The sequence below is a fragment of the Parabacteroides sp. KHUB-03 genome, from assembly GCF_056640975.1.
The window spans coordinates 2,400,584-2,515,926 of record NZ_CM153257.1 but is presented as its reverse complement, the minus strand read 5'-3'; the positions used below and the strand labels follow the sequence as shown (position 1 = coordinate 2,515,926).

The 115,343-nt window shown below is 42.1% G+C and carries 102 protein-coding genes, 2 tRNA genes and 1 pseudogene (2 of these 105 running past the window's edge); 60 read left to right on the top strand and 45 right to left on the bottom strand.

Annotation, left to right across the window (positions count from 1 at the left end):
* Together ACYIB7_RS10790 and dnaG are read right to left on the bottom strand one after the other, a co-directional pair.
* Positions 1-314 carry the beginning of an ABC transporter ATP-binding protein gene (locus tag ACYIB7_RS10790; RefSeq protein ID WP_480337044.1) on the bottom strand. It extends 634 nt beyond the left edge of the window, so only the first 314 of its 948 coding nucleotides appear in the window; it begins with the start codon at positions 312-314; its stop codon lies beyond the left edge, outside the window.
* A gap of 15 nt (positions 315-329) precedes the next feature.
* Positions 330-2,441 carry a DNA primase gene (dnaG, locus tag ACYIB7_RS10785; protein WP_103983812.1) on the bottom strand — a complete coding sequence of 704 codons (2,112 nt, stop codon included), beginning with the start codon at positions 2,439-2,441 and terminating at the stop codon, positions 330-332.
* Positions 2,442-2,544: 103 nt separating this feature from the next.
* Here dnaG and ACYIB7_RS10780 point away from each other — a divergent pair, with 103 nt between their 5' ends.
* The 5 genes from ACYIB7_RS10780 (at position 2,545) to ACYIB7_RS10760 (ending at position 7,324) form a co-directional block, all read left to right on the top strand.
* Positions 2,545-3,474, top strand: coding sequence for a DUF5106 domain-containing protein (locus ACYIB7_RS10780; protein WP_480337042.1), 930 nt, complete (start codon positions 2,545-2,547; stop codon positions 3,472-3,474).
* Between the two features lie 3 nt (positions 3,475-3,477).
* Positions 3,478-4,266: a M48 family metallopeptidase gene (locus ACYIB7_RS10775; protein ID WP_103983814.1), complete on the top strand. Its 789-nt coding sequence runs from the start codon at positions 3,478-3,480 to the stop codon at positions 4,264-4,266.
* Between the two features lie 379 nt (positions 4,267-4,645).
* Positions 4,646-5,281 carry a bifunctional nuclease family protein gene (locus ACYIB7_RS10770; RefSeq protein WP_099464952.1) on the top strand — a complete coding sequence of 212 codons (636 nt, stop codon included), beginning with the start codon at positions 4,646-4,648 and terminating at the stop codon, positions 5,279-5,281.
* Positions 5,278-6,594 (top strand): NupC/NupG family nucleoside CNT transporter, encoded by a 1,317-nt coding sequence (locus ACYIB7_RS10765; RefSeq protein WP_480337040.1) that lies wholly within the window; start codon positions 5,278-5,280, stop codon positions 6,592-6,594. Before ACYIB7_RS10770 ends, ACYIB7_RS10765 begins: the two co-directional genes overlap by 4 nt.
* A 31-nt stretch (positions 6,595-6,625) precedes the next feature.
* Positions 6,626-7,324 (top strand): 16S rRNA (uracil(1498)-N(3))-methyltransferase, encoded by a 699-nt coding sequence (locus ACYIB7_RS10760; RefSeq protein WP_099464954.1) that lies wholly within the window; start codon positions 6,626-6,628, stop codon positions 7,322-7,324.
* A gap of 129 nt (positions 7,325-7,453) precedes the next feature.
* Here the strand turns inward: ACYIB7_RS10760 and guaA (ACYIB7_RS10755) are convergent, their stop codons facing one another.
* Entirely contained in the window at positions 7,454-8,761 is a 1,308-nt protein-coding gene (gene guaA, locus ACYIB7_RS10755) for a glutamine-hydrolyzing GMP synthase (protein WP_103983816.1), read from the bottom strand.
* Between the two features lie 55 nt (positions 8,762-8,816).
* Positions 8,817-10,337: a glutamine-hydrolyzing GMP synthase gene (gene guaA, locus ACYIB7_RS10750; protein WP_455628830.1), complete on the bottom strand. Its 1,521-nt coding sequence runs from the start codon at positions 10,335-10,337 to the stop codon at positions 8,817-8,819.
* Between the two features lie 131 nt (positions 10,338-10,468).
* On the opposite strand from guaA (ACYIB7_RS10750), the gene ACYIB7_RS10745 reads away from it, so the two are divergent.
* From ACYIB7_RS10745 to ACYIB7_RS10710, 8 genes are all read left to right on the top strand, one after another.
* A complete protein-coding gene (locus ACYIB7_RS10745; RefSeq protein WP_480338474.1) occupies positions 10,469-11,764 on the top strand; it encodes an MATE family efflux transporter in 1,296 nt (431 codons plus the stop codon).
* 1,115 nt (positions 11,765-12,879) lie between these two features.
* The gene (locus ACYIB7_RS10740) at positions 12,880-13,785 is read left to right on the top strand and encodes a hypothetical protein (RefSeq protein WP_099464957.1); all 906 of its coding nucleotides are present in this window, start codon (positions 12,880-12,882) and stop codon (positions 13,783-13,785) included.
* A 3-nt stretch (positions 13,786-13,788) separates the two neighbouring features.
* A complete protein-coding gene (locus ACYIB7_RS10735) occupies positions 13,789-14,382 on the top strand; it encodes a Crp/Fnr family transcriptional regulator (RefSeq protein WP_099464958.1) in 594 nt (197 codons plus the stop codon).
* Positions 14,383-14,480: 98 nt separating this feature from the next.
* Positions 14,481-15,866: a TolC family protein gene (locus ACYIB7_RS10730; RefSeq protein WP_103983818.1), complete on the top strand. Its 1,386-nt coding sequence runs from the start codon at positions 14,481-14,483 to the stop codon at positions 15,864-15,866.
* A gap of 30 nt (positions 15,867-15,896) precedes the next feature.
* Positions 15,897-16,901, top strand: a complete 1,005-nt coding sequence (locus ACYIB7_RS10725) for an HlyD family secretion protein (protein ID WP_480337037.1) — start codon at positions 15,897-15,899, stop codon at positions 16,899-16,901.
* Positions 16,902-16,908: 7 nt separating this feature from the next.
* Positions 16,909-18,087, top strand: coding sequence for an ABC transporter permease (locus ACYIB7_RS10720; RefSeq protein WP_480337036.1), 1,179 nt, complete (start codon positions 16,909-16,911; stop codon positions 18,085-18,087).
* A gap of 5 nt (positions 18,088-18,092) precedes the next feature.
* Positions 18,093-19,331 carry an ABC transporter permease gene (locus ACYIB7_RS10715; RefSeq protein WP_103983820.1) on the top strand — a complete coding sequence of 413 codons (1,239 nt, stop codon included), beginning with the start codon at positions 18,093-18,095 and terminating at the stop codon, positions 19,329-19,331.
* 64 nt (positions 19,332-19,395) lie between these two features.
* On the top strand, positions 19,396-20,283 hold the full coding sequence (locus tag ACYIB7_RS10710; protein WP_103983821.1) for a sugar phosphate isomerase/epimerase family protein: 888 nt from the start codon (positions 19,396-19,398) through the stop codon (positions 20,281-20,283).
* Positions 20,284-20,389: 106 nt separating this feature from the next.
* On the opposite strand, the gene ACYIB7_RS10705 is transcribed toward ACYIB7_RS10710, so the two are convergent.
* Entirely contained in the window at positions 20,390-21,127 is a 738-nt protein-coding gene (locus tag ACYIB7_RS10705) for an inorganic diphosphatase (protein ID WP_103983822.1), read from the bottom strand.
* A gap of 206 nt (positions 21,128-21,333) precedes the next feature.
* Here ACYIB7_RS10705 and ACYIB7_RS10700 point away from each other — a divergent pair, with 206 nt between their 5' ends.
* Positions 21,334-21,525 carry a hypothetical protein gene (locus tag ACYIB7_RS10700; RefSeq protein WP_480337033.1) on the top strand — a complete coding sequence of 64 codons (192 nt, stop codon included), beginning with the start codon at positions 21,334-21,336 and terminating at the stop codon, positions 21,523-21,525.
* A 190-nt stretch (positions 21,526-21,715) separates the two neighbouring features.
* On the opposite strand, the gene ACYIB7_RS10695 is transcribed toward ACYIB7_RS10700, so the two are convergent.
* From ACYIB7_RS10695 to ACYIB7_RS10680, 4 genes are all read right to left on the bottom strand, one after another.
* Positions 21,716-23,059, bottom strand: coding sequence for a glucose-6-phosphate isomerase (locus ACYIB7_RS10695; RefSeq protein WP_103983824.1), 1,344 nt, complete (start codon positions 23,057-23,059; stop codon positions 21,716-21,718).
* A 50-nt stretch (positions 23,060-23,109) separates the two neighbouring features.
* Positions 23,110-24,105: an NAD(P)H-dependent glycerol-3-phosphate dehydrogenase gene (locus ACYIB7_RS10690; RefSeq protein WP_103983825.1), complete on the bottom strand. Its 996-nt coding sequence runs from the start codon at positions 24,103-24,105 to the stop codon at positions 23,110-23,112.
* Positions 24,106-24,115: 10 nt separating this feature from the next.
* Positions 24,116-25,846 (bottom strand): lysine--tRNA ligase, encoded by a 1,731-nt coding sequence (gene lysS, locus ACYIB7_RS10685; RefSeq protein ID WP_103983826.1) that lies wholly within the window; start codon positions 25,844-25,846, stop codon positions 24,116-24,118.
* An 87-nt stretch (positions 25,847-25,933) separates the two neighbouring features.
* Positions 25,934-26,362, bottom strand: coding sequence for a helix-turn-helix domain-containing protein (locus tag ACYIB7_RS10680; protein WP_480337031.1), 429 nt, complete (start codon positions 26,360-26,362; stop codon positions 25,934-25,936).
* 157 nt (positions 26,363-26,519) lie between these two features.
* Here ACYIB7_RS10680 and ACYIB7_RS10675 point away from each other — a divergent pair, with 157 nt between their 5' ends.
* The 19 genes from ACYIB7_RS10675 (at position 26,520) to ACYIB7_RS10585 (ending at position 53,145) form a co-directional block, all read left to right on the top strand.
* A complete protein-coding gene (locus ACYIB7_RS10675) occupies positions 26,520-26,726 on the top strand; it encodes a hypothetical protein (protein ID WP_103983845.1) in 207 nt (68 codons plus the stop codon).
* A gap of 33 nt (positions 26,727-26,759) precedes the next feature.
* A complete protein-coding gene (locus ACYIB7_RS10670) occupies positions 26,760-28,076 on the top strand; it encodes a DUF3575 domain-containing protein (protein WP_480337030.1) in 1,317 nt (438 codons plus the stop codon).
* 32 nt (positions 28,077-28,108) lie between these two features.
* On the top strand, positions 28,109-29,089 hold the full coding sequence (locus tag ACYIB7_RS10665; protein ID WP_480337028.1) for a DUF5119 domain-containing protein: 981 nt from the start codon (positions 28,109-28,111) through the stop codon (positions 29,087-29,089).
* Positions 29,086-30,015: a hypothetical protein gene (locus ACYIB7_RS10660; protein WP_480337026.1), complete on the top strand. Its 930-nt coding sequence runs from the start codon at positions 29,086-29,088 to the stop codon at positions 30,013-30,015. The genes ACYIB7_RS10665 and ACYIB7_RS10660 overlap by 4 nt, the downstream gene beginning before the upstream one ends.
* 44 nt (positions 30,016-30,059) lie before the next feature.
* Positions 30,060-31,073 carry a fimbrillin family protein gene (locus ACYIB7_RS10655; protein WP_480337025.1) on the top strand — a complete coding sequence of 338 codons (1,014 nt, stop codon included), beginning with the start codon at positions 30,060-30,062 and terminating at the stop codon, positions 31,071-31,073.
* A 400-nt stretch (positions 31,074-31,473) separates the two neighbouring features.
* Positions 31,474-32,511 carry a fimbrillin family protein gene (locus ACYIB7_RS10650; RefSeq protein ID WP_480337023.1) on the top strand — a complete coding sequence of 346 codons (1,038 nt, stop codon included), beginning with the start codon at positions 31,474-31,476 and terminating at the stop codon, positions 32,509-32,511.
* A gap of 88 nt (positions 32,512-32,599) precedes the next feature.
* Entirely contained in the window at positions 32,600-33,622 is a 1,023-nt protein-coding gene (locus tag ACYIB7_RS10645) for a fimbrillin family protein (RefSeq protein WP_103983833.1), read from the top strand.
* A 39-nt stretch (positions 33,623-33,661) separates the two neighbouring features.
* Positions 33,662-34,672, top strand: coding sequence for a fimbrillin family protein (locus tag ACYIB7_RS10640; protein WP_480337021.1), 1,011 nt, complete (start codon positions 33,662-33,664; stop codon positions 34,670-34,672).
* A gap of 101 nt (positions 34,673-34,773) precedes the next feature.
* The gene (locus ACYIB7_RS10635) at positions 34,774-35,748 is read left to right on the top strand and encodes a fimbrillin family protein (protein WP_103983835.1); all 975 of its coding nucleotides are present in this window, start codon (positions 34,774-34,776) and stop codon (positions 35,746-35,748) included.
* Between the two features lie 9 nt (positions 35,749-35,757).
* The gene (locus ACYIB7_RS10630; RefSeq protein ID WP_480337019.1) at positions 35,758-36,837 is read left to right on the top strand and encodes a BF2992 family fimbrillin-A clan protein; all 1,080 of its coding nucleotides are present in this window, start codon (positions 35,758-35,760) and stop codon (positions 36,835-36,837) included.
* A gap of 20 nt (positions 36,838-36,857) precedes the next feature.
* On the top strand, positions 36,858-39,293 hold the full coding sequence (locus ACYIB7_RS10625; RefSeq protein ID WP_480337018.1) for a DUF4906 domain-containing protein: 2,436 nt from the start codon (positions 36,858-36,860) through the stop codon (positions 39,291-39,293).
* A 23-nt stretch (positions 39,294-39,316) separates the two neighbouring features.
* Complete coding sequence (locus ACYIB7_RS10620; protein WP_480337017.1) at positions 39,317-43,069, top strand: DUF4906 domain-containing protein; 3,753 nt, start codon at positions 39,317-39,319, stop codon at positions 43,067-43,069.
* Positions 43,070-43,951: 882 nt separating this feature from the next.
* Entirely contained in the window at positions 43,952-45,610 is a 1,659-nt protein-coding gene (locus tag ACYIB7_RS10615) for an Lcl domain-containing protein (RefSeq protein WP_480337015.1), read from the top strand.
* Between the two features lie 16 nt (positions 45,611-45,626).
* The gene (locus tag ACYIB7_RS10610; RefSeq protein ID WP_480337013.1) at positions 45,627-46,229 is read left to right on the top strand and encodes an Lcl C-terminal domain-containing protein; all 603 of its coding nucleotides are present in this window, start codon (positions 45,627-45,629) and stop codon (positions 46,227-46,229) included.
* Positions 46,230-46,283: 54 nt separating this feature from the next.
* Complete coding sequence (locus tag ACYIB7_RS10605; RefSeq protein ID WP_480337011.1) at positions 46,284-47,453, top strand: OmpA family protein; 1,170 nt, start codon at positions 46,284-46,286, stop codon at positions 47,451-47,453.
* A 7-nt stretch (positions 47,454-47,460) separates the two neighbouring features.
* Positions 47,461-48,120, top strand: coding sequence for a LysM peptidoglycan-binding domain-containing protein (locus tag ACYIB7_RS10600; RefSeq protein WP_103982300.1), 660 nt, complete (start codon positions 47,461-47,463; stop codon positions 48,118-48,120).
* A 52-nt stretch (positions 48,121-48,172) separates the two neighbouring features.
* Positions 48,173-49,261, top strand: coding sequence for a DUF3575 domain-containing protein (locus tag ACYIB7_RS10595; RefSeq protein WP_480337010.1), 1,089 nt, complete (start codon positions 48,173-48,175; stop codon positions 49,259-49,261).
* Between the two features lie 920 nt (positions 49,262-50,181).
* On the top strand, positions 50,182-52,827 hold the full coding sequence (locus tag ACYIB7_RS10590; protein ID WP_480337009.1) for a leucine-rich repeat protein: 2,646 nt from the start codon (positions 50,182-50,184) through the stop codon (positions 52,825-52,827).
* A gap of 36 nt (positions 52,828-52,863) precedes the next feature.
* Positions 52,864-53,145 carry an HU family DNA-binding protein gene (locus tag ACYIB7_RS10585; RefSeq protein ID WP_103982297.1) on the top strand — a complete coding sequence of 94 codons (282 nt, stop codon included), beginning with the start codon at positions 52,864-52,866 and terminating at the stop codon, positions 53,143-53,145.
* Here ACYIB7_RS10585 and nadD read toward each other — a convergent pair.
* The 3 genes from nadD to ACYIB7_RS10570 are packed head-to-tail and all read right to left on the bottom strand — an operon-like array spanning position 53,123 to position 55,164.
* Entirely contained in the window at positions 53,123-53,707 is a 585-nt protein-coding gene (nadD, locus tag ACYIB7_RS10580) for a nicotinate (nicotinamide) nucleotide adenylyltransferase (RefSeq protein ID WP_480337008.1), read from the bottom strand. The two genes, ACYIB7_RS10585 and nadD, sit on opposite strands and share 23 nt — an antisense overlap.
* Positions 53,704-54,273 carry a guanylate kinase gene (gene gmk / locus ACYIB7_RS10575; protein WP_103982295.1) on the bottom strand — a complete coding sequence of 190 codons (570 nt, stop codon included), beginning with the start codon at positions 54,271-54,273 and terminating at the stop codon, positions 53,704-53,706. The genes nadD and gmk overlap by 4 nt, the downstream gene beginning before the upstream one ends.
* Positions 54,274-54,291: 18 nt before the next feature.
* Positions 54,292-55,164: a YicC/YloC family endoribonuclease gene (locus tag ACYIB7_RS10570; protein WP_200817930.1), complete on the bottom strand. Its 873-nt coding sequence runs from the start codon at positions 55,162-55,164 to the stop codon at positions 54,292-54,294.
* Between the two features lie 80 nt (positions 55,165-55,244).
* On the opposite strand from ACYIB7_RS10570, the gene tsaB reads away from it, so the two are divergent.
* Both tsaB and ACYIB7_RS10560 read left to right on the top strand, forming a co-directional pair.
* Entirely contained in the window at positions 55,245-55,964 is a 720-nt protein-coding gene (gene tsaB, locus ACYIB7_RS10565) for a tRNA (adenosine(37)-N6)-threonylcarbamoyltransferase complex dimerization subunit type 1 TsaB (protein ID WP_103982322.1), read from the top strand.
* 61 nt (positions 55,965-56,025) lie between these two features.
* The gene (locus tag ACYIB7_RS10560) at positions 56,026-56,175 is read left to right on the top strand and encodes a hypothetical protein (protein WP_200817929.1); all 150 of its coding nucleotides are present in this window, start codon (positions 56,026-56,028) and stop codon (positions 56,173-56,175) included.
* Positions 56,176-56,249: 74 nt separating this feature from the next.
* Here ACYIB7_RS10560 and ACYIB7_RS10555 read toward each other — a convergent pair whose 3' ends face one another.
* The 6 genes from ACYIB7_RS10555 to ACYIB7_RS10530 all read right to left on the bottom strand — a co-directional run bounded on the left by ACYIB7_RS10555 (position 56,250) and on the right by ACYIB7_RS10530 (position 63,510).
* Entirely contained in the window at positions 56,250-57,443 is a 1,194-nt protein-coding gene (locus ACYIB7_RS10555) for a sodium ion-translocating decarboxylase subunit beta (RefSeq protein WP_103982293.1), read from the bottom strand.
* 4 nt (positions 57,444-57,447) lie between these two features.
* On the bottom strand, positions 57,448-57,879 hold the full coding sequence (locus ACYIB7_RS10550; RefSeq protein WP_099464992.1) for a biotin/lipoyl-containing protein: 432 nt from the start codon (positions 57,877-57,879) through the stop codon (positions 57,448-57,450).
* A 23-nt stretch (positions 57,880-57,902) separates the two neighbouring features.
* On the bottom strand, positions 57,903-58,793 hold the full coding sequence (locus tag ACYIB7_RS10545) for an OadG family transporter subunit (RefSeq protein WP_099465268.1): 891 nt from the start codon (positions 58,791-58,793) through the stop codon (positions 57,903-57,905).
* 21 nt (positions 58,794-58,814) lie between these two features.
* Entirely contained in the window at positions 58,815-60,368 is a 1,554-nt protein-coding gene (locus ACYIB7_RS10540) for an acyl-CoA carboxylase subunit beta (RefSeq protein ID WP_099464993.1), read from the bottom strand.
* Between the two features lie 46 nt (positions 60,369-60,414).
* Positions 60,415-60,822, bottom strand: coding sequence for a methylmalonyl-CoA epimerase (gene mce, locus ACYIB7_RS10535; RefSeq protein ID WP_103982292.1), 408 nt, complete (start codon positions 60,820-60,822; stop codon positions 60,415-60,417).
* Positions 60,823-61,098: 276 nt separating this feature from the next.
* The gene (locus tag ACYIB7_RS10530) at positions 61,099-63,510 is read right to left on the bottom strand and encodes a TonB-dependent receptor (RefSeq protein WP_103982291.1); all 2,412 of its coding nucleotides are present in this window, start codon (positions 63,508-63,510) and stop codon (positions 61,099-61,101) included.
* Positions 63,511-63,629: 119 nt separating this feature from the next.
* Here ACYIB7_RS10530 and ACYIB7_RS10525 point away from each other — a divergent pair, with 119 nt between their 5' ends.
* Genes ACYIB7_RS10525 through ACYIB7_RS10510 form a run of 4 tightly spaced genes read left to right on the top strand, consistent with a single transcriptional unit; the run spans position 63,630 to position 66,073 of the window.
* Complete coding sequence (locus ACYIB7_RS10525) at positions 63,630-64,190, top strand: nitroreductase family protein (RefSeq protein WP_103982290.1); 561 nt, start codon at positions 63,630-63,632, stop codon at positions 64,188-64,190.
* Entirely contained in the window at positions 64,187-64,954 is a 768-nt protein-coding gene (locus tag ACYIB7_RS10520) for a Rossmann-like and DUF2520 domain-containing protein (RefSeq protein WP_103982289.1), read from the top strand. Before ACYIB7_RS10525 ends, ACYIB7_RS10520 begins: the two co-directional genes overlap by 4 nt.
* Entirely contained in the window at positions 64,947-65,468 is a 522-nt protein-coding gene (locus ACYIB7_RS10515) for a KdsC family phosphatase (RefSeq protein WP_103982288.1), read from the top strand. The genes ACYIB7_RS10520 and ACYIB7_RS10515 overlap by 8 nt, the downstream gene beginning before the upstream one ends.
* A 23-nt stretch (positions 65,469-65,491) precedes the next feature.
* Positions 65,492-66,073: a Maf-like protein gene (locus ACYIB7_RS10510; protein WP_480337003.1), complete on the top strand. Its 582-nt coding sequence runs from the start codon at positions 65,492-65,494 to the stop codon at positions 66,071-66,073.
* Here the strand turns inward: ACYIB7_RS10510 and ACYIB7_RS10505 are convergent.
* The 7 genes from ACYIB7_RS10505 to ACYIB7_RS10475 all read right to left on the bottom strand — a co-directional run bounded on the left by ACYIB7_RS10505 (position 66,070) and on the right by ACYIB7_RS10475 (position 70,349).
* Entirely contained in the window at positions 66,070-66,444 is a 375-nt protein-coding gene (locus tag ACYIB7_RS10505) for a cyclic nucleotide-binding domain-containing protein (protein ID WP_103982286.1), read from the bottom strand. The genes ACYIB7_RS10510 and ACYIB7_RS10505 overlap by 4 nt on opposite strands.
* Positions 66,445-66,451: 7 nt before the next feature.
* The gene (locus tag ACYIB7_RS10500; protein ID WP_103982285.1) at positions 66,452-67,480 is read right to left on the bottom strand and encodes an FAD:protein FMN transferase; all 1,029 of its coding nucleotides are present in this window, start codon (positions 67,478-67,480) and stop codon (positions 66,452-66,454) included.
* 81 nt (positions 67,481-67,561) lie between these two features.
* Positions 67,562-68,125, bottom strand: a complete 564-nt coding sequence (locus tag ACYIB7_RS10495) for a manganese efflux pump MntP (RefSeq protein ID WP_103982284.1) — start codon at positions 68,123-68,125, stop codon at positions 67,562-67,564.
* Positions 68,126-68,128: 3 nt separating this feature from the next.
* Positions 68,129-68,650, bottom strand: coding sequence for a nitroreductase family protein (locus ACYIB7_RS10490; RefSeq protein WP_103982283.1), 522 nt, complete (start codon positions 68,648-68,650; stop codon positions 68,129-68,131).
* Positions 68,647-69,600 carry a glycosyltransferase family 2 protein gene (locus ACYIB7_RS10485; RefSeq protein ID WP_099465004.1) on the bottom strand — a complete coding sequence of 318 codons (954 nt, stop codon included), beginning with the start codon at positions 69,598-69,600 and terminating at the stop codon, positions 68,647-68,649. The genes ACYIB7_RS10490 and ACYIB7_RS10485 overlap by 4 nt, the downstream gene beginning before the upstream one ends.
* Before the next feature lie 15 nt (positions 69,601-69,615).
* A complete protein-coding gene (locus tag ACYIB7_RS10480; protein WP_480336999.1) occupies positions 69,616-70,155 on the bottom strand; it encodes a DUF4199 domain-containing protein in 540 nt (179 codons plus the stop codon).
* Between the two features lie 120 nt (positions 70,156-70,275).
* Positions 70,276-70,349, bottom strand: a tRNA-Thr gene (locus tag ACYIB7_RS10475).
* 400 nt (positions 70,350-70,749) lie between these two features.
* Here ACYIB7_RS10475 and ACYIB7_RS10470 point away from each other — a divergent pair.
* From ACYIB7_RS10470 to gcvT, 3 genes are all read left to right on the top strand, one after another.
* The gene (locus tag ACYIB7_RS10470) at positions 70,750-72,153 is read left to right on the top strand and encodes an amidophosphoribosyltransferase (RefSeq protein ID WP_480336997.1); all 1,404 of its coding nucleotides are present in this window, start codon (positions 70,750-70,752) and stop codon (positions 72,151-72,153) included.
* Between the two features lie 62 nt (positions 72,154-72,215).
* Entirely contained in the window at positions 72,216-73,436 is a 1,221-nt protein-coding gene (gene pepT, locus ACYIB7_RS10465) for a peptidase T (RefSeq protein WP_480336996.1), read from the top strand.
* Positions 73,437-73,449: 13 nt separating this feature from the next.
* A complete protein-coding gene (gene gcvT, locus ACYIB7_RS10460; RefSeq protein WP_103982279.1) occupies positions 73,450-74,535 on the top strand; it encodes a glycine cleavage system aminomethyltransferase GcvT in 1,086 nt (361 codons plus the stop codon).
* 87 nt (positions 74,536-74,622) lie between these two features.
* Here gcvT and ACYIB7_RS10455 read toward each other — a convergent pair whose 3' ends face one another.
* Both ACYIB7_RS10455 and ACYIB7_RS10450 read right to left on the bottom strand, forming a co-directional pair.
* A complete protein-coding gene (locus ACYIB7_RS10455; RefSeq protein WP_480336994.1) occupies positions 74,623-75,810 on the bottom strand; it encodes a glycoside hydrolase family 10-like protein in 1,188 nt (395 codons plus the stop codon).
* A gap of 137 nt (positions 75,811-75,947) precedes the next feature.
* Entirely contained in the window at positions 75,948-76,538 is a 591-nt protein-coding gene (locus ACYIB7_RS10450; RefSeq protein ID WP_480336993.1) for a DUF4251 domain-containing protein, read from the bottom strand.
* Between the two features lie 101 nt (positions 76,539-76,639).
* On the opposite strand from ACYIB7_RS10450, the gene ACYIB7_RS10445 reads away from it, so the two are divergent.
* Positions 76,640-77,353, top strand: coding sequence for a 2-phosphosulfolactate phosphatase (locus tag ACYIB7_RS10445; RefSeq protein WP_103982277.1), 714 nt, complete (start codon positions 76,640-76,642; stop codon positions 77,351-77,353).
* A 6-nt stretch (positions 77,354-77,359) separates the two neighbouring features.
* Positions 77,360-78,397 carry a Gfo/Idh/MocA family protein gene (locus tag ACYIB7_RS10440; protein ID WP_099465013.1) on the top strand — a complete coding sequence of 346 codons (1,038 nt, stop codon included), beginning with the start codon at positions 77,360-77,362 and terminating at the stop codon, positions 78,395-78,397.
* Positions 78,398-78,469: 72 nt separating this feature from the next.
* Here the strand turns inward: ACYIB7_RS10440 and ACYIB7_RS10435 are convergent, their stop codons facing one another.
* The 3 genes from ACYIB7_RS10435 to ACYIB7_RS10425 all read right to left on the bottom strand — a co-directional run bounded on the left by ACYIB7_RS10435 (position 78,470) and on the right by ACYIB7_RS10425 (position 84,258).
* Positions 78,470-79,738: a DUF3843 family protein gene (locus ACYIB7_RS10435; RefSeq protein ID WP_103982276.1), complete on the bottom strand. Its 1,269-nt coding sequence runs from the start codon at positions 79,736-79,738 to the stop codon at positions 78,470-78,472.
* Positions 79,739-79,849: 111 nt separating this feature from the next.
* Positions 79,850-81,382, bottom strand: a complete 1,533-nt coding sequence (locus ACYIB7_RS10430) for a hypothetical protein (RefSeq protein ID WP_480336990.1) — start codon at positions 81,380-81,382, stop codon at positions 79,850-79,852.
* Positions 81,383-81,426: 44 nt separating this feature from the next.
* Positions 81,427-84,258 carry a TonB-dependent receptor gene (locus ACYIB7_RS10425; RefSeq protein ID WP_480336988.1) on the bottom strand — a complete coding sequence of 944 codons (2,832 nt, stop codon included), beginning with the start codon at positions 84,256-84,258 and terminating at the stop codon, positions 81,427-81,429.
* A gap of 222 nt (positions 84,259-84,480) precedes the next feature.
* On the opposite strand from ACYIB7_RS10425, the gene ACYIB7_RS10420 reads away from it, so the two are divergent.
* The gene (locus ACYIB7_RS10420) at positions 84,481-84,957 is read left to right on the top strand and encodes a toxin-antitoxin system YwqK family antitoxin (protein ID WP_103982273.1); all 477 of its coding nucleotides are present in this window, start codon (positions 84,481-84,483) and stop codon (positions 84,955-84,957) included.
* Positions 84,958-84,983: 26 nt separating this feature from the next.
* Here ACYIB7_RS10420 and ACYIB7_RS10415 read toward each other — a convergent pair whose 3' ends face one another.
* The 11 genes from ACYIB7_RS10415 to ACYIB7_RS10365 form a co-directional block, all read right to left on the bottom strand.
* The gene (locus ACYIB7_RS10415; RefSeq protein WP_099465018.1) at positions 84,984-85,418 is read right to left on the bottom strand and encodes an RNA-binding S4 domain-containing protein; all 435 of its coding nucleotides are present in this window, start codon (positions 85,416-85,418) and stop codon (positions 84,984-84,986) included.
* Positions 85,419-85,420: 2 nt separating this feature from the next.
* Complete coding sequence (pth, locus tag ACYIB7_RS10410; RefSeq protein WP_099465019.1) at positions 85,421-85,987, bottom strand: aminoacyl-tRNA hydrolase; 567 nt, start codon at positions 85,985-85,987, stop codon at positions 85,421-85,423.
* Positions 85,988-86,079: 92 nt separating this feature from the next.
* The gene (locus ACYIB7_RS10405) at positions 86,080-86,670 is read right to left on the bottom strand and encodes a 50S ribosomal protein L25/general stress protein Ctc (RefSeq protein WP_103982272.1); all 591 of its coding nucleotides are present in this window, start codon (positions 86,668-86,670) and stop codon (positions 86,080-86,082) included.
* A 134-nt stretch (positions 86,671-86,804) separates the two neighbouring features.
* On the bottom strand, positions 86,805-87,596 hold the full coding sequence (locus ACYIB7_RS10400; protein ID WP_480336986.1) for an SDR family NAD(P)-dependent oxidoreductase: 792 nt from the start codon (positions 87,594-87,596) through the stop codon (positions 86,805-86,807).
* Positions 87,596-88,819 carry an NADH:flavin oxidoreductase gene (locus ACYIB7_RS10395; RefSeq protein ID WP_099465022.1) on the bottom strand — a complete coding sequence of 408 codons (1,224 nt, stop codon included), beginning with the start codon at positions 88,817-88,819 and terminating at the stop codon, positions 87,596-87,598. Before ACYIB7_RS10395 ends, ACYIB7_RS10400 begins: the two co-directional genes overlap by 1 nt.
* A 29-nt stretch (positions 88,820-88,848) precedes the next feature.
* A complete protein-coding gene (locus tag ACYIB7_RS10390) occupies positions 88,849-89,568 on the bottom strand; it encodes a response regulator transcription factor (protein WP_103982270.1) in 720 nt (239 codons plus the stop codon).
* Positions 89,569-89,579: 11 nt separating this feature from the next.
* The gene (locus ACYIB7_RS10385) at positions 89,580-89,873 is read right to left on the bottom strand and encodes a PG0541 family transporter-associated protein (protein WP_103982269.1); all 294 of its coding nucleotides are present in this window, start codon (positions 89,871-89,873) and stop codon (positions 89,580-89,582) included.
* Positions 89,874-89,952: 79 nt separating this feature from the next.
* Positions 89,953-93,078, bottom strand: coding sequence for an efflux RND transporter permease subunit (locus ACYIB7_RS10380; protein ID WP_099465025.1), 3,126 nt, complete (start codon positions 93,076-93,078; stop codon positions 89,953-89,955).
* A 13-nt stretch (positions 93,079-93,091) separates the two neighbouring features.
* Positions 93,092-94,114, bottom strand: coding sequence for an efflux RND transporter periplasmic adaptor subunit (locus tag ACYIB7_RS10375; protein WP_103982267.1), 1,023 nt, complete (start codon positions 94,112-94,114; stop codon positions 93,092-93,094).
* A 32-nt stretch (positions 94,115-94,146) separates the two neighbouring features.
* Complete coding sequence (locus tag ACYIB7_RS10370; protein ID WP_103982266.1) at positions 94,147-95,523, bottom strand: TolC family protein; 1,377 nt, start codon at positions 95,521-95,523, stop codon at positions 94,147-94,149.
* A gap of 13 nt (positions 95,524-95,536) precedes the next feature.
* Positions 95,537-96,136 carry a TetR/AcrR family transcriptional regulator gene (locus ACYIB7_RS10365; RefSeq protein ID WP_480336984.1) on the bottom strand — a complete coding sequence of 200 codons (600 nt, stop codon included), beginning with the start codon at positions 96,134-96,136 and terminating at the stop codon, positions 95,537-95,539.
* A 242-nt stretch (positions 96,137-96,378) separates the two neighbouring features.
* On the opposite strand from ACYIB7_RS10365, the gene ACYIB7_RS10360 reads away from it, so the two are divergent.
* Positions 96,379-97,284: a helix-turn-helix domain-containing protein gene (locus ACYIB7_RS10360; RefSeq protein WP_103982264.1), complete on the top strand. Its 906-nt coding sequence runs from the start codon at positions 96,379-96,381 to the stop codon at positions 97,282-97,284.
* A gap of 8 nt (positions 97,285-97,292) precedes the next feature.
* Here the strand turns inward: ACYIB7_RS10360 and ACYIB7_RS10355 are convergent, their stop codons facing one another.
* Positions 97,293-97,814 carry an HdeD family acid-resistance protein gene (locus ACYIB7_RS10355; protein WP_099465030.1) on the bottom strand — a complete coding sequence of 174 codons (522 nt, stop codon included), beginning with the start codon at positions 97,812-97,814 and terminating at the stop codon, positions 97,293-97,295.
* A 474-nt stretch (positions 97,815-98,288) separates the two neighbouring features.
* Between ACYIB7_RS10355 and ACYIB7_RS10350 the strand changes: the two genes are divergently transcribed.
* On the top strand, positions 98,289-99,224 hold the full coding sequence (locus tag ACYIB7_RS10350; RefSeq protein ID WP_480336982.1) for a DUF6624 domain-containing protein: 936 nt from the start codon (positions 98,289-98,291) through the stop codon (positions 99,222-99,224).
* A 34-nt stretch (positions 99,225-99,258) separates the two neighbouring features.
* On the opposite strand, the gene ACYIB7_RS10345 is transcribed toward ACYIB7_RS10350, so the two are convergent.
* Positions 99,259-99,331, bottom strand: a tRNA-Gly gene (locus ACYIB7_RS10345).
* Positions 99,332-99,409: 78 nt separating this feature from the next.
* On the opposite strand from ACYIB7_RS10345, the gene argB reads away from it, so the two are divergent.
* The 5 genes from argB (at position 99,410) to ACYIB7_RS10320 (ending at position 106,470) form a co-directional block, all read left to right on the top strand.
* The gene (gene argB / locus ACYIB7_RS10340; protein ID WP_103982262.1) at positions 99,410-100,177 is read left to right on the top strand and encodes an acetylglutamate kinase; all 768 of its coding nucleotides are present in this window, start codon (positions 99,410-99,412) and stop codon (positions 100,175-100,177) included.
* 22 nt (positions 100,178-100,199) lie between these two features.
* Positions 100,200-101,669, top strand: coding sequence for an ATP-binding cassette domain-containing protein (locus tag ACYIB7_RS10335; protein ID WP_480338473.1), 1,470 nt, complete (start codon positions 100,200-100,202; stop codon positions 101,667-101,669).
* 12 nt (positions 101,670-101,681) lie between these two features.
* Positions 101,682-103,433, top strand: coding sequence for a DUF6057 family protein (locus tag ACYIB7_RS10330; protein WP_103982261.1), 1,752 nt, complete (start codon positions 101,682-101,684; stop codon positions 103,431-103,433).
* An 8-nt stretch (positions 103,434-103,441) separates the two neighbouring features.
* A complete protein-coding gene (locus ACYIB7_RS10325) occupies positions 103,442-104,905 on the top strand; it encodes a TolB family protein (protein WP_480338472.1) in 1,464 nt (487 codons plus the stop codon).
* Positions 104,906-105,261: 356 nt separating this feature from the next.
* Positions 105,262-106,470 carry a hypothetical protein gene (locus ACYIB7_RS10320; RefSeq protein ID WP_480336980.1) on the top strand — a complete coding sequence of 403 codons (1,209 nt, stop codon included), beginning with the start codon at positions 105,262-105,264 and terminating at the stop codon, positions 106,468-106,470.
* Positions 106,471-106,495: 25 nt separating this feature from the next.
* Here the strand turns inward: ACYIB7_RS10320 and ACYIB7_RS10315 are convergent, their stop codons facing one another.
* Together ACYIB7_RS10315 and ACYIB7_RS10310 are read right to left on the bottom strand one after the other, a co-directional pair.
* Positions 106,496-107,200: a murein L,D-transpeptidase catalytic domain family protein gene (locus tag ACYIB7_RS10315; protein ID WP_103982258.1), complete on the bottom strand. Its 705-nt coding sequence runs from the start codon at positions 107,198-107,200 to the stop codon at positions 106,496-106,498.
* Positions 107,201-107,234: 34 nt separating this feature from the next.
* On the bottom strand, positions 107,235-108,245 hold the full coding sequence (locus ACYIB7_RS10310; protein WP_480336978.1) for a L,D-transpeptidase: 1,011 nt from the start codon (positions 108,243-108,245) through the stop codon (positions 107,235-107,237).
* Positions 108,246-108,453: 208 nt separating this feature from the next.
* Here ACYIB7_RS10310 and ACYIB7_RS10305 point away from each other — a divergent pair, with 208 nt between their 5' ends.
* The 8 genes and pseudogenes from ACYIB7_RS10305 to ACYIB7_RS10270 form a co-directional block, all read left to right on the top strand.
* The gene (locus ACYIB7_RS10305) at positions 108,454-109,002 is read left to right on the top strand and encodes an FHA domain-containing protein (RefSeq protein WP_103982256.1); all 549 of its coding nucleotides are present in this window, start codon (positions 108,454-108,456) and stop codon (positions 109,000-109,002) included.
* Between the two features lie 247 nt (positions 109,003-109,249).
* On the top strand, positions 109,250-109,393 hold the full coding sequence (locus tag ACYIB7_RS10300; RefSeq protein WP_480336977.1) for a hypothetical protein: 144 nt from the start codon (positions 109,250-109,252) through the stop codon (positions 109,391-109,393).
* Positions 109,351-109,500: pseudogene (locus tag ACYIB7_RS10295) on the top strand (MFS transporter); the annotation flags it as partial. The gene ACYIB7_RS10300 and the pseudogene ACYIB7_RS10295, both read left to right, overlap by 43 nt.
* Before the next feature lie 59 nt (positions 109,501-109,559).
* The gene (locus ACYIB7_RS10290; protein WP_103982255.1) at positions 109,560-111,008 is read left to right on the top strand and encodes a TolC family protein; all 1,449 of its coding nucleotides are present in this window, start codon (positions 109,560-109,562) and stop codon (positions 111,006-111,008) included.
* A 12-nt stretch (positions 111,009-111,020) separates the two neighbouring features.
* Entirely contained in the window at positions 111,021-112,010 is a 990-nt protein-coding gene (locus tag ACYIB7_RS10285) for an HlyD family secretion protein (RefSeq protein ID WP_480336976.1), read from the top strand.
* A gap of 15 nt (positions 112,011-112,025) precedes the next feature.
* Positions 112,026-113,192: an ABC transporter permease gene (locus ACYIB7_RS10280; protein WP_480336974.1), complete on the top strand. Its 1,167-nt coding sequence runs from the start codon at positions 112,026-112,028 to the stop codon at positions 113,190-113,192.
* A 2-nt stretch (positions 113,193-113,194) separates the two neighbouring features.
* Entirely contained in the window at positions 113,195-114,385 is a 1,191-nt protein-coding gene (locus tag ACYIB7_RS10275; protein ID WP_103982253.1) for an ABC transporter permease, read from the top strand.
* A 178-nt stretch (positions 114,386-114,563) separates the two neighbouring features.
* A protein-coding gene (locus ACYIB7_RS10270; RefSeq protein WP_103982252.1) for a tetratricopeptide repeat-containing S1 family peptidase crosses the window boundary here: on the top strand, positions 114,564-115,343 show its 5' portion. Its footprint extends 945 nt past the window's final position; 780 of the gene's 1,725 nt are visible here — the first part of the coding sequence; the start codon lies at positions 114,564-114,566; its stop codon lies beyond the right edge, outside the window.

Genomic DNA, 115,343 nt, shown 5'->3' with positions numbered 1-115,343 from the left:
TATGATAAGCCTTTTAATTGAGCAAGGTAGATTGCCTGTTCACCGACTTTCATCTTTTTATATAGCCCTCGTTCTTCCGGTAAATAACCGATCTGATAAATATCTTCCGGACATGAAAGGCGTCCGTTGAATAATACTTTACCGCTGTCCGGTGCCGTAATTCGGTTAATGATGCGGATCAGTGTGGTTTTTCCTGCTCCGTTAGGACCAAGCAATCCGAATATTTTTCCTTCGGGGACTTGGATGCTTACTTTATTCAGTGCAAGATGTCCGGCGTATTGCTTTACCACATCTTCAGTTTCAATGAAATTCATAGGCCATGATTTGTATTACATTTTAAGTATGATGCGTTCACCCAGTTCTTTGCTGAGTACATTTTTAATTTCATTTAGTCTGGTGAGTTGTTTTATTAGTTCAACAGCCTGTTCCATATTTCCTTGTGTCTGCGCTTCCTTTATTTTTACCTGTATTTCTTTTATTTGTTGTAAGACATACGCATCTTTCAGGGCAAACAGTTCACGAAGGACTAATGGTTCTATTTTATCCTCTTCTTGTTCCAGTTCACGATATTTTGTGTGATATTTGCTGAGCTGATATTTTTCGCTTATCAGGTTGGCTGCCAGTTTGCTAATGTTTGGATTGGGATGAGCCAGAAAGTAGCGGTTGGCAATGAACCCTTTGTCTTTGCAGTGTTCGGCAGCTTCATCCAACATGGTTTTGAAAAGGGGCGTATAGAATGTTAGATCATCACGTTCCAGATCAAAGCGTATATAGTCTGCTACGTGATGGATTACTTTTTCGTTTGTCTCTTCGTCCACATATTCGTATAAGATACGTTCACCATATCGTACAATATAACGGAGTAATGACAGCTCATAAGGCTCGTATGGTGAACGCTTGGGAGCTATTATTTGCGAGGGTTGGGCTGTGGGTGGAACGGAAATGGGGCCAGCATCTTCTGCTGGATAATCATCTTCTGTTGGGGGAGGATAATTATTGGGCGGTAAAGATTCTGTATTTTCCTGATAAGGTTGGTAACCCGGAAAATCAGCATACTCCTGATAAGTGGGAGAAGGCTCAGAAACTTTCTTGGAAGTGCCTGCTGTTCTTGTTGGGGAAGTTGTACGGTTATCTTCTTTACTTAGCCGTATTTTATTGACTTCATTCAGTAAGACGCGTTCATCAATTTCCATCATAGCACTGCACTCGCGAATATATACGGAGCGGGCTATGTTGTCCGGGATAATGGCAACTGTCTTGATAATATCGGAAATCAAGGCAGATCGTTTGATCGGGTCTGTGCCTGCGTCATCCAATAATAGCCGGGTTTTAAAGCGAATGAAGTCTGTCTCGTTTTGCTTGATAAATTCGGCAAATTGGCTGGCATTGTGTTTTCGTGCGAATGAATCCGGGTCTTCTCCATCAGGAAGAAGCACCACTTTTATATTCATGCCGTCTTCTAACAATAAGTCAATTCCTCTTAATGCAGCTTTAATACCCGCAGCATCACCATCATATAGTACGGTGATATTATTGGTAAAACGATGTATCAGCCTGATTTGCCCCTGTGTAAGTGCTGTTCCGGAAGAAGCAACAACATTTTCTATTCCGGCCTGGTGCATGGATATTACATCGGTATAACCTTCAACAAGAAAACAGCGGTCTTGTTTTACAATTGCTTGTTTGGCAAAGTAGATCCCGTAAAGTTCATTGCTCTTATGATATATGTCACTTTCTGGAGAGTTGACGTACTTGGCCGTTTTATCATCTTTTTTGAGAACGCGGCCGCCAAAAGCAACCACTTTTCCACTCAGGCTATGAACCGGAAAGATAACGCGGCCTCTGAAACGGTCGTGTATATTTCCATTGTCATAGGCTATGACTAATCCTGTTTTATCCAGGTATTCTTTCTTAAATCCCTTTTTTAATGCAGCCTGATATAAAGCGTCGCGTTGATCCAGGCTGTAACCCAGCTGGAATTTTCGGATGATGTCGTCTCTGAAACCCCGCTCGGCAAAATAACGAAGACCGACAATTCTTCCTTCCTGATGTTCGTGAAGTTGAGTGGAGAAGTATTGTTGAGCCCAACTGTTAACAATGAACATACTTTCGCGGTCGCTTTGGACTTGCTTTTCCTTGTCGCTTAACTCCCGTTCCTGTATTTCTATGTTATACTTCTTGGCCAGGAAACGTAAAGCATCGAAATAACTGAGTTGTTCGTGCTTCATGATAAAGTGAATGGAAGTACCTCCTTCACCGCAAGCGAAGCATTTACATATGTTTTTGGAAGGCGAAACGTAAAATGAAGGTGACTTATCGGAGTGGAACGGACATAACCCCACATAGTTTACGCCTCGTTTCCGGAGGGTGACAAATTCTGAAACTACGTCCACTATATTTGCCGCATCCAGTATTCTGTCTATAGTAGGTTGATCTATCATTCTGCATCCTCAATTTAGGAAGACAAATGTAGCGATTATTTCCGGTACAACAAGAGACGGTTCCAAAAGAAAACCTTATCTTTGCGCCTTGAATTGTAAATGTGTGATTATGAAAAGTCTATATATTTTTTCATTGTTGTTGATATTTAGTGCATGTAGCGGACAACAGTCTAAAAATACCGAAAAAGAACAAACTGTCGAACGAACCTTTCAGATGGTTGAAGTACCTTCTATGATTACCGAGCCTGATCAGCGGGCTGATTATTTGTCTGTTCATTATTGGGATAAATTTGATTTTAAAGATACTGCTTATATTCATTTACCGGAGGTCACGGAGCAGGCCTTTACTAATTTTATCGATATTTTGAAATATGCTGCGCCGGAGGCAGTAGCGTCTGCAATTAAAGGTATGATGAATAAAGCTGATGCAGACAGCACTATGTTTGCCTATTTTGCAGGTTTATATGAGAAATATTTGTATGATCCTAATTCTCCCATGCGTAATGAGGAGTTTTACATACCTGCTTTACAGTCAATAATAGCATCATCTTCCTATGATGAAGTAAACAAAATCCGCCCCCAACATTTATTGGAGCTGGCGTTAAAGAATAGAGCCGGAGAATCGGCAACCGATTTTACTTATACATTAGCAAATGGAAAAACAGGTACTCTGCACGGAATAAAATCCGATTATTTATTGCTTTTCTTTTATAATCCCGATTGTCATGCGTGCAAAGAAGTTACGGATCAACTTACAAGTTCTATAACAGTAAAAGAACTGGTGAAAAATAAGAAACTTAAAGTCCTTGCTGTCTATCCTGATGAAGATTTGACAGCTTGGAAAGCACACCTTTCTTATATGCCGGCAGGCTGGATCAATTCATATGATAATAGCCTATCTTTAAAGAATGAAGAAATTTATGATTTAAAAGCAATACCGACTCTTTATTTATTGGATAAAGACAAGAGAGTTCTTTTGAAAGATTGTGCGTACCCTCAGCTGGAAGATTATTTATTACAACAAAATCAATAAATTATGAGATCAATTTTATTTTCATTAATTCTTCTGGCAGGTGTTAGTTTGACAACTTCTGCCCAGTTTAAGATTGGTGGAAAGTCCATCAATACGAAGAAATTAGTAAATGCAGCATCGGACGTTGCCCATGCAGTTACGTTGTCGGATGCAGATGTTGCGGCAATGGCAAAAGAATATATCCAATGGATGGATACGCATAATGAAGTAGCCGGTCCTGATACAGAAATGGGACAACGCTTGGAACGGATTACTTCTAACTTGAAAAAAATAGACGGTTTAGATTTAAACTTCAAGGTCTATAATGTTATAGATGTCAATGCTTTTGCTTGTGGCGACGGAAGCGTACGGGTGTGTGGCGGCCTGATGGATGTTATGGATGATAATGAAGTGCTGGCTGTTATAGGTCATGAGATAGGCCATGTCGTTCACACCGATTCAAAAGATGCAATGAAAAGTGCATACATGACTTCTGCTGCCAAAAATGCAGTAGGTTCTGTAAACGGAACTGTTGCAAAACTGACAGATTCGCAACTTGGAGATTTGGCTGAGGCATTGGCTAGTGCTCAGTATTCTCAGAAACAGGAAGGTGAAGCAGACGATTTTGGTTTCCAGTTCAGTGTTGACAACGGACAAGATCCGTATAGCATGCACAATGCGCTTAAGAAGTTGATGGATTTGAGTGATGGCCAGCAGAAATCATCTAAATTTCGTCAGATGTTCTCAAGTCATCCTGATACGCAGAAACGTGTTGACAGAATGAAAGTAAAAGCCGACGAATATTCAAAGTAATTATTGAATAAACGTTAACCGGTACCGGTTAAATAATTTGTAAGTTAAAATATTGCTAAAACCAAAGAATTTTGTATCTGATTGTATGTGTTGTATAACATAAAGTGCATATATTTGCATTGTGTTTTTCATGGTATTAGATTTAAGGTTAGCAATGAAGATTGGTTGTCCGTGACGGATAACCTTTTCTTTTTTATATAGGTCTTTTCTCTTTGTATTTCTTTCACCCGAAAATTAGTTATATTCATTTTAATATTAAATAGAGCTACAACAACCTGTTTCTTTACATTTTTACCACTTTTTCTTTTGTTGAAGTAAGAAATAAATTACGAAATAATATTACTTTTGTCTTTATATATGATTTCTAAACATATCAGACGTGGATGCAAAGATAAAATTACGAGTTCAGGGACTAACAAACAGTCAGGTACAATCGGGAGCCTATGCTTTAATATTGGCTGAAGAAGATGGCCCGCGTCGTATTCCTATTATCGTAGGAACGTCCGAGGCACAATCCATAGCGATTGCCCTGGAGCATATTATACCTCCACGTCCTCTTACCCATGATTTGTTCTTTACATTTGCGCAGGCTTTCGGCATACATTTGCGTGAAGTGTTTATTTATAAATTTGAAGACGGTGTATTTTATTCGGAGTTATTATTTGACGACGGGACCAACCAGGTACGTTTGGATTCGAGAACTTCGGATGCGATTGCTATAGCTCTTCGGGTGAAATGTGATATTTATACGACTGAAGAGATTGTTCGTGAGAGCGGAGTCGTTTTGGAAGAAGTTCCGTTTGTGAATGAAAAAGAGAATGAATATGATGATCTTGAAGAGATGGAGCCGGAAGATATCCATGATGAAAGCCAATTGAAAAAATGGCTTGCTTTATTAGACATCGAAGAAATAAAGGAACGTCTGGAAGAAGCTATTTCAGAAGAGAATTACGAATATGCGAAAATGTATAAAGACGAGTTGCGTCGTCGTGAAGAGGAGGACAATTCTAAATGATTGAAGAACACGGTGGGTTTGGATTAATTACGCTATTGCGTGGAATCTTGGGCATTATTGTGATATTGGCGATAGCATATGGTTTGAGTTATGACCGTAAACGTATTGACTGGAAACTGGTAGGCGGTGGTTTGCTGATGCAGATCATATTTGCTTTAGCTGTATTATATGTGCCTTTTGTCGGAGGATTATTGGAAGGTCTTGGTAAGATATTTGTCAAACTGATGGACTTTACGGATGCAGGATTAACCTTTTTGTTAGGGCCGTATGCTTCCAAAGCTGCCGGATTTAGCTTCTTACTCCATTCTTTGCCGATCGTAATATTCTTTTCAGCATTAGTATCTATGTTTTATCACTGGGGAATTATCCAACGTGTAGTTGGCGGATTCTCTTGGGTATTGCGTCGCTTTATGAATATATCCGGTTCGGAAGGATTAGTTACTTCCGGGAATATATTTATGGGAATGACAGAATCTCCGGTCTTGATTAAGAATTATCTGCCCACAATGAACCGTTCGGAAATCTTTTTGGTAATGGTTTCCGGAATGGGTACAATTGCAGGTTCTGTTATGGGAACCTATATTGGAATGTTGGGCGGAACCGATCCTGTGGCAAAAGTTATGTTTGCCAAACACTTGCTTTCTGCTTCTGTGATGGCTGTCCCCGGTTCCATAGTATTGGCGAAGATGCTTTGTCCGCAAACAGAAAAAGCCTCAGACCATGCTGTTGGCTTGGAGAAGGAAGGACGCAATACTAATATATTGGATGCAATTTCTTCAGGAACGGTAACCGGTGTAAAGCTGATGACGAATATTGCAGCTATGCTTTTGGTTTTTATCTCTCTGGTGGCATTGGCTAATTATGTAACCGAGGATATAATAGGGCGCTATACCGGTTTGAATGATTGGATTGTAAGAATAACAGATGGCAAAGCACAAGGATTGACTTTCCAATTTATACTGGGGGTAATAACTTCTCCTTTTATGTGGTTGATAGGTGTCCCCAGTCAGGATGTTATGCTAGTGGGATCGTTATTGGGACAGAAAACAATATTAAACGAGTTTGTTGCCTATTTCCAGCTGCAGCAATGGAAGGATGCAGGATTATTTATGTACCAGAAGTCCGTATTGATGTCTACTTATATATTGTGTGGCTTTGCCAATATCTCATCTATCGGCATATTGTTAGGAGGTTTGGGAGTGCTTGCTCCTGAAAAGCGGGGGCTGATCTCACGTATTGGTGTGTTGGCAATGGTAGGCGGTGCACTGGTATCGGTTCTTTCGGCTACTATTATAGGTATGATACTCGGATAATTATAAGTTAATAACAGATAGTTAGTTAGCAGTGCAGATTTTTTATACACCTGATATCGCAACAAATCTTGAAATGCCTGAAGAAGAGGCAGGTCATTGTATTCGTGTGCTTCGCTTGACAGAAGGAGATGAAATTTTATTGACTGACGGACAAGGCAGTTTTTACAAAGCGGCTATTAGTCGTGCCCATCCGAAGCATTGCGAAGTAAATATTCTGGAAACATGGAAGCAGCCTGCCTTGTGGAATTTTAATCTACATATAGCAGTTGCTCCGACAAAAAATATGGACCGGATGGAATGGTTTGCAGAGAAGGCCACGGAAATAGGGATCGACCGGATTACCTGCCTGAATTGCCGTTTCTCGGAACGAAAAGAGATCAAACCTGCCCGTTTGGAGAAAATTCTGATTAGTGCGATGAAGCAGTCGCAAAAAGCTATTGTGCCGAAACTGGATGGAATGACAGACTTTAAATCATTCATATCTGCTCCTTTTGACGGCCGCAAATTCATTGCTCATTGTGAGGAAGGAGAGAAGCCTCTTTTAAAGAAAACATACCGGGCAGGAGAAAATGCCCTTATTCTGATTGGTCCCGAAGGTGATTTTAGTCCTGAAGAAATAGAACTGGCCCGAAAGAATGGTTTTGAACCGATTTCTCTGGGCGAAAGCAGACTGCGTACAGAAACGGCTGCTTTAGTTGCTTGTCATACGATTCATATACTAAATCAATAATCATATCTACTGCAGATATGACTGAGAAAGAAAAATGTATGTATAGTGAATATAAAAAAGATATACCTTTTGCATTTAGAAGACTTGCCTTCTGCTGCAAAAGGTATATTATTTAAACGGGAATGTTATTTATTCCCACTCAATCGTTGCATTCGGTTTTGGTGACATATCGTAGCAGACACGATTGACGTTTTTAACCTCTTTCAGAATACGATCCGTAATCTTCATCAGGATAGGCCAGTCAACGGTCTCTATTGTGGCAGTCATGGCATCTACCGTGTTCACTGCACGGATGATAACAGGCCATTCAAATGAACGGGCGTTATCGCGTACACCAACCGATTTGAAATCGGGTACAACGGTAAAGTATTGCCATACCTTCTTATCCAGTCCGGCATTCTGAAATTCTTCACGCAAGATAGCGTCGGCTTCACGTACGGCTTCCAGACGGTCGCGTGTGATAGCTCCCAAACAACGAACACCTAATCCGGGACCCGGGAACGGTTGACGGTAAACCATCTCGTGAGGTAATCCCAATTCGAGACCGCAGGCACGCACTTCGTCTTTGAATAACTGGCGTAAAGGTTCAACCAGTTCAAACTTCATATCTTCCGGCAGACCGCCTACGTTGTGATGAGATTTAACCATCTTGGCAGTCTTGGTTCCGCTTTCTACAATGTCGGGATAGATTGTACCCTGTGCCAGGAAGTCTATGCCTTCCAGTTTGCGGGCTTCCTCTTCGAAAACGCGGATAAATTCGCCGCCAATAATCTTGCGTTTTTCTTCCGGATCGGCTACGTTTTCCAGCTTGTCGAGGAAGCGGTCGGTAACATCTACATAGATCAGGTTCGCTTTCAACTGATTCTTGAACAACTCTACGACGGCTTCCGATTCGCCTTTACGCATCAAACCATGATTTACGTGTACACAAACCAGATTATCGCCGATAGCTTTCAGCAGCAGCCCTGCAACAACCGAGCTGTCTACACCACCCGATAAAGCAAGTAACACTTTGCGGTTGCCTACCTGGCGTCTTACAAGTTCTATCTGGTCGTTTACGAAGTTAGTCATGTTCCAGTTTGTTTCGGCCTTGCAAGTGTCGAATACAAACGGCCTGACAGCATTCTTGATCGCTTCTATATCATCCGTGAACCGGTTTAGTTTAACTGCGCATAATGCTTTGTCGTGTCCGGCTGCCATAACCGGGATTCCTGCATTATATATATCCGGATTCACATCGATAGCTACACCGTCTATAACATTGTTAGGACCACCGTTGATGATAATACCCTTTACGTTCGGAAGTGCTTTTAGTTCTTCAATCGTAATGTCGTGCGGATAAATCTCGCTGTAAACACCGAGTGCACGGATGGCTCTGGCCAGTACGGTATTCTCGTGGCTGCCCAAGTCCAGAATGACAATCATATCCTGCTTCATTTTTTATATCTTTAAATTAGTAGATCTGTTTCGTTTAGCTGTCTGTATTCCCGCTTTATTCCCACTCGATTGTTGCGGGAGGCTTGGAACTGATGTCGTAAACTACGCGGTTTACGCCTTTCACCTTGTTGATGATCTCGTTCGATACTTTTGCCAGGAATTCGTAAGGCAATTGTGCCCAGTCGGCCGTCATTGCATCTGTAGAAGTTACAGCACGCAAAGCCACTGTGTTTTCGTAAGTACGTTCATCGCCCATAACACCAACAGACTGAATAGGAAGGAGGATAACACCCGCCTGCCATATCTTATCGTACAATCCCCATTCGCGCATCAGGTTCATGTAGATGGCGTCGGCATCCTGCAAGATACGTACTTTTTCAGGAGTGATGTCGCCCAGGATGCGGATACCCAACCCTGGCCCGGGGAACGGATGGCGTTTGATAAGATGTGCCTGCATACCCATTTCCATACCTACGCGGCGTACTTCGTCTTTGAACAGAAGACGCAACGGTTCAACCAATTTCAGGTGCATATCTTCCGGCAGTCCGCCTACGTTATGGTGGCTCTTGATAACCGTTCCGGTGATAGATAACGATTCGATCACGTCCGGATAAATTGTACCTTGGCCGAGCCATTTAATATCTTTCAGTTTGCGGGCTTCTTCATTAAATACGTCGATGAAGCCTTTGCCTATAATCTTACGTTTCGCTTCCGGATCGGATACACCGGCCAGTTCACTGTAAAACTTATCTTTTGCATTTACCCCGATCACGTTCAGACCCAGGTGCTCATAGTCTCTCATCACATTCTCGAACTCGTTCTTGCGGAGCAATCCGTGATCTACGAAAATGCAGGTCAGGTTCTTACCGATCGCCTTGTTCAGTAATACTGCGGTTACAGAGCTGTCTACGCCACCGGATAAAGCCAAGATTACCTTGTCATCTCCCAGTTGTTCCTTCAGTTCGGCAACAGTCGATTCGATAAAGGATGCCGGAGTCCAGTCTTTGGCACATCCGCATATATTCAGGAAGTTATCGAGCAGCTTTGTTCCGTCGGTCGAGTGGAATACTTCCGGGTGGAACTGTACGCCCCAGGTCTGTTCTCCTTCCACATGGTAGGCGGCTGCCTGTACATCGTCTGTGCTGGCAATTACCTTGAAGGTATCGGGAAGTTTGGTGATCGTATCGCCGTGCGACATCCATATCTGCGAACCGGTGATGATTCCTTCCAGTAACGGATCTTTACTGTTGATATATGAAAGGTTAGCGCGTCCGTATTCGCGCGAATTAGCCGACTCTACATTTCCTCCCGACGTATAAGCCAGATATTGAGCTCCGTAACAAATGCCTAATACCGGATATTTACCGCGAATCTCGCTCAGGTCCGTTTTAAAAGCATTGGTGTCATAAACAGAATAAGGACTGCCTGAAAGGATAACCCCTTTCACATCGGTAGCATCATACGGGAACTTGTTGTAAGGGACAATCTCGCAATACATATTCAACTCCCGGACTCTGCGTCCGATCAGTTGTGTTGTTTGCGAGCCGAAATCAAGAATAATAATTTTCTCGTGCATGCAAATGTCTATGTTTAATTGAAGTGGTGCAAAGGTAGTAATAAATTAGGGAAGCAGAAAAAGGTGTATGTAAATATTCTGTTAATTTACGTATGTTTGTTCTCTCTAAACAAAACGTTCCGATGAATAAAATGAATAAGAAGATACTCCAACTGGCTATACCGTCTATTATATCCAATATAACTGTTCCGCTGCTGGGCTTGATTGATGTAACTATTGTAGGGCATTTGGGTTCGGCTGCTTATATCGGTGCCATTGCCGTAGGAGGTCTGTTATTTAATATTATTTATTGGAGCTTTGGCTTCCTGCGGATGGGGACAAGCGGCCTGACTTCTCAAGCTTATGGAAAGCGTGATCTGGATGAGGTTGTTCGCATTTTGGTTCGTGCTGTTAGTGTAGGCTTGTTTATAGCCGCGTTACTTTTTGTCTTTCAATATCCGATAGAGAAGATTGCTTTTTATTTATTAGACACCAGCGAAGAGGTGAGGTCTTTAGCATCCGTTTATTTTCGTATATGTATATGGGGAGCCCCGGCGGTGTTGGGGTTATATGGGTTTGTAGGATGGTTTATTGGTATGCAAAACTCCCGTTTTCCGATGTTCATAGCCATAACGCAGAATATACTGAATATCATTTTTAGTTTAGTGCTGGTTTTTGGCTTTCACCTGAAGGTGGAAGGTGTGGCATTCGGAACGCTGTTAGCTCAGTATGGCGGACTTTTGATGGCCTTTGTGCTTTGGTTGCGCTACTATAAAAAGTTACGGGTAAGAGTTTGTGTTAAGCAAAGCCTGGAACTTAGGGCCATGCGCCGTTTCTTTTCCGTCAACGGAGATATTTTTCTCAGAACGTTGTGTTTAATTGCAGTTACTACTTTTTTTACTTCCACCGGAGCTAAGCAAGGTGATGTAGTGTTGGCGGTCAATACCTTGTTGATGCAACTCTTTACTTTGTTTTCTTATATCATGGATGGCTTTGCTTATGCTGGCGAAGCCTTGTCCGGACGTTATGCCGGCGCGGGTAATATGACCTCTTTACGGCGTGCTGTTCGTACCCTGTTTTATTGGGGTACAGGTTTAGCGTTTTTCTTTACATTATTATATGGTATGGGCGGAGAAGGCTTTCTGTCTTTATTGACGAATAATCAAGACGTGATAGAAGAAGCAAACACCTATTTTTATTGGGTTTTGGCAATCCCTTTTGCCGGTTTTGCTGCATTCTTGTGGGATGGTGTATGTATTGGCGTTACGGCTACGCGTTCGATGTTGTATTCTATGTTTGTGGCTATGGCCGGTTTTTTTCTGGTCTATTTTGTGTTTCAGACAAACATGGGCAATCATGCACTTTGGATGGCTTTTCTTATCTATTTATCCTTGCGGGGATTGCTACTTACCGGATGGTATTTTAGGTTTGTTCCCGGAAACCGGTAATATAAACTTTATCACTTTGTCACCTTCTGTCACCATCTTCGGGGCTTATCCCCAAATTGTAAAAGATCTGATGTCTGGTATAAATTGCTGATAAATATATTATTATTCTATTATTGCGAGGTTATGCTTGCTGCATTTTAGTGCTTCCCGCGAACATTTTTGCTTACTTTTTCTCCTGACAGAAAAGTAGACAAAAGATACAAGGCTGCACCGGCCGGGCTACTCCGGCAAAAGACTTCGCTGAACCAGCGGAACTCGCTTTGCTCAAACAGCCGCTGGTTTCGTTACTACGTCTTTTACCTGCGTTTAACGCCCGGCCGCTGATGCCGCTAACAAGAAAGCTAAGCTAAGCGCAGCTTTCTTTTGGGATGGCCGATACGGCTTGCTCTTTTATGGCTTTAGCCTGGTTTCAATTGCCGTCTGCTTCAGCTGACGGACTAAGGGAGGCTTTCTGTATCGGCTTTAGCCAAATTTCTTTCTGGAAAGCTCTTTTTAGCTATCTTCTCCAATTGGGCTAAAGCCCTTGAAAGAGGATGGCTCTACTATCCGTCGGTTTCAACCGACGGCAATTGAAACCAGGCTAAAGCCATTTAGGGAAAGTGTTCGCGGAAGTGTTAAAATGAAATTCGATCCGGTTTGTTTTTAAGCTTTTAAAATAGTGGTTTTGTAATGTAATATCCTATGTAGTAATATGTTGCATGCTTTTGTAGAATAATTGAAGACTATTTCTCAGATTTTGAAACACCCCTCGAAGAAGGTGACAGAAGATAACAAAGTGACCCTTTAAACGACCCTTTGTCGAGACTTTTATTCCGTACTTTTTAGGTAGGCAACTAAATTGAATAAGATAGGCAATCAGGCAGGAAAGGGTAGTCAACCGAAATATTTTCATCCTTATCGTTTTACAGACTCATAATTATGACTTTCCAAAATCATAACTATGAGTCCATTTTTTGTCCGGTTTGCCTCATTGGTGTGCTTTAATGCAAGTTGCTGTTTTTAACGCTGCAAAATACGTTTGTTAATATAATATTAAAATATGTAAAACCTTGCCGGATCATTTTATAGACATCTTATTAAATACTACTTTTGCACGTTCATTTATACATGTGTGTATGGATACTGAAAAGAGAGAAACGAAAGAGATAAATAAATTTTCGCTGCTTATTGTTGCAGTAATTGTGTTGGTTCTTATCTTAGCTGGTGCCGGATATTATATTTTTCACCAGAAGCAACAAATGGAAGGGTTGGTGCAGACATTCGATCTTGAGAAAGAGTCTCTTGAAGACGAGTATAATGAGTTGTCGATGACCTATGAAGGATATAAATTCAGTGTAAACAATGACTCGCTGGTTGCTTTGTTATCGACAGAGCAGGCAAAGGTACAACGTCTTTTGGAAGAGCTACGCACTGTTAAGGCTACTAATGCCAAGGAAATATCGCGTCTTAAGAAAGAATTGGAAACGTTACGTAAGATTATGCGAAACTATGTGGCACAGATCGATTCGCTGCATAAAGAAAATACCCAGCTGAAAGAAGAAAATAAAGAGGTTGTGAAGAAGTTTCAGCAAGCTACTTCTACTGCTGCTAACTTGAAGAAAGAAAAAGAAAAACTAACCGAACGTGTTACTCTGGCCAGCCGTCTGGATGCTACGGATATTAGCGTAACTCCTGTGAATTCGCGCGGGAAATTAGCAAAGAAAATAAGTAAGATGCAGCAGTTTGTTGTCAACTTTAAGATTGCGAAGAATATCACAGCTCCGGTGGGAGAGAAGGTTCTGTATGTACGTATTATGAAACCGGATGACGATATATTGGTAAAGAGCCGCGGAAATGTATTTGCTTTTGAGGGAAAAGACATCAACTATTCTATGAAAAAGCTGATTGAATATGAGGGTGAAGAAGTAGCAGTTACAATGTATTGGGATATTGAAGAATTTCTTTCTCCGGGTACTTACCGTGCCGATATTTTTGCAGACGGTAATTTGATAGGACGCCGAAGTTTTGAACTAAAAGACTGATTTATGGAAACCGATGCATCCTTTGCAAGGTTGTTAGCCGATATACCCGAAGCTCTGGCAGGGGATAAGGCTTTTGTGAAGGAGTTGGAAGACCGGGCTAAAGTGCTGAATGTAAAAAAAGGCGACTACCTTCTTCGTACCGGCGAATTATGTCAGGATGCATATTTTATCAACAAAGGCTTATTCATTAATCTATATATAAGTGAAAAAGGGGAAGAGGCGGTTACCGGATTTGCTGCCGACAGCGAATTTCCTTTTCTTTCCGCTATAGGTTATTTCACCCAGGCTCCTTCCGATTTTGAGATAAAAGCTATCGAAGATGGTGAATTGCTTTGTTTCTCACGTGTGCAGATAGAGGAAATGTCGTTGCGTTATCCCTTGTTTGCCTCTTATTACCAGAATGTGATGCTAACTATTATTGCCAAACTTTATTCTATGTTTGCAGTGCGGCAGTCTTGTACGGCCGAGGAATTTATAAAGTATCTCTACAATCATTATAAATGGATCATTAACCGTGTGCCCGATAAATATATAGCCCAATATATGGGGGTTAGCAATACGTGGTACTGTAAGCTGAAAAAACGTATCTTTTGTTGAATTAATTCAATTTTATATTTAATTCAAACCTGTACTTTTGTGCCGGATATTCATATATTTGTCCTTATTAGGGTGTTAGAATGAAAAACGGAATGAAGATGAAACGAATCATTGTATTATTGGTACTATTGATGACGCTTGGCCAAGCCTATTCCCAACAAGTGCTGACTTTGGAAGAATGTCGTAACTTAGCTATTCGTAACAATAAGGAACTGCGTATTTCCGGCGAGAAAATCAAGATGGCGGATAATGAAAAGAAAGCCGCTCTTACCAAGTATTTTCCACAGCTTTCGGCAATGGGAGCCTATATGTGGAATCAAAAAGATTTGAATCTGTTGGATATGGGGGCTTTGCAATCTGCCATCGGTTCTTCGTTGGGAGAACTGGCTCATTTGCCTATCGTGGATAAAGTGGTAGGAGGTGTAAACGATCTTCAGCATCTTGACATACAGAATGTATGGGTCGGAAGCGTATCGTTGGTACAACCCGTATTTATGGGAGGGAAGATTGTATCTTACAATCAGATAGCCCAATATGCCAGACAACTGGCACTTTCCATGAACGACTTGCAATTGCAGGAAACAATCTATAAAACCGACGAAACGTACTGGCAGGTTATTTCTTTGGTAAATAAGAAGAAACTGGCAGATGCTTATGTGCAGCTTCTTCGCAAGATGGATAGTGATGTCACTGCTATGATAACAGAGGGTGTGGCAACGGAGGCCGACGGTTTGTCTGTAAAAGTAAAACTTAATGAGGCGGAAATGGCACAGACAAAAGTGGAAAACGGCTTGGCTCTGTCGCGTATGCTTTTAGCCCAGATTTGTGGTTTGCCATTAGAGCAGGCTTTAATACTGGCAGATGAAAATATAGAAGATTTTCCTGTTACTGTTCCGGATGCTTCGGCCGATGTAAACGAGGCTTTTATGAATCGCTTTGAACTGAAAAGCCTTGATCTGGCAAAGAAGATATACCAGAAGAAGGAAAGGATAGTACTTTCCGAAATGCTGCCTAGCGTAGCTTTGTCCGCGAACTATTTTGTAACGAATCCGAACCTGCATAATGGCTTTAAAAACGAGTTTTCCGGGATGTTCAATGTAGGGGTGATGGTAAAGGTTCCATTGTCTGGTTGGTGGGAAGGTACTTACAAACGTAATTCGGCCCGGGCTGAAACCCATATTAAAGCATTAGAGTTGGAAAATGCCCGTGAGAAAGTAGAATTGCAGGTAAATCAGTCTGTTTACAAGGTAAATGAGGCAGGCAAAAAGTTGATAGCTTCTTCACGCAATATGGAAAAAGCTGATGAAAATCTTCGCCATGCCAACTATGGCTTCGAAGAAGGTGTTATCCCTGCTCTTAACTTGATGGAAGCTCAGACGGCTTGGGTGTCTGCCCGTTCCGAATTGATTGATGCACAAATTGATGTAAAGCTGACTAAGGTTTATCTGGATAAAGCATTGGGTAAACTTTCTTCAAACGAATAGAATAATAACAATATAAAACGATATACAGAGATGAACGAAGATAAGAAGTTTACGATCAGTAACATGATGCTGGCATTCATTGCCGTGTTGGTAGTAGTTGGTTTGGTTGCTTTGGCCGGATTCTTTTTACTTACGCCTCCCGATGATATTATTATGGGACAGGCAGAAGCCACGCAGGTGCGTATTTCCGGAAAAGTTCCGGGACGTATTGACTCTTATCGCTTTGGAGAAGGAGACAGGGTAAAGGCTGGCGATACATTGGTTTTCTTGCATACACCGGAGGTTGAAGCTAAGTTGCAACAGGCAGAAGCCGTTCGTCAGGCTGCTGAAGCCCAGAGTGCAAAAGCGCAACATGGAGCTCGTTCGCAGGAAGTGACGGGTGCATATGAGTTGTGGCAAAAAGCGCAGGCCGGTTTAGAGATTGCCAAAAAGTCGTACGACCGTATTCAGAACCTGTATGATAAAGGTGTGATGTCTGCGCAGAAACGGGATGAGGTGGAAGCAAACTATAAAGCGATGGTTGCTACCGAGAAGGCGGCCCGTTCGCAATATGAAATGGCAAAAGAAGGTGCCCGTAAGGAAGATAAAGCAGCGGCTGCGGCATTGGTTCAGCAGGCCGGCGGAGCTGTTGCCGAAGTGGAATCTTATCTGAATGAATCGGTTTTGGTATCTCCGATAGACGGTGAAGTCTCCGAACGTTTTCCTGAAGTAGGAGAGTTGGTAGGAACCGGAGCACCTATTATGAATATTACCGATTTGAATGATATGTGGGTTACGTTCAGTATCCGCGAAGATTTGTTGAAGGATATAAAAGTGGGTTCCGAATTGCAGGCTTTTATTCCTGCTTTCGATAATCAGCCTGTAACATTGAAAGTATATTACATGAAGGATATGGGTTCGTATGCCGCTTGGAAAGCAACGAAGACGAACGGTCAATATGACTTTAAAACATTTGAGGTTCGTGCCCGTCCTGCGCAGCCAGTGGCCGACCTTCGTCCCGGTATGTCTGTTATCCTGAAAAAGAAATCGAAGTAACCTGACTATGACTATAAAGCAGTGTTTACATAGTATTCGTAACGTAGCGGTGCGGGAAATGCATCGGCTGGTTGAAAAGCCGATTTATATCTTCTGCATGCTGGTTGCACCTGTGCTTTGCATTGTATTTTTTCTGTCACTGATGAAAGATGGTTTGCCTACTGATATGCCTGTCGCAGTAGTAGATATGGACGGATCGGCTACATCACGTAATCTTATCCGTCAGTTAGATGCTTTTGAACAGACGAAGGTGGTAATGCGCACGCAATCTTTTTCCGAAGCCCGCAGGGAAATGCAGAAAGGGAATATATATGGTATCTTTTATATACCTGAAGATTTTGCAGTAAAGGCTACAACAGGTAAACAACCAAAGTTGTCATTTTATACAAATGGCACTTATCTGATAGCTGCTTCTTTATTGTTTCGCGACATGAAGACAATGTCCGTGTTGGCCGGTGCGTCTGTAGGGCTGCAAATGGGAAAGGCTAAAGGATATACTGAAGCCCGGATTATGGGACAATTACAACCTATAGTGATAGATACGCACCCGATTGGTAATCCGTGGCTTAACTATTCTGTATATCTTAATAATACGTTATTGCCGGGCATATTGCAGTTGATGATATTCCTTGTTACCGTATTTAGTATCGGGACAGAGATTAAATATGCTACATCCCGAAAATGGCTGGAAATGGGGAATGGTTCGCTTACTGTAAGTTTGATAGGGAAACTGCTGCCGCATACACTGATATTTACATTGACTGGTTTTATGTGTTGTGCTGTTTTATATGGTTTCAATGCTTTCCCTTTGCATAGTGGTTGGACGCCTATGCTGGCAGCTCTGTTTTTGTTGGTTCTGGCATCACAGGCGATGGGGATCTTTATGATTGGTGTATTACCTACATTACGACTGGGACTTAGTTTTGCTAGTTTGTTCGGTATGATCGCTTTCTCTATTGTAGGTTTTTCGTTTCCTGTATTGGGAATGGACCCAACATTGCAGGCATTGAGCAATCTGTTTCCTTTGCGTCATTACTTTCTGATTTATGTAGATCAGGCTTTAAATGGCCGGGATTTGTATTATACGATCGATCAATATTTGTGGTTGCTTGGTTTTCTTATACTTCCGTTTCTGATAGGAAAGAATTTAAAAGGAGCCTTGCTTTACTTTAAATATATTCCGTAAGAGATATGAAAAAAGAGCATCGTTTACGATATATTATCAAGGAAGGCATTCTGGATACATGTTATATCTGGAAGGATGAACTGAAGAATGTATTCAAAGACCCCGGTGTGATGATTTTCTTCTTCCTGGTGCCTTTCATTTATCCTTTGTTGTATTCTTTTATTTATAATAATGAAGTGGTTCATGAGGCAAAACTGGTTGTGGTAGATCAGTCCGATTCTCATCTGAGCCGCGAATTTATCCGTCGTGTCAATGCCACTCCGGATGTGCAGGTTGTTAGTATCTGTCCCGATATGGAAGCTGCCAGGAAAATGATGGATGAGAAGAAAGCATATGGTATCCTTTACTTTCCTTCCGATTTCAGTAAAGAAGTACATAAGGGAAATCAGACGGAAGTTGCTCTTTATTGTGATATGAGTAGTTTGCTTTTTTATAAAGCTTTTCTGCTGGCTTCGATGGAAGTGTCATTGGATATGGGAGCGGAGTTGAGAGCGCATAATAATCCGGCTTCTACGGATAAGCTGCAGGAGATTACTGTTAATCCCATTCCTTATGAATCTATAGCGTTGTATAATACACAGAATGGCTTTGCCAGTTTCCTCGTACCGGCTATTTTGATTTTGGTTATCCAGCAGACATTAATATTAGGCATTGGTATGTTAGGCGGAACAGCACGTGAGAGAAATCGTTTTCATTGTCTGGTTCCTGTGAGCCGCCACTTCAATGGTACGCTACGTATCGTGTTGGGTAAATCGCTTACCTATATTTTGTTGTATGTAATTGTCTGTATCTGGGTTTTGGCTGTTGTTCCGAAACTCTTCGGGTTGCCACAGGTTGGTGAGGCATGGACGGTACTGTTGTTCTTATTGCCCTATTTGTTTGCTTGTATTTTCTTTTCAATGATGTTGTCCGGTTTTATGACGTCCCGCGAATCGCCCATGATGGTTTTTGTTTTTACTTCTGTTATATTGTTGTTTATCTCCGGTGTTTCCTGGCCAAAGGAAGCTATCCCGCCTTTTTGGAAAGCTTTGGGATATTTATTCCCGTCTACTCCCGGTATACAGGGTTTTATACGGATAAATACAATGGGAGCGACCCTTAGTGAGGTGGCGGCCGAGTATAAAACGTTATGGATTCAGGCTGGTTTTTATTTTATTACGGCTTGTATTATCTATCGTTACCAGATCATTCGTAGCCGTAAACTTATCATTCGCCAGTATAAATATATGAAAATGAAGCGCTAACTTGTATAGAATCAGCATTTTTTCTACATTTGCTAAAATTCTCAAGCAAACTTAATTATTTACTATGCAAAACAGACGTGATTTTTTGAGACAGGCATCCATAATGCTTGCCGGAGGTTTGGTTGTACCTCAGTTCTTATCTTCCTGCGTTAATAAAAGCGTTGCAAACGAATCTGCTAAAAATGTAGGTCTTCAGTTGTATTCTTTACGTGAAATGGTAAAGGAGTCGGGTATACGGTCTGTACTCGAAACCGCTTCTAAAATCGGGTATAAGAATCTGGAAACAGCCGGTTATGATAACGGTAAAATTTATGGACTGGCTCCTGCAGAGTTCAAAAAAATGGTGGAAGACCTGGGTATGAAGTGTACGAGTGCACATTTAGGACAGGAATATACCAAAGAAAAAGAAACCGAAGTGATGGCTTGGTGGGACCGTGCTATCGAAGCCCACAATGAATTGGGCGTAAAGTATATGATTCAGCCTTGGATGCCTGTCAATGACCAGACTACGCTAGATGACCTAAAGATGTATTGCGACTATTTTAACACTGTCGGATTTAAGACGGCAGCTGCCAGCATCGGATTTGGTTACCATAATCACAGTTTTGAATTCCGTAAAATCAATGACCAGTTGATTTATGACTTTTTGTTGGATAATGTTAGTCCGAATCATGTATTTTTTGAATTGGATGTATATTGGTGCAAAGAAGCCGGTAGTGATCCTGTGGCTTATCTGAAAGCACGTCCAAGCCAGTTTAAAGCACTTCATATTAAAGATGATAAAGAGATCGGTGCCAGCGGAAAGATGGACTTCAAGCCAATCTTTGACCAAATGTATGCAAATAATATCAAAGACTGGTATGTGGAAATAGAACAATATACAAACAATGATCCTGTAGGCAGCTGTCAGCAAAGTTATGACTTCCTGAATGCAGCGGATTATGTGAAATAATTAATTTACAGTAAAACAATAAAGAACTGGTCTCAAAAGCCATTACCGAACGTAAATCTGCGCATTCTGCTTCATCTGCGTTCGGTAATAACTTTTGAGACCTTTTTTATTTTGTGGCGGAACATATATCCATTATGTTTTTCCAGTCATCTGCCAGGCTTTTCATGTCGGGGTATAATAGGTTTGCTCCTTCGTCCAGCAAAACGGAATCAGGCAGAGGCCCCGTGTTTACGGCAATCGTAAAGATACCGGCAGCTACGGCTGCTTTTATTCCCATAGGTGCATTCTCTATAACAAATGCTTCGTTAGCTTTTACGCCGGCTTTTTGTAATCCCATCAGATATGGTTCCGGATGAGGTTTCCCATACTTGACATCAAATGCAGTTACCATCTTTTCGCGAGTGAAGCACCCCGGATAAGTATGGTTTAACTTATTAAGCAGACTGTGTTGTCCGGAGCCGGTAACTACTAAGGTTTGTAATCCGGATGTACGGGCTTGTTTTAATACATCGGCCGCACCAGGCATTGGCTCCCCATCGTTATACTTGTTAAACAAAGAAGATTTTTGTCTATATATCGTCTGTTTTTCTTCTTCGGTTGCATCCCGCTGGAAAGTGCGCTGGTAAAGTGCGTTTATAGTACTATTGCCTGTTTGCCCTTCAAACATATAAAAATCATCAGGACTGGAAAGAAGATGGTGTTTGGTTGCTACTTCGTGCCATGCACGGGCATGGAAACGCATGGAATCGTATAAAACTCCGTCCATGTCAAATAGAACAGCTTTTGGTAAGATAACTTCCTGTTTGTTTTTTTGCAGATATTGTGTAATTGCCTCTTGGATCATTTTTTTGATTATATGTTTACAGTGAGGCAAAAGTACAATATTTAGAACGTTTTAGCACAGAAATATTGTTTAATAACTGTTGTTGATTATGTAGAAACCACTATCTTTGATTCATATCATTTCATACGATTGCTCCTTCCTTTAAATATAATTGGTTCAATCGTGATTTTGTAACTTTATATTCAAGAGTAAATGTGGGAATTTCTTTGGCTACTACGAAAGTCTCTTTTTATGATGAACAAGAGCACCAAGCTACGGAAAAAACAAAAGTAACACCTTTCTTTATGTACCGGGCTTCACCTATTGGTTTGGAACTGGGGCGCCAGTTTGCAGGTTTTGTTGAAGCGGGCTTCGGGCATATGGGAGCGGTCGTTGCCGGTTTAAGATACAGAATGTAAATACGGCTGATAAATAATAAATAAAAAGAAGGTGTGTCAAAAGTCGGAATTAAGGAACGCAGACTGATTTTTATTATCAATATGGTCTGCGTTCTTCCGTGTGTTCTGCGTCATCTGCGTCCGGTAATAGCGTTTGATACACCTTCTTTTTATGTTTTAGCGACAAGAATTGTCAGCTATCATCTTTGGCTTATAGTTTTGCTTTTATAGCTTCACTTTCTTTTTCATAACCCGGTTTGTTCAGTAGGGCAAACATGTTCTTTTTGTAGGCTTCAACTCCCGGTTGGTCAAAAGGATTGACACCCAGCATGTAACCGCTGATACCGCAAGCTTTTTCGAAGAAATAGAACAGCTGTCCTATGTAATAGGCGCTTACTTCCGGCAATGTGATTTTCAGGTTTGGAACTCCACCATCCACGTGAGCTAGCTGGGTACCCAGTTCTGCCATCTTGTTTACTTCGTCTACGCGTTTGCCTGCAAGAAAGTTTAAACCGTCCAAATTCTCTTTGTCAGTCGGTATAATTACTTTGTGATCCGGATTTTCGATGGAAATAACAGTTTCAAAGATTATGCGTTCGCCCTCTTGAATCCATTGTCCCATGGAGTGAAGGTCGGTAGTAAAGTCTACGGAAGCAGGGAAAATACCTTTTCCGTTTTTACCTTCACTTTCGCCGTAAAGCTGTTTCCACCATTCACCGATGTAATGGAGTTTCGGATGGAAGTTTGCCAGGATTTCAACCTTTTTTCCACTCTTATATAATTCGTTCCGTGTAGCTGCATAGATAGCTGCAAGGTTTTGTGCAAAAGGTATACTTATATCGGTATTCTTTTCCATGTCTACAGCTCCCTTCACCAGTTCGCGGATGTTGATGCCGGCAACTGCTATAGGCAATAAACCTACAGGAGTAAGAACGGAGAAACGTCCGCCTACATTATCGGGGATGATGAATGTTTTGTAACCTTCCTGGTCTGCCAAAGTGCGAAGCGCACCTTTTTTTGCATCTGTTATTGCAACAATACGATGTTTGGCTTCTTCTTTGCCAACGGCATCTTCCAGCATTTTCTTTAACATACGGAAAGCCAGAGCCGGCTCAGTCGTTGTTCCAGACTTGGAAATATTGATGATACCGAATTGTTTGTCTTTCAAAATCTCACAAAGCTCATACAGATAATCTTCTCCGATATTGTGTCCGGCATAAAGTATAACCGGATTTTTACGGTCTGCCTGTAACCAGTCGAAGCTATTATTCAGAGCTTCTACAACAGCTTTTGTTCCTAAATAACTACCACCGATACCTACGGCAACAACTACTTCGCATTTTGAACGGAGAATGTTTGCTGTGTTTTCAATATCAGCCAACTCTGCTTCTGTGATAGAAGAGGGGAGATGTAACCAACCAAGGAAGTCGTTACCGGCTCCGTTACCATTGTGCAATGTAGCAATGCATTCGTTTGCCTTTGCTTCCTGAGCGTATATCTGCTCTTTTGATACAAAGCCTAGTGCTTTGTCAATGTTTAAACTGATGTTTTTCATAACTTATATCGGTCTTAAAGGGCAAACTTGTAATCTGCCTTTATTTGTTATTATTTGAATGTTTCAGTTAATTGCCTGATTACTGTTGTCGGCGATTTCTTTTTATACAAGATATCGTGTAAGGCATCCAGAATCGGCATGTTTACCTTGTATTTTTCATTAATTTCATAAATACATTTCGTTCCGTAATAACCTTCAGCAATCATCTCCATCTCCAGTTGGGCAGTTTTAACGGAATATCCTTTTCCGATCATTGTTCCGAATGTCCTGTTACGACTAAAACGGGAATATGCCGTAACCAGTAAATCTCCGAGATATACGGAGTCTGTTATATCGCGTTCCAGTCCGTGTACGGCATTCAGGAAGTTTCTCATCTCCTCGATAGCGTTGCAAATGAAAACGGCTATAAAATTATCGCCGTACTTCATGCCGTGGCAGACGCCTGCGACGATAGCATATACGTTTTTCAGAACTGAAGCGTATTCGATACCTGTAACATCTTTACAACACGAGTTGTTCAGATACGTATTTTTGAATACGGGCGCAACAGCTTTTGCATGCTCTATATTTGAACATGCAAGGGTGATATATGATAACCGCTCAAGTGCAATTTCTTCTGCATGGCACGGACCGCCGATAACAGCAATATTCTCAATCGGGACATTATAATATTCTGCAAAGTAATCGGCAACCAGCAGGTTTTCATCCGGAACGATTCCTTTGATGGCAGAAATGATGAATTTGTCTGTCATTGGAGTGGTTACTTTCATCAAATGCTGCTTGAGGAAAGGTGAAGGAGTTGCAAAGATCAGCGTGTCCGATTCTTTGATTACTTCGTTTATGTCTGTATAGAATTTGATTTTATCTGTGTCGAATTTTACGGCAGAAAGATAACTGGGGTTATGTCCTTGTTGCAGAAACTCTTCTACTTGGTCTGGTCTGCGCATATACCAGTTAATACTATCTTGGGTAGAAAGTACAATTTTGGCTAAGGCGGTAGCCCAGCTTCCGCCCCCCATTATTGCAATTTTTCCAGGCAATTTCATAGTATTATTTTTATTTGGCTGCGTTGGCAATCCATAATTCGACCTCTTCGGCCGACGGATTTTGCAATTCCAGTTTATACTTTTTGTTCATTTCGCAAAGTTCTTGCCTTAGTTTGTTCGGGTTTACATCTTTTAGTGTGTCAACCGTTGTATAACCGGCCTTTTGTAAAGCCGGAACCCATGCTTCGTTAATGCCGAGGGCAGCATATTTTTCCACCGGATCTTTTTTAACTGTCTTTTCCGGGCGCATTTGCGGGAAGAACAATACTTCCTGAATAGTCGTTTGTCCGGTCAGGTACATTACCAGACGATCCATACCTATACCCATTCCACTTGTAGGAGGCATACCGTATTCCAGTGCGCGGAGGAAGTCCTGGTCGATGAACATGGCTTCATCATCTCCTTTTTCGCTCAGGCGAAGTTGCTCCATAAAGCGTTCGCGCTGATCTATCGGGTCATTTAGTTCTGAATAGGCATTGGCGATTTCTTTACCGCAAACCATCAGTTCAAAACGTTCTGTCAGTTCCGGATTGCTACGGTGCTTCTTTGTCAATGGAGACATTTCAATAGGGTAATCCGTAATGAAAGTAGGTTGTATGTAGTTACCTTCGCATTTGGCTCCGAATATTTCATCGATCAGTTTGCCTTTACCCATTGTTTCATCCTGTTCAACATCCAGCTGGCGGCATACATCACGAAGCTGCTCTTCGTTCATCCCTGAAATATCTATACCGGTGTTTTCTTTGATGGAATCAATCATTGAAATCCGTTTGTATGGAGCCTTGAAGTCTATTTCTTTATCACCGTATTTTACTTTGGTTGTGCCCAGTACGTCCATACAGATACGTTCGAGCATTTGTTCGGTGAAGTTCATCATCCAGTTGTAATCTTTGTAGGAAACGTAAATTTCCATAGCAGTGAATTCCGGATTATGTGTACGGTCCATACCTTCGTTCCGGAAGTTCCGGCTGAATTCGTATACACCTTCAAAGCCACCAACTATCAGTCGCTTCAGATAGAGTTCGTTGGCAATACGCAGATATAAAGGAATATCCAATGCGTTATGATGAGTAATAAACGGACGTGCACTGGCTCCGCCCGGAATACTTTGAAGCACAGGAGTGTCTACTTCCAGATAACCTCTTTCATTAAAGAAGTTACGCATGGAATTGAATATCTTGGTGCGTTTTACAAAAATGTCTTTTACACCGTCGTTAACCACCAGGTCGACATAACGTTGGCGGTAACGCATTTCAGCGTCATTGAATCCGTCGTATGCCACACCGTCTTTGTATTTAACGATTGGCAGGGGTCTGAGAGATTTGGATAATACGGTTAATTCCTGGGCATGAATGGATATTTCACCCATTTGCGTACGGAAAACGAAACCTTTAACGCCGACAAAGTCCCCTATATCCAGTAATTTCTTAAATATCGTATTGTAAAGTTCCTTGTCTTCTCCGGGGCAAATGTCGTCACGGGAGATATAAACCTGTATTCTGCCTTCAGAATCCTGTAACTCCATAAAAGAGGCCTTGCCCATGATGCGACGGCTCATAATACGTCCCGCTATAGTCACCGCACGGGGTTCTGCATCATCTTTAAAGGATTCTTTTATTTCTTTTGAAAAAGCGTTTGTTACATACTCGGCTGCGGGATAAGGTTCTATCCCCATTTGGCGCAACTGCTCCATGCTGTTACGTCTGATGATTTCCTGTTCACTCAGTTCTAATAGATTCATTACGCTATTATTTTGTATAATACGGCGCAAAAATACAAAACTTTTTGGATATACGGCTTACCGGCAATGCGTATAGTTCATAATTCATTATTCTTTCTCTTCTTTCTGTTTTTTATTTTCCAGAAATTCTATATAGGCTTTAAGCCGTCCTATATATTCTTTCAGATTACCTACTTCTTCATCTTTTTCTTTATATATTTTATACAAAATGGATTCGTCTTTTTGTGTATTTAGCAATACCTTTTTTGCCTCTGACGGCGAATTTAACTGTTCAGCTGCATTATTTTGGGTTATTTCGCCAATACCGGCCAATAGCCAATTGCCGTCTATTTTAAATATTAATACAATATTTTGTAATGCAGTTGCCCCTACGTTACTTCGTCCTTTGAAAATCTCTGTAATCATAGATGTACTAATGCCTATTTTAGTAGCAAAATCTTTATATCCAGTTACTTCTCCCATGGATAACAGATAGTCATACGCTTCTTTGAATCGTATAGTAAGTTCGCTCGCCATAGTTTTATTTTTTACAGAAAATTGAAAATATTTCTTGATAGCCGTTGATTATTACAGAATGTTGTATATATTTGCATTAACAACTTAATTTGTTACCTCTACAGGTAACGCCCCAAATATAGTAAAATTTGGATTAGGATAAAACATGTATAACGCTATGGCTACAGTTAAAGTTAAAGAAATAGAACTTCCCGTATTGCCGCCCAAGAATTGGAAAAGAAGGGTTGCAGAAGTTGCGGGAGTTAGTGAAAAGACCGTGTATAATGCGATACGAAGAGGAATTAAGGGGCCTCAGTCAAATAAAGTAATGGAGGTTTACAAAAATCTGTATGGAAGGATAGTTGCCACTGAAAAAAATGGGTGATTTGATATTCTAAATTATGAAAAAGTAAGAGGAATGACGAAATCTGTATTGTTGGTATTCTTTTTTACTGTTTGTTTTCTGTTTTCGGGAAACGGATGGGCATTCGCTAAAATGTCGGAAGAAGTACAAAATGTGTATCGTTTTGTTTTTCGCCCCGGGGGAGAATTGTATGAAGAAGGGTACCGGAATAATACGTACGAGTGGCAGCGGATTGTACAGGAAACAGCTGCCTTTTCGACTGCCTCGGCAAATTCGGATTACTACTTTCTGGTAGAATCGTTTATTGAAAGCGACGGGGATACGGATGATTATTTATTGAACCGTGCTGCTTTCAGGGCTGGTATTATTCGTTCGTTGCTAAGACAGCGTCTTGATATTCCGTATGAAAAAGTTGTCTTTTATATTAACAGGAGCGGGCAGGCATCCGATGTTGTGCAGGTGAGGTTGATAAATAAACCTGTACCGGCCGGGGCTAACCGCGATATTTTTTTCTCTTTCAGCAGTTCACGTCCGGATATTTCGGGGGCTTTATCCCGTTATGGGCAACTCCCTTTTTACGATCTGTATTATTATAATATGGAAGTAACAGATGCTTTTGAACCTGAAGAGGAAACAAAGGAACCGGCCGGAAAATTTTTAGCCGAAGTACCGGTGCAATCCGGACAAACTTCCGGAGAATTTACCGGATCTGTAGAACCTGAAGTGCAGCCTCTGTCCGAAGTTGAGCGCTTACCCGAACCGGCCTCTGCAGGGGTGTGTTCCGGAGCCGGCCTATTTAATATAGGTATAAAAACGAATCTGCTGCCGTGGATGGGACTGGTTCCTGTATGGGCTGTCGATGGCAAAAATGCTTCGGGCTACGGCACAGGTGCTCTTATGTATAATGGAGCTGTAGAATATTGTTTTGCGCAACGTTATTCGGCCGAATTTTCATTCTTATATGCTTATTCTTCGTACGACGGCCGAAAAGATAACCTGTGGGGTGTTTCCGAATTTGCTTTGGAACCCCGTTTATGGTTCTCGGATAATAACAGGTTCGGCGGCTTCAATGTCGGTTTCCGTGCGAGCTATGGCGATTTTGATATTCGGGATAACAAGCCCCAGAACTATGGGAAAACCGGACGGTTCTATTCGGCAGGTTTTACACTGGGGTATACATTGCCGCTATATAGCACCTGGCTTTTGGTAGAAGGCCGGCTGTCGGTGGGATACCGGAATGTTTATGATGGTAAGGTTTACCGGTATTCTCCGGCAGAGAATAAAAATTATTATGAAGACGCTTTTGCCCAAAGCAATTGGATAGTGGGAGCATCGGTAAATATTCTTTTTCGTTGCGGTTTTCGTAAATAATAAAGAAAGAAGGAGAGAAGGAGGATAACTAGATGAACAGGGAGATTTCACAAATGGAAATAAGCTATGGCAGATGGCTGCAAACCCTCTGCCTGAGCCTTCTCGTTTTTGTTTCGTCATGTACGTATGGCGATACAGACCGGTATTCGGCAAAGGGGAAAGGCAAAGTTTTTATTTCCTTGGATTGGAAAGGGCAGGCACTTTCTTCGAAAACACGCTTTTATTTTTATCCTTCCGGTAGCGATACTCCGGTTGTGTGCGAAGGCGATGGCAGCGGTTACGAAGGGATTTTACCTGCGGGAACCTATGAAATGGTGGTGGTAAACAGTGATTTCGAGAATATTGCTTTGCAAACGGATAAAGGATATGAGCAGGCGTATGCTTATGGCATTCCTGCTGCCGGAGAGCCTGTAGCGTCTGAAACCCGTGCCGGGGAACTTGATCTTATCCTGCCTCCCGATAACTTTTATGGTACGGGACTAGCCGATGTGCAGGTAGACGGTTCTCTGGATAAAATCTACACGGTTTATCCCCGGAAGTTGGTCTGTTCGGTTCTGCTGGACGTAAAGATCAAGGGAAGCGAAGAAGTTTCTGCGATAGAAGGGACGCTAACCGGCGTGTCTCCTTCCGTACATATTCCTTCGGGGAAGGCATCATATAATGATTTGGTGGCAGTGCCTGTTCCGTTAAGCAAGCAGGATGGAGGGCATTTCCGTTCCGAACAAACCGTATTTGGCCTGACACCTGATATTGACGGAGAGATGTCTGCCGGACAAAATAAGCTGGTACTGGATATCACCCTGGTTGATGGAAACGGATTAAAGAATGAATTGGATATAACCGAACTTATTAATGAAGCCGTATCGGGAGACGCTTCCGGTACGGTAGAAGCCACCATCGAGTTGGAATTAGTGATAGATACTTCCCGCCCCGAAGGCTTGCACCTCCAGTTGGTGGGATGGCATACCGGTACCGGATCGGCCGGAAATAATCGGAAGGAGGGTTTGGAATGAACGGAAAAATATTTATAGGAATAGTAGCGCTTTATATGGGATGTATAGCCTGTTCGGACGATCCCGGCAGCAAATATACAGACCGGTATAAACGTACGGTTTCGCTGCAGGTGGGAGTATATCCGCAAACGCGCGCCTGCCTCAGCAGCCTGGACGGCCAGCGGGTGGCCTTTGCCAAAGGAGATGCCCCTTCCGCCTATACCGAGACCTGGGAGGCTATAGCCCAAACGCCCGAAACCAGTCTGGATGGGGAATATATCTATCCCGAAGACCGTAGCTATTTGTATCTCCGGGGCTATTATCCGGTGGCTCCCTTATCGGAAGGGCAGGCAGTGTATCGTTTGGACGGCCAGACCGATCTGCTGGCAACAGTGGAGCGGAAAGGTAGTTTTATCGACAATTTTACTTTAGCGGATAAAACATTTTATTTCTACCATTTGCTTACGCAATGCGCATTCAACATACGCTTGACAAATACGGCAAACGGGGAAATCCGGTTAAAGAGTTTGTACATCAACGGAAGTAGGGAAGAGGCTTCGTTGCGATTGGCGGAAGCTGCTACGGATAAGTTGCCCGAAGTGTCGTTTAACGGCGATCAGGCCGGATTACCTGTCTATGTGGAGCCTGCCAGGAATGAAGGTATAGTTTTATCGGAAGAAGTCCGGCGGTTGCCTTTGCCGGTTCTGGTAGAACCGGGTGCGGAACTCACTTTGGATGTGGAACTCACTTTTTCCGGCAACGAAACGAAAGCTTACAAAGGACTGCCGGTCTGTTTTGATGAAGCGGATAAGAAGAGCCGTCCGGGTACGGCTTACCTTATCACGGTACAACTACATCCCTCGGATACTTCGGGTACCGGAGATATTTCTTTGGGAGTTTCGGTTACTCCGTGGCAGTCCGGGACAGGAAATGGAACCGTGCAATAAGAATATATGTGAATTTTAGTATAAAACTTCAAACAAGAACAAACATGAAGAAAACATGGTATGTCGCTGCTTTAGCAGTTATTGTTTTGGCCGGCTGTAGCAATGAAAATGAAACTACAGGGCTGGATAATGGTAAGACACCCATTTTATTGGGCACGGGGGTATCAACCAAAGCCCCTGTTAATACGGTTACCGGACTGAACGACGCCGGTATAGGTATTTTCGGTATTACAACCACCAACACAACAGCCGCCACCCCGATTGCGGATTGGACGGCAGCCGTTATCCTTGATAATGTAAAACCGGCAAGTGTGAAAGAAGACAATGGCATTGTGCTTCCTATTCCTTATTATTATCCGGAGCAGAAAACGGACTATGTTAAGTTTATGGCATTTCACCCGTATGCTGCAACGGGAACAAGCGGAGATAATTATCTTGAAGTATCGGCCGCTGCAGCTCCTGTGTTTCATTTTACGCTTACCGGACAAGAAGACCTGATGTGTGCTGTTCCGGCTATCGGTAATAATGAAACTACCACACCTCCCAATTTGGACTTCGCCCACAAACTGACACAAATTACATTTAAGGTAATCAAACATGCAGACATGGCAAGCGTAAGCGGAACCGAGAACCTGCAGATAACCGGTATCCAGTTTGCTTCCGCTAATACAACCGGAAGTATGAACATCGAAGACGGCCTTGTTTCAGGCTGGGCTACGCCTGCTGCGTTGGTAGCGTTTAACGAAGCTGTCCATGGTGGAAAAGTAACGATTCCCGCTTCTACCGCAGAAGCTGCCAAGGTAGGTGTGCCGGTTATGTTGCAACCCGGACAAGCTAAATTTTTGTTGAACGTATCTACTTCTGCCAAAACATTCACCAATGTGGAAGTTGTACCCGGCGATGGAGATACCGGGTTCAAGGTCGGCAAATCGTATGACGTTACGCTTACTTTCAATCTGGCTTCGGCCGATCCTGCAAAGCAAATCCAGTTAACAGCCTCTGTTCAGCCTTGGATAACCGGCGGTACAGGATCAGGATCGGTAACAGATAAACCGTAGTCGGTACAGGATTGTAGAGTGGCTTTTTGATACAGATTTGTAGGGTAGCTTTCTGGTACAGGCTTGTAGAGATGGTAGCTTGCAGGTAATGGCTTTAGCCTGGTTTCAATTGCCGTCGGTTTTAACCGACGGAAGCAGAGTTTCCTTCTTTCAAGGGCTTTAGCCCAATCAGAAAGGAATTTGGCTAAAGCCAACAGAGAGTGTACATCCCCTAATCCGTCAGCTAAAGCAGACGGCAATTGAGCTTAGGCTAAAGCCATCAAGACAATATGTTTAGGATGAGATTGCGGGTCAGGCCCGCAAGGACAGAAACAAAGCCCGCAAGGACAACACAATGATCAGGACAGAAACAAAGCCATCTTGATGGCATTGAAGCTAATTAATAAATAAAGAATAAAAAATGAAAATGAACAAGTATTATGCTTTCGCAGCTTTTGCCTCACTGGTATTGGCAAGCTGCAATAACGACGATAACGTGGCTGTAGAGTTGTCGCAAGGACAGGAGATTCGTTTCGGTGCGCAGACAATTACAACAGATACCAGAGCGCCTTTCGACGGAACTATCAGTTCTACGAATAAACTGACGGCTCATATCATCGGTTCCGCATCATCGAACAACTATGCTACTATCTATACTGATAATGCCGGTGCCGAAGCTAAAGGAGACATCACATTCGAAGATAACGGAACTACCGAATACGGTTTCCCTTCCGGTGTAAAGTGGAAAGATGGAACTACCACCCTGTATTTTCGCGGATTTTATCCTGCAGGGAGTGTATGGACTATTGCCGCCGGTGCATCTGCTACGGCTACTATAGACGGTAAAACCGACTTGATGTTAGCACCGGAGGTGTCCGGCCAGCAAGCAGACGGTGCGCTGAATTTTGCTTTTAGCCACTTGCTTACCAAGCTGCATGTAAAAGTGGTGGGCAATGCTACCACAGCTGCCGATTGGGGTGATATTACAAAAATAGAATTGGATAAAGCGCTGAATGCGTCTCCGAAAAATTCGGTGTCGCAAACCTTTTCGGATCCTTCGGCCACATATACGGGTTCTGCAACTGCGATTCCGTTTTTCCAGGCTACGGAAGCCGATGGTAAAATAACTTATACCGATGATGCTTTAACCGGCAAGACTGTTTCCGTTGCTACTACACCGGAATTGGTTGCCTATGCGTTGGTTGCTCCGGTGGATGCTGTTGATGGCAGTGGCGATGTAAAAGACGAATATACGTTAAAGGTATATACTTCTACAAAGGCGACTGATGGCAAGGAAGTAGCGATTAACCTGAAAGGAACGGATGGTACGGATTATACCGGATCTACAGCCGGCAAGAAGTTCGATATCACGATTCAGTTCCGTGGCGAAGGACAGATTACGGCAACGGCAACCGTAACCGAATGGGAAGACGGTGGTTCAGGCAATGGGACGATGTAAAAAACATCCCGATGATTTCGGCAAAACATCCCGATGATTTTATAAAATGATCCCGATGAAATAGAATTTACATTAAAACAATTTAGTTATGACGAAAAAGTATGTATTGGCAGCCATTTGCCTCGTAACGATGGCAGGTTGCAATAATAATGAGTTTGAAAACGAAACGCCTTTAGCTTCCGGCGAAACGCCTATCGAGCTGAAAACAGGGGTAGATACCAGAGCTGCAATCTCGAATGGCGATGTTGTTACGGCAACCATAGCCCTGATTGCCAAAGAAACGCCTGAACCTACGGCTGCCGAATGGAATGCCCTTGTGCCTATCACCACCAATACGTTGGGAGATGGCGGCACGTTTGCTAATTATGCAACAGATGCGGCCAACGTATCCAGCGGTACGTTTACGGCATCTGCTACTGCACAGTCTGTAGGCTTTTCGGTGCCTTTGTATTATAACAAAGCTTCTAACATCCGTGCCTATATGGTAGGCGTAGCGCCGGCAGGTACCTTGTCCAGCGGAAACGGTAAAGTTACTTTTCCCTCTGTAGACGGTTTGCAGGATGTATTGTATGCCTCTACGATCGATAAAGGAACAATAGAGGCTGCTGGAACTAATGAGAAATTTTTCACCTTCAACCATCAGACCGGCCAGGTGCGTTTCAAGATTCTGAAAGAAGAGGGCATGAGCGCAGATTCTGTGGTTACGGTTCAGAGTGTAACATTGCTTAATGTAGGTCTGCCGGAATCTATTACTTTGGGAGACAGTGTTATTACGTATCAGGATAAAGGCGAGTTTGCCTTGCCGGGTATTAATTCCTCCGCTGCCGCTACCGAAGCCGGAATAGACGTGGGTAGCCCGGTTATGATTCGCCCTATGGCTAGCATGAATATCAACATAACCATCTCTATCAAGGGAGTATCCAAAACCTATAGCAATATCCCGGTTGCATTTGAAGGAACCGAAGGAGGTACGGGTATTACAAAAGGATATTCCTCTTTAGTTACGGTTACTGTAAAACGTAAGATAAATACTACGGAAAGCCAGATTGACGTGAAAGCTGTCGTAGCTCCTTGGAAGACGGGTAATACCGGTAATGTAGATTTGGATTAACAAGAACCTTCATTTGACAAATACTAAAATAATAAAGTTATGAACAAAAGTATGATTATGGTTGCTATGGCAGCCGTTGCAATGACAAGTTGCAGCAACAACGAATTCGATGGTCCCGAAGTACCGGTCGAAGGCGATAGAATGGAATTGAAAATAGGTACCGGTGTAGATGGTATGACAACCCGCTCTGTTATCACCCGTACTCCTATTAGTACGAATGACAATGTAACAGCCGATTTCCTGTGTTTCATGGCCACTCAGGATGGAACTTCTATAAATACGGATACATTGTCTACTCTGTATGATAAAACTACCGGTACGTTTACTGCAAATGCAACAGCCCAGGCAGTGTCTCTTACCAAGATATTGTATTATCCGGGTACTAAAGATGAAGCAAGCTTACGTGCTTATGTTGCCGGCGTTCATCCTGCAGGCGGTACGTTGAATAACCAAACCGTTACGTTTGCTTCTACCGATGGACAGCAAGACGTGATGTTTGCCAAACCTGTAGACTTTAAAACAGCAGAGGCAGCAGCTTCAGCAAATGCCTCTTTGGAATTCAGCCACCAGACTTCACAGCTTTATTTCATGGCTGATACCGTAGCATACAATCCTACAACAGGCGGTGCATTTGCCGGCCCGGTTACTATCAAGAGTATTGAAGTTATTAATGCACAGGTGCCTAAAAGCATGAATGTGGCAACCGGTGCCATCACATGGACAAACAAGGCTAACCTGTCTGTACAGAATGTAAGCAGCGAAGCGCTGACTGATGAATTGAAAAGCGTTTGCGACCCGGTTATGGTGGCTCCTTCTGCCGAAATACGCCTGAATGTGGTAATTTCTGTAAACGGAGAGGATAAGACATTCCCGAACGTATTGATCAAGAAAGACGCAACCAGCAACCTGGTATCTGTAGTGGGCAAGAAGCATAAGATCTCTTTGAAGTTCAATGCTCCTGCATACGCAGACCAGAGCAAGATCCAGTTGAACGTTTCGGCTTCTGTAATCGAATGGGCTGAAGGCGATTCCGGTGAAGCGGAATTATAATCTGTAAAATGTACATACTCCTTGCATCGGGAGGCATCTGATATAGGCCGGGTGGGGTTGAAGGTTCTCCATCCGGATACAAAATAAAAGAGAGAGAAGATATGAAACGATACGGATATATTCTGTTTGGCCTGTTCTGCCTGCTTATACAGGTTGGATGTACGGCCGGTGAAATGGACGGCCGGGAGGAGGAAACTCCGGAGCAAGAGATGCCGGTGCCCGTTACTCTTCGTGCCGGCAGCACTACCCGTGCAGTGGTGAACGAAGGGGATGCTTTCGGTCCGGTACTGGTATGTTCGGACAGGGAAGATTTTAGCGGCGGGTTGCGTTGGCAGAAAAATGCAACTGTAGATGTTGCCGGAGAAGTTGCCTATGAGGGCGAAACACCTGTCTACCCTTCGCTGGGTGATAATATTTATGTGGCAGGCTTAAATCCGCAGGGAGCTATCCTGCCCGGTGACGGCACGGCGGTGTACACGCTTGACGGCAATTCCGACCTGATGTATGCAGCTCCGCTGAAAGGCAACCGGTGGGACGGGTTTCGTATTTGTGGTAATACGGATGCTACTAAAGATAAAGTGATGGAATTCAATCATCTGCTTTCGCAGGTGCAACTGGCGGCTATCCGTACGGCAAAAGACTTGGCTGGGCTGAACGACTTCCGTATCACAAAGGTAACCTGGAAGAACGTTGCGGCTACTGCTACCGTACGATTAAAGCCGGTGGTAGGGGAAGGAGCGGAACAAGTGTCGTTTTCCACAGTTGCCGCACTTCCGTCCGTGCTCTATAAAGACAAGAACGATGAAACGAAAACGGTACTGGTTACTTCACACAACGAAGCGGCGCCGGATGCGGTGGGATATGCCCTTTTGCCTCCGGCCGGTTCTTACCTGGCGGATGTGGAAACCTCGGTCGGGACTTTTACCGACTTGACGGTAAAGCCGGACGAAGGCGGGTTTGGTGGCGGCTACGCCCATCGGATTGTGTTGGTGCTTAATGATAAAGGGCTGAGCATACGTGGCGTGAAGCTGGAAGATTGGGAGAATATTGATGGCGGCGTAACTGATGCAAATTAAATAAGAGAGATGGAAAAAATGTGTACGAAGGGAATACATGAATATAATAGACGGAAAAGATCGCCGGGCTTGCGCTTTTGGCTGGCAGGAATCTGTATAGTATGCTTTATGTTGCTGTCGATCCTGGGAGCTTGTACGCAAATGGACGGTTTTGTACCCGGTCCGGGCAAGAAACCCGTAACAGACGGGCAAAGTTATACCGTTCGTTTTGCCCCCTTGCGCATAGAAGAAGGGACGGCTACCCGTGCGGCACAAATAGTGGCTTCGGGACGGTTGCGCCTGCTGGTTTATCCGGCGGGGGCAAGCATTACGACCGATCAGCCGGCAGGCCAGAAACTGTATGACGTAACGGACGGGCAAATGACGGTGGTTCCCGGAGATTCAGACCTGGAACTCTCTGCCGGCAATTATCACTTCTACGCCCTGATGCCGGGCGAAAGCGTCTTGCCGGTATTGGGAGTAACGCCCGTGGCATTTACCCATGGGCAGGATATACATGCCAGTATGACGAAGGTGTCTGTGTCCGAAGGGGCTGTTGTTACGCTTACCCCGCTGGCACATAAGGCGAGCCGTTTGGAGTTTGTGATAGAGAAGGCGGCCGATGCCACCTACCAGGCCTTGGGGCAGCCCTCGCAGATGGTTCTCTACAGTCAGCCGCACGGGCCGGTTGCCTTTAAACTGGATGATACGGGAGGCAACTTCCGGACTGTAGCCGGACTGGACACCCTCCGCTTCGATGCTTTTGCACCGCAATCCGCCCCCGAAACGGGTTACAGGCAAGACCGCGTGGTGTTGCCACGGCCGGTGGGAGACTTCAATATAGCCATCGACACGCAGATAGACCTGGGTGACGGCAAGGGGATGACAAACTGTACTGTCAAAGGACAAATAGAGAACCGTATGTTTGATCCCGGAAAATATTACCATTTCCGGATACGGGTGAGAGACCTCCGCGAAGGCGGAGATATTATGCTGGTGGTTACGGACTGGAACCGGTTTGGCTGGGACGGCAGCATGGGAGGAAGCGGACAGGAAATACTGGCAGGGCAATGGACCGGTATAACATACGGTGATGACATGGGTGTATAATGCTTTAAAAGAGATATAGGATGAAAAGAATTGAACATACATATACAAGCTGGGCTATAGCGGCAGGGTGTTTGCTGCTGCTGCTTTCTGCCTGCACAGACAGTTTCGATACGTTGGTGCCGCAAGGCAACCTGTCGCTCAGGCTTACGGCTATCAGCCTTGACGAACAGCCCGGTGCGGAAGTCCGCAAGGTTCCTCTTACCCGCACGTCGGCTGCTACCGGGGTAGACGAGAATACGATAATCCATCTTTGGGTATTACAATACAACGGCACGGGCGATGCCGCCACTTTGGCAGGCAAGAATACCTACGAAGGCGCTACCCTGTCGCCGGCCGACCAGAACCTGAACAACCTGGTGCCGGGCACTTCGCAAACACTGGTGTTTGTAGCAAACTGCCCTGCCGCCTCTGCTTTGGGGACAGCGCTTAACGGACTGGGCGACGGATCGGCGCTGTCGGCTTTTAAAGCTATTAAACAGACGATAACCGACGAGCCCGACCTGTTTAGCAATGGTACGATTCCCATGGTAGGATATTGGGACGGAGAGATAAAAAGCAATGCCGACGGCGGAAGCCCCATTGTGGCCACCATACAGATGGAACGTATGCTGGCTAAAGTAAACCTGACGGTTAAGTCCGTATTGCCCAACGGCGAGAACTTTAAAATATCGTCCGTACGGCTGAACCACGTGCCCGATGCCGCCTGGCTGGCACCCTCTGCGGCGACGCCGTTTCCTGCAAAAACAAGCATAACCCCGATAGACAACTACGGAGACATTACGAAGAACGGGACAGGAGAAGTTTCCGTACTTTGGTATATGCCCGAAAACCGGCGCGGAACCGGTACGGCGACAAGCTCGTCCGGCAAAACGGCGGCCAACCTGAATGCCGTGCAAGCCGGCGAAGGCGATGCGGCTACCTACGTCGAGATTACAGGAGACTATACGGTGGGCAATTATACATACGGCGCCGTCTATCGCAACTACATAGGGGGCAACTCGGTAACCGACTACAACCTGGCACGCAATTCGGCTTACAACATCAGCATCACCATCCGTGGAAAGAATACTTCCGACAGCCGTATCCAGGTGTACGGCCAAGCCTATACCGCCCTGGCCGAAGCCGGAGAGATAGACAACAACCCCAATACCGTGCCGGTGATGGATGCCGTGAAGTCGGTCAGGCAGACCGGACGTAGTGAGGCGGTAGCCGTTTCGTCGATGACGGTAGACGGAAGCACTACCCGCCGCGGATTTGTCTATTCGGCAACGGTGAGTAACGAAGCCGGCCTGATAGAAGGAGGGATAAACGTGACTTCGGCCATCTCCGGAGGCAATTTTATCTCCGGGGAATATGAAGGCAAGCTTACCGGATTGCAGCAGGGCACTACCTATTATATACGTTCTTTTGCGGCCAACAGCCAGGGCGAAACCTACGGGCCGGTATATACCTTCGCAACGCCTGCCGTGCAAGCTGCAGCCAACTGCCAGATGGCACGCCCGGGGCAGACCCTGATGTTCGAACCCAAAGATGCGCTCGGCGCACTGAAAGATATTGATGCCGTAACCCTGTTGTGGCAAACGCGCGACAACGGAACTGCTTCCGGCAAACTCCCTCTGACCAAGGGGATAGACCTCATGTATGATGCTGCCAACACGACCGTACTGGCACATATCAACCCCGAAGTATCGGCGGCTAATGCTGTGATAGAGGGTACAAAGGGCGGAGCAACCGTGTGGAGATGGCATATATGGGTAACCCCTTACCGCCCGGAAGGATTCGCGGTAAATGGAATAAATGCCTCGAAGGTGGTAGCCGGAGGGCGCGTACAAACCTACGGAGCCAAATACAAGGCGGTTGCAGGGGATGGCAAAGCCATCATGGACCGCGACCTGGGGAGCCAGGCTACAGGTACTTTGCTCGATGAGGCGCAGGTAGCGCTCGACGCCTCTTTCCACTTCGGTATGCTTTACCAGTGGGGCTACCCGCTACCCTGGCCGGCGGCACAGCGCATTAACCAGACTTCGGCAATGCCCGTATACGATATAAACGGAACGGAGATAACCCCGTCCGGATTCCAGACAACCGCCGCAGCCGGCGGAGCATGGGCAACGGCTAAAACGGCAGCCGACCCTTGTCCGGCCGGCTGGAAAGTAGCACCCGAAGGCGCCTTTGACGACTTGGCGGACTATGGCATACTTTCTTATTTTGACAGGTCTACCGATGCCGGAACGTTATACATACAAAACGGTTGCAATGCCTGGTTCTTTGCTGTCGGATGGCGCTCGCAATCAGGCTATTCCGACTATGGAACGGGAGCCCTCTGGACATCCGGCAACGTGGATGCTTCCCACGCGTACGCATTGGAGTTTACCACGCGTACGGGTGGCAGCGTGTCACCCGGTAAGGTGACGGACTCTCACCTTGCCCTGCCGGTACGGTGCATACAACAATAAAGATAATAAAGAACAGTAAAGATATGAGAAGACAATCACTACAAGCGCTGCCTGTGTTGGCCTTGCTGCTGCTGCTATGGCTGGCAGGGGGCTGTACAGGAACGGAGGTAGAAGGCGAAGAGCCGGTGCTACCTTCCGGCAGTATTTTATCCGTGCAGATACCCGCCGGGGTGATCCCTTTGCAAACCGTTACGCCGGTAGATACCAAAAGCGTGGGTGTTGCCGGATGTGAGGCCGATAGCCTTAGCAACGACCGGGGATTTCCTCCGGCCCAAACACCGGCCGACAGCTTGCCGGACGTTACCCGGGCGAGCCAACCTACCTATGCACGGGCTATTGTACTTCAATACAAAGGAGGCACTTTGCAGAATACGGGAAAGACGGATATCGATAACTATACCATCGGCAACTCCATCAGCGCCAAACTGGTGGCGGGCGAAGGCTGTAATGTGTATGTGCTGGTGGTAAACGAAACTGCAACCAGCGGGGGAGATGCCGCCTTTGCTACCGAATCGGGTCTCAAAACGGCAACTTATGACCTGTACGCCAAATTCCCATCGCCTACGGACAACGACATACCCCTGGCAGGGGCGCTTACCGGCGTAAATGTGGTACGCCTTACGGTAGACGGTGCCGAATCCGGCCTGATACAGCAAAGCGGTAGCCAGGATGCGGTGCGGGTACAACTCAAACGCATAGCCGCCTGCCTGAAGCTGGACTTTCGCTATGGATTGAAAGGCTATCTGGCGGATGCAAACAGCGGAAAGATCATGAACGTGCCCCAGTCGATGCCTCTGATAGAGCCTGCCGGGGATACCTGTCCGGACGAATCGGCTCCGTTTGGCTCCATATCGTTTACCCTGACCGATTGCGACGGCGACAATGATGACCAACCGGCCACTTCCGTAGTACGCTATGTGCCGGCCAACAAGCGGGGCAGCGCCCCGGGCATATCACGCCCGTCCGACAAGTACGGCGCCAACGCCCCTTCCGCCAAATGCACATATATCGCTTTTACGGCCAAAGAGAAGGCTAATCCTGCACACATGCTTACCTACAGCTTTTATCTGGGAGCCAACAATACAACCGATTTCAATATCGAACGCAATACGGTTTATACCCTTAACAGTACCATCTCGCAGGGGGCGGGGGGCGATAACCGTGTGACCGAAGCAGGGCTTATGCCCGAACTGCATACCGACCCGTTGGTGCAAAGTATCACCTCTACCGGTGCTACGCTTCGGGGTACCCTCTCCAATCAGGGGAACCTTACCGAATACGGTTTCTATTATAAGGCCGAAACCTCTTTTGAAGGTGCTTCGGGAGCAACCAAGCTGGCTTCTGCCAACCTGTCGGGCGGCAGTTTTACGGCTTCGCTTACCGGACTTACGGCCAAGAAGGTATATTATTTCCGTTCCTATGCCGTTAGTGGCGGCCAGACATTGTATGGCGAGCTGGCCTCTTTCTCCACCAATGCGGACGGGGCGCCGGTACTTACCACGCTGGTGGCTCCCGTTTCGGCAACCGACGGACGCAGTGCCGCCTCTTCGGGCAACACTGTTGCCAATGCTACGGCATGGGGGATTGTATATGCTTTGACAACCGGCCTGCAACCTGCACAAGGACAGGGTACGCGACAGGCCGGTTCGGGCAATGCCGTAACCCTTACTCCGCTGACACCGGGTACCGATTATTATTATTACCATTATGCCTCCAACGCACAAGGATATGTATATAGTTCGGCCGAGAAGTCGTTTCGTACGAAAAACTATCCGGCCACGCCTACCGCTGCATCGGTAACCTCTACCGAGGTAAACAAGCTTAAGTTTCAGGGCACGCTGCCGGAACGCCTGAATGCTGTGGACGATTATCCTGCAACGGCAGGCGTAAAGCTCTGGACGAGCAATCCGGGTGCGCTCTCGCCGTCTGCTGCTGTGCCGACCCCGTCTGCCGGCCTGGCTTTTGCCTCTCCGGCTACTCCGGGAGCCAAAACGGTGGACTGGACGGCTATGACCGCCGGACAGACCTATTACTATGCGGTTTATTCTACCAATGGGGTGGGCACGGTATACCATGCCGCCTCGGCGCCTTCGTTTACCGCCTCGGCAGCCTTGCCCGACCCGTCGCCTAAGACTAAGGCGGTAGGGCCGCAGCCCGCTACCGGCGCTTTTACTATTACTACGAACGGCCGCAACACCAATGCCGCCGTATCGTCAGGCTCTGCCGTAACCGTGGCTTCGGGCAACGGCACGGCCTCCAAAAGCATTACGGTAGTTGCCAATACAACTGCCGGCCAACGTTCGTCTACACTTACATTTACTACCGTGGGCGAACTGCCGCTACGTTCCAATACGGCAACTGTTACGCAGTACGGGGTAGTGTTCCCGGCTTCGTTCGGCAATGTAACGGATGTTTCCAAAGACGGAAAGGCTGCTACCTCCGTACCGGTGACCGCCAATATCCCCTGGCAGGCTACCAGCAACGCCGCCTGGTGTACCATCGACGGCAGCAGCCAGACGGGCAGTACACATACGGGCGCAAACACCCAGACAGGCAGTGACCAGAATTTTACCTATACGGTGGCTAAGAATGAAGGGACATCGCGTACGGCTACGGTTACGGTAAAAGGTACCGGCAGCTTTACCGGCTTTTCAAAAACCTTTACGGTAGCCCAGTTGTCCGGCACATGGCTGAATATAGACAAAACAAATATGACAACAGGCCCTCAGGCTTCCAGCCATGCTCTGGCAATCACAAGTAACACATCATGGACATTGGCTTCGAGCAACACTTCTGTTGCTACAGTAGGAACGGCTTCGGGCACCAACAATGCCAACCCTGCCATATCGTTAAAGGATTATACCACTGCAGGCAGTTCTCGTACAGCAACAATCACGGTGACTCCTACCGAGAGCGATAAAAAGAGTTACACAATTACGCAGTACGGGGTAGTGTTCCCGGCTTCGTTCGGCAATGTAACGGGTGTTTCCAAAGACGGAAAGGCTGCTACCTCCGTATCGGTAACCGCCAATATCCCCTGGCAGGCTACCAGCAACGCCTCCTGGTGTACCATTGCAAACGGTTCTCAAACCGGCGACAATACGCAGGCCGGCAGTGCAAAGAACTTTACGTATACGGTAGCCCAGAATACGGGTGTCGCCCGTACCGCCACCATAACGGTAAAAGGTACCGGCAGCTTTACCGGTACATCAAGAACCTTCACGGTAGCCCAGCTTGCCGGCGGACAGATAAATATCAAACCGGGTGACCCGGGCAGCGATAATAGTGATATAGACTTTACAGCTCCGGTGGTCACTATCAACCAGTCCGTAGCCACGGCTTATAAGAATACAGGGTCTAACCTTACTTATTACCCTCCATTCAATTATGATGGTGGTGCTTCTTCCGGTACAACGGGTTCCGATAGGAACGGTGTATCTTCTAGTTGTACTTTAACTAAGGAATATTCTATTGAGGTTGAAAAGACTGAGCGTGGCAGTTATTCTAATTATCAGCCTGCTATTGATTATTGTAAAGGTAAGGGTAGCGGTTGGCGTGTTCCTACTCAGATTGAGTTGTTCGCCATGTATCAGAATAAGTCTAAGTTAGAGTCTATATCCGGCTTCGCTACGTTCATCAGCGCTTACTACTGGAGTAGTTCGGTCTACAATGGCTACGCCGACAGACGCTGCATACTGGACTTCGGCAGTGGCAGTTTCAATAGCAACTCCACCACGAACTACCCCAACTGTGTTCGCTGTGTCCGGGATATCTGATGGTAGATAGAATATGGCTTTAGCCCGGTTTCAATTGCCGTCGGTTTCAACCGACGGATAGTAGAGCCATCCTCTTTCCAGGGGTTTAGCCCAATTGAGAAGGATTGTTAAAAGTAGATTACCGGAAAGAAATTTGGCTAAAGCCACTAAAGATAGATATTCCTTTAGTCCGTCAGCTGAAGCAGACGGCAATAGAGCTTAGGCTAAAGCCATATCGAAGAGAGATAGCTGAAAAAAGGTAACCAGAGAGAGGTAACCGAAAACAGACATATTGAAAACAAGCTCGTCAAGAGCAAAAAGCAGGCATAGGCACAGGCACAGGATATCTGATTGGCAGATAAAATATGGCTTTAGCCCGGTTTCAATTGCCGTCGGTTTCAACCGACGGAGGCAGTAGATTCTCCTCTTTCCAGGGCTTTAGCCCAATTGAGAAGGATTGTTAAAAGTAGATTACCGGAAAGAAATTTGGCTAAAGCCACTAAAGATAGATATTCCTTTAGTCTGTCAGCTGAAGCAGACGGCAATAGAGCTTAGGCTAAAGCCATATCGAAGAGAGATAGCTGAAAAAAGGTAACCAGAGAGAGGTAACCGAAAACAGACATATTGAAAACAAGCTCGTCAAGAGCAGACCGTATCGGCCATCCCAAAAGAAAGCTAAGCTAAGCTAAGCGCAGCTTTCTTGTTAGCGGCATCAGCGGCCGGGCGTTAAACGCAGGTAAAAGACGCAGCGTTAAAACCAGCGGCTGTTTGAGCGTAGCGAGTTCCGCTGGTTCAGCGAAGTCTTTTGCCGGAGTAGCCCGGACGGTGCAGCCTTGACCTTTCTATTACTTTTGGGTCAAGCCAAAAGTAATAGAAACGTAATATGAATAAAAATAAACAGATATGAAGAAACAACTTGTTACAGTATTAACCGGCGCCTTCGCGTTACTGGCCACCCTGCCGTCGTGTAACGACAGTGACCTGGTGGGGCCGGGTGGCGGAGGGTGTACAATTAGCCTGACCCTTGCCACGGCAATTGCGCCCATTCAGGAGTCAGTAGCCGGTGTCCGGCGTGCCCGTTCAGGCAGCGAAGCCGCGCAAGCAGGCTTCAGCTACGAACTGGTATCGAGTGATGCGGACAGCATTGCTGTTTCCGGTCCGATGACCAAAGCGCCAACAACGCTGAAGAACGTCTACGCCCTCCTTTTTAAGAGCGACGGAACGTTCAACGGCAGAGCCAACATCGGAACCATGACGGCAAACACAAACACATACGTAACCTTTACCAACGTGGCAGACCCGGCAGCAACAAGTTGCCGGCTGGTGATTGTAGCAAACGACAATGCGGCAACAAACAACTACGCCAGCACGGGAGGAACAGGAAGCTTTGCGAACTTCACAGGAAACTATGCCGCCTTTCAAGCGCTGGTGATGACGAACACGATCAGTTCGGATGCAGACGTACCCTACGCCGGAACGGCAACGGTGAACTTGTCGGATCCAATAATGACCGTACAACTCTACCGCACGCTGGCGAAAGTAACCCTAAGCAATACTTTCAGCATAACGGGAGGCCCGGCTCGCAGTTCTATTACCTTGTATAATGCCGGCTCCCGTCGTTTTGCCACACAGGGCAACGACAATTACGATGGGACAGGAACAACGCAAACCTCCTCCTTTGTTGCAACGACAGCCGGAAGCAATGCCAACAGCAATGTCTGGTATGTAGGAGAAAACATCCGCCCGGCGGGAAGTAGTATCTCTTCGGCGGCAGACAGAAACAGCAGCAAAGCACCGGCCAATGCAAGCTACATCAGGATTATATCGGCTGCAAAATCAATAGTGAACACCGCCCCTGCCATTGGAGAAGAATATATAAAGAACGGAACGGAAACATTCAGCTATGACATTTATCTAGGGAAAAGCAACAACCTGACAGACTTCTCACTCCGCCGCCATACCAACTACACGATAACATCCACGGTAAGCGGAACGCTGGCTGCACAAGAATATCTGGCAGCAAACGATGGGAGGGTGACGATGGATGTATCCAAACAAGCCGTTGGATTATGCATCGGCCTGTTTGGAGGAGCAAGCGGCTACACGACAGGCACAGGTTCTGCGTCTACCATAACCGGGAGCTACACGAAGATGTTGCTGCTGGCTCCAACATCAACACAAGGGAGTTCAATAAAATGGTCGGACAACACTTCCACACGGCTGCAAACAGAAACCCGGAAATACTGGGACCACACCTATACATCAGCCAACATAGAGAAAGGATCCGGATACGTTTACGACTATTGCAACAGCCTGAATGTAAACGGAGTGACGGGATGGTATCTGCCGAGTCAAGCGCAACTGATGGCTATATGGGCTATGAAGCAAGGGATATATGACAGCGGGAAGTTTGCGGATTATGCGATGTTCGGTGCCAGCCATTACTGGTCGTCCACGGAGATCAGTGCGAGTAGCGCTTGGTCTCTGAACTTTGACTTTGGCAGCTCGAGCAACAACTACAAGTCTAATGCGCGCCGTGTGCGTTGCGTCAGGGATCTTTAATCTATTTGTCAATTATATGAAAACAGGAATAAAATTAAAAATAGTAACACTGGCTTGCCTGATTGGCTGGCTGGGACTGACGGAAGCGAAGGCGCAAACAGTTACGGTAGTTGGCGGTTATCCGGTGATAGACCTGACTGCATTGAGCCCTTTGGGATGCACTCTGACCCTTTCGGAAGCAAACAGCCGGCGCGAAGCCATGCATGCATGCGCTCCTTCTAATAGTACCCTTCTTACGGTCGGCTCAACTGTCTCCAGAGAGAACGGTACATGGAATGCAAAGATGTCCACCCGCTATCAGGTGATGCGAAATGATCTGGGAGGTGCCGGAACTACCAAAAACTGGGCAGATGCATGGAATGCCTGCAAAGCCTACTCGGGAGAAGGAGGAACAGCCGGACAATGGCGCTTGCCTACACAACGGGAATTGCAGATGATTTGGACGCTATACCCGCAACTGATAGGCAAAGGATCTGTTTCGCCGTTCGGTGCCGACTATTACTGGTCGTCCACGGAGGGCACTGCGGGTAGCGCTTGGTATGTGGACTTTGGCACTGGCTACACGAACAGCTACAGCAAGCCTAATGCGCTCCCTGTGCGTTGCGTCAGGGATCTTTAATCTATTTGTCGATTTATCCATTGTAAATAATTATGCATTAAAAGATAAAGGAATATGAACAAACAGGAAGTTCTGGCATTGGCTTGCCTTTTGCTGGCAGGCGGATGCTCTGCACCGCGGAGTTTTTCGGTTGAAGATGGAGTGGTACGGGAAGAAAAGGCAGGCAAATCGAGCCCTTTGGTACGAACCGAGGTGATCGGGCTGTTGCAGGTGGATGCGGCTTCGGTGTACAGGCAGATGATCGAGTATTTTGCACAAAGTACGGATTTGCCGGAGCTGCGTCCCAAACAGTCGGAGCGACGCGAAACATGCCGTTTGGAGGCCTCACTTGCGTTTAAACCGGGCAGTACCGAGCTGTTGCCCTCTTATGGCGGCAACCGTGTTGAGCTGGACAGGCTGCATCGCGAACTGCAAGGCCTTGCTGCAAAAGGCGAAGGGTTGCAGCATGTGCGTATCACCGGATATGCAGCACCCGACGGTAATACGGCAAAGAATGAAGAATTGGCTTTGGGAAGGGCTGTCCGTTTCCGCCGTTATCTTTCGCAAGAGGCCGGGATACCGGAACAGAAGATCGTAGTGGATCAGTGTTTCGAAGATTGGGACGGATTGAAACGTTTGGCTCAGGAAGCCGGCAAACCCTATGCCTCGCAAGTGGCGTCGGTGTTGGCACGCACGTCCGACCCGGATGCCCGCCGGAAAGCCTTGAAAGCCCTGGGTGGCGGCAAGGTATGGAAGGATATGGAGAAGAGCTTGTTTGCCGGCCTGCGGCGTATGCAATTGGCGGTGGAATATGATAGCGCAGTCCTGATGCCTGGCGCTGACGGCCTGGCTGCCTCTACTGCGGATGTGTTGTCGCTGGTAACGGCCTTTAACGAACGCCCCGAAACGTTGGGGTGCGACGAACTGGCCTCGCTGGCCGGAGTGTATCGCCCCGGCACGGAGCAATACCGCGAAGTATATGAGGTGGCCGCCTACCGTTTCCCGGATTGTGCACTGGCACAACTCAATGCCGGAGCGGCTGCTATTGAAAACGGCGATGTGGAAGCGGCGCGTTTCTTCCTCGACCGTGTGCAGGACGATTCGCGTTCGTGGATCAACCTGGGCGTATTATGCCTTCTGGAAGACAATAACGAAGAGGCGGTAAACTGGTTCCGCAAGGCGATGCCGGTACGTCCGGCCAAGGCGCGGAAAAATATGGAATGGGTGAAACAGCTGACAAATTAATAAACCATTGGCGGAGGAAGATAAATATATAGATGCTTTCCGTACCACTTTGCCTGTGCTGATAGACAGGGAAATGTACAAGGTGCGGAAGCAACAGCGCAGCCTGATATTGTTGGTGTGTGTGCTGTTGGGGGTGAATATGTTGTTGTTTGGAGCCGGCTTGTGGCTGCTGCTATATAACCGGCAACAACCGGTAATGGTGCAGCCGGTAGCTGTGCCTGCCGCAACAAATGTGCTTACGGCGCCCGAAACGGCTGAAGCCGTCCCGGAGCCGGAACTTGAACTTGAACCGGAGGAGGAGCCTGAACCGGAAGAGGTGCCGGAAATTATAAAGCGGGTACCGCCTGCGCCGAAGCCCCGGGCAAAGAAAGAACCCGTACGGAAAGAACCGGCAACGGAACTGCTGCACACGGCAGGGCGTGTGCCCGAATATGTGCTGACAAGCAAAGGCATGACATTGCAGAATCTGGCTGCACGTTATTATGGCGACCGGGTGTTTTGGGTGTGTATATTTGATTACAACAGCCGGGTGCTGAAAGACCCGGACGTATTGCCATTGGGCATACGCCTGCGCTTGCCTCGCAAGGAAGAGTATGGCATAGATGCCTCGGACCCTTCATCGTTAAGACGGGCGCGGGCGTTGGCTAAAAGCCTGACCGGACGATAAACCGCCCGGTTGGGAGATGGCTTTATTTGACAAATGATTAAACGATACGGATATGAAGAAACGATGTACGCGATTTTTGGTGTTGGCTGCTGCTTGCTGCCTGCTGGCTCTGGCAGCACAGGGACAGAGCTACACAATCCATTTTATAACCGGGACGGCCCGCATAGACATGGCAAACAGCCGGACGGCGGATAACCTGGACGAGCTGAAATACAAACTGGAAGATTGCAAGGGACAGGTGGCGACTGTTACACTGACAGCCCTGCAGAATGTGGTAGACCGGTATGACCCGGATGCCAAAGCCCTGGCGCTGGAACAAGCTGTGGCTTTGCAAGACTACCTTACTGGCGGTGGTACGACCGGTGGTTGTGATTTCTCTTTTGATATTCAGGTGGATGCAAAGACAGACTTGGACAACCGTGTGATTGTGGAGGTATGTTGCAGCCGTCCTGTTGCACAGAAGCGCGAAACGGCTGCCGGGGATGTTGATAAAGCACCGGCTCCTAAGGCTACCCCTTCAACTTCTGCACAAGTTGTGGCGGAGACTCGCAAACAGCCTGCCCCGGCTCAGGCCCCGAAGGTGGTAAAACATGCGGACTTCTTGCTGGGAGGGATAGGTATAGGCGTCAAGACGAACGGATTGCTGTTTGCCGGCCTGTTACCTGATGGCTCGATGTATACGCCCGTACCGAACGGGGCGGTGGAAGTGTATTTCCTTGACCGTTTCTCGGCGCAACTGTCATTTGCCTATGCCATGCCCTATAAAAAGGGAGATAAGAGCAATCTGTTTAAAATGACAGCCTTTACCGTAGAACCGCGCTTCTGGCTGTGGAACGGCGGACGCTTTAAAGGGCTGTATGCCGGACTGTATGGACAATATGGTACTTTTGATGTACGCATCAAAGAAGAGATAGCAGACAACTGCACGGGTACGTTCTTTGGAGGAGGTATCTCTGCCGGATGGCTGCAACCGCTGTGGAAAGGTCTTTTTGTTGAAGCGGGACTGCAAGTAGGGTATCGCTCGGATGCTACCGATGTGTATTCGTATACAAAGGGCAAGCCGTATAAGAGGCAGGGTTCGTATACCTTGAACAGCTTTACGTTGCAGGGGATGAATGTCTCGGTAGGGTATAGGTTCTAGTCACTTTTGGCTTGACCCAAAAGTAACCAAAAGGTCAAGGCTACTGTCGGCTTGCTGCTTCGTGCCTTTCATTCACTGAACCGTCCGAACTCGCTTCGCTCAAACAGCGGACGCTTCGGGCGCTCATTCAAGGCACTGCGCTACGCTCACCGACAGAGGCCGGAAACAAGGGAGCAACGCCCCCTCTAAGGATGGCCGATATCGATAGCTTTGAAAGTTACTGTTGTTGATAGCTTAAAAGGTTATCCTATTGGTTTTAGTGCTTCCGTCAGGTATTGATTAAAGATGGCTTTAGCCCGGTTTCAATTGCCATCGGTTTCAACCGATGGATAGTAGAGCCATCCTCTTTCCAGGGCTTTAGCCCAATTGAGAAGGATTGTTAAAAGTAAATTACCGGAAAGAAATTTGGCTAAAGCCACTAAAGATAGATATTCCTTTAGTCCGTCAGCTGAAGCAGACGGCAATAGAGCTTAGGCTAAAGCCATATCGAAGAAAGGTAATTGAAACCGGGTCGAAGCCATATCGAAGAGAGATAGCTGAAAAAAGGTAACCGGAGAGAGGTAACCGAAAAAAGACATATTGAAAACAAGCTCGTCAAGCGCAAAAAGCAGGCATAAGCACAAGCGCAGACCGTATCGGCCATCCCAAAAGAAAGCTGCGCTTAGCTTAGCTTAGCTTTCTTGTTAGCGGCATCAGCGGCCGGGCGTTAAACGCAGGTAAAAGACGCAGCGTTAAAACCAGCGGCTGTTTGAGCAAAGCGAGTTCCGCTGGTTCAGTGAAGTCTTTTGCCGAAGTAGCCCTGCCGGTGCAGCCTTGACTTTTTGGTTACTTTTCTGTCAAGAGAAAAGTAATAATAGTTAATCTGTTAAGAAAAAAGTAATAATAGATAATAATACTGATGATAATAATCAAATAGTTATATGAAACAGAACAATGAAAAGAAAAGCTTATTCCGGTTGCTAACCGGATGCTTTCTGTTATTGGCAGCAATAACACTTATATCATGCCAGGACGAACTGCCCGAAGCAGTCAGGATAGAGAAAGGGAAGGAGACGGTTGCATTTGCCGTAGACGGAGGAAGTACAACGGTGAAGGTAATCTCCAACGGTAGTTGGAAGGCCGTTTCTTCGCAAGGCTGGTTGACGGTTTCGCCGGCTTCGGGAGGCAGCGGTACGCATACCATTACCTTGTCGGCAGGAGCTAATACAACGGACGGCCAACGCAGTGCTACCGTAACGCTGCAGGTAGGGCACAAGACGAGCACCATTACTATATCGCAGGCGCAAAAGGATGTGCTGGGATTGCTTACTGCCTCTACAACGGTGGCCTGGACGTCGGGAACGTATGATATGGTGTTCCAAACAAATATCAGCGGGTATGAATTTAAAACCGATGCAGACTGGCTGCAACCTGCCGGAACAAAAGCCGTGGCCGAAAAGACCTTGATGCTGAACTATAGTGAGAACCCGGGATATGAGGCACGCACGGGCAGGATTACCATTTCGAAAGGTGCGCTAAATACAACTTTTACTCTAACGCAAGGGGGCAGGGGAGCTCTTTACTTCGTATTGGAAAGCGATGAGGTGGGAGCCGAAGATATCGGATATGAACTGAAGTTGATGAAAAATACCTCTGCAAGCGGGCTGCATCTGATTGATGCGGTAGACTGGCTGCATCTGCCGACAGATACAAGAGCCATGCCTGTGGAAGAATCAGTTTTACTGACGCTGGATGCCAATACGGCAAGTACGCCCCGCAATGCGCGGCTGGTGATAGGTGATGAATCGACCGGTGTCTTGCTAACCGATACGTTTACCCTTACGCAGAAAGGACTGGAGGATATATTGCGGCCGGGCTTTACCGCTTATGAGGCGAAGGCCGAAGGCGAAACATTTGATCTGCCTGTAACGGCCAGCGGGCCTTTTGAAGTGTTGTTGCCGGAAGATGCCGGATGGCTTACCGGTTCGGAAGGGGTGCAGTTGCCGGGTACGTTGCAGTTTACGGTGGCTCCCAATACAAAAGCGCAACCGCGTACGGCGGTAGTAACTTTGCGTTTGCAAGGGGGTGAAACAGAGCCGGCATCCGGACAGGATGCGATGTTTACCGTAACGCAAGCCGCTGCCGCTGTGAGTGACGTGGAACGTATACCTAAATTATATAATCTCTTGGAGGTAGCTACAGTGGTAGAAACCAATCCTGTAAACCTGGGTGCCTTCAGGGCTACCGTAACGTATGACAGGGGCGAACCTTCCGGATGGATCAGCGATATTTATGCCAATGGAGGAAAACTGCATTTTAAGGTGGATGATAATTCCCACTCGGCTTCCAAGCGTAGTGCGGTGATAAACCTGTTGTTTGAAACCGGAGAGATTGCCGGGGTTCGTATTAATCAGAGCGGCAACAGTCAGGTGTATATGGAGATGGAAAAACCCGGAACGCTGGCTTCGTTTGTTGATTTCAGCCATTCCGGATCGTATAAAAAGATCTGTGTGAAGTCTGAAACAGGATTGAACGGGGATGATTTTAACACACTCCGTAATGCTACCCTGGCGGTGGAAGAAGCGGATCTGTCGGAAGTAGGAATGCTTACCGGATTGCCCGATGGCGTGTTTGCCGGACAGACCACTCTGCGCAGTATCATTCTGCCCGAAACGGTACAAAGAATCGGATCGCGTGCTTTTGCCGGCAGCCGGATAGAGAAAATAGTGTTTGCCGGCAGTAAACCGGAATTGCAGGAGATAGGGGCTTCGGCTTTTGAAGGGTGTTCCGAATTACAGGAGATTCCATTATCTGAAAAACTGACAGTAATAGGAGAGAAGGCCTTTGCCCATGCCTTTACAGGAGGTTCGTTTACTGTTGCCGATTTGTCGGGAGCTTCGGCTTTAAATACGATATCGGCAGGCGCTTTTGAAGGTTGCAATACGCTGACAGAGCTTAAGTTGCCTGTAAACCTGGTGGAAATAGGAGACGGGGCTTTCAGGGAGTGCTATAACTTATCAGGCCAACTGATATTGCCGTCTGCTCTGAAAACGCTGGGCGCCGAAGCGTTTTATAACAATAAGAATCTGAAAGGAGTGCTTACATTGCCGTCTACGCTGGCAGCATTGGGCGACCGGGCGTTTATGAAATGTGCGTTGCTTACCGAGCTGAAAATGCAAGGGGCAAAATTGCTGAAAGCAGTGGGAGCGGAGGCTTTTAAGGAAAGTCTGGCATCTCCGGTGTCGGGTTATGTGTTGGTATTGCCACAGGGCATGACTACGGTTGGAAGGAGTGCCTTTGAGGATATAGGTGCCGAAGCAGTCGACTTGCCCTCTACGTTGACAGGCATAGAATCGAGAGCCTTTTACAACTGTCGCAATTTGTCGGAAGTGACTTGCCGGGCTACGGTTCCTCCGGCATTATCTGCTACCAATACGGCAGATACGTTCGGAGGCGCGGCAACGATTACAAGCCGTACATTGAAAGTACCATCGGCTTCGGCTCAGACATATACGGATAGTCCGCTATGGAAACTGGCTGTTCCGGTATCCGGTTCTGCTATAACCTGGACAATCACATCTTATTAACAAACCGCAGATAAACTTTAATGAACAATTGAAAATATGAATAAGACAGATTTTATTGAAGTGCTTTCGCAAGAGATGGATATGCCTAAAGTTGTAATAAAGGATTTTATTACTACTTTTTTACAGGTGGCGACTGAGGAACTATCGAAAGAAGATGGTGAAATTGTGTTTCAAGGATTTGGTGTGTTTTCTATTTGGGATCAGGTAGAACGCCCGGGAAGGAATCCGAAAACCGGTAAACCGTGTCTGATACGTGCCCGGAAGAGCATTAAGTTCAAACCGAGCAGGTTTCTTATCAGAGGTTTGAACAAGCGTTAAGGTAAATATCCAAAGTCGCGGGAGGGAGGAAAAAGCGTATGTCTTTGCCTTCTTTCCACGCCTGACGGATAAAGGAAGAGGATATTTCCATCAGAGGGGCGTTGACCGTACGGACATTGGCATATTGTTCCGGTATACGTACTTTGTATCCTTTCCGGGGATATATTATAACGGGAAATTGTTTAAGTATGAGTTGATGATCTTTCCAATGGGTAATGTTTTTCCAGTTATCGGCTCCAATGATTAAATGGAACCGGTATCCGGTATAGGCTTTTTCTAACGCTTTCAGCGTGTTGATGGTGTAAGAAGGTTTGGGCAGGGAAAATTCAAAGTTGCTGACTCTGAATTTGGGATAACCATCGATGGCGGCTTCCACCATACGGAAACGCAATGAGTCTTCCATCAGTTCATCACGTTTTTTAAGCGGGTTCTGTGGGGTTACCATAAACCAGAGTTCATCTAATCCGCCATATTCACATAACCAATTGGCTAATGCCAGGTGGCCTATGTGGATCGGATTGAATGAACCGGAGTAAATACCGATTGACTTTCCGTTGTTCATGCTTTTTCGAGGAACTCTTTAATTATTTTCAACGCTTCGGCTTGTGCCTTTGTTAAGTCGTCGTTTATGATAACCGTATCGAATTTAGGAGCAAATCCCAGTTCGAATTCTGCTTTGGCAATGCGGCTTTCTATTACTTCGGGTGTATCGGTGCCACGTCCTTCTAACCGGTTTCGTAATTCTTCAATACTTGGAGGTTGGATGAAAACGGATAAGGCCTGTTTACCGTAGTATTTTTTTATGTTGCAACCGCCTACAACGTCTACGTCAAAAATAACATTGTCTCCGTTGTTTAAGATGCGTTCTACTTCGCTTTTCAATGTCCCATAGTATTTATCCTTATACACTTCTTCGTATTCCAGAAAATCGCCTGCGGCTATACGGCTGCGGAATTCGTCGGGGGTAAGGAAATAATATTCTTTTCCGTGCTTCTCTTCACCGCGTGGTGACCGGCTTGTAGCCGAGATAGAGAAGTGCAGGTTTAACCCTTGTTGCAACAGATAGTTGATAATGGTTGATTTACCAGAGCCCGAGGGGGCGGAAAATATGATAAGTTTGCCAGCCATATCGTGATCTTATTATAATTATAATACGTTTAGTACCTGTTCTTTGATTTGTTCCAGTTCGTCTTTCATCTGGACAACGATCTTTTGCATTTCCGCGTGGTTGCTTTTCGAACCGAGCGTATTTACTTCGCGTCCTATTTCCTGGGCGATAAAACCTAATTTTTTACCTTGTCCGTGTCCGTCTTTTATCGTACTGATAAAGTATTTAAGGTGGTTGTCCAAACGGTTTTTTTCTTCGTTAATATCCAGCTTTTCTATGTAGTAAATCATTTCTTGTTCGAAACGATTCTTGTCATAGTCCTGACCCGCTATCTTTTCGAGGTTGTCCATGATGCGTGCCTTGATTTTTTCGACGCGTTCTTTTTCATATGTTTCTACTTCGGAAAGTAATTGTGCAATGTTATTGATTTTCTGTTCGAAGAGTTTTTGCAACATAGCACCTTCCTGGATGCGGAAATCGCATAATTGCTTAACAGCCTTTTTAACGGTATCAAACACAACTTCCCATTCGGTTTCATCGGCTTCCACTGTTTCCGATTTGATGACATCCGGCATACGTAATAATGTTTGAAACCAATCGGAAGGTACAGATATATTCAGCTTGCCGGCTATATCTTTGATTTGGCTATAATAATTTTCTACGGCAGCCAGATTGATCTGGGTAGGAGTATCTTTGCCTATGTATTCGATGAATATATTAAATTCTACTTTTCCGCGTTCCAGTGTTTGCAATAATAAACTGCGTATTTCCATTTCTTTTTCTTTATAGATGGAAGGAATACGGGTGGATAAGTCTAGTTGTTTACTGTTGAGAGCTTTTATCTCTATGGTTACTTTTTTAGAAGGGAGTTCGGCTGTAACCTTACCGAATCCGGTCATAGATTGTATCATTGTTCGGAAAATTTGAATGCAAATGTACTTAAATAATCTGAATGTGTTGTACATTTGCATTCAATAAATTAAGAACTGATATGCCTTGTATTTTAAATATTGAAACGGCTACTTCGGTATGTTCCGTCGCTTTATCGTTGAATGGAGAAGTGCTTTTTGAGAAGTATTCTTTTGAAGGTCCGTCTCATGCGGTCCTTTTGGGTGTGTATGTGGAAGAAGCGGTTGGTATAGCTAAACAGAAGGGTTTGAAACTGGATGCTGTTGCTGTCAGTAGCGGCCCCGGTTCATATACCGGATTACGCATAGGCGTTTCCGTAGCAAAAGGGCTATGTTTTGGATACGATATTCCATTAATAGGTGTCCACACATTGGATATTCTGGCTGCAACTGCAATAAAACAGAATAATAATGCTGCAGATTGTTTGTATTGTTCTATGCTGGATGCCCGCAGAATGGAGGTTTATGATGCTATATATGACCATTCGTTACACTTGGTTCGTGAAACGGCTGCGGATGTTGTAACGGAAGATACTTATGCGGCTTATTTGGAAAAAAGCAAAATATGCTTCTTTGGGAATGGCGCCGGTAAGTGTAAGAAAGTAATATCTTCTTCCAATGCTTCATTTCTTGATGATATTCATCCTATGGCTGTAAACATGGTGTCATTGGCTGAAAAGGCTTTTGAAAACGGTAAATTTGAAGATGTTGCTTATTTTGAGCCTTTCTATCTGAAAGAATTCCAGGCTACTATAGCCAAGAATAAAGTATTGAACGAGGCAATTGCACACGCGAAGCATTGAATTTGAAACAAAACCCCTCTTTTTTGTGTTCTTCTGTAAATGGAACAAAAACAGATAGAATATGGATTACAGGAAGAGGAATAATATCATGTTGATAATAGGGGCTATCATAGCTGCCGTATTATTGTTATTCTGGTTGTTTGCCGGGACTACATTGGAAGAGGATGCAAACCCGGTGACTGATCCGGCAATGATTGAACAGAATAACTAAAAGAAAACGAATGGTTAAAGAAAAAGCCTGCCCGTTAACAACGGGCAGGCTTTTTCTTATTATATTCAAACTGTTTATCCCAAGAATCCAAGCAAGATACCGGCTGCAACAGCAGAACCGATTACACCTGCAACGTTCGGACCCATGGCGTGCATTAACAGATAGTTGGTCGGGTCATATTCCAAACCTACAGTCTGCGAAATACGCGCAGAGTCGGGCACAGCAGATACGCCGGCATTACCGATAAGCGGGTTGATCTTGTTGCCATCTTTCAGGATCAAATTGAAAATTTTCACGAATATGATACCTGCACAGGTAGCAATTACGAATGACAATGCACCTAAGCCAAATATCTTAATGGAGTTCAATGTCAAGAACTGAGTAGCCTGTGTTGAAGCACCTACAGTGATACCTAGCAAAATTGTAATTGTGTCGATCAGCGGACCACGCGCTGTTTCTGCCAGACGACGTGTTACTCCACTTTCTTTTAACAGATTTCCGAAGAATAACATACCCAGCAAAGGTAAACCAGACGGAACCAGGAAGCAGGTTAATAACAAACCTACGATCGGGAAGATGATTTTTTCCGTAGAAGAAACAGCTCTCGGCGGTTTCATGCGGATCAAACGTTCCTTTTTGGTTGTCAGCAGTCTCATAAACGGTGGCTGTATGATAGGAACCAATGCCATATAAGAATAGGCAGATACGGCAATTGCCCCCATTAGGTTTGGAGCCAGTTTAGAAGACAAGAAGATAGCGGTTGGACCGTCTGCACCACCGATAATACCGATAGCACCAGCTTGATTTGGCTCGAATCCCATTTGAAGAGCGATAGTATATGCTCCGAAAATACCAAACTGGGCAGCTGCTCCGATCAACATCAGTTTTGGATTGGAAATCAAAGCCGAGAAGTCGGTCATAGCCCCGATACCGAGGAAGATCAACGGCGGATACCATCCGGAGGTTACACCCTGATAGAGGATGTTAAGCACAGAACCTTGTTCGTAAATACCTACCTGGAGTCCGGCATCTTTGAATGGTATATTACCGATCAGAATACCAAATCCGATAGGGATCAGCAACATAGGTTCAAATTCATATTTAATTGCCAGAAATATAAAAAACAGACCTATCAGGATCATAATAATATGTCCCGGAGTTGCATTATATACTCCTGTATAGGTAAGGAATAGCTCTAAGTTTTTTCCTAAAAACTGAAGAAAACTTTCTTGTACTCCTGCCGCTTGTAGTAATATTGATCCAAACATACGCTTATCCGATTACGACGAGGTCTGCACCTTCCAGAACAGAATCTCCCTTGTGAACTTTAATTTCGATGATTTTACCGTCACGGTCGGCATTGATGTTGTTTTCCATTTTCATGGCTTCAAGGATAATCAATGTTTGTCCTCTTTTTACCGTGTCGCCAACATTACATTTAACTTGCAGAATAACTCCTGGAAGCGGTGTTTTAACAGCGCCCTGGGTTGTTGTGGCGGTCGGACGAGTAATAACAGGCTCTCCTGTTGATGTTGTCGGGGCTTGAGCCGGACGTTTCAGAGTTACCATTTGTTTTTTAGCCGGTTTCTCCATTTTTACCTGATACGGAGTACCATTTACTTCTACTTCAGCGATATCGTCAACCACTGAGTTGATATGTACTTTATATACGCTACCGTTGATGGTATATTTAAAACTTTTCATTCTTTTTTGTTTTTAAGAGATAATTACTTTCTGGGAACTTCACGTAAGCCATAGAGCTTAGAACTCCACGGAGAGTAGGTACGCGCTACCTTGCGGATTGTAAGAACGGTGTTTTCTACGTCGTGATTGTCATCACTCATTTCGTACAATGCCGTTGCAATGGCTGCAAAAATTTCACCGGATTCTTCTCCTGCGTCAGCCGAAACACCGGAAGCTGTTCCTGCAGCTTTCTTAGCATTGCGTTTACTTGCGGCGATAGCAAATTTACCAACTTGTTTAAAGATAATGTATAGTAAAAACAAACCTGAAAATACGACAGCCATAGCTGTGACAGTCATACCGATACCTATGGAATCGTTTTCTTTGAAATTCTCGATTTTTTCATTCGAATCCAATGTCAGGTTGTTTGTACTGGGAGTAACTTTAGTAAGTTGTGCCCATTCATCTTGTCCGTCAATTACTCTTCCGTAACTAACATCAGCTTTCTGTGCGGCGGGAATTGTGATTTCATCAATTAGCGTTCTACCGTCGGCATCATATAAAGCTATGTAGTTATCCGTAGCAGGGTCTAATGTGAAATTTACATGGAAAGTACCCCGGTTAGGTTCTCCGTCCGCCCAAAACAGCGTGTGTTGGTGGGGAGGAATGATTGTCAAAACATCACCCTTTGGAATAGGATATTTCTTCGGATTGTTTTTATCGTTAGTCAGGTAGCAACCTGCGATATTCACAGTTCCTGCAGAAGTATTGTATAATTCAATCCAAGGATGGCGTTTGCCATAATCGTCAACAAAATTATCTTCGTTGTCGACAAGCACTTCATTTATTCGCATGGAGGCTGCGCGCTGTGCGTTTGCTCCGAATGAAAAGAGCACAACGAACAACAACAATACGCCTATTTTCTTATTTATCATATTCATTTCCTGTTTTAAGAATTACAGAGGCAGATTGTCATGCTTCTTTGCAGGATTGCTCAGCTTTTTAGTCTGCAATTGTTGTAAAGCACGAATAATACGGAAACGGGTGTTACGAGGTTCGATAACATCATCGATATAACCGTATTGAGCAGCATTGTATGGGTTTGCGAATGCTTTTTTGTATTCTTCTTCTTTTTCTGCAGCTGCTTTTGCAGGATCTTCCGCTGCGGCAACGTCTTTTGCGAAAATAACTTCTACAGCACCACTCGGTCCCATTACGGCAATTTCTGCAGTTGGCCATGCGTAGTTCATATCACCGCGTAAATGTTTAGAACTCATTACGCAATAAGCTCCACCGTACGATTTACGTAAAGTAACTGTGATTTTAGGAACTGTAGCTTCTCCGTATGCATAAAGTAACTTGGCACCATGAAGGATTACGCCGTTGTATTCCTGGCCTGTTCCCGGAAGGAATCCCGGTACGTCAACCAATGTTACCAAAGGAATATTGAATGCGTCGCAGAAACGAACGAAACGGCCGGCTTTACGTGAAGCATTGCTATCCAAACATCCTGCCATTACTTTCGGCTGGTTGGCAACTATACCTACGGTCTGTCCGTTAAAACGGGCGAAACCTACGATAATATTCTTTGAATAATCAGCGTGTACTTCCAGGAATTCGTTGTTGTCCACGATCGTGCCGATCACTTCATACATGTCGTATGATTGATTTGCATTATCCGGTATTATATCGTTCAATACGTCGTCTAAACGATCTATAGGATCTTTACATTCGATGAGCGGTGTTTCTTCAAGGTTGTTTTGCGGAAGGAAACTGATTAATTTACGTATCAATTGCAAACCTTCTTCTTCTGTATCAACAGCAAAATGAGCAACGCCTGATTTTGTGGTGTGTACGCTTGCTCCACCCAGTTCTTCCTGTGTTACATCTTCACCTGTAACAGTTTTAACAACTTTCGGACCTGTCAGGAACATGTAACTTGTTCCACGGGTCATGATGTTGAAGTCTGTCAAAGCCGGAGAATATACGGCACCACCGGCGCAAGGGCCAAAGATACCTGAAATCTGAGGAATAACCCCTGATGCTAAAATGTTACGCTGGAAAATTTCAGCATAACCTGCCAGTGCATTTACTCCTTCCTGAATACGTGCACCACCCGAATCGTTCAATCCGATAACAGGAGCACCCATTTTCATGGCCTGATCCATTACTTTACATATCTTCATGGCTAAAGCTTCGGATAAAGCACCACCGAATACTGTAAAATCTTGTGCGAAAACATATACTAAACGTCCGTCTATCGTACCATAACCGGTTACGATACCGTCTCCTAAAAATTTAGTCTTTTCGATTCCGAAATTTGTACAACGGTGTTGTACAAACATATCGAATTCTTCAAAACTTCCTTCATCCAGCAACATGGCAATACGTTCACGTGCTGTGTATTTACCTTTTTTGTGCTGAGATTCGATTCGTTTTTCTCCTCCACCTAGGCGAGCAGTTTCACGAAGAGCGATAAGCTCTTTTACTTTCTCAAGTTGGTTACTCATTGTATTTTTGATTTGTTGTTAGAAATGAACTTGTTAATAGAAAATATTACTTTCCAGGCATGCAAAGTTCCGTCAGTACGCTGCAAGTTGATTTTGGGTGAAGGAAAGCTATATTTAAACCTTCGGCGCCATGACGTGGTGCCTTGTCGATTAACTGAACGCCTTTTTCGGCAGCTTCGTCTAATGCAGCCTGCACATCAGGTACGGCAAATGCGATGTGGTGAATGCCTTCTCCTTTTTTCTCGATGAATTTGGCAATAGTGCTATCTTCGCTGGTTGGTTCCAATAATTCAATTTTAGTCTGTCCTACTTTGAAAAATGCTGTTTTTACTTTTTGATCAGCTACCTCTTCGATGTTATAGCATTTCAAGCCTAATACTTTTTCGTAATAAGGTAAACAAGCTTCAATGCTCTTTACCGCAATACCCAGATGTTCGATATGTGTAAGTTCCATGTGAATAATAATTTAAAGATTTAGTAAATGTTTTTATTTTGTATGTGCAAAGGTACATTCTTTATTATAAATGAAGAAATAAATCTTTATTTTTATCTGCTCTTTATATATGTTTAAAAGTGGACTTTTGTGTGCCGGATTAAAGCTTTTGGATAGTGATAAGAGAAAGGCGTTTATGTTTGAAAAAAATCATCCCGATGTTTTTTATAAATCATAGTGATCTTTTTAGAAAATCATCGGGGTGATTTTGAAAAAGGGTAAAAGGAAGTTCCGAAATCAGAAATCCACAATTAAGCGTACGTTTAGCTGCCGTCCTGTCAGGTAGTTGGGTACGGCATACTGGGTGTTGTATACGTCTGTTATCCAGTAATATGAGCTTACATTTTTTATATCGAAGATGTTGAATATATCCAGGCCTAGCCAGATGTTTTTCAGATGCCTGAAAAAACCTCTGTCCATGATGGCATCGGTTCCGCCGGCCAACTGGTATGAGAATCCTAAATCCACACGTTTATAGGCAGGAGTCCGGTGGTAGCCGTCTTCGTAACCTTTACGTGGAGCTGTGACAGGAAGTCCTCCGGAAAGAACGCCTTTCAGGTTTAGCTTTACTCTTTTGTATCCCGGAAAATAGTCTTGGAAAAATAGAGAAATATTGTATCCCTGGCTGTTTGGCATAGGGACTTTCGTTGTTTCACGAATTGTCTGTTCGGCTTTCATTAATGAAAAGCTGATCCATGAATCTGTTCCCGGAACAAATTCTCCAAAGAACTTGACATCAAGTCCCATTGCGTAACCTTTGGCACAATTTTCTCCGTAATAACGTATCTTGACATTGTCGATTGTGTAGGGTATTAAGTTATCCAGTTTTTTATAATAGAGTTCGGTTGTTACCTTAAAATTCCGGTCGGAAGCACGGAATGTGTAATCTCCTCCTAAAATAAAATGTATGGAACGTTGGGATTTTAGCTTGTTATTTAAAATAGTAATGTTATTCCCGTTTTCATCTTTTTGGGTTAAACGTAATTCCTTATAAAAAGGAGATTGATAATATAAACCGGATGCCAGGCGGAGAGTCAGATTCTGATCGAAATTCGGGATAAAACCGAGAGATGCACGGGGGCTGAAGATAAATTCTTTATTATAAGTCCAATAACTACCCCTGATGCCTCCTACAAGTGTGAATAATCCCTGTTTTGTCCGGAATTTGAATGCATCCTGAAGATAAGCGGATAAGCGGGTGCTTTGTAACTGTTGGTCTGAAAACAAATTGTCGATTAAATTTACAGTACCACCTGTCTGAGGCAGGGAATAACCTGAGGAATCCCGCTTTTCCCATTCGCTGATTCTGTCGTTTATCTTTTCAAATTGTACTAAGGCTCCCCATTTCAGTGTGTTGTTTTTTAACCGGGATATACCGTAATGACCTACGTTCATGATGTTGGAACGTAAACGGTTTCTTGCATGTTCGTGATAACGTCCTACAGACATTGCGGATGAAATATTATCTCCGGCATCTTCGGCTCCGTTTTCACTTAACCAGTATTCTCCCGAAATATCATAACTTTCTTCTTCTTTACTGTTGAAAGCAGAAGCTTGTAAACCTACTTCCGTATTATCATTCGGTTGGTATTTAAGGGTAAGTGCTCCAAACATAGTCTGGAATTTATCTCTTTCTTGTCCGTCAAAGTATACGGTGAAATTCTTTGGGTTTGAAATAGTGCCAAAAGTGGTTTCCCTGTTATGAGGTATGAATTTATAATTGTTTACCGACAAGTTGCCTAAAAAGTTGACTTCCCATTTCGGTGCCGGTTTATAGGTCATATATGTTTGTGCATCTATAAAGTTCGGGTCATATTCGGCATCTGTATCCATTGTTTTTAATAATGTGCGGCCTGTTTTATAACGGATGCCCGTTACCTGTGTAAATTTACCGGAAGCACTTCCAACATAAGCACTGGCTCCTAATAAACTGGCAGAAACCGAACCTTCAAGCGCTTTTGGTTTTTTATAAGTGATATCCAGAACCGAACTCATCTTGTCTCCGAAACTGGCTTCAAAACCTCCGGCTGCAAAATTTACGGATTCGGTTAAGTCCGGATTAATAAAACTTAGCCCTTCCTGTTGCCCTGAACGGATTAATAGAGGACGGAATACTTCAATGCCGTTTACATAAACAATGTTTTCGTCATAACTGCCTCCACGTACGGAGTATTGTGAACTTAATTCGTTATTGGATGACACTCCGGCAAATGTAACTACAAGACTTTCTATACTTCCTCCTGCCGGGTCGGGAAGTAATTTTATTTTGTCGGCATTCATTGTTTCCATTGTTGTAGTCTGCTTACGAATGGCAGTGACGGAAACTTCATTCAACTCTAAGGCTGTATAATTCATTTGCACGTTTAACCTCATGTCTGTGATTGCCTGAGGTATTATTCTTTCGGCTTTATTATATCCGAGACAGGAATATATGAGGGCAATCGAGTCTCCTGATGCAACAGATATGGAATAGTATCCTTTTTCATTAGTCATGGCTCCGTTTAAAGTTCCTTTAACCCGGATGTTCACCAATTCCAAAGGATTACCGTCCGCATCACGAACGTATCCGGTTACTTTTATATGTCCTTGCCCGAAAGCACTTAATGATAGTAATATAAATAGCAGTGCAGCTATCGCACGAATCTTCATAATCTATATATTATAGAGTTACTAACGAGAAAAAAGAAGGAAGCGTATATAATACGTGCAAAAAATTATATTTATATTTGCAAAATATGACTTAAAAGTCCGTACAAAGGAATATAAAAATGGGAAATTTCACAACACTTATAAAGAATAGAAGAAGCACCCGGAAGTTTACGGAAGAATTGCTCTCTCCTGAACAAGTAGAACTTATATTGAAAGCAGCCTTAATGTCTCCTGCTTCTAAACGGAGTAATCCGTGGCAGTTTGTTGTTGTCGAAGATAAAGAGATGCTGAAAAAGCTGGCAGCTTGTAAAAAGAACGGTTCTTCTTTTTTGGAAGGTTGTGCCTTGGCTGTGGTTGTTCTTGCAAATGTAATGGAGAGTGATGTCTGGATTGAGGATACTGCCGTTGCTTCTATTTATATGCAGTTGCAGGCAGAAGACCTGGGGCTGGGGAGTTGTTGGTGCCAGATTCGTAATCGTCAGACAGAAGATGATATGGATTCCAGTCAGTACGTACGTAATCTGTTTAACATACCTTATCAACTGGAAGTGTTATCAATAATAGGTTTCGGTTATAAAGACCAGGCACGTAAACCTTTTGATGAATCTCATTTACAATGGGAAAAAATTCATTTGGGCACTTTTAAAATGCCAGGGGAAAACGAAAATGCGGTAAAATGAGAATTGTATTTGTTGGTGCCGGAAACTTAGCTACCCGTTTGTCTTTGGAAATGCACCGGGCAGGAATGATTGTTGAACAGGTTTATAGTCATACTACGGAGCATGCAAAGAGTTTGGCTGAAAAGTTGAATTGTCCGTGGACAACAAACTTGACTGAAATAAAGTCTGATGCCGATTTGTATGTTTTTTCTCTGAAAGATTCAGTTCTTCAGGGAGTTATTGCAGGGGTGAAGTCGAATAATGGATTGTGGGTGCATACGGCAGGAAGTATGCCGATGAGTGTTTTTGAAGGATATGCAAATCGTTTTGGTGTGCTTTATCCATTACAGACTTTTAGTAGGGAACGTGAAATAGGTTTTAAGACTATACCTTTTTTTGTGGAGGCTAATTCGGAAAAGGATAAAAATGTTTTACAGGAAATAGCGAGTGCTTTGTCGGAAGATGTCCGGTATTTATCTTCAGAGAAAAGAAAATACCTGCATCTCGCAGCTGTATTTGCTTGCAATTTTACAAATCATATTTATACTTTAGCTGGTAAAATAGTGGCAGAGCAAGAAATACCAATGAATGTACTGTATCCCTTAATAGACGAAACGGCTGCGAAGGTACATGAAATGCCGCCCCGGGATGCACAGACCGGACCGGCAATCCGGTATGATGAAAACGTAATTAATAAACATCTGGCGATGTTGAATGATCAGGACATGAAAACGATCTATCAACTTATGAGCCGGAGTATACATAAGGAGGCCCAAAATGAGTAATATCAATTATGACCTTACAAAGATTAAAGCTTTCGTGTTTGACGTAGACGGTGTCTTATCTTGTGATGTAATCCCGTTGCATCCAAATGGAGACCCTATGCGTACTGTCAATATAAAAGATGGATATGCCTTGCAGTTGGCTGTAAAGAAAGGGTATCATGTTGCCATTATAACGGGCGGTTATACTGAAGCTGTTGAAATTCGTTTCTCCCGCTTGGGTATAAAACATATTTATATGAAGAGTGCAATAAAGATCCATGATTTTAATGATTTTATGGAAAAAACAGGCTTGTTGCCAGAGGAGGTAATGTACGCCGGTGATGATATTCCGGATTATGATGTCATGAAACTTGTTGGTTTGCCTGTCGCCCCTGCAGATGCAGCTCCGGAGATTAAAAGCATAGCAAAATATATTTCCTTGAAAAATGGAGGTTGCGGTGTAGCGCGTGATGTAATAGAGCAAACATTAAAGGCACAGTCTCATTGGATGAGTGAAGAAGCTTTTGGGTGGTAATGTAATGCAGAAAAGGAGTGGTTATGTTGGATAATTTGAATAACTATAAGATTATATTGGGTTCTAATTCTCCTAGGAGAAAAGAGCTTTTGGCTGGGTTAGGTGTGGCATTTGAAGTTCGTACTATACCTGATATAGATGAGTCATATCCCAGTTCATTACAAGGAGAAGAAATACCGGAGTATATAGCAAGAAAGAAGGCTAATTCATACTTAGATAAACTGGCTGATGATGAGCTGTTGATAACCGGCGATACTATAGTGTGGACATTTACTGAAGTAATGGGGAAACCTGCAAACAGGGAAGAAGCTATTTCGATGCTTTCTAAATTATCCGGCCACGTACATGAAGTTGTAACGGGCGTTTGTATTGTAACAAAAAGAAAACAGGAAACGTTCTCGGTTTCTTCTGCCGTCTGTTTTGCAGAATTATCAATGGAAGAGATTGAATATTATGTAAACAATTTCCATCCGTTTGATAAAGCGGGAGCGTATGGTATTCAAGAATGGATCGGATATGTTGGTGTTGAGGCTATTAACGGATCGTTTTATAATGTAATGGGTTTGCCAATCCAACGTCTTTATAGAGAACTGCAAAAATTCTAATTTAATTGGGTTCTTGTGTCTTTCTGATAATACTCTATTTGGTTCAGGGTTTTTGCTAATGCGGGAAGTATAGGCAAAACCTGCGGATTTTCCGGATCCCATCCCGGATCGTCAATAATCATATCCGATAGAGAATCTGCGTGAATAAATAGTATATGAGATGCTGTTACTGCAGTTGCTATATAATCTGTGTTGGCAGATAACAGAACAAAATGCCCTTCGTTTATTTCAATTTTTGATTTATTATTACTATTGATAATAATGCTCCCGGAAGAGACAAATAATAATAAGTTATTATTTAGCTTCCCTTTTAGTAATATTTTTCCGGCATTTACATCTTTACATTCTAATTGGCTTGCATATTTTTCCATCTTGAGATTAAGGGTTTTCTAGAATAGATAATGTTTGTCGATTAGGGAGATATTGCACCATTCCTTTAGAATACTCTATCTGCTGCTTGCCATTCTCATCCGAATAAATAATAAAATATTCTATTTCCGGTAGCGTATTTGCTATTTTACGGACTTGTTCCAGCCCCATTGCCATAAATGCTGTGGCGTAAGCATCTGCAGTCATGCAATCGTTTGCTATAATCGTTGCACTTAATATGTTTTTTTCTGCCGGGTATCCGGTTCTGGGATCAATTGTGTGGGCATATTTCTTTCCGTCTTTTATGTAAAAATTGCGGTAATTGCCTGATGTTGCAATTCCCCCTTTTTTACAAAGTTGTACCACTTCTTCAATTTCATTCTGAATACCTGTGGACTCATCTTCCGGTTTATTAATTCCTATGCGCCAGCAATCTCCATTAGGATTAACTCCGCTCATTGTTACTTCACCACCAATTTCCACCATATAGTTGGTAACTCCTTCCCGTTCTAGTAAACGGGCAATAATATCACATGCATACCCTTTTGCGATAGCGGAGCAATTTAGCATGAGTCTGGGATCGTCTTTAATTATATTTTTGTCTTTTAAGCGGACTTTCTTATAACCGACAAACTGTTTAATGCTGTCAATCATGTTTGGGGTAACACTATCCATTTTGCTGAAACCGAATCCCCATAAATTGACTAAAGGAGCACAGGTTATATCAAAGACTCCGTTTGTTTTATCTGAGATTTCGCTGGCTTTAAGGAACACCTCGGAAAACCATTCGTCAACTTTGATAGAGTCGTTGTTGTTTATACGTGAAATAATCGAATTAGGATTAAACGGATTCAGTGAATGATTGAAGTCCTGGAATTCTTTATCTATGGCCGTTGTTAATGGTTTTGGCGATTGATATTTGATGTGATAGAGCGTATGAAATACGCTACCACTATCTTCGTAGTACTGACTTTGATTAGTGCAAGCAGTTAATAAAAGAACACCCAGACTTATAAGAAGGCTTACTCTTTTACTCATATTGAGATATTTGTTGCCGCAAAGATATAAAAAATATTCAGATTCAACCGATCCCGGTGTTTTTAAGATTAATTGTCCGGATCAATTGAAAAACAGATGTTCGATAAGTATTTTTGTTCCAATGCCTATTAATATGAGACCACCGATAATATCCAGTTTCAGGTCTATTTTTCTCCCGAAGTGGCTACCAAAATAAACACCAGTGGCCGATATGATAATGGTAACGATGCCTATTGTTGTTGCTAATAAAAGTAGAGGTTGGTTAAGTAATGCCAACGAAATCCCTATAGCTAGTGCATCTATACTCGTTGCAACTGCTAATCCGCATAAAGTTTTGTTGCAAAGGGGATTGAACTTGCAATCTTCGGATTCGGCTTTTGTGCTTTCATAAATCATTTTTCCTCCCAGATAGAGTAGGAGGGAGAACGCTATCCAATGGTCGAAAGCTTGTATATATTTCTGGAATCCTAGCCCTGCAAAATAGCCTGCGATAGTAAAACAGGCCTGAAATATCCCCATTACCATTGCTATTTTTGCAACATTACCGAATGTGCATTTTTTTATAACAGCTCCACCTGTTACAGAGACTGCCAAACTGTCCATGGACAGGCCAACAGCCAGAAGTAGGATTTCTATAAATGTCATTTGTTAAAATGTTTCCAGTTTTACTGTTTCTTCAATTGCCTTCCGCTTTTTGGGTGTCTCGTCGAACAATGAAGGAGTTGCCGGATAGCCGATAGGTATGATTACTATTGGCTCAACTGTTTCCGGTATATTGAAATGTTTTTTACAAAGTGCAGTGTCAAAGTTACAAACCCAACAGCTTCCCAATCCTTGTTCGGTTGCCGAAAGGCATATATGTTCAGCTGCGATGGCTGCATCAATATCCATGTAATCTTTGCCGTCATTGCGTTTCCACGATTGACTTTGGTCTCCACAAACGACGATAAAACAGTTTGCCGATTTAAACCATTCTCTCGGATAACACTCCTGCAACTTTCTGCATCCGCTTTCTTTTTTTACAATAAGGAAATACCACGGCTGATAGTTGACGGCAGAAGGAGCTAAGCGTGCCGCTTCCAGTATGTAGCTTATCTTTTCGTCTTCAACAGGAGATGATGAATAGTTACGAATGGAACATCGTTTCTTTATTAATTCCAACAAATTCATATTTCAGATTCAATCTTATAATGATTTCTGTTGGGTGAATTTCGGGAGATCAGTTCTCCGATAAATCCTGCCAAAAACATTTGTGTCCCAACAATCATTGCTGTAAGTGAAACGTAGAAGTATGGAGAGTTTGTTACTAAAGGTCTTAAATCTCCGTTGATTATGGATATTAGCTTAGCACTTAGTACAATTACCAAAGCAATAAAGCCGATCAGAAACATTACGCTTCCCCACAGGCCGAAAAAGTGCATCGGTTTCTTTCCGAATTTGGAAGTAAACCATAACGTAATTAAATCAAGATAACCATTAACGAAACGGTTCAATCCGAATTTTGTCGTTCCGTACTTACGTGCCTGATGTTGTACTACCTTTTCCCCGATTTTATGAAATCCTGCAATTTTTGCCAGGTAGGGGATATAGCGGTGCATGTCGTTATATATCTCAATGTTTTTTATAACGATGCTTTTGTATGCTTTAAGTCCGCAGTTGAAATCATGAAGGTTATTGATTCCTGAAAATTTACGGGCCGTGGCATTGAATAGCTTTGTTGGTATGGTTTTAGAGAGCGGGTCATAGCGCTTCTTTTTCCATCCGGAAACCAAATCATACCCGTCTTCCTTTATCATTCTGTATAGTTCGGGTATTTCGTCCGGACTGTCTTGCAGATCGGCATCCATTGTGATAACAACATCTCCCTGCGTACGTTCAAAACCGCAGTTTAATCCAGGCGATTTTCCGTAATTCCGGCGGAATTTAATAGCTCTTACAATTTCCGGCTCTTTCTTTTTTAAATCTTCAATCACTTCCCAGGAGTTGTCTGTGCTCCCGTCATTTATGAATATGACTTCATAACTGAATTTATGTTCTTTCATAACCCGATCTATCCATGCGAATAATTCCGGCAAAGATTCGGCTTCGTTATACAACGGAATAACTACTGATATGTCCATTTAATTTGTTATTGTTTATTCTTCCTGGCTCTTTTGTGTGATAGCGCCTGATGCATTGTTTCTGCACAGAAGAGCCGCTACCGGTATAGACAATACGATACCATAAAATATATTGTTGAAAATACCCTGAATAGCCATGTGTATCGGAGAAAAATTCATATTGCTGACCGATTCGATGACTTCGGTATTTACATTTGTGTTTTTTAACGTGTCAATTGCCTGATTTATTACATTTGGTAAAAAATTTGGCGGTGCTATAAATTGATAGAATACGAAGTGTTCAAGAGAAACGATTAATGCTGCAAAGAAATATATCATTGTTCCGAAACGCCATGCGTGGAAAAAGCTTATTTCTCCTCCTATTTCTTCTTTATACTTTTTGGTAAGATAATAAGCAAAGAACGGGACGGCTAGAGTCAGCAGTATGTATACATAGTTTAGTATGGAGGCTGAGCCACTGAAAATAAAGAATAAATACTTTACTACCCAGAATATTCCCATTATAAACCCGTAGGTCATTGCATCTTTAATTAGTAAACTCTTGTTTTCTCCCATGATGTAAGCATATTTGAATTCTTAATCACAAAGATAGTATTATTATGATAATGTACAAGAATATTGTCTATAAAATAGAAAAAGGAAGCCCTTGCAGAACTTCCTTTTTTGTTATTTTTGAGCCTCTTGTCGGATTCGAACCAACGACCCCGAGATTACAAATCACGTGCTCTGGCCAACTGAGCTAAAGAGGCAGGTGGGTAAGCTTACTACATCGCGCCGCTACAACCAAGTACCCTTGCTGCGGTCAAGCCCTGGGGGATTCCGAGGGAGCATGCCGTATAGGACTTACCCGGGTGCAAAAGTAGATATTATTTTTTACAATGCAAGTTTTTTGAGCTGTGTTAAGTAATATTTGTTTCTAACAGATTGGTTACCTATATGTTTCATGAGTGTTAAAAAGTGTTTGATTGTCTCTGTTAGGAAAATCCGGGTGTGTTTGGCTTTGTTTTTCTTCTCTGGCAAAATGAATGTTGACAATGTCCTATTAGTTAAATATCGGAAAGAAGATATGTACTTTTACACTATGTCGTTTGGACAATTCTTAAATAATCTTGTACCTTTGCAATTCAAAAATCAATAACACTATAAACGATGGGTGGTTTTTTTGGCACTATTTCTAAATCGGCTTGTGCTACCGACTTGTTTTACGGCACAGATTATAATTCTCATCTGGGAACCCGCAGAGGCGGTATGGTAACGTTGCACAACGGAGTTTTTAGACGTTCAATCCACAATCTTGAAAATTCATATTTTCGGACACGTTTTGAGAGCGAGTTAGACAAATTTGAGGGAAATTCGGGGATCGGTATTATCAGTGATACGGATCCGCAGCCTATATTCATAAACTCTCATTTGGGTAAATATGCGGTTGTGACGGTTGCAAAAGTGAATAATCTGAAGGAACTTGAAGTGGAGTTACTGGAAAGAGGACGCCATTTTTCCGAACTCAGTTCGGGTAGTATTAATCAAACCGAATTGATCTCATTGCTTATTTCGGAAGGAAAAACGTTTGTAGATGGCATTGAAACTGTATTTGAGAAAATAAAAGGTTCGTGCTCTATGTTGATCCTTACCGAAGATGGTATTATTGCTGCACGCGATAAATACGGACGCACTCCTCTTTTAATAGGGAAAAAAGAAGGTGCTTTTGCTGCATCCAGCGAACCTAGCAGTTTCCCTAATTTGGGATTTGAATTGGAATATAATGTGGGACCCGGAGAAATCGTTATGTTGAAGGCTGATGAAATGGTACAACTCCGTAAACCAAATAAGAAGATGCAGGTATGTTCATTCCTTTGGGTTTATTATGGATATCCGGTTTCAGAGTACGAAGGTGTAAATGTTGATGCCGCCCGCTATGCTAGTGGTATAGCAATGGCTAAAAAGGATACGGTGGATGCGGACTATGTTTCCGGCATTCCTGATTCCGGTATTGGTATGGCGTTGGGCTATTCGGAAGGTAAAGGTATTCCTTACCGTCGGGCTATTGTGAAATATACGCCAACATGGCCGCGTAGTTTTACCCCCTCTAACCAGGCTGTGCGTGATTTGGTTGCAAAAATGAAATTAATTCCGAATCGTACATTGCTTCGTGACAAACGTGTGATTTTTTGTGACGACTCAATAGTGAGAGGTACTCAGTTGCGTGATAATGTCAATATATTGTATGGATACGGAGCTAAAGAGGTGCACATGCGTATCGGATGTCCTCCTATTTTGCATTCTTGTCCGTTTTTGGGTTTTTCGGCTTCCAAGTCGGATTTGGAATTGATTGCCCGCCGTATCATTAAAGAACTTGAAGGCGATGATGCTAAAGATTTGGATAAATATGCAGAGACCGGGTCGGAGCAATATACAAAACTGGTGGAATGTATCAGAAAAAAATTGAATATTACAACTTTGAAGTTCAATACTGTTGAAGATCTCATAGCTTCGATAGGATTGCCGAAAGAATGTGTTTGTACACATTGCTATAATGGATCGAGTTGTTTTTGATGAATACAGATAATTTTGTCTATCTTTATAGCATTAATATAAAGAACTAAAAGAGGTAAATCATGAATTTGATAGACAGATTTTTAAAATACGTTACGTTCGATACACAATCGGATGAAGAGACGGGGAATACTCCTAGTACACCCGGACAACTTGTGTTTGCCCAGGAATTAGTAAAAGAACTGAAAGAAATAGGGTTGGAGGATATAACATTGGATGATAAAAGTTATCTGATGGCTACACTTCCTGCTAATACAACGGCGGATATTCCTACCATTGGTTTTGTTGCACACTTAGATACTAGCCCGGATATGTCGGGCAAAGATGTGCAACCGCGTATTGTTACTTATAAAGGTGGGGATATTGTGTTGTGTGCTGAAGAAAATGTTGTTTTATCATCATCCATGTTCCCGGAACTGAACGATTATAAAGGGCAGGATATTATTGTAACCAATGGTAAAACATTGCTAGGCGCAGACGATAAAGCAGGTGTTGCTGCTATAATATCTGCTGTAAAATATTTGAAAGACCATCCTGAAATTAAACATGGAAGGATTCGTATAGCCTTTACTCCTGATGAGGAGATCGGTCAGGGAGCGGATCATTTTGATGTGAAAAAGTTTGATTGTGAATGGGCTTATACTATTGATGGCGGTCAGATTGGAGAATTGGAATACGAAAATTTCAATGCAGCGGGAGCTAAGGTGACTTTTAAAGGATTGAATGTTCATCCCGGATATGCTAAGGATAAGATGCTGAATGCATGTTTATTGGCAACCGAGTTTGCTTCCTGGTTACCTGTATCTCAACGCCCTGAACACACAACAGCCTATGAAGGTTTTTTCCATCTTACAGGGATGAATGGCACAGTGGAGAGTGCTACGCTATCTTATATCGTCCGCGATCATACACGTTCTTTGTTTGAACAAAAGAAAGAACAATTACGTATGTTGGTTAAACGTATGAACGAAATGCATCCGGGTAGTACAACTCTGGAACTTCGCGATCAATATTATAATATGCGTGAGGTAGTTGAACCTAAGAAATTTATTGTCGATTTGGCTTTTGAAGCGATGGAGGCTGTAGGTGTTACTCCACTTGTTAAGCCTATTCGCGGAGGTACGGATGGTGCCCGTTTATCATTTATGGGATTGCCATGCCCGAATATCTTTGCAGGAGGTCTTAATTTTCATGGACGTTATGAGTTCCTGCCAGTTCAGTCTTTAGAAAAAAGTATGCAAACTATAATTAAAATAGCAGAGCTTACAGCTCAAAAATCTTAAACACGAAAATAACATGAAAACAACTCCGTTTACCGACGTGCATATTGCACTCGGAGCAAAAATGCATGAATTTGCCGGTTACAACATGCCGATTGAATATACCGGTATTATTGATGAACACATGACCGTAGTGGAGGGTGCAGGTGTATTTGATGTATCTCACATGGGAGAATTTTGGGTAAAAGGCCCGAATGCATTGGCTTTTATTCAGGGTATTACTTCAAATGATGCTTCCGTATTGCCGATTGGTAAAGCCCAATATACTTGTTTCCCTAATGATAAAGGCGGTATTGTAGATGATCTTTTAGTTTACCATTATGAACCGGAAAAGTATTTATTAGTTGTAAATGCCGGAAATATAGCGAAGGATTGGGATTGGTGCGTAAGCCATAACACAGTGGGAGCAGAGCTTGAGAACTCATCGGATCGCATTGGCCAGTTGGCCATTCAGGGACCTAAGGCAACAGAAATATTGCAGCGTCTTACTCCGGTTGATTTATCTTCTATTCCTTATTATTCATTTTTAGTAGGAGAATTTGCCGGTTGCAAGAATGTTATTATATCCAATACAGGTTATACCGGTGCAGGCGGTTTTGAGTTGTATTTCTATTTGGACGATGCTATGACTATCTGGAATGCAATTTTTGAAGCTGGCAAACCTGAAGGTATTAAACCTATCGGATTGGGAGCTCGTGATACTTTACGTCTGGAGATGGGCTTCTGCCTGTATGGAAACGATTTGGATGACACGACCTCTCCAATCGAAGCCGGCTTAGGATGGATTACTAAGTTTGTAGACGGAAAGAACTTTACAAACCGTACAGAATTAGAACGTCAGAAGAAAGAAGGCGTAACCCGTAAGTTGTGTGCCTTTGAGCTGGTTGAAAAAGGTATACCCCGCCACGGATACGAAATTGTTGACGGTAATGACAGTGTAATAGGTGTAGTAACTTCAGGTACTATGTCTCCTGTTCTGAAGAAAGGTATCGGTATGGGATATGTGAAACCTGAGTTTGCAAAAGCTGGTACTGAGATATTTATTAAGGTACGTAATAAAAATCTGAAGGCTCAGGTTGTAAAGGCACCATTCCGAAAATAGTGCAGGCCTGTCGGAAAACAGAATATTTGTAATAAATAAAAAAGTGCACCCGAATAGTTGATTTCAACCTACAGGTGCACTTTTTATTTATTTGAGAGGGAACGATAGCTTTTTACTGTAAGCTTTTTTCAATACATTTTTGAAAGAAGGTATGTTGATGCCTTCATTATAAAAAAAGATTTCACCGGCTACACCAAGCTCTCTGTTTATCCTGAGTTGGGTTTCTAGTAGTTCCGGTGTCATATTGGAGCTGCCACCTTCCATTAAAATTATACCTGGTGCGAATAATTGTTTCGGATTGTTTTTGTCAAGGTAACTTAGTACTTCAGATAATGTAAGACGATAGGAATCTGCCGAATATCGGTAGCATTGTACGGCAAGTAAATCACATTTTCCGTCTTTGCACCATTGAGGCCAGTCTTGCATTAGTTTCTCTTCGCACCAAGGGTATGGATTCGGGGCGAAGCTAACCATAATATCCGGATTTTTATTTTTAACTTTTGCATGCAACTTCCGTGCGAAAGTGTTTAGTATTTCCAATCGCCAGTTTACCCATTCTTGGTTGTTATAATCAGTTGGAGGAAGAGTTCCGTTGTGCTGGCTTTGATATAATGAAACTGTATAAACATCATAGCCTGAATTTCTAGGCATAGCCGGCAAACGATCATCTCCTTGAACTCCGTCGATATCCGGGTAAAGAGTAATGGCCTCTTCTATTAGTTTGATCATAAAATTCTGAACGGCAGGATTATATGCATTGAAATAGTAATCGTGATTGTTGTAGTTTGCCGGTTCTTGCAGGTTGTTAATACCAAGCCAATGCGGGTTTTTTGCCAATATAGGATTTTCTTTACCAATAGGTCGTCCTTCTCCCATAAAACCATATTCAAACCAGAAAAAAACTTTGATATTGTATTTATGCGCTTCATCGATTAAATCTCTTACGGGATCATTTGTCGGACTTTGGTAATCTTTTATGTAATCTGTTAAGAGATAACATTCTTCAGGAGTTTTATAAGTACTGTAATTCGTAAGGACTTTGCTTTTAAAAACCGTTTTGGTTTCGGCATAAGAAACGAGAAAAACAGAGTTCATATTTAATTCATCCATTGACTGGACAAAATCTTTTACACCTTGATAAGTATGTAATACGGATGTGAATCTGGGTGCGGGTATCCATACACCCCGGATGCCTTCTTCTGCAGCTTTGCTTTGCACGCTGAACGAAAAGAGCAGATTTACTATTAAAACCAATGTAAATAATGTGCGGTTCATATTGTTTGATATTTGTGGTTTGAAGTACAAATATATATGATTTACTGATAACAAAGAAGTCTTGAAACCTGAATAAAAGCGAAAGGCGATGCTCCTCACGGAGCACCGCCATCCTTATTATAGAAAAGTTGGACATGTTAATAAGTTGTTCCCTGGAAAATATTTGAGTCAGAGTATGGTAGTAATGTACCTGTCATTGTCAGATTTCTACCTGAGAAATTCGGGTCTACAGTAACGGTTGCATTATTTGAACCATTGATAAGAACCAAGTTCACAGTTGCAGAAATAAATGTACCCATAACACTCATGCTTAGATATACATTTCCTTTGTCATCTTGTTTGGTCTGTATATTAGAAGCCATACCTTGTACGGTGATACCGCCTAATCCGTTAGGACCAGGGTTTGGGTTCATAGTAGACGCGATTTGTACCATTGCCTGCCCGTTGTTCAACGACACAAAGTTAGTATTAGAGTTTACATAGTATACAGATCCGTTCATTGGTTGTATGCTATTTGCTTCCAATACGAAAGATTGATTATTGATTGCTTGTACGGCCGAATTGAACTCTTGCGCGTCCATGATAGCATCTTGTGCTAATCTTTCTTGTTTCTTTACTTCTCTTTCTACTTTTTTGGCTGCTTTTTCTACTGATTTCTGAGCCTTAATCTGAGTCATTCCGCACATTGATACGGCAAGAACGACGATGAAACTTACAATTCTCTTCATAAGATTTAGTTTTAAAACGGTTTTAAATTGTATAGATTAAACATGGACGACGGGAAAAAGTTCAAATAATCTACTAATTTTGTCGGAAATAATATGCTAGTATGAAGATAGATGTATGTTTCTCTCCTGCATTGTATCAGGTTTATCACGACCCTGAATCGGTTGTCGTTGTGGTAGATATTTTTAGGGCGACAACAACAATGGCTGCCGCTTTCCGGAATGGTGTGCGAACTATTCGTCCGGTTGCTACTATTGAAGAGGCACAAACATATAAAGCTGAAGGTTGGCTGGTTGGGGCCGAACGAAATGTAAAGAAATGCGATTTTGCTGATTTTGGTAACTCTCCATTCGATTATACTCCGGAGAAAATATCGGGGCATGATGTTGTTTTCACTACGACAAACGGAACCAAGGCTATTACTGTAGCAAAAGATGCATACCGGGTTATAACCGGTGCATTTGTAAATTTAAAGGCTGTTGCTGATTATTGCTTGCTCCACCAACACAATGTTGTTGTTTTGTGTTCTGGCTGGCAAGATAAAATAAATATAGAGGATACTACTTTTGGTGGAGCTTTGGTTGATTTGCTGGTTAAATCAGGCCAATACGTTCCGGGTAGTGATGCTGCTTTAATTGCACGTGATATGTGGAACGCCCATAAAGATGACCTTCTGTCATATATGAAAGAGACGGATCATATGGCACGTTTGGTTGCGAAGCATTTGGAGGATGCAGTTCCTTATTGTCTTATTCCGGACAGTGTTTCTTATGTGCCGGAACTTGAAGTACAAGAGAATATTTTAATTTTACATTGATATATTATGGATCAACAACACATTTCGAAAATACGTTTTGGTGTAGTAGGAACCAATTTTATTACGGACTGGGTGATTGCCGGTGCGCAGCAGGATGAACGTTTTGAGCTTGTTGCTGTTTATTCGCGAACACAAGAAACAGCAGATGCATTTGCTGCTAAATATCAAATTCCATATACGTTTACGTCTTTGGAAGAAATGGCTGAAAGTCCGGTAATTGATGCTGTTTATATTGCATCCCCAAACTTCCTGCATGCTTCACAAAGTATTTTATGTATGAAACATGGTAAACATGTTTTATGTGAAAAACCTTTAGCTTCCAATGCTAAAGAGGCGGCAGAAATGATAGAGGCTTCCCGTAAATATAACGTGACATTGATGGAAGCGATGAAACCTACGCTTACGCCGAATTTTCTTTCTGTACGCGAAAACCTGAATCGGATAGGGGTGATTCGTCGTTACTTTTCTTGTTATTGCCAATATTCGTCTCGTTATGACAAATTTAAAGAAGGTATTGTTTTGAATGCTTTCAATCCGGAGCTTTCCAATGGAGCGATGATGGATATCGGTATTTATACTATTTATCCAATGGTTGTTTTATTTGGCCGTCCTAAAAGGGTGGAAGCAACGGGAGTTGTTTTATCATCGGGTGCAGATGGCCAGGGGGCTGTCAATTTTGAATATGACGGTATGAATGCTACAGTTTTATATTCAAAGATTGCTAATTCTTCTCTGCCGACGGAGATACAAGGAGAAGATGGAAATATAACTCTTGACCGGATTAATATAATCAGTCATGTAACTTATGCGCCTCGTTTAGTGGCAGCTTCGGGTAGGGGACCTGCTCCCGAGTCTGAGAATGTAAGTGCAACGACCGATAAAGATGAATATTTCTATGAAGTAGCCGAGTTTATCAACCTGATACTTTCTGGACACAGGGAGTCTGCAATTAATAGTCATACGAATTCGTTGATCACTTTGGAAATTATTGATGAAGTACGACGCCAGTTAGGTATTGTTTATCCGGCAGATATTGAAAAATAAATAAGACGATCCGGTCAATAGCGAATTATGTTTCAACGGTAAAGACCATAATATCTTTACCGTTGAGGCATATTATTCATAGAGGTATTCCCGGGTGAAATAGCGGTTTATAAATTGCCAGTCATCATGAATGATGGCTTTGCCTCTTTCCACACTGACTGTACTTTTGGTTTGGGCATCTGCTAACATCCCTTTTTCTTCTAAAATTTTTAGCATAGAGGGAGTGCAATGTCCTACAATGAAGAATGACAGTCCTTTTTCGCCGGCAAGTTTTTCGTCATAAAAAGGATTGTTCTCATCTTTTATAGCTTCGATATTTGTATCCATAAACATAAGGCCATCTTCGGGAGTAGCATAAATAGCCAGTTTTTTACCTCTTAATCTTTCAAGAAAGTGAAATTCTTTATCTAATGAAATCCCTACTTTTTCTGTTAAGAATTCTTTTATTTCATTTAGGTCTTGGGAGTAAACAAGTAGTTTTCCGTCTGCTGCTTTTTTAAACTTCTCATAGCTTTCGAGGTTCTTGCTTTTTATTTCATCCGATATCATTTTGTAAGTGCTTTTTTCGACAACTAGCTTAAAGGCATTTGTATCCGGATGTGTTGCCGGCAGAATTCGATAGAGCCATTCCGGAGAGGTGAGTGCTAATAATGCCGTATGATCGGTATAAGCAAGAAACTGATGTTGCTGTATGATTATTCTGTTTATATTTTCTTGGTATGGATCTTTCTGTAATATCTCTTTAACCCGCTCCGTTAATTCCAAAGAGTGATCGGTAAAAAGATATGAATTATAATGAAACCAGAAAAGCAATTCTTCGTAACGGCCCGGCTCGGTATAGGATATTTCCGGACTGAATAATTTCTGTAGTGTTTCATTTTCGGGTGCAGTCGTCCATTCATCACAGAATAACTGATAGATTAGCTTGCCTGTTTTTTCGTTTGTTGCATTGTCCGGATTTACAAATGTACTTTTACGATAGCCATGATATTGTTGTGTATAATGCCAAAGTAGGAAACGGATATCTTCCAGATTCACTTCATCGTCATAGTAATGGTCGTCGGGGGTATAAAACGGCAGATATTTGCCGAACATTTCTTTGTGAGTGGTGATGAAAGTACGCCATATGTTTGTTTGTGAAATCACATCTTCAAAATAAGCAGCCATCCTAGTACAGATTTGTTTTGGTTCATCATCTTCAAATGAAAAAATCAACCCAGTCTTCTCCATAATATCGTAGATTCGGTTGGCTATGTTTGTATAGTAAAGGTCTGTAGTACCAGACTGTTTGTATGGATGCAATTGCAGCCAGTCGTTTGGATAAATTTTAATGTTTTTCATGTATTTTACTATTATGAATTAACTATACAAATGTAACAATTTAATATGAGAAAGGCTACCTATCCTGTGATAAGTAGCCATAGAATTTACACCTTGTAAATCAAGTGAAAATTAGTATTTTGTGTTCTGAGGATCAAAGTTAGTCCATCCTTTCATCCAGTTGTCTGTGTCAGAATCACTTTTGAAAGCTCCGATATAATCAACTTTGTCAAAGAATGGGTCGTTTAGCATGGAATCGTTAAACAAGCCTGTATGTCCAAGCAACGGACTTCCTGATTTTGGACCGTAGTTGGGTGAAGAAGACATACTGTTCGGTTGATTCAGGCCAAGTTCTGTAATCTTTTCAAAATATTTGTTACCGGTTTGTGCAAGGAAAAATGTATGAGAGAAAGATATTTTGCCGGCATCTTCATTTGTTCCGTCTGTAGAAAATTGATCTTTCCATGATTTATTTACATCGGACCCCAATACGTTCATTTGTGCAAAGTAAAGGTTATTTAATTTTAAATCTCCGTTTGTCGCCCATGTTTGTGTCGTACCTTTTTGGTTATCCAATAATAACCCCACAGGATAGCCCATTGCTACTGAGTTGAAACAGTTTAGTTTGCTATTGCGACGGATTTGCATAGCAGCCTGGAATGTCCCCATTTTAGAACCGTTGTTCGGATATAAGTTTCCGGCGTTGATATAGTCGGATGTATTTGAGAAATCGTTGGCTTGTCCGATCGGACCGACAAAGGTAACGTTGCTGAATGTACAGGTGGTAAACGGTGTCTTGGTGGAACCATCGGCATCGTTGTCCGATTCGAAACCATTAGATAAAGAAGTATCAGCTATCTTTGGATGGCGCACGCTTAGCAGAAATTGAAGTTTGCCGGAGAACCCGTTGTCGGTGTCAAACTCATCGTCCCAACCATGATAAGCTACCAGATATTTGCAGTTTACTGTACCTCCGAACCATTCATACGAATCGTCATTTGAATAGGAAACCTGCAGGTGGTCTACCTTCGTATTTCTTCCTACAGAGCCGAATGTAATACCATTAATTTCCTGGTCCTTTTCGAAAGGATAACCAGCAAATTCTACACGAACATAACTGATAATCCCTGAATTGTCATCGTCATTATCGCCTCCGTATTTACTTCTTGGACCACCCTCAATTGTTTTTTCTACTCCGTTGTTTTTGGCTTTACCGCAAATAATCAAACCACCCCAGTCTCCCGGACGGCGAGACCCTGGAGCTTGTTCAGAGGTAAAGACAATGGGAGCTTCAGCCGTGCCTTGCGCAAGCAATTTACCTCCACGTTCGACAATCAAAGCGGCTTTTGTTTCTTTATCTCCTTTAATGATGGTACCCGGCTCGATGTTCAATTCTACTCCGTCTGCTATATAGCACCATCCTTTCATGTGGTAAGTTCCTTTTTTTAGGGTGTATTTGCCTTTTGGCATTTCGAAGTTTTGATCTCCATTTCCTAATTGGGTCATGGTGCCGTCTTCAGCTTTAAACAACAAAATGTTTGCCAGTTCGTTTTCTTCCAGGGTTGGATCCGGAGAATTATTGTCATTGTTGTCGCTGCATGATGTGAGGGAAGCAATAAAAATTGCCGTAGTGAAGAATAAACTTTTCAATTTTACTTTTTTCATGTTCTCTTTGTTTAAGTAAATAATAAAGATGTATTTAATTTTAATTATAATAAGCTATAGCTCAGTGTAAGAAAGAAGTTTCTTCCCGGCTTGTACTGTTTTGTGATTTGTGTGCGTTCTTGAAGTATATTGTTTTTATCGAAGAACTTAGGATATTGGACAAATGTCACTTTTTCTCCCAGAAGATTGCGGATGCTGGCTTTAACTTCCCATCTCTTGGCAAATTTCTTACTGAAATTAATATCTATTGTATTCCGGGCCAGTTCGTATGTGTCGGGGAAATCATTGTTAATGGAGCCGTCCTCTGTCATGTCGGCATTGCCTACTTCCATGATACGTTTTCCGATCCGGTTGTAAAGTATGCTGGCATTAATGTCATATTGTTCGTTTTGATAAAAAAATCCGGTATTCATGATGTAAGGAGATTGTCCTTGCATAGCACGGTTTTTATCTTGACTCTTTTTTTCGAATTGTACATTGCTTTTAATATAAGCTCCGTTGAAATTCCAACTGAAATTTTTCAGACCTAAGAAATCCAGATTTTTTTTGATCTCAACTTCTATTCCGTAATTGTTGGCGCTTTTGGCATTGACATAGGTGTAGGTGTAGCTACCGCCATTATCTATGTATGTCCATTCGATCGGATTGTCGAAACGCTTATAAAAAAGAGCAACGGAAATTACTTCGCTGGCTGCCGGATAATACTCATAGCGAATATCTGCATTTTGTATGTAAGCAGGTTTCAGATCCGGATTACCCATTACACTGCTGAAAAGGTCGAAATCATAATATACAGAGTTAGACACCTCTCGGAATTCGGGGCGGTTTACTGACATACCATATGCCAGGCGCAGTTGGTTTTGCTCATTGAATTTGTAGCTTGTGTTCAGCGATGGGAACAGATGATTACTCGGATATTTATATTCTTTGGTTTTCCAGTCTTTGATTGTTGTATAACTGGTTAGTTTCATATTATTGTATTCATACCGGACACCGGCATAAATATCCAGTTTATTGACAGGTATGTTAATTCCCAGATAGCCGGCGGCGAGAATATTACTGCCTTTGTAACTGTTACGATTGTCGGTATCTTCGTAGATATAAACTTTGTTTGTACCAAAGTTGTCGGGGATTAGTATTTCATCGATAACATCCATATATTCGAATCCGGATGGCAAATTCTGGTTATTCCATCGGTAGTAAAAAGCACGGTTGTTGTATTCGCGATGACGATATTCTGTATAAGCTCCGGCTTTTAGTGTAGGTTGAAGATTCCCAATCTGAATTTCACGTTGGTAATTGACAGTTGCCGATCCGATATTTTCATCTAGTCTGTAGAAGAAGCGTTTTATTTCATTCTGGTCTATGCGCATTTCGCCTTCGTGGGGATCACCGGCAAAACCGTTTTCTTCGCGGTTAATAATGCGGCGGTCCGGTTGATTCTTATTGGCATAAGCATAGCCTATACTCCAATCTGTTTTGGATTTATCGTGATTGTGTGTGCCTGTGAATTGGCCGTTATAGGTTGTGCGGCTGCTATAGAAATATTCTTCTTGTTTTTGGATATATTGTCCGCTGTTGAACAGAATACCGTTTCTGGTGGTGTACCGGCTTTGTCCCAGTTGATTTATAATATTCTTGAATTCGTACTTGTCGTGGTCGTTGGGCATATAAGTGAAGTTTATCATCCCTCCGAGGCGAATGTCATTGCTATAAACATTATCGGTATATTTGTTTTTATAGTCAGGTTGGTCTTTGTCAACATCGTATAGACTATAACGGGCATTCAACATGTCATTTTGTGTCTTATAGGCGTTAGTGTAGTTAATAGCACTAATAATGGCAAAATTCTTGCCGTTTCCCAGATCGAATTTGTGGTTAAAAGATGCGTTTAGTCGTAAATCGGCAATGGGAGTCTTGTTTTTAACGCTCCAGTTGTTATTGAATCCGTTACGAGTGATATGCTCTACTGCTGTTTTGTTATTGTTGTCCAAACGATTTGTATAGAAACCTTCCAGTTTGCGTAATCCGCCATCAAAACCTAAGAAATCTGTTGCACTTCCCGGACTATACAGAAAATCTCTGAAATGTGTCTGGTCATTCATGCTTCCTCCTACGGAGACAGAAAAACCATTTTTGCCAGGAACATCTTTCGTATTTATTTTAATAAATCCTCCAGAGAAATCAGCCGGAATTTCAGGTGCCGGGCTTTTTACCACTACCATGTTATCTATTTGAGAACTAGGAATGATGTCGAAAGAGAAAGCGCGTGCATCTGCTTCCGAACTAGGTACGGCACTGTTGTTGATCCATACATTATTGTAACGTTGTGCCAGCCCTCGTACCATTACGAATTTTCCGTCAATAATAGAGATTCCGGGAATACGTCTGATTACCTCTGAGGCATCGCGGTCTTGAGTTCGGATAATTTGTTGTGCTGATATACCAGATTGAACCAAAAGACTAGCTTTTGTGGCTTTTAGCATAGCCAGATCCGTATTTTGCTTTACATGGGCAATAACTGTAACCCCTTCAAGAGCCAGACTGGCTTCTACCATTTCTGTATTCAGCACGGTTCTTTGTCCTTTAGTTACCGTAACATTACTTAATTTGACAGGAGTATAGGATATATATTTAATGTTGATTGTATATATTCCCGGATTTATATCGAGAATGACAAAGTTTCCATCCAGATCGGTTACAGTTCCTATACTGGTACCTTCTAATTGTATGGTAGCACCCATTAAAGGCTCTTTGGATGTTTTGTCAATAATAGTACCAGTTATAGAACCATTGCTATTGTCTGCTAGTCCCGTAAAGTTAGAGAAGAGTAATAAAAATAAAAAGAAATAAATCTTTTTGTAGATACTTTTCATACGTTTTCTTTCTTTATATAATTGTGCTGCAAAGATCGAACAGGTATATTACGAGGTTGCGACAGTTGTCAAACGAATTTTTTACAAGTCTGTTTCAAAAGAATGACAACTTTAACTGGTATGCCAGAAGGGGCATATGACATATGATTGTCATTTGTTTACAATGGTTTTGAAATAAGGCAGGGCTACTTTTGCGCACATATTAATTTTAGAAAAATTCTTATGATAAAGAAAGCATTTCCTGTTGCACTGTTTTCAATAATGTCAGCATCTACCTGCCTGGCTCAGGATTTGGTATTGAGTGAAGGGCAGTATTATACGGATGAGTCATTAATAAAGCTTTATACGGGGCGTTATACCGAATTTTATGACGACGGTATGCTTAAAATGGAATTGTACTTACAGGCGGGACGACCGGAAGGTACTTATGTCATTTATTATCCTGATGGAAAAACAGCGGAAATACGCGCTTATTATAAAGGACAGTTTCATGGGGAATGGCGTACATATAATGAAGAAGGAAATTTAATAGCATTAGCTACTTATCACGACGGCCAAAAAGATGGTCCGTGGCGAATCTGGAATGACAAAGGTATCCTGAAGTTTGAGATGTTTTATATAAAAGGTAAGAAATCCGGAATCTGGCGAACCTGGAATGATGAGGGTTGTTTATTGTCTGAAGAAAAGCAGGATAAATAACAGGTATTTGTTTTTTCAAATGCCTGTTATTTATCCTCATCTTCTGAATTAAAATCAAACTCAAAATCAAAGCCATCATCAAGAAAGTCGGGTTCCGTAAATTGTTCTAATTCACGACGGTCTTTCTTGGTTGGGCGACCCAATCCTTTTGCACGGTTAACAAAACCTGATATCCGGTTCATTTCTAATATTTCGTATTGATCAGGAGTTGTTACGTTTTCCATGAAACCGGGAACTAATTTTGCTCCCATACGGTTTTGGGCCAAAGCCAATACTTTGAATGAAAAAGTGATAGGTGGTTTACGTACTTGAATAATATCTCCTACCTTAATCATACGAGAGGGCTTTACATTAACCCCGCCAACCATTACCCTGTTTTTTTTACAGGCTTCGGCTGCAATAGTACGGGTTTTGAATATGCGGGTTGCCCACATCCATTTATCTATACGTACTTCGTTCATGATTATTGTTTGTTATTATACTGATTCATTGTGTTTTGAACACCAGAAAGACAAAAGCTTTTTATCATTTCTGATGCGCGTTCCAGTTTTTCGGGCATGTACTCTAGTTCTTCGGGCGTAAATTGTCCAAGCACATAGTCTATTTGACCTCCACGAGGAAAGTTGCTGTCTATGCCGAAACGAAGCCTGCAATATTCCTGAGTGTTAAGTATCTGAGCTATATTTTTCAGACCGTTATGACCGGCGTCACTACCTTTAGGCTTTAAACGGAGAGTCCCGAATGGTAAAGCAAGATCGTCTACTATGACTAATAGATTTTCAACAGGAATATTTTCTTTTTGAAGCCAGTATCGTACAGCGTTCCCGCTGAGATTCATGAATGTGTTTGGCTTTAGAACAATTAGTTCGCAATTTTTTACGCGCATACGGGCAATAGCCCCGTAACGTTCTTCATTGAATAATGCACCGGCATCTTCAACCAATTTGTTTACTACCCGGAAACCGATATTGTGCCGGGTTCCCCAATATTCGGAACCAATATTACCAAGTCCCGTTATCAGATATTTCATTGTTTTATGGTTTATATATATAATGAAAGGGGACTATTCTTACGAATAAAGCCCCCTTCTTATTTATAGAAAATATTTTCTAAGTAAGAATCTTATTTACCAGCAGTTGCCTGAGCACCACGAGCTGCACGTGTTAACTGAACAGCGCAAACAACAGAATTCTTAGCATTCATTAATTCAAGACCTTCGAAATGCAATGCACCTACCTGCATAGTCTTTCCAAGACCTAAATTGTCTACGTTGATAACTAGTTTTTCAGGAATCTGGTTGTAAAGAGCTTTAACTTTTAGTTTTCTCATCTGCAGAATTAGCTTACCACCGGCTTTAACACCTTCGGCATGGCCTTCCAAAGTAACAGGAACTTCTATTACTACAGGATGCTTTTCGTTAACTTCTAAAAAGTCAATGTGAAGAATGGCATCGCTTACCGGGTGGAACTGTAAATCTTTAACAATTGCTTTTGTTGCCTTACCGTTGATTGTTAAATCTATAATGAAGATATCCGGAGTATAAATCAGATTGCGAACAGCATCCAGACTTACATAAAAGTGAACTACTTTTTCACCACCGTATAAAACAGCAGGAATTTGATTGTTTGAACGCAGAGCTTTCAATGCTCTTTTCTGATCTGCAGAAGCTGCTGCAATTTCTCTTGATTTTCCTTCTAATTGAAATGTTTTCATTTTCTTTTTTGATTTGTGTTACTCAAAATTAGATGTTTTTGCTTTCTAATTTTTCCATCACACGATGCGTGGACTGAAAAAGCGATGCAAAGGTATGCTTTTTCTTTTATCCGGCAAGTATTTTATTATCCTTTTTAATCAGTTGTCGGTAATAATTTGCTTTTTCGCATACACCATCTTATAAATCCTGCAGGTAATAACAGGATAAGAGGAAGAACTATTTTGTTTAATATACCAGGCATGAGCATTGCTTTACGGTGTAAAAGTGCGTTTACTCCTTTATATGCAAGTGTTTCGGCTCTCATCATGATACCCAGGTTAATGGCAAGGCTCTTGAGATGATCACTTAAATTATACAGATTTGTACATACCGCACCCGGACAGAGTACAGTGACACTCACATTATAATCATATAGCTCGGAACGCAGTGCTTTTGAAAAGCTTTTTAGGTAACGCTTGGTAGAGGCATAGAGGGCAATTCCCGGATAAGGTAACCACGCAGACATGGAAGACATGTTAAGTATAAATCCATATTTGCGTTTTTTCATTTCTTTGCCGAAATAATAGCATAACTGGGTGGGGGTAGTGATATGTAAATAAAGCATTTTTTCAGTCAGCTCTGCTTTTTCATCAGTAAACTCCTTGAAATAGAACATTCCTGCATTATTTATCAATATATCTATCTGAATTTTTTTTTGACAGCAAGCATTATATAAATTTTTTGCAGCATCAGGTTCTGCTAAATCTATGTATAAAGAGAATACCTTGATTGAATATTTTTCGGCAAGAATATTTCCCTTTTCTTGTATAATTTGCTCTTCATTGCTGACAATAACAAGATTATATTTGCGGGATGCCAGTTCTTCAGCATAAGCATATCCTATACCGGAACTGGCTCCGGTTATTAAAGCCCATCTGTTTTCCATCACTTATACTCCAATTGTTTTATTTCTTTAATGAGTTTTGCCGGTAAATTTTGTATGTGTTTATGGCATGCCATTTCTGTTGAGTACATGCGGCCAATGCAATAGTTACTATGTCCGCAGTCGCAACGGGCATGTTCATCTTCCTTCATGCGGTTGACAAAACCAGGTTCATTAATTAACGCCCGTGCCATGCTTACAAATTCAAAGCCATGATTTAAAACTTCGTCGATTTTGTCTCTGGAGACTAATCCGCCAACATAAACTAAGGGTAACTTTAGTGCAGCCCTGAATTTTAAAGCATCTTCTAAAAAATAAGCCTCCTTGAAAGGTAGAGAGGGTATCATAAAACGTCCTCCGATTTTTACGCCAAGAGGAAGCCATCCATTAGGCATATAATAGGTAAGAGTTTTTAAAGGCATTGCTCCCCGCATTACGTACATGGGGGCTTTGCTTACAAATCCGCCGCTAAGAATCAAAGCTTGTGCCCCGCATTCATTTTGTAGGGTACGGGCCACTTCCAATGACTCATCAAGTTCCATACCTCCTTTAAACCCATCCCGCATATTCATTTTTACTAAAACAGCTATATCAGAACCGGCTGCACTCATAACCTCTTCCATACACATTTTCATAAAACGCATGCGGTTTTCCAAGCTTCCTCCATATTCGTCTTTCCTATGGTTTGTGTAGGGCGATAAAAACTGGCTGATCAGATAACCGTGTCCCGCGTGTATTTCCACAGCGTCCATGCCTGCCTCTTTGGCGAGCTTGACAGCTTGCCCGTATGCTTTGGCAATGGCTGTTATTTCAGATTGCCTCATCTTTCGAACCAGGGTTGGCGAATAAATATTGAAACCACTGGAGGCTGACATCGGCGTGCACCCACAAATGTTTCTATGGGACATGTTTCCGCAATGTCCTAACTGGATGGAAGCAGCTGCTCCTTCTTTATGGATAGAATCAGTAATATAACGTATGCCGGGTATAATTTCAGGTCGTAGCCAAAGTTGACGCTCAAATGATAAGCCGCTTTGCGTTACTGCCGCATAAGCTAAAGTAGTCATACCTATACCTCCTGCTGCAACTGATTTATGATAATTATAAAGCATTTCGGAAGGAGCATTGCCCGGAGCCATACTTTCGAAAGCTGCAGCACGTATTGTGCGATTTCTTAATGTAAGAGGCCCTATCTTACTTGGTGTGAATAGTATTGATTTGTCCATTTTATTTATATGATGGTTTATGTTTCAGATTATTTTGTGATTAGTTTATAACCCTTACCATGAACGTTTATAATGCTTATAGTGGGATCGTCTTTTAATAAATGACGTAATTTAGTAATGTAAACATCCATACTTCTTGCACTAAAATAACTATCACTTTTCCATATAATTTTTAATATGAAATCTTTCTTAACCAGCTGGTTTGCACTTTCACAAAGTAATTGTAGCATTTCGCATTCTTTTGTTGTGAGTCTTGTACTTTTATTGCCAACGGATAAAATTTGTTTCCGTAAATCGAATGTAAATGCTCCGAACTTATAATACCATGTTGTTGTGCTTTTAATATTGCATGTCCGCCTTAATATTGCATATAAGCGTGCTTTTATCACATCAGTACCTATTGGCATACGTATAAAATCATCAGCATAATGATGATAGGCTGCAATCACTTCTTCTTTTTCTGGGTGATATCCGATGAAAATGATTGAAGTCGCGTCATTTATTGCTTTTATATCAGTGACCAAATCAAAATAGCTCTTTACAGTATCCTGCGAAATGATTAAACATGCTACATAATTGTTTAGACGATATAGAGCACTCGCCTGATCTGTTTTATGACAAAGATCAACGTCGTATTTCTCCGTTATCAAGCATTCTTGTAGAATGCTGCCTAAATTGCTATCCTGATCAAATACAAGTATTTTTAAAGGATTACCTGATGCGGAACAATTATTGGCTGATGATTTCATGCTTTTATTATCTAAATAGTTTTTTCAATATTCCAGACAAATGCACGTAAACCTTGGGCTTCTGTTTGCTGGTCTAATTGATGTAGCAAATCGAGGAAATGATCAACTTTGCTATCTTCCACCATTGTAAGAATTGCAGAATTTAATGTAGGCCACGCGTGATTGCCGTAGTGTGGCTCACCAGTTTTACTTCCGCGTCCTTGTACAACGTCCCAGTAAGTGAATCCCTTGATGTTATTCCTGTCCATAAGGGCGACTATCATTTCGTAATAAGCCTGGTTGAATGATATAAATATTGCTTTCATATATTTTTTATTTAATAAGTATGTAGCAATAAGTGCCCATAAAGATATTAAAAAATATCCTAAAAGGCACTTATTTGTATTATAATTCTCCGCGACGGTACATGCGGGCTATTTTTTTATGTCGCCGACGTACGCCGTTTCCTGCAAATACAGCATATACAACCGGTACGATAATTAATGTAATTAAAGTAGAAACAGAAAGACCCCATGCTACTGTCATACCCATAGAACGCCACATTTCAGAACCTTCACCAGTTCCGATAGCCATAGGGATCATACCTAATACGGTTGTTAAGGTAGTCATTAATACGGGACGAAGACGAGATTTGCCGGCTGTTACAACAGCATTTAATATGCTTTGGCCACGTTCGCGACAAAGAATAGTGTAGTCAATTAATACAATACCATTCTTCACAACAATACCCATTAGCATAATAACTCCGATTAATGCCATTACACCTAACGGGGTTTGTGTGATTGATAATCCCAATACAATCCCGGTAAAAGCAAATGGTATGGAGAACATAATTACAAATGGGTCTGTCAGTGATTCAAATTGTGCTGCCATGACAATGAATACTAATATAATGATCAGAATCATCAAAATGGTTAGATCTTTGAATGTATCCATTTGATCCTCATAAGTACCACCTAATTGCCAGCTTACATCAGACGGGATATCCATCTTCTTTAATTCATTGTGCGCAGCAGTTACAATATCACTCATAGCTGCTCCTTTACCAACTACGGCTGATACGGTGATTACGCGCTCGCGGTCTTTTCGTTCGATAGTAGGAGGAGTCATACGCTCTACTACTTTACCTAAATCTCGAATGCGGATACCTTGACCGGCCGAATTGTAAATTACGATGTTTTCTATATCCTCAACCTTTTGACGAAATTCCGGTGCATAACGAACTTTGATGTCATATTCGTCTCCGTCTTCCCGATATTTGGAAGCTGTTGCTCCATTAATGCGATTTCGAAGAGCTAATGCAGCTGTTGTGATATTTAATCCGTTCAGTGCAAGTTTTTCGCGATCGAAATCAACTTGATATTCAGGTATATAATCTTCACGACTGATATTAACCTGGGAACAGCCTTTCACTTTACGCATGCGCTCTGCCAAGTCGTTTGCTACAGCATCCGTTTTGGCAAAGTCGAATCCGTAGATTTCGACATCAACGGCATTCTGCCCTCCCATACCTTCTTCTTGTCCTCCTTCTATTACTTTGAATTTCTTAATCTCGGTAAATTGGGCAAGGTCTTTGCGCATTCCTTCGCAGATTTCAACCAATCCACGTTCACGATCGCCAACACTTGATAAATTGATATAGTAATCAATGATATGTGTTCCATTATTGCTTAATTGTGCCCAGGTATTATCAGAATCGGCTTGTCCTTCTGTAAAATTGCTTGTTTTTATTTCCGGATATTTTTCCCGGAAAAGTTTGTCTACTTGCAATGCCAGATTACGTGTAATATCTTGGCGTGTTCCGACCGGCAATTCTATATGGACACTAATTTGGGCATTGTCTTGAGTTGGGAAAAACTCTGTTTTGATAGTAGGCACAAGCAGCATACTGCCACCAAAAATCATCACAGCCCCTAATATGACTGTCTTACGATGACGTACAGCCCAATATAGAAAGCGCGAATATACATAATCTAATTTGTCCAAAGCCTTTTCTATAGGAGTGAAAAACAAAGTATACAAGCGTCCTTTATTTAAATTAAGACGGAGCATTTGTGAACTTAACATCGGTGTTAAGGTCAGAGCTGCAACCGTTGAAACTATCATAACGATACTAACCATCCATCCTAATTGCTTGAACAAAATCCCGGCCATGCCTGTAACCATAGTTAGCGGTAAAAATACAGCTAACATAGTCAAAGTGGAGGCAATAACGGAAATAGCCACCTCATTGGTTGCATGTACGGCTGCCTGTTTGGGAGAACTACCCCTTTCGATGTGGGTCGTAATATTTTCCAATACTACAATGGCATCATCTACTACCATGCCAATTGCAATAGACAAGGAACTCAAAGAGATAATGTTCAATGTGTTTCCTGATGCTAATAAATAGGCAAATGACGCGATTAGTGATATAGGAATTGTTAAAACGATAATAAACGTTGCTCTCCACCGGCCAAGGAATATGAATACAACTAACATAACAATAATGAAAGTTACAAAAATGGTATCTTGCAAACTATTAATTGTATTCAGAATGTTAGTTGAGGTATCCATGATAACACCTAGTTTTACATCCGAAGGAAGACTTGCCTGTATTTCCGGTAATTTCTGATGTACTTTTTTCGCAATATTTACAGAGTTGGCTCCTGATTGTTTTTGTATAACAATCATACCTCCTTTTTTACCGTTGTTGTAGGTCTCTTGCGCGCGCTCTTCTATACTGTCTTCAATACGGGCTACATCACGTAAATATATAGATTTACCGTCTTTTGAACCGATAACCAGATTTTCCATTTGATGTGCGTCGGTAAACTCTCCTTGTACACGTAATGAGTAGGCGTTTGAGCCGATATCAACGCTACCGCCCGGAGTGTTCCTGTTTTCTTGTGCAATGATGGAAGAGATACCTTCAATTGAAATTCCGTATGCCTCCAGTTTGTAAGGATCACAATATACCTGTACCTCACGGGTTGGTGTTCCCGAAATAGATACAGCACCGACTCCACTGATGCGGGCTAATGGGTTTGATACTTTATCATCTAATATTTTATAAAGTGCATTCGTACTTTCTTCGGCAGTAACCGACAGGATTATGATGGGGATATCGCTAGTGCCGAATTTAAAGATTATAGGATTATCCACGTCATCCGGCAACATTGGCTCTGCTACGTCCAGTTTATCGCGGACATCATTTGTTGCCACATCAATATCAGTACCATAGTCAAATTCAAGAGTAATGACTGAAATGTTTTCTCTTGACTGGGATTTTATGTGTTTTAAATCACTAACACTATTCAACACGTTCTCCAGTGGCTTGGATACGTTCATTTCGATATCCGCAGCACTGGCACCGGCATAAGACGTCATTACCATAATGGTGTTGGTCTCTATTTCCGGTAATAAATCAACGGATAATCTGGTTAAGGAAAAAAGACCGAAAATAACGATGGCTACAAAAACAAGAGCTGTTGTTACCGGTTTTTTTACCGCTGTTGCATATAAACTCATATTGCCTTATTTCTTACTGTTCAATTTCTACTTCCATTCCATTGTTCAAACGGCTTTGGCCTGAAACTACTACCATATCACCGTCATTGATTCCTGAAATGATTTCATATTTATTATCCATACGGCGTCCCAGTTCTACTTTTTGGTATGAAACTTTGCCGTCTTTATATACATAGATGTAACGATCTCCTGCACCGGATTGCTTAACAATGGCAAGATCCGGAACTACTATATGGTTCATCGTCCCAAAAGTGATAGTAACACGTGCAAACATTCCCGGACGAACACGTTCATCGTTATTTGCGATTTTTATTTCGACAGGAAATGTTCTTGTAGACGGATCGATGGTGGGATATATCAGGCTGATTTTTCCTTTGAATATCTCATCTCCATATACGTCTAATTTGATATCCACTTCATTCCCTTTTTTTACTTTTGTGAAAAAGCTTTCCGAAACGTTTACCAATAGTTTTACGGGGCGTATTTCTTCTACGGTATAAATAGGTTCGGCAGCGGTATACATATCACCCGAATCGTAATTACGTGCAGTAATGACACCCGTTATAGGACTAAGTAACTGAGTGTTTTCCTGAAGGTTTTTGTATGTCTCGCGAGCAACTTCCAACGCTGTTTTTTGTGCATCCCATGCCGATTTGGAAGCTCCTCCCACTTTGTAAAGTTCATCTATTCTTTTAAATTCTATTTCCTGGTTATCCAGTTGAACTTTGGATTGTTTTAAATTTGTAGCATCCATTTTAACGAGTAATTGGCCTGCTTTAACATGATCTCCAACCTCTGCAAATAATTTTTCAATACGAAAGGGTGTTTGCGGAGCAATGCGGTTTACAATGTTAGCTTCAACTGTAGCGGTGAACTCATTCAGTTGTTCAACGTCTTGCATGGATACTTTTTCTATTTTGACTTTAGCTTTTTCATTGACGGTATCTACTGCCTCGTTCTTTTTTTCTCCCGAACATGACATTAGTATAAGTAATGCAACTGCGGGAATTGCTGACAGTATTTTCTTTGTTTTCATATTGTAATTAGTTTATATTATACGTTTTGAAATTAAAATTTTTGTTCTCCGGAAATCTTTTCAAGTTCGGATTTCGCTATGATATAATTGTAGATAGATTGGTTGAAATTCAATTTGGCCTGAGTCATAGCCAATTCTGAATCATTTAGTTCCAATAATGTTCCAGCTCCTGTATCATAACGTTTTTGTGCGATTAGGTAACCCCGCTCTGCTTGTTCCATTCCTTTTTGAGCTGCATCAAATTGTTTGATGCAGGTACTCATATTGTCCATGTATTGTTTTATGGCTAATTGCAAATTACGCTCGGTATCTTCACGTTGCAATTTTAACTGGTCAATAGAAACCTGGGTTTGCTTGGTTTTGTAAAACCGGCTTCCTCCGGTAAACAGAGGTATAGATAATGTAACACCTATCATAGAATAAGGATTCCATTGATAATCTTTGAATTTAAAATCATTGTTCATTGCGCTCCACTGATATAATCCGGTCATTGAGAGAGTAGGCAAAAAGTCGAATTTTTGCATTATTAATGTCTTTTCCAACTGTTTGCTTTGTAAGTCAATTAATTTTAAATTCGTGTTGTTTATTAAAGATGTGTCGGTAGACAGGAAATCTCCGAATAATTCGGATTCGTAGTCGGTCAGACGCCCTTCGCAATCGATGTTTAATTCCAGATCCATACCTAACAATGCTTTTAGCTGCCATTTGGCTAAAGTAAGTGAATTTTCTGCCTGAAGCATATTTGGCTCGCTGTTTTTTACTGTTACGTTTGCTCTGATGAGATCGTATTCTGCAACGGTTCCTTGTTCGTATTTCTTTTTTACGTCCAGATAATTTTCCATTGCATTATCATAACTCTCTTTGAATACACGGTAAGAGTCGTTGGCTAATAACACGGAATAGAATGCTTTCTTTACCTGATTAACCATATCAATTTTTGAGGAACGGGCTTGTTCTATTGCCAGTTCTACGTCAACGGCAGATATACTTAAGCTTTTCCATAAAGAGGCATTGACTAAAGGCATGGAAGCATTAAATCCTGTATTCCAGTTGTTGTCGCGCCCAACTTCGAAACCATCTTGCATTCCGCTGTTATCCATGCCTGGTATTTGGGCATCACCTAAATCCATATCCATGTACATTATTTGCTTTTTTAATGTACGGTTGTAATCGGCTGAGAAACTTATTTGAGGAAACAAGGAGGCGTATGAGCCTTTTTTTGCATATTTTTTCTTCTGAATTTCTTTATCGGCTACTTTAATAGTTGGATTTTCGCTTAATGCAATCTCTAGCGCTTTATCCATATCCAATTTTATGACTTCCTGCGATTTTGCAGGAATACAGGTTAAAGACGGCAATAAAGATATTGCAGCCAACACGATTTTATTTCTGATTGATAATTGTTTCATTTTTCTTTTTGTTTTATTTGTATGATTGCTTTATTGCAAACCGGTCTAAAATAATTCTGCCTTTCTCTGTGCTGATTCCTCTTAGAAATGTTAATAATATGGTGCTGTATACTTCTGAAATAGAATAATTTGCAAATATTTTGGAGGGACAAAGCATCTTTGCTTGTTTTTTAGCCAGCAAAGTTAAGATTTTGAAGTTTACATCTTGTAAAAATACACCTTCTTTTTTGCCCCTTTCCAATAATGCCAGACATTTGTCTGAAAAAATAGCTTCGTTTTTTTCTGCCTGTTTTAACGCTTTGGGATACTTTTTCAAATCGTCGTAATATTTCTTATTGTACCATCTATTGTTTTTTAACAATTCTTCATAAAATAGAAGAATAACTTCCATCACAGTGTAAGGTTCTTTCTCTAATTGTTCGATATAGAGCCTTAAGTGTTTGCAGTTTAGTTCCATACCTTCTATTAATAAAGCTTCTTTGTCTTTAAAGAACTCATAAATAGTTCGTTTAGAAATACTCATGTTGTGGGCTATGTCATCCATACTTACGCTTTTTACTCCGTATTGTGAAAAGAGGTCAAATGCAGTAAGCAAAATTTGTTCTTTTATCATATTGTTTTTTAGAGATTTCTATGAATAGAATTTGTAGAATTGAGAAAACAAAGGTCTTTCGTATTTAGAAAACTGAAAAGGTTTATTCCGTTACATGATTGGTCAAAAATGAAAATTATAGGTTCGGTTTTGATCTAATTTATGGAAGATTGTGTTATGGATTGGTAAAAAATGAAACGAACATGGTTTGTAAATGAAAAATACTTATCTTTGCCAGTAAAGTTAAAAAATATTTATCAGACATGGAAAATCTTCCTCTTATTGAAATTGCAGAGTTGAATAAGTCTATTGTTGGTTGTGATAGTTTCCATAATGATTTTTCTATAGCAGATGTAGACGGCAAAGATTCTACAATTTATGAAAATAATGATCCGGAATATTCTACACCAATGCGTTTGAATGCGTTGCTAATGGTTTTGGTAACTGATGGCTCTTCGAAAATAAATATAGATTACATTCCATATACGGTAGAAAAAAATAGTTTTATAACAATTATGCCTACCCATACAGTCCAGATATTGTCTGTGACCAAGGATTTTAAAGCTCGTATGGTGATAGCTTCAAAACCTTTTCTGGAAGAATGTAATCCGAATAAAAAAGGAGCATCTATGGTTCATTATATGCAGATTCGTAAAAATCCATGTTCTGATTTGCAACCGGAAGAAGCCGAACATTTAGAAAATTATATTGAATTTGTAAGGGGTAAAATAAAGCTGCGTACTCATTTATTCCAGAAAGAAGTGATACAAAATGCAATGATTGGCTTCTTTCTTGAGTTGGCTAATATATTTGGAAGCAGAAAGGAGCATATGACCCCTCAGGTCCTTTCCCGAAAGGAAGAACTGTTTGAACAGTTTCTACAGTTGCTTTTTGAACATTGCAAAGAACAGCATGTGGTTACTTTCTATGCCGAGAAATTATTTATTACTCCCCAGTACCTATCCTTAATCCTTAAAGAGCTGACTGGGAAATCGGCAAATAAATGGATTGATGATGCTCTGATTATAGAGGCTAAAATGCTTCTTAAAGCACCTCAAACGACAGTTCAGCAGGTTGCGGATATTTTACATTTTTCCGACCAGTCAACTTTTGGTAAGTTCTTTAAGAAGCATATGGGAATTTCTCCTATGGAATATAGGAAGTCTTAATATTATCTTTAATCTCTGCGGCGGAACTTATACCAGTTTATCAGTTCGGATGCTCCGTAAAAAATGCTGGCAATACCAAATACGATAAAGGTATTTGCTGCGGCTCCGAACGGGTATGCCAATATCATTACACCAGTTATAAGAATTAAAATTGGCATAATGTAAAATCCCCAGGGTACATAACTCCATTTCCTTGCTGAAATAAGAGCCACTAATTGTTGGATTCCCGCAATTACTAATAAAGCTCCTAATATATACATTAATATATTGACAAAAAATGTCGGCATAATAACTAACCATGCGCCGAATAGAATACTTCCCGCACCTTCCAGTGGAAACATGGGGGCAAGCTCCTCTTGTTTGGTATCTCTTGTGAAATAGGCTAAAAGTGAAATAATGCCGGGTATGATAAAGAATATTCCGATGGTAATTACTAAATAAGTAACAGCTGCTTCGGGCCACAACACCAGTACGAATCCTAAAATCATTGCAAAGGCACTGCGTAATAATGCATTGTTAATTTTTTTCATGTTGTAAATTCGTTTTAAAATGTTCTTTTATATATAACAACAAATATACGGTATTTTCTTGCAGCTTGTTCGAATTTGTAAATTCTGTAGAATCGGAATTTTAATTTCATCAGGATCATATTTTCAAAACATCAGTATGTTTTTGTAAAATCATCGGGATGAATATAAAGGACTGTTTGTTTTTTAATTTTGAAGTTTTTTGTATAAGTTAAATTTTTGTTGTGTTTTTTTGTCTCTAAAAAAATATATATTTACAACATGTTGGATTTTAGATTATTAATACAATGAAAAAATAAAAAATTAGATTTGAAGCGACAGATAAAGAAGGTTTTAAAGATTTGTGGTTTATTAAAAAGGATGAAATAGATAGTTGCAAAATATGCGTTTACAGATATATGTGTTTAGACTGTAGGGTATATACATCAGATCCGTCAAATATATATGCTAAACCTTTAAAATGTAAATATAATGTTTATGAAGAATATGACGAAAATAATTTGTGTATTTAGCTTTGTTATACTACTATTTGTTTTTATAACTTCTTCATACGGAGATAATCAAGTAGAAGGAGCTATGGTTGTCAATACAGTATATAACGAATTGAAGGATTCTGCATATATGTATGTAGATGAAAATGATTCGTTGGCATTAGTTTATCTTTTAAAAGCATTTAAAGAAGAAACTCCACAGAATCCGAGGCATTTGTATGATGCGGGAGCACTTGCAGCAAGGTTGGGACAAAAGAGATTAGCTTTTGAAATGTTGGAGATGTCTGTAAATAAAGGGTATTCTTATTATGATCATATGAAAAAGAATACAAATTTTCCTTCTTTCGATGAAGTCCGTTTCAATCTTTGCTTGGATAAAGTCAGGAAAAGAGATTCGTTGTTATATAGAGTCAGTGAAGGACTTGATTCAGTTTTCAAATTGGACCAAGATATTCGTGAACAGTTCGAGAATGAGATTCTTCGTAAAGGAAAAGATACTGAATCTGCAGAGGCGAAAATAATATTGGATAGCATGAGAATTATTGATGATAAAAATTTGGAATATGTAAATAAGTTGATGGATAATAATGGCTTTTTAGGAAACAGTTTGAAAACAAAAAAATCAAAGTTAACCATGTATTTAATTTATCTTCATGCTCCGATCGAAGTGCTCGAAAATAAATTAGGCATTATCAGGCAAGCGGTGAAAAACGGAGAATTAGAAGTTCAGTTATATCCTAATTTTGAAGATAAAATTTTATCAATCAGAAAAGGCGTTCAAAAATACGGAACACAATATCGTGTATTGAATGGAGAGGTTGTTTTTGTTCCATTGCTTGATTCTTTGAATGTGGATTTATACAGATCGGAATTTAATTTAGGTTCCTTTGAAAGTTTTGCGAAATGGGTTAAAGGACAATAAAGTGTGTGATAATAACTTGCTGATTATCAGATTGAGCGGTAAATGGGGCTCGAACCCACGACCCTCAGCTTGGGAAGCTGATGCTCTACCAACTGAGCTACTACCGCGTTGGATGATGCAAAAGTATATAAATCTTTCTTTTTTTAGTAACTTTGAGCGCAAAAATAATTAGTGCGTATAAATAAATGGAAAAACTTACTTTGGTAAAGGTGGGCGGAAAGATTGTGGAAGAAGAAAGTACGCTTCGCAGTTTGCTTCATGATTTTTCGGCTATAGAAGGATATAAAGTGCTGGTGCATGGCGGCGGGCGTTCGGCAACTAAACTGGCTACACAATTGGGTATTGAAAGCAAAATGGTAAATGGCCGCCGTATTACGGATGCTGAAACATTGAAAGTTGTGACTATGGTATATGGCGGCTTGGTAAATAAAAATATAGTTGCCGGTTTACAAGCTTTGGGCGTGAATGCTTTGGGTTTAACCGGTGCAGATATGAACCTGATGCGTTCGGATAAACGTCCGGTGGCGGAAGTTGACTATGGCTTTGTTGGTGATGTAAAGGAGGTGAATGCAGACTTGTTGGCATCGCTTATTCATCAGGATATTGTGCCGGTATTGGCTCCGTTGACACATGATAAACAGGGAAATATGCTGAATACCAATGCCGATACGATTGCCGGAGAAGCTGCAAAAGCTTTAGCAAAGCATTTTGACGTTACTTTGATGTTCTGCTTTGAAAAGAAAGGTGTATTGTTGGATGAAAATGATGACGAAAGCGTTATACCTGAGATAGACCGGAATACGTTTAAAAAGTATGTGGAACAAGGCATTATTCAGGGTGGTATGATTCCGAAGCTGGAAAATGCTTATCAGGCAATAGATGCAGGTGTTAAACAGGTAATTATTACGCAGGCATCCGAAATACATAATGGAAAAGGAACGCGGATCAGCTGATATCTGTAAGTACAAAAAGAAAATGGATAATCGGAAGAAAATAGTAAGTATACAACAGGTTGTGACCCGTTTACCGGAGCTACGTTTTGCTGCGCCTGTCAATTGGGATATAGAAGAAGGACAGCAATGGGCTGTTATCGGCCCGAATGGAGCCGGTAAAACGTTGATTGCGGATATGATGCAACGTAAGTTTGCGATTAAAGAGGGTGATGTTGTGTTCGGCTATGACGGAAAAGTGAGCGAACTGGTTAAATGCATTGCTTTTAAAGATATTTATTCGTTGGCAGATTGCCGTAATTCTTATTACCAACAACGTTGGCATTCTACGGAAACAGATGAAATGCCTACGGTTGAGGAAATATTGAAGGATTATATAGATACGGAAGAATTAGCAAAAGTGCTATCTCTTTTCGGAATAGAAGAATTATTGCCTAAAAAATTAATATTCTTATCCAGTGGCGAATTACGGAAGTTTTTGGTTGTAAGAACATTGTTAAGCCGTCCCCGTATTCTTATTCTCGATAATCCGTTTATCGGATTAGATGCTCCTTCGCGCGATTTGTTGGTGGAGATGCTTCAGCAGATGACAAAGTTGGAAAGCGTACAGGTTGTTTTGCTGCTTTCTAATCCGAATGACATACCTGAAATGATAACGGATGTGCTTCCTGTTTATAACCGGAATATACTGAAACCGATGTCGCGTACTCAGTTTTTGCAGGATGCGGAACTAGTTGCAAAATTGTTTCCATCCGAGAGAAAATCTGGTTTCTCTCGAGAGAAATTTGTTTTTCTTCCGAATGGAGGTGAAAAAGAGCCTTCCACGCACGAGGTTACTTTTCGTATGGAACATGTTTGTATTAAGTATGGAACCCGAACTATTCTGAAAGATATTGACTGGGAAGTAAAGAATGGCGAAAAATGGGCTTTGTTTGGTCCGAATGGTGCTGGTAAATCTACTTTGCTCAGCCTTGTATATGCCGATAATCCGCAATCATACGCTAATACGCTTTATCTGTTTGACCGGAAACGTGGTTCTGGCGAAAGTATTTGGGACATTAAAAAGAGAATAGGGTATGTTTCTCCGGAAATGCACCTTTATTATATGGAAAATGTTCCGACTATTAATATTGTCGGTTCCGGTTTTTTTGATTCTATTGGTTTGTATCGTAAATGTAATGAGGAACAACAGGGGATTGCATTGGCATGGATGCAGGTATTTGGCATTGGGGATTTGAAAGACCGACCATTCCTTACTCTTTCGTCGGGCGAACAACGTTTGGCTTTGTTGGCCCGTGCATTTGTGAAAGATCCTGATTTAATAATTCTGGATGAACCGCTTCATGGACTGGACGTGAGCAATAAGAAAAAAGCTGCTGATATAATAGAACAATTTTGTTCACGTCCGGGAAAGACGCTGATATATGTGACCCACTATCCGCATGAATTACCGGCTTGCGTTGATAAACGTTTTCAACTGGTGAAACATGCTTAATACTTCAATGTTATGAAAAAATTACCGGATATTTTATTTTATCTGATTATATTCTTGTCCCTGAGTATTTTTTTATCGGTATTCAGTGAATTTCATTTTTATAGTGTTGAACAAAATCAACTGTTTCAGATTTCCTGGCCATCCATTTCAGAGATGTTGATGAAGCCTGGAGGCTTGGCTTTGGTTATCACTGAAAGTTTGGTGCAGTTTTTTATTGTACCGTATGCAGGAGCAGTTATTACTGCGGCACTGCTAACTATGATTGGGCTTCTTACTAGCATGGTACTGAAGCAGATCGACCCGAAAACACACTTGTTTATACTACCTTTGCTTCCGGTTCTGACATTGTTATTTGTTCATTTTGATAATAACTATATATTACAAGGGACGATTGCCTTGGGCATGATGTTATTGGTTCTATATGGAGTGTTGAAGATAAAACCTGTTATATACCGGTTGGTTGCGAGTCTCGTTGCTACTATTTTATTATTCTTTTTTGCAGGTGCCGTTTTTAGCTTGTTTGCTTTGGCTATTATGTTGTGTGAAGTAATCAATCGAACTTCTTGCTGGTATTATTTTCTTGGTACGGGATTTATTGCCTTGTTACTTGGAATAGGTAGTGTTTATTTCTCTTTTATCGGGGAATATCGTTTTGCATTCTTGCCCGATGCCTATTATCATGTACGTTTGGTACCGGATAAAGTTATTTATTATTCATGGTTGTCTTTTTTGTTATCATTGTTGATCGTTTTTATTTTACGGCATAAAAATGAACTAAAAGGAAAAATGCTGGTGATTGCAAGTGCGATCCAGATTTTGTTAATCTGTTTCCTTTTCTGGAAAGGTGTAGAAAAGTATGGTGATAGCAAGTCTTATCAGATGAAGACGATGGACTATTATGCTCGTACCGAACAATGGGATAAAATATTGGAAATGTGCAGAAAGCCGATGACAAACTATCTTTATATGTGTTATGCAAATATGGCGCTTGCACATAAAGGGCAGTTGGCAGAGGATGCTTTTAAATATGACCAGCGTGGACCGCAAGGATTGGCTGTCACTTGGAATAAATCGGCAAATGTTTCAACTTTGCTGAGTGATGTTTATTTTGCAATGGGCAATGTGGCAATTGCACAGGAAATGGCGTTTGAGAGCAATCTGGGTTCTTTGTGTGATGGTAACCCGCGTATGATGAAACGTTTAGTGCAAACCAATTTAATATATGGTACTTATCCGGTTGCTGAAAAATATATAGCCGTTCTGGAAAATACGCTTTATTATAGAGATTGGGCAAAAGAACAACGTAAATTTCTTTATAATGATGCTGAAGTAGAGAGTGATCCATTGCTGGGTAATATGCGAAAAGGACTTTTGAAAAATAGTATTTTGTCTCAGATAGACGGTTTTGATGCTGATCTCCGGTTGATGGCGGAACAGAATCCCGCAAATAAAGCCGCATTTCAATATTTGGGCGTATTTTATCTGTTAATGAAGGATATGGATAAGTTTAAGAATATGATAGAGACATATTACGGTACGGACCTGCTTCCTGTATTGCCAACCAGTTATCAGGAAGCTGTAATAACATTGTCGGAAAGAGAATCTGATTACTGGAAACGTTTTGGTGTTTCGGAGTCTATTGTAAAGCGTTTTGATGAATATAAAAGGCAAGTGCTTGCTAACCGGAATAATCCGAATGCTTTGCCTGGATTGTTAGGGCGTTCGTATGGTGACACCTATTGGTTCTATTATATGTTTAAATAGGAGGAATGATGAATAAGCAAACGATATATTTGTGGATGTTAGCCCTTTTGATGGCTTGCTCCGAACCGGTACTGGTGAAGAAAAATCTGGAAGTGCAACCTGTGATATTTCCTGATTATGTAGGTGTAACAATTCCTTCCAACATTGCTCCTCTGAATTTTGAATTGAAAAATCAGTGCCAGGATGCCCGGGTTTTGATTACTTCAGAAACTGAAACGATTGAAGTAAAGGCAAAAAAAGGGAATAGCTTTGTCATACCCGCATCTAAATGGAAAAAAATATTGCAGTTATCAACAGGCAAAAGTATTGGTGTAACTATTCAGGCAAAGGTGGATGGCGAATGGATTGCTTATGCACCTTTTAATATTGATGTGGCAAACGAACCGATTGATTCCTGGCTGGCGTATCGTTTAATCGAGCCGGGTTATGAACTTTGGAATCACATGGGAATCTATCAGCGTAATCTTGAGAATTATACGGAAGATGCAATTGTAGAGAATAAAATGAGTGGTAATAATTGTATGAACTGTCACTCTTTTTGTATGCAGAATCCGGATAAGATGCTTTTCCACATGCGTGAGACTTATCCGTGTACTATATTGATAGATGGCGACAAAGTGGAAAAGCTGAATACGAAGACGGAACAGACTATTTCGCCGCTAGTTTATCCTTCTTGGCATCCTTCGGGAAAGTATGTCGCTTTTTCCGTAAATAAAACAAAACAGTCATTCCATATGAATGATAAGAATCGGGTGGAAGTGTTTGATTCTGCTTCTGATGTAGTGGTCTATGATACCGAAAAGCACGAGATCGTAACATCTCCTTTGCTTTCTTCAGAATCTTCATTCGAAACATTTCCGACCTTCTCGCCGGATGGTAAAAGGCTTTTTTTCTGTACGGCTCAAGCCCGTCCGATGCCAAGAGAATATAATGAGGTGAAATATAGTTTGTGTTCTGTGTCTTTCGACCCTTCTGCGCGTCGGTTCGGAACTACAGTCGATACTTTATATAATGCAGTTGCTGATGGAAAGAGTGTTTCTTTTCCCCGGGTTTCTCCGGATGGGAAGTATTTACTTTTTACTTTGTCTGGTTACGGCAACTTTTCTATCTGGCATAAAGATGCCGATTTGTATATGCTGGGTCTGGCTACTAATAATATATATCCATTGAATATAGTAAATAGTGATGATGTGGAAAGTTATCATTCGTGGAGTAGTAACAGCCGTTGGATTGTATTTAGTAGCCGACGGATTGACGGACTTTACACCCGCCCTTTCTTTGCTTATGTTGATGAGGATGGACAGGCACACAAGCCATTTTTACTGCCTCAGGAAGACCCGGAATTTTATTTTCGTTTTATGAAGTCATATAATATACCCGAATTTATTACCGGAAAGGTAAATCAGCAAGGGCGTGTTTTAGGATTAAAAGCAAAGGAAGATAAAGGCATCGATGTGAAATTTGTTCAATAAAGAGAGGTTTTAATAGCAGTAAGATATGTTTTAAAGCATGTTTTGACTAAATAAAGTTAATAAGATACTATTTTTAGACGATATAGTATGCTGTATAACATATAACTGTTATATTTGCATCGTGTTTTTCATGGTATTAGATTTAAGGTTAACAATGAAGATTGGTTGTCCGTGAGGATGACCTTTTCTTTTTTATATACTTGCCGTTTTATTTCAAATGAATATAATCATAATAATGTTTTTATCGATTCATAGTTATAATTTTTAAAAGTCATAATTATGAATTAGTTTTTGTTTTAAGAGCTGCTGTAATTCTGGTTGGTATGTGCTATCTTTATAACTTCTAAAAGAAAATCATGGAATTGAGAGAAGATAAAATATCATTTGCTGATATTAAACAATACTTATCATTGCTTATAAATGATATAGATGAAATAGGTAAACTTGAATTTAAAACATATAAAGGCTGGTGGATTTATTCTTTGTCACTGGTGATTTTGTTTTGTACCCCATGTGTAATTATATTACTTATTACTGGTTTCTTATCAGGCAATATGCCTTATGAGTTGTTGGTTTCTGTTTCCTTCCTTCCTTTTATGTTTGGTCTCCCATTGGTGTTGTTGCTAACTTATATTAATAATTACAGAAAGCCAAAGCTTTTAAGAAAACTGATGTTTGACGTTTTGGAACGCTATGATTGGGACGAGCCGATAAAACAGGTCGAACAAGCTCAGTTCGAATGTATAAAAAATGATTATGTTTTCAGAACGGGAATTTATCAGGAAAAGGATAAATCGGGACGGGAAAAATTGCTTATTTGTATGGTCATTCCTTATTATTTGCCTGTTACTCCCGGAAAAGAGGAGGAATATATAAAGAATATAGATGCCTATCTGGATGGTAAATGTATTTTTTTGATTCAGTCTGATATGGCTTATTTCGGAGTACCGGTAAAATTATTTCCGAAACTAGACTTACATAATGATATAGAACAATTGCTTTATGTAGTACAACGTTTTTCTTTGCATCCGTGTACTCTCTATAGTTATAAGGATATTGTAACTAAAGTGCCGGTTACATGCGAAATCCTGGCATTGACTGTTTTCGGAGAGGATATTATTAATCAAAGATGGGTGGAATGGGCTAATGATATGCTTAAAGCGGGCTTTATTAATAAAACGATGAAGTGTTTAGCTTCTGGTGCTTTTCCTGATAATCAAACGGATTTGAAAGAACGAGTGAATGTTCTTATCCGGGAGTTTAATATGGAACAAACCAATGAAGAAGTATTGAGTAATTATATATGGTTTTTGTTAATGGAACAAGATCGTGGAAAACGGTCTGTCTTAGAGGTTGTACAGTGTCTGGATGATTTGTACTTGTTATCCGGGATACCGGAATTATATGATTACCACTTGCTGTTTAACGCAAAGACAGCTTTGATAGGAAGCGGAAAGCAAAACTTTTGGGTTAATTATGAATTGTCGGTCGATAATGTAGATTCTTATATTCTGTCTAATTTATATAGATTATTGGAGAATAAACTTACTTCCCGGACTAAGTGAGAATTATGTTTTTGTCATCTTCCGGTCACGATGTTGGATTGCCGGAAGATAAAAAACGACTTTGACTCAGGTATTTGGGATCTTCTGCATAAATAAAAAGAACCGTTCCCCCTTTTATTGTATTGATAATGGGTTTACATAAAGATTGTGGCAAGGCCGGACATCCGAAGCTACGCCCCAAACGACCGGAAGCAATTGCGGAAGGGTTAGCATAATCTGCTCCATGAATTACGATAGCGCGTTCTTTTGCATTGTCGTTTATTCCTTTCTCTAATCCGTTAAGTATAAGAGAATAACCGTTTTTGCCTTGATAGGTGTTTCCGGTGATATAGAATCCTAATGAACTTTTATAGGAACCGTTTTCATTGGAAAATGAGGTGGCATAATTGTTTCCGCTATTTTTTCCGTGCGATACAAGTGAAGAGAATAGGAGTTTATGATGTTTGATGTCAAGTACATATAATCGTTCTTCGGTGGATGGTTTGGTAAAATCAATCAGTGTAATGATGCCTTTGTCTTTTCTGTCAATTTTCTTGAATCCGGTGTAAGCTTTTTCAAATGCAATGTAGTTAATATGGTTTTCCAGCCCCATAATTTGGTAAAGCTTCCGGCATTCTGAAGTTGCAGAATATAAATCAGGCTTGGGTAAGTCATATTTGCCGGTATTCCGGGTAGACATGTAGTTGGCCGGTATGAAAAGCAGACACAGATATAATATTAATTTTAGCATAAACAGAAATAATAATGTCGCAAAGATATGATTTTTACTCTAATACAAAAACAATTGTTTCGTTAACAGGTGCCCAGCCATATATAAATTTCGCGTGAGACGTTGCATTTCGTACACACATGTGGGAGCGGGGAGTTGTACCCAATGACGGACTGTATTCTATCGGTGCGGTACGGGGTGCATTTACCGGAACCCCATGTATATAAGCTCCGTCGGTGAAACGACTGGCATAAGGGGCAAAGCCTCCGGTTTCTTGTGAACCGTCCACGAGATAGATCATTTTGGGTTTCTTTTCTTGAATAACAAAAATCCCTAATGGCGTTTCTTGAGCATAAGGAGGCCTGTGCAGACCGGTAGTTGATGGATTCATACTTCGTACAAGCCATTTGCCGTTTGCTTTTTCCAAAGTTGCAATGTTCTGATTATGACGGTCAACAAAGATGGCTTTATTAAATGTTACCGTATCGTTGATCAGCCCGATATATCTTTGGGGAACCATCCATTCTCCGGGAGTATAAATGGTTTCTATCTGTATAAAATTACCGTCTTTTCCTTTTATGCGTACTAATTCTCCATCATGTCCGTATTTTTCAGGGATAATTGTATCTGATAATAAATAAAGAGGTGCCGACTGATAGCGTTCTATCCCTAGAGTGTCGGACACTCTTTTATATGCGTTTCTTATATAGTTGCGGATAAGGGGCGCTTCCCCGTTCCTGTTCTTATAGTTTTGCAGTATTCCCCATTGGGATGGTTTCTGCTGGATTGTTTCAAGCAATGCCAGGTTTTTACGTATTTTATCCCATTGAAATTGACGGGTGGTATCTTTATAGGGATATGTATCTTTTAACGTGTGTTTGTCATAAAGCAAGTCTTTTTCTATTGTAATATTTTCGGCATGTATAGCTTTTATTGTATCAGCCTTTTCTGTTTTAACGGAATCCTGAATTTTTATATCTTCATTGGGTACAATTTCCTTTTGGGAAGGCGTACAGTTGTAGAATATACTTAGACAGGTAATGAGCGAGGGGATGAGGATTTTCATTCTTTTTATTCTGTTTTTATTACTGACAATGTAAATATATCAATTTTTCCCGATTGATACGCTGACTTAATTAAGACCATTTTGTAAGGTGAATTGTTCATTATACGGATAGTCATATCTGATTATTCAAATCTAAAGTATGCCTCCGAATGCAAAAAAGCGTGTATCTTTGTATCGAATTAAAATACGAATCATTTCAGTATAGAATATGAAAAGAGTTTTCTGCCCTAAATGTGATAATCAATTATCGTTCGACGAAACTAAATATCCGGAAGGAAAAGTTCTTGCATTTGTCTGCCCTCAATGCGGTTCTCAGTTTAAGGTGAAACTAGGACGGAAAGTGGTGCGCACAAAGACAGGGGAGGAAGAGGAAGTAAAAGAACCTGATTTTTCTTGCGGTTATATCTCTGTGATAGAGAATATATTTGCTTTTAAGCAAGACTTACCTTTGGTTTTGGGAGACAATGTAATAGGCCGTCGTAATAAAGATACCGATGGTGTGGAAGTTCCTGTTATTACCAGTGATCCCAGTATGGGACGTAAACATTGTGTTATTAATGTGAAACAGGATGCCAGAGGGAAATATATTTATACTTTACGCGATTTTCCCAGCTTGACAGGTACATTCCTCCGGAGTGTTTTATTAGGTAAAAAAGAACAGGTAAGGATTGGCGAAGGTGCCGTTATTACACTTGGTGCTACGACTTTCATACTTCATACACCGGATGGGGAAGAGGAAGATAATTTTATAGGATAAATATCTTCAGTGGCTGCATCTTTGTGAAATTGATCTTTAACATCGGGGTCGGAATGATGGCAGATAAGGGGATTTTGGCGTTTGTTTTGGGAGTGATAGTTATCGACTTCCTTTCAATTCGGAATGCAGCACTGAAGAATATTTATAATCATATATACAATTTAGTTTTGACGTTCAAATATTAAACAGTCTGGGATAGATTTGGCTCAATACCGTTAACGTAAAGAATCAAAAAGAAAATAAATAAATGAGAGAAACAACTGCGCCGATAGTCAATAAAACCGTATTTCACATCCTGGTGGCTTTGAGTATCGGCCATTGTATGAACGATATGGGTGAAGCCATATCGGATTTGCATTTGGCGTGGCGGGCATTGCATCTGCTGTTTTAGGTAATATGGCAGACCGCTTCGGAATTGAGGCTGTTTACAATGTTTGTGCCTATATGCCGTTGTTAGATTTGGTTACGTGGTTCTTGCCCGATCTAAGGAAGCGTTGAACAATCATCACTGAGCATCTGTTATAAACCAAAACTTAACGCACAAAACTAATTTTGCTATGGTTAATAATATAGCCTGTTACGGCATGCTATTCCTTTCTTTTTTCCCGGTTTCTTTGATTGCTCAGGAAGAAAAACTGGAACTAAGTTTGGAACAATCCATGGAATTGCTTCATAAAGAGAATAAAAGTCTGAAGATTGCCGGCAAGGAAGTGGAGTTAGCCCGTAATGAACATCAGAGACTTAATTCGTTTTGGTATCCTTCGCTTACTGCTGCGGGCGCTTATGTCCATATGTCTAATCCGGTAGAGGTTAAGCAGCCGTTGGATCAGTTTACCGAACCGGCAAAGGATTTTGTACATACCATTTTGCCGGATGACCAGTTTATCTCATCTATTTTGGATAAAATAGGAGCTAATACTCTTACATTTCCATTGGTTTCTCAGAATCTGACAACTATCGATGCAAACATTACCTGGCCTGTTTTTACTGGGGGAAAGCGTATTTATGCCAATAAAATCGGGAAGACGATGGTGAATCTGGCAGAAGTAAACCGTAATCAGGTAGATGCTACCCAGCAAGCCTTGTTGGTAACCAATTACTTTGGACTACGCCTTGGGCAGCGTGTTGTAGATGTGAAAGAGGAAACTTTTACATCTTTGAAGACTCACTATGAACAAGCCCTCAAATTAGAACAAAACGGCATGATTAATCGTGCCGAACGTCTTTTTGCCCAGGTTAGTATGGATGAGGCAAAACGTGAGCTTGAGTCTGCCCGTAAAGATTTGTCTGTTGCTCAGCAAGCACTAAAAGCCTTGTTGAACATGGAGTCTGAAAAAGATATACAGACAACTTCTTCTTTATTTATAAATGACGTGATTCCTCCTGCACAATACTTCAAAGAACAGATTCCTACAGGAAATTACTTGGTAACCCAGTTGAAATTACAGGAAAGCATGGCTCATGATGAATTGCAGATAGGGCGTTCTGCTTATGTTCCTAATATTGCATTATTCGGAAAGCAAACATTATATGCGCACGGTGTAGATAAATATCTTATGCCTCGTACAATGATCGGTGTTGGTTTTACCTGGAACATCTTTGACGGATTGAACCGGGAAAAAAAGATTCGCCAGGCTAAGCTTGCCAGCCAGTCTTTAGCTTTAGGAAAAGAAAAAGCGGTGACCGACCTGGAAGTTGGCGTAGATAAATTCTACTCGCAAATACAGAATGCACTGGATAATGTTAAAGCCCTGAATACAACAATGGAAATGAGCGAAGAGCTTGTTCGTATTCGTAAGAAATCTTTTCAGGAAGGAATGGCTACATCTACCGAAGTAGTGGATGCCGAAGTGATGCTCTCTAAAGTAAAGACCGCTTTTTTGATGGCCTATTATCAATATGATGTTGCCCTTATTAGCTTGCTTTCTGTTTGCGGAACCCCTGAAGCGTTTCAGCAATACAAAGCAGAGGGTAAGACTGAACATTTTATATTCTCTGAAGATTAAAAACGTTAATTTATGGATAAGACAAGGAAATATTTAAGTATCTCTTTTATTGTGATACTCGTAGCAGTTGTGATTATATCGGCTGTCGGTATGGCTTTATTGGGTAAAAAGCCTGTAATATTGCAAGGACAGATAGAATCAACAGAAATCCGTATATCGGGTAAGCTTCCCGGTCGTATCGATACGTTTCTTGTGGAGGAAGGGCAATTTGTAAAACAGGGTGATACCCTTGTTGTTATAAACAGCCCCGAAGCACAGGCGAAGTATCAGCAGGCAAATGCAATGGAAGATGTTGCCATTTACCAGCACCAGAAGGTCGATGAAGGGACTCGTAAGCAAATTATCAACTCCCTTTTGCAGTTGTGGAATAAATCTAAATCCGATTTGCAATTGGCCGGTACAACTTATAAACGGATTCAGGCTTTATATAAAGATAGCGTTGTTACTTCCCAGCGTAAAGATGAAGTGGAAGCTCTCTATCAGGCCGCTGTTGCTAATGAAAAGGCGGCACACAGCCAGTATCAGATGGCTGTTGAAGGTGCTCGGTTGCAGGATAAGGAAAGTGCACGTTCGTTGGTGCAAGCTGCTCGTGGAACGGTAGAGGAAGTAGAAGCACTGTTGCAGGATGCACGTTTGACTGCTCCTGAATCCGGGCAAATTTCTACGATATTTCCTAAACGGGGTGAGTTGGTAGGAGCCGGTATGCCGATTATGAATCTGGTTGTGTTGGACGACGTGCATGTCGTATTAAATGTCCGTGAAGATCGTTTACCCTTCTTTAAAATGGGCGGTACATTTCTGGCAGATGTTCCGGCAATCGATAAGAAAGGGATTGAATTTAAAATCTATTATATCAGTCCTCTTGGCAGCTTTGCCACCTGGAAATCTACAAAACAGACCGGTAGTTACGATCTTCGTACCTTTCAGTTGCATGCGTCTCCTACCTCAAAAGTGGAGGGGCTAAGGCCGGGTATGTCTGTACTTGTGGAATTTGAAAATTGAATAATCGTAAAGAGTATGACGTATTTTGTTTCGGTTCTCACAAGAGAGATGAAGAGGATGGTTTCCCGTAGGCTTTACTTCGGGGTATGCATCATTCTGCCTCTATTCTGTGTGCTTTTCATGGCTACAATCTTTGGGAACGGTCAAATGGAAAATATTCCGATAGGAATAGTAGACCAGGATCAGACCGGGATGTCGCGCGAGGTTACCCGCCAGATCGGATCTGTTCCGACTTTTCGCGTTACTGCACATTATACGGATGCAGAAGCTGCCCGAAAGGCTACACAAGCAAAAGAAATATACGGTTATTTAGTCATACCTTATCAGTTCGAGGCAAATGCTACGGCAGGTCGTGAGGCTGTTTTGTCGTACTACTATCATTATGCTTTATTGAGTGTGGGAGGCGAAGTAAGGTCGGCATTTGAGACTACTTTGCGTACTTTATCAATGGCTCCCGTTGTAGCACAAGCTACGGCTGCGGGAGTAGGGGTGGATCAGGTTACAACTTTCCTGCTGCCTGTTAAATCGAGCAGTCATCCTTTATTCAACCCCGATTTGGACTACTCCGTTTATTTGAGCCAACCCTTTTTTTATATCTTCTTTCAGGTAATAATATTGCTTGTGACTGTTTATGCCGTGGGAAGCGAAATCAAGTTCAAGACAGGAGATGAATGGATTACCTCGGCCGGTGGGAATATGGTGATAGCCATGTTGGGGAAGTTGCTTCCTTATACGGTTATCTTCAGTATCATGAGCGTGTTTGCAAATTATGTCTTGTTCGGAGTAATGCACATACCTTTTTCCTGTGGGTTCTGGCCGCTTAATCTTGTTGCTATCCTGTTTGTTATTGCTACACAGGCGATGGCGGTGTTTATCTTCTCGCTTTTTCCTGCAATTAGTATTATTATCAGTATTGTCTCTATGGTGGGATCTTTGGGGGCAACTTTATCGGGGGTAACTTTCCCGGTTGCTTCCATGTACGCTCCGGTTTATTATACTTCTTTTCTTTTCCCGGTTCGGCACTTTGTGGAAATATGCCAGAACCTTTTATATGGCGATTATGGATTTGCTTATGCCTGGCAGAGTATAGCTTTATTGTTTGTTTATATACTGCTTGCTTTGCTGATGTTGCCACATTTGAAACATGCTGTATTAAGTCATAAGTATGAAAATATTGAGTGAATATGAAGAAATATCTAGCAGATATAGCAGAGATTATATATGATGAATTTCGTGTAATCAGTACCAGCTACTCTATTTTACTGGTTCTGATAGGTGGCATATTTGTTTATGGCCTTCTTTATAATTACATGTATGCTCCGGATGTGGTGCGCAATGCGCCTGTTGCCGTGGTGGATCATTCTCACAGCGAACTAAGCAGACAGTTTACCCGTTATCTGAATGTAACGCCTCAGGTAGAGGTGCTGACTAACGCCGTGGATTACACAGAAGCGCAGGATCTGATGAAGCGTGATCAGGTGGTTGGTATTGTTTATATTCCGGATGATTTTGAAGATCGTGTTTCGCGCGGCGGACAGTCTGTTTTTATTATGTATGAAACTACCAGCGCATTTCTTTATTATATGTCGATGCAGGAAGCTTCTGCAGCAGCTATGCTGGCCCTGGATGAAGACTACCGCCCCAATATGATGGTATTCCTGCCGGAACAAGCGGCTTCGCAGCTGGCTATGGCTCAGCCAATCACTGTTGTCGGAACCGCACTTTATAATCACACGGAAGGTTATGGTTCTTATCTGATTCCGGCAGTATTGATTATTATTGTTTTCCAAACACTAATGATGCTTATCGGAATGATAAGCGGGAGAGAACGGCATACGGGTTCTATAGCCCGGTTTGCTTCTCAGGGACTCTCTTTCGGACGTATGGCGCGGGTGGTAGCGGCTAAGACGTTTGTTTATGTTATGCTTTATGCTATTTTTTGTTGTTTCCTTTTAGGACTGATTCCCTTGTTGTTTGGTATGCCGGCTATCGGAAATCCGTTCGAAATCGTCATGTTGCTGATCCCTTTTCTTCTTGCTACCAGTTTTCTGGGATTGGCTGCATCCCTGTTTTTCACAGACTCGGAAGCACCTCTGTTGATGATTGCGTTTTTTTCTGTCGGGTTAGTCTTTCTTTCAGGCGTGTCTTATCCTTTGGAACTGATGCCGTGGTATTGGAGGGTTGCCCACTATATTCTGCCGGTCTCGCCCGCAACATTGGGATATGTGCAGTTAAGTTCAATGGGAGCCTCTTTATCCCAGATTTCGGTGGAGTATATTACGTTGTGGATACAGTGCCTTGTTTATTTCGTTCTGGCTTGTTTTACCTATAAATATACAACAGGAAAGGTGAAGCACTCCCACGGCATAAGGTGAGACATTCCCACGGCATAAGGTGAGACACTCCCACGGCATAAGGTGAGACACTCTCACGGCATAAGGTGAGACACTCTCACGGAAAGGTAGGATATTATCTATATTTTCTGTACAGTTATGGCCTGTGCTCTAAAATTATCCCTATTTTTGCCAGGTATATCTGATAACATGAAATAAAATGAAACGAGTACTACTATTTTTGGTGATATGTTGCCATATCCTGACACTGGCTGCCCAGAAAAAAGCTCCTAAATGGATGGGGAAGGAAAAGAATGCCGTATTAACGGTTACTACGTATAAAAAAGACAATACGGTACTTCATAAAGGACTGGGATTCTTTGTCAGTGAATCGGGAGAAGCCCTTTCGGCCTATTCTCTTTTTAAGGATGCACAAAAAGCAAATGTAACTGACGCGGCAGGCAATACCTATCCGGTAACTTTTATTATTGGTGCAGACGAATTGTATGATGTCATAAAAGTACAGGTATCTGTCCCTAAAAAGGTATCTTATCTGCCGTTGGTTTCAGAAGCCTTGCCGGCTGGTACAAAAGTTTATTTGATGCCCTATTCTACAGGTAAAAATATTGCTTTTAGTGAGGGGCAGATTACAGAAGTCTCCAGACTGAAGGACTCTTACAGCTATTATAAAATAAGCTTTCCACTAATGACAGGACAGTCTAATGCTCCAATGCTTACGGAGAATGGCGAAGTGTTCGGGCTTGCACAGGATGATGCTTCCGGCAAAAATGCAAATTCGTATGCTGTTTCGGCCAGATATGCCAATAGCCTGGCTCTTAAGTCGTCGGATGCTTTTAATACGGTCTATACTTCGATCGGAATACGGAAGGCATGGCCGGCATCGGCGGATGAAGCGCTGGTTTCTCTTTATCTTATGGCCGGTACACAGAATGCAGAAGAATACCTGAATACGTTGAATGATTTTATTGCCCGCTTCCCG

Excerpts from the sequence above, each read along its gene's own strand:
- ACYIB7_RS10590 (WP_480337009.1), top strand. The coding sequence starts at position 50,182 with ATGAAACAGAACAATGAAAAGAAAAGCTTATTCCGGTTGCTAACCGGA.
- guaA (WP_103983816.1), bottom strand. The coding sequence starts at position 8,761 with ATGAAGCAGGATATGATTGTCATTCTGGACTTGGGCAGCCACGAGAAT.
- ACYIB7_RS10585 (WP_103982297.1), top strand. The coding sequence starts at position 52,864 with ATGAATAAGACAGATTTTATTGAAGTGCTTTCGCAAGAGATGGATATG.
- ACYIB7_RS10490 (WP_103982283.1), bottom strand. The coding sequence starts at position 68,650 with ATGAATTTGTTGGAATTAATAAAGAAACGATGTTCCATTCGTAACTAT.
- ACYIB7_RS10725 (WP_480337037.1), top strand. The coding sequence starts at position 15,897 with ATGAACGAAGATAAGAAGTTTACGATCAGTAACATGATGCTGGCATTC.
- ACYIB7_RS10365 (WP_480336984.1), bottom strand. The coding sequence starts at position 96,136 with ATGATAAAAGAACAAATTTTGCTTACTGCATTTGACCTCTTTTCACAA.
- ACYIB7_RS10280 (WP_480336974.1), top strand. The coding sequence starts at position 112,026 with ATGACGTATTTTGTTTCGGTTCTCACAAGAGAGATGAAGAGGATGGTT.
- ACYIB7_RS10300 (WP_480336977.1), top strand. The coding sequence starts at position 109,250 with ATGAGAGAAACAACTGCGCCGATAGTCAATAAAACCGTATTTCACATC.
- guaA (WP_455628830.1), bottom strand. The coding sequence starts at position 10,337 with ATGCACGAGAAAATTATTATTCTTGATTTCGGCTCGCAAACAACACAA.
- ACYIB7_RS10400 (WP_480336986.1), bottom strand. The coding sequence starts at position 87,596 with ATGGAAAACAGATGGGCTTTAATAACCGGAGCCAGTTCCGGTATAGGA.
- ACYIB7_RS10390 (WP_103982270.1), bottom strand. The coding sequence starts at position 89,568 with ATGAAATCATCAGCCAATAATTGTTCCGCATCAGGTAATCCTTTAAAA.
- ACYIB7_RS10560 (WP_200817929.1), top strand. The coding sequence starts at position 56,026 with ATGGATTACAGGAAGAGGAATAATATCATGTTGATAATAGGGGCTATC.
- ACYIB7_RS10620 (WP_480337017.1), top strand. The coding sequence starts at position 39,317 with ATGAGAAGACAATCACTACAAGCGCTGCCTGTGTTGGCCTTGCTGCTG.
- ACYIB7_RS10655 (WP_480337025.1), top strand. The coding sequence starts at position 30,060 with ATGAAGAAAACATGGTATGTCGCTGCTTTAGCAGTTATTGTTTTGGCC.
- ACYIB7_RS10710 (WP_103983821.1), top strand. The coding sequence starts at position 19,396 with ATGCAAAACAGACGTGATTTTTTGAGACAGGCATCCATAATGCTTGCC.
- ACYIB7_RS10385 (WP_103982269.1), bottom strand. The coding sequence starts at position 89,873 with ATGAAAGCAATATTTATATCATTCAACCAGGCTTATTACGAAATGATA.
- gcvT (WP_103982279.1), top strand. The coding sequence starts at position 73,450 with ATGAAAACAACTCCGTTTACCGACGTGCATATTGCACTCGGAGCAAAA.
- ACYIB7_RS10310 (WP_480336978.1), bottom strand. The coding sequence starts at position 108,245 with ATGAAAATCCTCATCCCCTCGCTCATTACCTGTCTAAGTATATTCTAC.
- ACYIB7_RS10350 (WP_480336982.1), top strand. The coding sequence starts at position 98,289 with ATGAAGAATATGACGAAAATAATTTGTGTATTTAGCTTTGTTATACTA.
- ACYIB7_RS10705 (WP_103983822.1), bottom strand. The coding sequence starts at position 21,127 with ATGATCCAAGAGGCAATTACACAATATCTGCAAAAAAACAAACAGGAA.
- tsaB (WP_103982322.1), top strand. The coding sequence starts at position 55,245 with ATGCCTTGTATTTTAAATATTGAAACGGCTACTTCGGTATGTTCCGTC.
- ACYIB7_RS10675 (WP_103983845.1), top strand. The coding sequence starts at position 26,520 with ATGGCTACAGTTAAAGTTAAAGAAATAGAACTTCCCGTATTGCCGCCC.
- ACYIB7_RS10545 (WP_099465268.1), bottom strand. The coding sequence starts at position 58,793 with ATGATAAATAAGAAAATAGGCGTATTGTTGTTGTTCGTTGTGCTCTTT.
- ACYIB7_RS10470 (WP_480336997.1), top strand. The coding sequence starts at position 70,750 with ATGGGTGGTTTTTTTGGCACTATTTCTAAATCGGCTTGTGCTACCGAC.
- ACYIB7_RS10660 (WP_480337026.1), top strand. The coding sequence starts at position 29,086 with ATGAACGGAAAAATATTTATAGGAATAGTAGCGCTTTATATGGGATGT.
- ACYIB7_RS10615 (WP_480337015.1), top strand. The coding sequence starts at position 43,952 with ATGAAGAAACAACTTGTTACAGTATTAACCGGCGCCTTCGCGTTACTG.
- dnaG (WP_103983812.1), bottom strand. The coding sequence starts at position 2,441 with ATGATAGATCAACCTACTATAGACAGAATACTGGATGCGGCAAATATA.
- ACYIB7_RS10635 (WP_103983835.1), top strand. The coding sequence starts at position 34,774 with ATGAAACGATACGGATATATTCTGTTTGGCCTGTTCTGCCTGCTTATA.
- ACYIB7_RS10430 (WP_480336990.1), bottom strand. The coding sequence starts at position 81,382 with ATGAAAAAAGTAAAATTGAAAAGTTTATTCTTCACTACGGCAATTTTT.
- ACYIB7_RS10690 (WP_103983825.1), bottom strand. The coding sequence starts at position 24,105 with ATGAAATTGCCTGGAAAAATTGCAATAATGGGGGGCGGAAGCTGGGCT.
- ACYIB7_RS10360 (WP_103982264.1), top strand. The coding sequence starts at position 96,379 with ATGGAAAATCTTCCTCTTATTGAAATTGCAGAGTTGAATAAGTCTATT.
- ACYIB7_RS10415 (WP_099465018.1), bottom strand. The coding sequence starts at position 85,418 with ATGAACGAAGTACGTATAGATAAATGGATGTGGGCAACCCGCATATTC.
- pepT (WP_480336996.1), top strand. The coding sequence starts at position 72,216 with ATGAATTTGATAGACAGATTTTTAAAATACGTTACGTTCGATACACAA.
- ACYIB7_RS10645 (WP_103983833.1), top strand. The coding sequence starts at position 32,600 with ATGACGAAAAAGTATGTATTGGCAGCCATTTGCCTCGTAACGATGGCA.
- ACYIB7_RS10715 (WP_103983820.1), top strand. The coding sequence starts at position 18,093 with ATGAAAAAAGAGCATCGTTTACGATATATTATCAAGGAAGGCATTCTG.
- ACYIB7_RS10335 (WP_480338473.1), top strand. The coding sequence starts at position 100,200 with ATGGATAATCGGAAGAAAATAGTAAGTATACAACAGGTTGTGACCCGT.
- ACYIB7_RS10775 (WP_103983814.1), top strand. The coding sequence starts at position 3,478 with ATGAGATCAATTTTATTTTCATTAATTCTTCTGGCAGGTGTTAGTTTG.
- ACYIB7_RS10570 (WP_200817930.1), bottom strand. The coding sequence starts at position 55,164 with ATGATACAATCTATGACCGGATTCGGTAAGGTTACAGCCGAACTCCCT.
- pth (WP_099465019.1), bottom strand. The coding sequence starts at position 85,987 with ATGAAATATCTGATAACGGGACTTGGTAATATTGGTTCCGAATATTGG.
- ACYIB7_RS10605 (WP_480337011.1), top strand. The coding sequence starts at position 46,284 with ATGAACAAACAGGAAGTTCTGGCATTGGCTTGCCTTTTGCTGGCAGGC.
- ACYIB7_RS10550 (WP_099464992.1), bottom strand. The coding sequence starts at position 57,879 with ATGAAAAGTTTTAAATATACCATCAACGGTAGCGTATATAAAGTACAT.
- argB (WP_103982262.1), top strand. The coding sequence starts at position 99,410 with ATGGAAAAACTTACTTTGGTAAAGGTGGGCGGAAAGATTGTGGAAGAA.
- ACYIB7_RS10530 (WP_103982291.1), bottom strand. The coding sequence starts at position 63,510 with ATGAAGATTCGTGCGATAGCTGCACTGCTATTTATATTACTATCATTA.
- ACYIB7_RS10380 (WP_099465025.1), bottom strand. The coding sequence starts at position 93,078 with ATGAGTTTATATGCAACAGCGGTAAAAAAACCGGTAACAACAGCTCTT.
- ACYIB7_RS10640 (WP_480337021.1), top strand. The coding sequence starts at position 33,662 with ATGAACAAAAGTATGATTATGGTTGCTATGGCAGCCGTTGCAATGACA.
- ACYIB7_RS10525 (WP_103982290.1), top strand. The coding sequence starts at position 63,630 with ATGGGAAATTTCACAACACTTATAAAGAATAGAAGAAGCACCCGGAAG.
- lysS (WP_103983826.1), bottom strand. The coding sequence starts at position 25,846 with ATGAATCTATTAGAACTGAGTGAACAGGAAATCATCAGACGTAACAGC.
- ACYIB7_RS10495 (WP_103982284.1), bottom strand. The coding sequence starts at position 68,125 with ATGACATTTATAGAAATCCTACTTCTGGCTGTTGGCCTGTCCATGGAC.
- ACYIB7_RS10395 (WP_099465022.1), bottom strand. The coding sequence starts at position 88,819 with ATGGACAAATCAATACTATTCACACCAAGTAAGATAGGGCCTCTTACA.
- ACYIB7_RS10515 (WP_103982288.1), top strand. The coding sequence starts at position 64,947 with ATGAGTAATATCAATTATGACCTTACAAAGATTAAAGCTTTCGTGTTT.
- ACYIB7_RS10735 (WP_099464958.1), top strand. The coding sequence starts at position 13,789 with ATGGAAACCGATGCATCCTTTGCAAGGTTGTTAGCCGATATACCCGAA.
- ACYIB7_RS10610 (WP_480337013.1), top strand. The coding sequence starts at position 45,627 with ATGAAAACAGGAATAAAATTAAAAATAGTAACACTGGCTTGCCTGATT.
- ACYIB7_RS10740 (WP_099464957.1), top strand. The coding sequence starts at position 12,880 with ATGGATACTGAAAAGAGAGAAACGAAAGAGATAAATAAATTTTCGCTG.
- ACYIB7_RS10315 (WP_103982258.1), bottom strand. The coding sequence starts at position 107,200 with ATGCTAAAATTAATATTATATCTGTGTCTGCTTTTCATACCGGCCAAC.
- mce (WP_103982292.1), bottom strand. The coding sequence starts at position 60,822 with ATGGAACTTACACATATCGAACATCTGGGTATTGCGGTAAAGAGCATT.
- ACYIB7_RS10480 (WP_480336999.1), bottom strand. The coding sequence starts at position 70,155 with ATGGGAGAAAACAAGAGTTTACTAATTAAAGATGCAATGACCTACGGG.
- ACYIB7_RS10555 (WP_103982293.1), bottom strand. The coding sequence starts at position 57,443 with ATGTTTGGATCAATATTACTACAAGCGGCAGGAGTACAAGAAAGTTTT.
- ACYIB7_RS10445 (WP_103982277.1), top strand. The coding sequence starts at position 76,640 with ATGAAGATAGATGTATGTTTCTCTCCTGCATTGTATCAGGTTTATCAC.
- ACYIB7_RS10520 (WP_103982289.1), top strand. The coding sequence starts at position 64,187 with ATGAGAATTGTATTTGTTGGTGCCGGAAACTTAGCTACCCGTTTGTCT.
- ACYIB7_RS10485 (WP_099465004.1), bottom strand. The coding sequence starts at position 69,600 with ATGGACATATCAGTAGTTATTCCGTTGTATAACGAAGCCGAATCTTTG.
- ACYIB7_RS10285 (WP_480336976.1), top strand. The coding sequence starts at position 111,021 with ATGGATAAGACAAGGAAATATTTAAGTATCTCTTTTATTGTGATACTC.
- ACYIB7_RS10405 (WP_103982272.1), bottom strand. The coding sequence starts at position 86,670 with ATGAAAACATTTCAATTAGAAGGAAAATCAAGAGAAATTGCAGCAGCT.
- ACYIB7_RS10275 (WP_103982253.1), top strand. The coding sequence starts at position 113,195 with ATGAAGAAATATCTAGCAGATATAGCAGAGATTATATATGATGAATTT.
- ACYIB7_RS10510 (WP_480337003.1), top strand. The coding sequence starts at position 65,492 with ATGTTGGATAATTTGAATAACTATAAGATTATATTGGGTTCTAATTCT.
- ACYIB7_RS10425 (WP_480336988.1), bottom strand. The coding sequence starts at position 84,258 with ATGAAAAGTATCTACAAAAAGATTTATTTCTTTTTATTTTTATTACTC.
- ACYIB7_RS10670 (WP_480337030.1), top strand. The coding sequence starts at position 26,760 with ATGACGAAATCTGTATTGTTGGTATTCTTTTTTACTGTTTGTTTTCTG.
- ACYIB7_RS10595 (WP_480337010.1), top strand. The coding sequence starts at position 48,173 with ATGAAGAAACGATGTACGCGATTTTTGGTGTTGGCTGCTGCTTGCTGC.
- ACYIB7_RS10440 (WP_099465013.1), top strand. The coding sequence starts at position 77,360 with ATGGATCAACAACACATTTCGAAAATACGTTTTGGTGTAGTAGGAACC.
- ACYIB7_RS10505 (WP_103982286.1), bottom strand. The coding sequence starts at position 66,444 with ATGGAAAAATATGCAAGCCAATTAGAATGTAAAGATGTAAATGCCGGA.
- ACYIB7_RS10420 (WP_103982273.1), top strand. The coding sequence starts at position 84,481 with ATGATAAAGAAAGCATTTCCTGTTGCACTGTTTTCAATAATGTCAGCA.
- ACYIB7_RS10375 (WP_103982267.1), bottom strand. The coding sequence starts at position 94,114 with ATGAAAACAAAGAAAATACTGTCAGCAATTCCCGCAGTTGCATTACTT.
- gmk (WP_103982295.1), bottom strand. The coding sequence starts at position 54,273 with ATGGCTGGCAAACTTATCATATTTTCCGCCCCCTCGGGCTCTGGTAAA.
- ACYIB7_RS10355 (WP_099465030.1), bottom strand. The coding sequence starts at position 97,814 with ATGAAAAAAATTAACAATGCATTATTACGCAGTGCCTTTGCAATGATT.
- ACYIB7_RS10695 (WP_103983824.1), bottom strand. The coding sequence starts at position 23,059 with ATGAAAAACATCAGTTTAAACATTGACAAAGCACTAGGCTTTGTATCA.
- ACYIB7_RS10625 (WP_480337018.1), top strand. The coding sequence starts at position 36,858 with ATGAAAAGAATTGAACATACATATACAAGCTGGGCTATAGCGGCAGGG.
- ACYIB7_RS10325 (WP_480338472.1), top strand. The coding sequence starts at position 103,442 with ATGAATAAGCAAACGATATATTTGTGGATGTTAGCCCTTTTGATGGCT.
- ACYIB7_RS10650 (WP_480337023.1), top strand. The coding sequence starts at position 31,474 with ATGAAAATGAACAAGTATTATGCTTTCGCAGCTTTTGCCTCACTGGTA.
- ACYIB7_RS10370 (WP_103982266.1), bottom strand. The coding sequence starts at position 95,523 with ATGAAACAATTATCAATCAGAAATAAAATCGTGTTGGCTGCAATATCT.
- ACYIB7_RS10540 (WP_099464993.1), bottom strand. The coding sequence starts at position 60,368 with ATGAGTAACCAACTTGAGAAAGTAAAAGAGCTTATCGCTCTTCGTGAA.
- ACYIB7_RS10500 (WP_103982285.1), bottom strand. The coding sequence starts at position 67,480 with ATGAGTAAAAGAGTAAGCCTTCTTATAAGTCTGGGTGTTCTTTTATTA.
- ACYIB7_RS10665 (WP_480337028.1), top strand. The coding sequence starts at position 28,109 with ATGAACAGGGAGATTTCACAAATGGAAATAAGCTATGGCAGATGGCTG.
- ACYIB7_RS10290 (WP_103982255.1), top strand. The coding sequence starts at position 109,560 with ATGGTTAATAATATAGCCTGTTACGGCATGCTATTCCTTTCTTTTTTC.
- ACYIB7_RS10450 (WP_480336993.1), bottom strand. The coding sequence starts at position 76,538 with ATGAAGAGAATTGTAAGTTTCATCGTCGTTCTTGCCGTATCAATGTGC.
- ACYIB7_RS10455 (WP_480336994.1), bottom strand. The coding sequence starts at position 75,810 with ATGAACCGCACATTATTTACATTGGTTTTAATAGTAAATCTGCTCTTT.
- ACYIB7_RS10730 (WP_103983818.1), top strand. The coding sequence starts at position 14,481 with ATGAAACGAATCATTGTATTATTGGTACTATTGATGACGCTTGGCCAA.
- ACYIB7_RS10765 (WP_480337040.1), top strand. The coding sequence starts at position 5,278 with ATGATTGAAGAACACGGTGGGTTTGGATTAATTACGCTATTGCGTGGA.
- ACYIB7_RS10745 (WP_480338474.1), top strand. The coding sequence starts at position 10,469 with ATGAATAAGAAGATACTCCAACTGGCTATACCGTCTATTATATCCAAT.
- ACYIB7_RS10720 (WP_480337036.1), top strand. The coding sequence starts at position 16,909 with ATGACTATAAAGCAGTGTTTACATAGTATTCGTAACGTAGCGGTGCGG.
- ACYIB7_RS10680 (WP_480337031.1), bottom strand. The coding sequence starts at position 26,362 with ATGGCGAGCGAACTTACTATACGATTCAAAGAAGCGTATGACTATCTG.
- ACYIB7_RS10330 (WP_103982261.1), top strand. The coding sequence starts at position 101,682 with ATGAAAAAATTACCGGATATTTTATTTTATCTGATTATATTCTTGTCC.
- ACYIB7_RS10435 (WP_103982276.1), bottom strand. The coding sequence starts at position 79,738 with ATGAAAAACATTAAAATTTATCCAAACGACTGGCTGCAATTGCATCCA.
- ACYIB7_RS10630 (WP_480337019.1), top strand. The coding sequence starts at position 35,758 with ATGGAAAAAATGTGTACGAAGGGAATACATGAATATAATAGACGGAAA.
- ACYIB7_RS10305 (WP_103982256.1), top strand. The coding sequence starts at position 108,454 with ATGAAAAGAGTTTTCTGCCCTAAATGTGATAATCAATTATCGTTCGAC.
- nadD (WP_480337008.1), bottom strand. The coding sequence starts at position 53,707 with ATGAACAACGGAAAGTCAATCGGTATTTACTCCGGTTCATTCAATCCG.
- ACYIB7_RS10320 (WP_480336980.1), top strand. The coding sequence starts at position 105,262 with ATGGAATTGAGAGAAGATAAAATATCATTTGCTGATATTAAACAATAC.